This window comes from Pseudomonas sp. Q2-TVG4-2, assembly GCF_013620795.1.
GTDB lineage: Bacteria > Pseudomonadota > Gammaproteobacteria > Pseudomonadales > Pseudomonadaceae > Stutzerimonas.
The window spans coordinates 1-115343 of the sequence record NZ_LGLW01000008.1 but is presented as its reverse complement, the minus strand read 5'-3'; the positions used below and the strand labels follow the sequence as shown (position 1 = coordinate 115343).

Here is a 115343-nt window from a genome sequence, read left to right as displayed (position 1 = left end):
CGCACGCAAAAGATCGAGGACACCACCATCGGCTGGCGCTTCATCAACCCGAAGATGAAGGACATGTACGGCGTCGATGCCATGCCGCAGACCGCCGACAACGTGGCCGAAGAGCATAAGATCAGCCGCGAGGACCAGGATGCCTTTGCCTTGCGCAGCCAACAGCGCACCGGCAAGGCGCAGGCCGCTGGTTTCTTCGCCGAGGAGATCGTTCCGGTGGTGATCAAGGGCCGCAAGGGCGACACCGTGGTCGACACCGATGAGCATCCACGCCCCGATACGTCCGCCGAGGCGCTGGCCAAGCTCAAGCCGGTCAACGGCCCGGACAAGACGGTCACCGCGGGCAACGCCTCGGGCGTCAACGACGGCGCCGCCGCGCTGATTCTTGCAAGCGCCGAAGCGGTACAGAAGTACGGGCTCACGCCACGCGCCAAGGTGCTCGGCATGGCCAGCGCCGGCGTTGCGCCGCGTGTCATGGGTTATGGGCCGGTACCGGCGGTACGTAAGTTGTGCGAGCGCTTGAACGTGGCCGTTGGCGACTTCGATGTGATCGAACTCAACGAGGCCTTCGCTGCTCAAGCGCTGGCGGTCACTCGTGGCCTGGGTCTGGAGGACGACAGCCCCAAGGTCAATCCGCAAGGCGGCGCGATCGCCCTCGGCCATCCGTTGGGCATGAGCGGCGCGCGTCTGGTGCTGACGACCGTGCATGCGCTGGAAAAATCGGGTGGCAAACTCGGCCTGGCGACCATGTGCGTGGGTGTCGGGCAGGGTCTGGCGCTGGCCGTCGAACGGGTCTGAGCCCGGCTGAGACGGATCTAACGATGGGTTGCATCCTGTAGGGCACCCATCGGCTTGTTCGGCCTTTGCTTTCGTCTTGTTTCCGAGCGCCGCGGCCGGTTGTTGTCGAACCCTCCGCGGCGCTTTCGTTTCCGTTATTCAGAAAGGAACATTCCATGCCCAGCGTAAAACTCGCCGATGGCGAACTGAATTACCGTCTAGATGGCCCAGTCGATGCACCGGTCTTGGTGTTATCCAATTCCTTAGGGACCGATCTGGGTATGTGGGACCCGCAGGTGCCAGCGTTCAGCGAGCACTTTCATGTATTGCGCTATGACACACGCGGCCACGGTGGCTCCTCCGTTACACCCGGTCCATATAGCATCGAACAACTCGGCCGCGATGTGCTGGGTTTGGTGGATGCGCTGGGGATCGACCGTTTTGCGTTCTGTGGCCTGTCCATGGGCGGCCTGATCGGTCAATGGCTGGGGATCAACGCCGGTGAGCGGCTGATGCGGCTGGTGATCTGCAACACCGGCGCGAAGATTGGGACCGAAGAGGTGTGGAACGACCGCATCGAAACCGTGCTGGAAGGGGGCGAGCAGGCCATGCGTGACATGCGAGACGCCTCTATTTCGCGCTGGTTCACGCCAACCTTCGCCAGCCGCGAGCCGGCCCAGACCAGCCGCCTTACCCAAATGATCGCCAGCACCTCGCCAGCCGGCTACGCCGCCAACTGCGCAGCAGTGCGCGATGCCGACTACCGTGAGCAGCTCGGGGCGATCAAGGTGCCGACGCTGATCGTCTGCGGCGGCAAAGACCCGGTCACCACGCCCGAGCATGGCCGTTTCATTCAGGAGCGCATCTCTGGTGCCGAGCTGGTGGAATTCGAAGCCGCGCACCTATCCAACGTTGAAGCTGGCGATGAGTTCACCCAGCGCGTGCTGGCATTTCTTCGCGGCTGATGCGATGAAAACCGGGCCGCATGGGCCCGGTAAATACAACAAGTAGGTCATAGGTGTTGCGTTCTGCTCTTACCAGAGCGGCAGGGCGTAGCTGACGATGAGGCGGGTTTCGTTCAGATCGGAGCCAAAGTTGCTGCGCACCGTGGCATTGCGCACTTTCATCCCCAGGTTCTTCAGCGGACCATCCTGAATGACGTAAGCAATGTCGGTATCGCGTTCCCACTCCTCGCCTTCGCTCAGGCCGGCACCCCGGTCGACGTTATCGCCTGTCACGTAGCGGGTCATCAGGCTCAGTCCAGGAATACCCATGGCGGTGAAGTCATAGTCGTAACGAACCTGCCATGATTTCTCATCTTCGTTGCCGAAGTCATTGATCTGCAACAGGTTGATGAGCGAATTATCGCCGCCGCTGATATAGGCGAAGCCGGTGTCGCCGCTCATCTTCTGGTAACCGGCCGTAAAGCCATGCCCACCGATTTTATAGGTGAAGAGGGCGCCGAAGGCATTGTTGTCGACGTTGCTGCCGCCGTCATCGGTGGAGCGCACGTAGCGCAGATCGGATTTGAAACTTTGGTTGTCACCGATCGGCAGCACATGCACCAGGTTGAAATTGTGCTGGTCGTAAATGCCGTCCAGCCCGCCGTAGTAATAGCTGCCGGTCAGCTCGGGCATGATCTGGTAGCGAGCGCCGGCGAACAGGAACTCATCACTGGTGGTCCTGTTACCGAAGCTGATGTTACGCAGGCCGCCGTTGAAGACAGTCATTTCCTCACTGTCTGACGAGTCTCGATAGCTGATGCGGTCGAGCTTGCCAATGTCGAAGGTGAGACCACTGACTTCCTTGCTCTGCAGCCAGGCACCGCGGTAGGTGTTGGGCAGCAGGCGGCTGTCGTTGCGCATGATCACCGGAAGGATCGGCTGCAGGGTGCCGACGTGCAACGTGGTATCGGACATCTTCGCTTTGGCGGTCAGGCCTGCCGAACCGTAGTCATCTTGCGCGCGGCCCGATTCTCTGTCTCTCTGCAGAACTCCGGTACCGGAACGATCCGGGCTTGAGTCTAGCTTGACCCCGAGCAGACCGAGGGCATCGACGCCGAAGCCGATCGGCCCCTCGGTATAACCGGACTCCATCTTCAGGATAAAGCCCTGAGCCCATTCTTCGGCCTTGGACTGCCCAGCCCCCGATCGGAAGTCACGGTTCATGTAGAAGTTGCGTAGCTCGACGCTGGCCTTGCTGTCTTCGATAAAGGCCGCGCTGGACGGTCCGGCAATGGTCAGAGTGGCTCCTGCACACAGCAGGTGGCAGATGGTTTTGCGGTCATGTTGCATGGGGTTTCCTCTTGTTGTTATGGATGCAGCGTTGCGGATGAATCAGTGGCGGATGTTCGTGGGATGATTGGAACGAGTGGCATGCCGGGCCGTCGTTCAGGCTTTGTTGTGTTGGCAAGCGCGCCCGGATCAAGTGAGTGTGTCAGAGCGAATGCCGTGCCAGCATCGGCGAGCCAGGGAGAAAAAGGTGAGGCGGCCCGCGATATGCGAGGCAGAGCGATCCGGACAGCTCACCCGAATGCGCCCTGACAATCTGGACGGCGGGCAAGCCTGTCAGTCAGGCTGGACATGCTCAGAAATCGGTTCGTCGATGTATTGGGAGTTGGACGGCTCAGTCGTCTGGGTTGGAATGCGATAAGGGTATCGCCGTGATCAAGTCGCAACGGCTGACCACGGCGTAGGCTTCGCGGGCGAATCCATCGGGCCAGCGCTGCAGGTGCAGGATGGTCCCGGCTGGATTTGGCCGATCAGCGTGCTCAGTGCTGGCCTTTCTGGCTCCTTACGCAAACAAAGCTCGATGCGTCGTTTACGTTGCCACCTTTGTACTTCGGCCAGGCGGGGTATTCGCAGAGCGGACGGGTGCGGCCCGGTACGGCGACGGTATCGGTGACCATCTGCCGCTTGGGCGCGATGCCTTCTTCAACCCAGTGTTCCAGGGCCGTCAAGGAATCCCATGCGGCGTTGAATACTGTGCTGGCGGCATGCGCGTAGCCGGGAATTTCGTAGTAGCGCATGAACCGGCGGGTCTGGCCGACGCCCATGTCCTGTTGGACACGTCGGTAATAGTCCGCGGTCGCGCGGGTACTGACCAACTGATCCGAAGTGCCGTGAGCCATGAGAATCTTGCCGCCATTGGCGACAAAGGCCGAAAGATCGGTCTGGTTAATATCTTGACGCAACGACAGCGCGTCGACCCGTGCCTGCCAGGGCCCCAGGTTGGCCGGGTCCAGCGTAAGCGAGTTGAACGCCGGATTGCGCGTGACAAAGTAGCGAACCCACTCATCCCAGAATCCCGAATGGTACGGCGCGCCTTCGGCGAAGCCTGTGCCGTGCACTGGCATCGGATAATCCGGCTGCAGGGTATTCAACCCCAGTCTGTTTACGATCAGTTGCAAACCCTCGCCGGGACGGCCGAGATCGGTTCCCCAGGTATTGAAACCGGGGTAACCACGCTCGCCGCTGGCCAGTGGTTGGCTGAAGCGGATCGGGGTGTCGAAGACCTTCAACGCGTTGATCTGCGCATCGGACAGGCAGCGCTCACCGCTGTCGGTCCCGGCAGGGCAGCGCAATGGGCGGCCGTTCAGCGTGGCTTTCGCCGGGTCGAAACGGGCATTGCACGCCGCCTGGTTGCTGATCACTCGGTCCTCTACGCCATCCAGCCCATCGCACGCCTGTATCGCCGCCTCCAGCAATGCTGCACGTTTTTCCAGGCTGGGATAGGCGCCTGGGGCGGCTAGCGCTCGAGTGATGCGTCCGAACTGCAGATCCAGTGCCGCCGCATTGTAGGCTGGGTAGAGGACGATGGCGCCGTGGAAGTCCTTTGGCCATTGCTGCACCACTGCAAGCGCCTCGCGGCCTCCTGTGGACCCGCCAGCGAAGTAGCTGCGAACCGGTGGCCGACCGTAACGCTGTTCGATCAGGTACATCGCGGTATCACGGGTTTTCTTCAGCGCATCGTGGGCGTAATTGGCCAGTGCCTCCTCATTCCAGGCGAAATCACCTGGATTGAGGGGGTTGGCCACATGGCCCGAGTCGCTGGCGAACACAGCATAGCCACGGCCCAGCGGAGTTGGTCGATCGGCGGGGCCAGCCGGGACGTTGCCGGCGACGTTGGGAACGGTGCCGTTGTAGCCACCGCCGCCGTACATCATCGCTTTGCTGTTCCACTGCTCAGGCAGCACGATGCGCATTCTGATCGTTGGTGCGCTCGGATCGACCGGGGCGATTTCAACGTTCAGGTCGCAATGTGGGCCGAACGTCTGCGGTGCGCTGCCACCGCCCGGTGTCAGTGTCGCGGACGTGACTCGAGCGCCTGAGGTCGGTAGCGCGATGGCGCCAGCGGGAACCCGGACGCCGGACAGTTCGTTGCAACTGGCAGCGAGGGTGGGCTCGGCAATCGCCGCTGCCAGCAGGGCCGGGGCTGCCAGCAAAAGACGCGACGACACTGCGCGTACGCAGCTTGCACGTGGTGCTTTCATGAGGGCTTCCTTCTTCTTGTTGTCGTGCCCCGCGGCAGACGCCACGAGGCGAGTGCGCCCGGGCGAAAGGATACGGCAGCGGCCAGGCGTATCGATCGGAGCCAAAGACGTGCCAGGGGCGGCCATTGAGGCTCCGCTTCCGATGGTCGGTCGCTGGCCGCCGGCGCGCGCCTCTAGCGTCACGAAACCAAGCGTAGACGGGATATGTGTCAATGCTGTCGGCTGTCCAGCGGACGCGACATGAACGGCAACGCTGTCCTATTTGCTGGACACTGTGTCTCGCAGGGCGGACTTGGATCACCACGGTCGGGCGAACCAGGCGCGCCAGATGCCGGCGCGCTGGAATGCGACATTCACGTGCACAGCGCAAAGAAATGTACCGGATGAGGAGGCTTCAGGCGATCGACGAGCAGATGCTGCAGACTTTGCGGTGCGAACTCGATTACGAAGAGGCGGCGCTTGGCTCGGGCGAGATGGCTAGGATGGATGCGCGGTTCGCAGAAATGGATAACAGACCTAGATGCCCGCCTGGTCCTGGTTTGGCTCAGGTTCGAGCACGGCGATGGTATGGTCGCTGTGCTTAAACGACACAAGCTCCGCTAGCCAGGCCTGCAGTACGGACGAATTAGCCTTCTGGTTGCGCATCGCAATGGACAGGATTTCGCGGGCAATGGTGACTACCGCGCTCTTGCTGCCGAGAAAGTGCCAATTGAACCAGCCGTCTCCGTACGTCAGCGGAACTTTCTGCCCGGGCGCTAGCGGGATGTAGACCTTCACGGAAAGGTCGAACAGCACCTCCGGCTTGGAAATGATCAGCAACTTTACATCTGTCACTTTGCTTAGCCAGTAGCGATGATCGAAACGACCGCCAGTCAGCGCCGCAGATTGGCTCAAGGCTTCGTTGATCAACGCGCGGTTATCGATGAGTTGCACGGTGGGCTCCGTTTGCAGATAGGCGATACCGAAACCTCGGCACCCGTTTGCAAACGAAGCAGCGCGACGAAACCGGTTTGGCAGCCGCAGCTCGAACACCTTGAGGAAGGCGCTTCGTTTGGCATGCCGGGTTATCGGTTGGTCGCCGCTTTTGTTTAGCCCGTTCAGGGAGATGTCTTCGCTGTGGCGGCAGTGGCAGGCGACGAAGCTGACCTCTGTTCCGTTCCAAGCACGAGCTGAGCGCGACTGGAGGGAAAGAGGTCGAACCTTGTTTGCGCGTACGTAGTGGTGGCCGCCGCTTAGACCGCGTACCCAAGCACTCTTGGCAGCCACAGCGCGATTTCCGGGAAGATTGCGACCAGCACAAGCGCGCTTCCCATCACCAGGACGAACAGCAGCGCCCAGCCGACCGTCTGCTCCAAGCGTATCTTGGCCACTTCGGCGGTGACCAACAGGTTGATCGCGACCGGCGGCGTGAATTGGCCGATGGCGATATTCATCGCCAGCAAAATACCAAACCACACCGGGTTCCAGCCGAAGTGCTGCATGACCGGAATCAGGATCGGCATGAGGATCAGGTAGATGGAAATCGCATCCAGCAGCATGCCGGCCAACAGCACAGCGATCATTACCAGAATGAGCAGTACCGCGCTGTTATCCGACAGCGAGATCAACCATTCGGCCAAATGCCGGAATGTGCCGAGCATGGTACCTGCCCAGGCGAAGATGCCAGCCAGTGCGATGATCAGCATGACCACACCCGAGATGACCGCAGCTTCGCCGCAAAGACGCCACAGATTGCGCCAGCTCAGTTCGCGCGTGACTAACAAGCCGACCAATACGCCGTACGTCACGCCGGCCACGGCCGCTTCGGTCGGAGTGAACAAGCCGCTGCGCAGGCCGCCCAGGATCAGTACCGGCGCGAACAGCGCAGGGAGCGCCTGGCGAAAGCTCTCGCCTAACGGCGGACGCTCGGCATCTTCCGGGTTTTCCCAGCCGTAGCGACGCGCCAACAGCCAGGCCGGCAGCAGCAGGACCAATCCGGCGATGATTCCCGGAAACAGGCCGGCGGCGAACAGCGCGCGCAAGTCTACGCCCGGCACGACGATGGAATAGAGGATCAGCGCAATGGACGGCGGGATCAGGATAGCGGTGGAGGCCGATGCAGCGATCAGGGTGGCCGAGAATGGCTTCGGGTAGCCCGCGCGGGTCATGCTTGGCAGCATCACCATGGCCACTGCTGCGGCGTCCGCCGGGCCCGATCCGCTCATGCCGCCCATGATCAGGCAGACCAGGATGGCAACCATCGCCAGGCCACCGTGGCGTGGGCCGATCAAAGCCTGGGCGAAGCGCACCAAGCGCAGTGCTACCCCGGATTTTTCGAATACCAGGCCGGTGAGGATGAACAGCGGTATTGCAATCAGCGGATACTTGGCGACGCCGTTGTAGGTATTGGTGCCCAGCGTCGCCAGCATGTCAGGCGAGAGCCCGGCGAGGATGCCGATGGCTCCGGACAGTGCCAGGGAGAACGCCACCGGTACGCCGATCAAAAGCAACAACAGAAAGCTGGCGAGCATCAGGAAATCAGGGCTCATCCGAGAGCCTCCCGTGCAGCCGATCGAGGGTCATCTGACTCAGCCGCACGGCTATCGCCAACGCCAACAATGGCAGCCAGACGACATACCACCAGTTCGGCAGGCCGAGGCCAGGAGACTCCGATTCCCATTGGTATTCTTCCAGAGCGAACTGACCGCCGAACCAGACCACCAGGCCGAGTACAAGCATACTGGCGAGCCATTGGAGGAGGATCAGCGGCGTGCGTAGGCGAGGGAAAAGTCGTTCGAGCAAGCTGATGCGAATATGGCGATTGCTGCGCATCGCCACGGACGCACCAGCAAAAGTCAGGATGACCAGCAGAAACACCGAAAGCTCTTCGGTGAAGGCAAAGGAGGCGTCGGTGAAATAACGCACCACTACGTTGGCCAGGCTGATCAGGCTGATAACGACCAGCGCCAGCGTGGCCAGCACGCGTTCCAGGCGCGCGTCCTGTCGATTGTTCATGGGTTTCCTCGGGTCCCGACGACATGACGTCGCCGGGCAGAACAGTTGTTACTCAGCGATGGCTGCGCGTGCTGCGTCCACCAGTTCGGCACCGATCTTTGGCGTCCATTTCTCATGTACGCCACGGGTCGCCTCGACGAAGGCCTGATGCTCTTCTTCGGTCAGTTCGACCAACTCCACGCCGCGGGCACGAATGTCCTCCAGGCGCTTGGCTTCACCGCTTCGGGAGAGTTCGATTTCCCACCTGCCCGCATCGATGGCAGCTTGGCGCAGCAGCTCGCGGTCGGCTTCCGGCAATTGCTTCCAGATGCGCTGGTTGACCGCAAAGATCAGCGGATCGGCCATGTAATGCCAAAGCGTCAGGTATTTCTGGCCGACCTGATCGACACGTGCAACGTCGAATACCGACAGTGGGTTTTCCTGGCCGTCGACTGCGCCAGTGGTGAGCGCCGGCTTGGCGTCGGCCCAGCTCATCTGTGTCGGGTTTGCGCCGAGGGCGGTAAAGGTGTCCTGAAAGAGCGGCGAGCCGACCACGCGAATCTTCAATCCGGCCAGGTCCGCTGGCGTTCTGACCGGCTTGACCGAGTTCGACAGCTCGCGGAAGCCGTTCTCACCCCAGGCCAACGGGACGATGCCGCGCTTCTCGATGGCGCTGAAAGCCTGCTTGCCGGCCTCGCCCTGAGTGATGGCGTCGAGGTCAGCGCTGTCGGCCATCAGGAATGGCAAGGAAAACAGATTCAGCTCCGGTACCTGCGGCGACCAATTGATCGTCGAGCCGACCGCCATGTCGATCAATCCGGAGCGCATGGCGGAGAATTCCTTGGTCTGGTCCCCGGCAACCAGCTGCGCGTTGGGGTAGACGCGCAAGGTGATTTCACCATTGGAACGCTCTTCGACCAGATCGGCCCACTTTTGAGCCGCCTGGCCCCAGGGGAACGCATCAGAAAGCACGGTGGAAACGGAATATTCGCGAGCCGAGGCGGAGAGGCTCGCGGACAGGGCGGCAGCGACGGCCAGCGCGGTAAAGCAACGGGTCAGTTTCATGGGGCGTCCTTGTTCGGATCGGTCTTTTGGTTTTTATCGGCGAACGGCCATACGCTTAATGGTAGCGACGGGCAGCGGCGACGGCGGATTGGCCATCGGGACGCGCGGGTAGCGCGAGTAGAGACGCGGCAGGCTGCGGATGGATAGCGGCAGCGAAGCGAATGGTGCGTCACAGACACCGAACGCCTTATGGGCGAACGGCATGCCAGCCGAGACTCAACTGGTCGGACAACTATCGCAGAAGGTGTTAGCGAGCGCTATCACCGGAACCACCGTGTGGAGGCACGGTGAACTCAGGCGTCGCGCAGCAGGTCGTGGGCGTTGAGCAGGCTGTAGGCGATCTCCGGCCGTCTCTCCAGCGCCCGACGGATCGCGGCGGGAATCGATTGACGGGTCTTGCGGCAGAGTCCGGGCAGCTCTGCTAGCTCGATGCGGATGCCTCGCATGCTGCGCACTTCGTTGGAGCCTGGCGCGATTTCGAGGCGAATGCCCAGCTGGTGGAAAATTCGCTGCTGCATGTGCTCAAGGTCCTCCAGGCTGGACATGTTCTCCAATCGTTCGAGCAGCCGATTCTCCTCGCGCCGGGTCAGTCGAAGGATACGCAAATCGCTGCCGGGCGTTGCCAGCAGTTGTTCATGCCCGCAGATGCAGGCAGTAGGCGGGCAGGGGGGGCGGATCGGAACCGAAACTGTCATGGGGCCCGATCATAGCGAGGAGCGAGCGGCATTGCCTCAGTCCTGGGCAACGTGGCGCGCCGACCCGATGAGCAAGAACTCCACAGGCGGCAGGCGCGCAGGACGCCCGGATATAGAGCATAACGGGTACGGCTTCGCGATCCGCCCTGCAGATGAAACCGCGCGCTAATTGAAGCGTCCATTGATTCCGCCAACGCTGTAGCGCCCCGCGCCGAGCAAGGCGATGGAGATCGAGCCGAAGAGGAACATGCCCTGCAACTCAAGCGCCCATCCACCCGACTGGCCGAGCGAGAACAGTTCCTGAAGGTGAGCCAGACCAAAAGCGAAGAGCATGTTACCGACCATGAGCAGTGCACCGATACGCGTGAACAAACCGATGATCACCAGTACCGGGCCAACCACCTCTCCGAGGTATACGCCGTAGGCTATGAATGCCGGCAGCCCGTAGCCGCCCAGCATCCCGGCGATACCGTCGATACCGTTCTGCAGTTTGGCGATCCCGTGCAAGAGAATCAGCAGAGCCACTGATACTCTCAATACCAGTTTTCCAATATCGTCTGTCATGGTTCGTCTCGTCCTGTAGGCGCCAGGGCTCTGGCATCAGCTTTCTAATAACATAGACCAGCGGAACTGCGGCTGCTGGTGGATTAACAGTGCGCGCCGAAATGCTCGACGCGGAGCTATGACAACGCACGCGGTTATGTGTCTGCAGGCCATCGGGCACCTCCGGTCATCGCTGGACCGGAGAACCTGAAATCTCGTCGTTTGGCGGAGCCCGGCGCTGTGGCTGTGCGAAGAAGCAGGCTCTTCGCGAGCAATGTCGTCCTTTTGGCCAAAATCTTCCCGAAAGTAACTCATGGCTCCGTTTGACCTGCTCTGACGGGCGGGGTGACTTCTGTTGTACGAGCCACTAGAATGCTTGCCCATTCTGGGGCCGGAACGCCGGCTTATGTCTGTGCAACGAGGAAAATCCATGCAAGTTTCTGTTGAAAGCACCTCCGCTCTTGAGCGCCGCATGACCATTGGCGTGCCGGTCGAGCGCATCGAGACCGAAGTCAACAAGCGTCTGCAACAGACCGCCAGCCGTGCAAAGATCCCAGGTTTCCGTCCCGGCAAGGTGCCGATGAGCGTCATTCGCCAGCGTTACGAAGCTGCCGCACGCCAGGAAGCACTGGGCGATCTTATCCAGGCCACATTCTATGAAGCTGTAGTTGCGGAGAAACTGAACCCGGCTGGCGCGCCCGCAGTCGAGCCGAAAGTGTTCGAAAAGGGTAAGGACCTGGAGTACGTTGCGACTTTCGAAGTCTTCCCTGAATTTAAGGTTGCTGCCTTCGAGGGTGTCGAGATCGAGCGTCTGCAAGCCGAAGTGGCCGATGCGGACGTCGACAACATGCTCGACATTCTGCGCAAGCAGAACACCCGCTACGAAAAAGCCGACCGTGCTGCCGAGGACGGCGATCAGCTGAATATCGATTTCGTCGGCACAATCGACGGCGAAGCCTTCGCGGGTGGTTCGGCGCAAGGTACACAGCTCGTCCTGGGCTCGGGTCGTATGATCCCTGGCTTCGAATCTGCACTGGTTGGTGCCAAAGCTGGCGAAGAGCGGGTTATCAACCCGACGTTCCCAGAGGACTACCAGAACCTCGATCTGGCCGGTAAAACTGCCGAGTTCACCGTGACCGTCAACAGCGTTGAGGCCCCTCAACTTCCAGAGCTGAACGAAGAGTTCTTCGCTCAGTTCGGCGTTCAGGAAGGTGGTCTCGAAGGTTTCCGCGCAGAAGTCAAAAAGAACATGGAGCGCGAACTGCGTCAGGCCATCAAGACCAAGGTCAAGAACCAGGTCATGGAAGGTCTGGTGAGTGCCAACCCGATCGAAGTGCCGAAAGCCCTGATCGACAACGAAGTGAACCGCTTGCGTGTCCAGGCTGTCCAGCAGTTTGGTGGCAACATCAAGCCTGATCAGCTGCCGGCGGAACTGTTCGAAGAGCAGGCCAAGCGCCGCGTAGTGCTGGGGCTGATTGTCGCCGAGGTAGTCAAGCAGTACGAGCTCAAGCCTGACGATGCGCGCGTTCGCGAGCTGATCGAAGAAATGGCTTCCGCCTATCAGGAGCCGGAGCAGGTGGTGTCCTGGTACTACAAGAACGACGAGCAACTGAACGAAGTCCGTTCTGTTGTGCTCGAAGAACAAGTTGTAGATACTGTCCTGCAGCAGGCTAAAGTGACCGACAAATCGGTCTCCTACGAAGAAGCAGTGAAGCCTGCGGAAGCTCCGCAAGCTGCCTGAGCCTCTTCAACCGTTTATATGCATATTCATAAGCCAGCCTCGTGCTGGCTTATGTCTTTGCGGCATGACATAGGGAGTTTCGTTGGAAATGTCCGGCAATCCGTTTATGCAAGCACCAGACATCCAGGCGGCTGGCGGCCTGGTGCCAATGGTTATCGAGCAGTCTGCTCGTGGCGAGCGCGCGTATGACATCTATTCCCGCCTCCTGAAAGAGCGGGTAATTTTCATGGTGGGGCAGGTCGAAGACTACATGGCCAACCTGATCGTCGCGCAGATGTTGTTCCTCGAGGCGGAAAACCCCGAGAAGGATATTCACCTGTACATCAATTCGCCAGGCGGGTCCGTAACCGCAGGTATGGCCATCTACGACACCATGCAGTTCATCAAGGCAGATGTCTCCACAACCTGTATCGGTCAGGCCTGCAGCATGGGCGCGTTCCTGCTCGCCGGTGGCGCGAAGGGCAAGCGTTTCTGCCTTCCGAACGCCCGTGTGATGATTCATCAGCCTCTGGGTGGCTTCCAGGGGCAGGCTTCGGACATCGATATCCACGCGCGTGAAATTCTTTACATTCGTGAGCGGCTGAACCAGTTGCTAGCCCATCATACGGGGCAGGATCTGGAGACGATCGAGCGTGACACCAATCGAGACTACTTCATGAGTGCTTCGCGAGCGTTGGAGTATGGGGTCGTCGATGCTGTTCACGAAAAACGGCAATTGCCGGTCTAAATGCTGGTCTTGGAGGGCGTAGTTAGCGGGCACCCGTCATGCGCGCTTTGTGCGCCCTTGAAAATGCCCGCATTTGCCTTCATCTTGTATTTCAAGCCTTCCCGATTGGATCGATCGAATGACTGACACCCGCAACGGCGAGGATTCCGGCAAGCTGCTCTATTGCTCTTTCTGCGGCAAAAGCCAGCATGAAGTACGCAAATTGATTGCCGGACCCTCGGTCTTTATCTGCGACGAGTGCGTCGACTTGTGCAATGACATCATCCGTGAGGAGGTGCAAGAAGCACAGGCCGAGAGCAGCGCGCAAAAACTGCCTGCGCCCAAGGAGATCAGCGGCATTCTCGACCAGTACGTCATTGGTCAGGAGCGCGCCAAAAAAATCCTGGCAGTGGCTGTTTACAACCACTACAAGCGACTCAACCAGCGCGACAAGAAAGAAGAGGTCGAGCTGGGCAAGAGCAACATTCTTCTGATCGGCCCGACCGGCTCGGGCAAGACGTTGCTTGCAGAGACGCTCGCGCGGCTGCTGAATGTTCCCTTTACCATCGCCGATGCCACCACCCTCACCGAGGCTGGTTATGTAGGCGAGGACGTTGAAAACATCATCCAGAAGCTGCTGCAAAAGTGCGATTACGATGTCGAGAAGGCTCAAATGGGCATTGTCTATATCGACGAAATCGACAAGATTTCTCGCAAGTCCGACAACCCATCGATCACACGTGACGTGTCAGGCGAGGGCGTGCAGCAAGCACTGCTCAAGCTGGTCGAGGGTACGGTCGCTTCGGTGCCGCCGCAGGGCGGGCGCAAGCATCCGCAGCAGGAGTTCCTACAGGTCGATACGCGGAACATCCTGTTTATCTGTGGCGGGGCGTTCGCCGGTTTGGAGAAGGTTATCCAGGGTCGCTCGACCCAGGGCGGCATCGGCTTCAACGCCGAGGTGCGCAGCAAGGACCTGGGGAAGAAGATCGGGGAATCGCTGCGAGCGGTTGAGCCTGATGACTTGGTCAAATTCGGCTTGATTCCCGAGTTTGTGGGGCGTCTGCCAGTCATCGCTACCCTTGACGAGCTGGATGAGGCCGCGCTGATTCAGATCCTGACCGAGCCGAAGAATGCGCTGACCAAGCAGTACGCGAAGCTGTTCGAGCTCGAAGGCGTGGACCTCGAGTTCCGTACCGATGCACTCAAAGCGGTTGCTAGCCGCGCACTGGAGCGCAAGACCGGAGCACGCGGGTTGCGCTCGATCTTGGAGGGCGTTCTGCTGGATACCATGTATGAGATCCCTTCGCAGAAGGATGTCAGCAAGGTGGTCATCGACGAGAGTGTTATCGAAGGCACATCGCAGCCGCTACTCATTTACGAAAATAGCGAGCCGCCCGCAAAGGCTGCGCCGGACGCGTAACAGAACAAGGGGCCTCCGGGCCCTTTGCTTTTCTACAGCATCCTTGTTTTTTACCCTGCGTGCCCTCATCTTGATTGCCAGGGTGTTTCCCGTTCACCGCCGTATGGCCGTCGTAGAGCTGAATTTATGAAGACAACCATCGAATTGCCCCTTTTGCCGCTGCGCGACGTAGTGGTCTACCCGCACATGGTGATTCCGCTATTCGTTGGCCGGGAAAAGTCCATCGAGGCCCTCGAATCCGCCATGGCCGGTGACAAGCAAATCCTGCTCCTGGCCCAGAAAAATCCGGCCGATGATGATCCATCCGAGGAAGGCCTCTTCCGGGTGGGGACCGTCGCGACCGTGCTACAGCTGCTCAAGTTGCCGGATGGTACCGTCAAGGTGCTGGTCGAAGGCGAACAGCGTGGCGTCATAGACCGCTTCTTCGACGTGGATGACCATTGCCGCGCCGAGGTATCGCTGATTGATGAGTCGGAAATTGAAGAGCGCGAAGCGGAAGTCTTTACGCGTAGCTTGCTGAGCCAGTTCGAACAATACGTGCAACTCGGCAAAAAGGTTCCCTCCGAGGTGCTCTCGTCGCTCGCAAGCATCGATGAGCCGGCGCGCCTGGTGGACACCATGGCCGCGCACATGGCGCTCAAGATCGAGCAGAAGCAAGCAATCCTCGAGATCACCGACCTGCCGACTCGGGTCGAACACGTGCTGGCATTGCTGGATGCCGAAATCGATTTGCTGCAGGTTGAAAAGCGAATCCGTGGCCGCGTCAAGAAGCAGATGGAGCGCAGCCAGCGTGAGTACTACCTGAATGAGCAGATGAAGGCCATTCAGAAGGAGCTGGGTGATATCGATGAAGGCCACAACGAAATCGATGACCTGAAGAAGCGCATCGAAAATGCCGGCCTGAGTAAGGATGCGCATGCCAAGGCGACAACGGAACTGAACAAGCTCAAGCAGATGTCACCGATGTCGGCAGAGGCTACCGTGGTGCGGACCTATATCGACTGGCTGGTCAACGTGCCATGGAAAGCTGCAAGCAAGGTGCGTCTGGATCTGACCAAGGCCGAGGAAGTGCTCGATGCCGATCATTACGGCCTCGATGAGGTGAAGGACCGGATTCTGGAGTACCTCGCGGTTCAGAAGCGCGTGAAAAAGCTCAAGGGGCCGGTATTGTGTTTGGTCGGCCCGCCGGGCGTGGGTAAGACCTCGCTAGCCGAATCCATCGCGCGTTCGACCAATCGCAAGTTTGTGCGTATGGCTCTGGGTGGGGTACGGGACGAGGCCGAGATTCGTGGTCACCGCCGCACCTACATCGGCTCGATGCCTGGCCGATTGATCCAGAAAATGAGCAAGGTCGGCGTCCGCAACCCGCTGTTCCTGCTCGATGAGATCGATAAGATGGGCAACGATATGCGCGGGGATCCGGCGTCCGCGTTGCTCGAAGTCCTCGATCCCGAGCAGAACCATAATTTCAATGACCATTACCTCGAGGTCGATTACGACCTATCCGATGTAATGTTTCTTTGCACAGCGAACTCGATGAATATTCCGGCGCCGCTGCTGGATCGCATGGAAATTATTCGTCTACCGGGATATACCGAAGACGAAAAGATCAACATCGCGATTCGCTATCTGGTGCCGAAGCAGGTCCAGGCCAATGGGCTGAAAAAGACCGAGCTGTTGTTCAACGAAGAGGCCATTCGCGACATCATCCGTTACTACACGCGCGAGGCCGGCGTCCGCAGCCTGGAGCGCCAGGTGGCAAAGGTTTGTCGGAAGGTGGTCAAGGAACACGCGACTGAAAAGAGCTTCGAGGTAAAGATCACCGCCGAGTCGCTCGAGCATTTCCTTGGCGTGCGCAAATTCCGCTATGGGCTCGCCGAACAGCAGGACCAGGTTGGTCAGGTGACTGGTTTGGCGTGGACCCAGGTGGGCGGCGAGCTGCTAACCATCGAGGCGGCAGTAGTTCCTGGTAAGGGCCGGCTGACCAAGACGGGGTCACTGGGCGATGTAATGGGCGAGTCGATTACCGCGGCGCTTACGGTCGTACGCAGTCGTGCCAAGAGCCTCGGCATCCCAGTTGATTTCCACGAGAAGCAGGACATCCATATCCACGTGCCGGAAGGCGCAACGCCAAAGGATGGTCCGAGCGCGGGGATCGGGATGTGCACAGCGCTTGTTTCTGCCCTGACGCAGATTCCGGTTCGCGCCGAAGTGGCTATGACCGGAGAGATCACCTTGCGTGGTCAGGTATTGGCTATTGGTGGTTTGAAGGAGAAATTGCTCGCTGCACATCGAGGCGGCATCAAGACAGTTATCATTCCAGAAGAAAATCAGCGTGATCTGAAAGAGATTCCTGAGAATATTAAGCAGGACCTGCAGATTAAACCGGTTAAGTGGATTGACGAAGTCCTCCAAATTGCGCTGCAATACGCGCCGGAGCCCTTGCCTGATGCGGCTCCCGATATTGTTGCAAAGGACGACAAACGCGAGTCTGATTCCAAGGAGCGAATCAGCACGCATTAGCCTGAAAGGCTTTGTTGACACATTTTCGGTGGCCTTGATATAAGCCGGCCCTCTGTGTTGCTGCTATTTCAGCACCGCTTTGCTTAACACCCAAAAAATTAAAGATACGACTCAACAGAAATAAGGGGACTTAGAGTGAACAAGTCGGAACTGATCGATGCCATCGCTGCATCTGCTGATATCCCGAAAGCTGTTGCTGGCCGCGCGCTGGATGCAGTGATTGAATCCGTCACTGGCGCTCTGAAGGCTGGTGATTCCGTGGTACTGGTTGGTTTCGGTACTTTCGCTGTCAAGGAGCGCGCCGCTCGCACTGGCCGTAACCCGCAAACTGGCAAGCCGATCAACATCGCTGCTGCCAAAATCCCGGGCTTCAAGGCTGGCAAGGCTCTGAAAGACGCTGTCAACTAAGCGTTTTCGATCCGACCAGTTGTCAGTTAGCACTGACCCTGGCTTGGAGCGGTTAGTCGAACAGGCAATGCCTGTTGCGTTCGGGCTTGGGGGATAAGGCCCAGCCGCTCCAAAAGCTCCGAGAAGGCGCATCCCTGGATGCGCCTTTCTTTTATTCGGATTCCACCCGTGCTGCAGTGACCATTGCGCAGCTGACTCCTGGGGGACGCATGCTTCAGAACATCAGGGACAATTCACAAGGCTGGATTGCCAAAACCATCATCGGCATCATCGTTGTGCTGCTGGCATTGACGGGCTTCGACGCCATCTTCAATGCTGCCAGCAACAGCCGAAATGCCGCCGAGGTCAACGGTGAGGAAATCTCGCTGGACGAGCTCAACCAAGCCATGAACATGCAGCGCCGGCAGTTGGCTCAGCAGTTAGGCGGCGACTTCGATCCATCGCTGCTCGATGACAAGCTGGTGCGCGAGTCATCCCTGCGTGCCCTTATCGACCGTGCGTTGTTACTGCAAGGTGCGCGTGACGCCGACTTCGCCTTTTCCGAGACAGCGCTCGATCAGCTGATTCTGCAGACGCCCGAATTCACCGTAGATGGGGCGTTCAACGCGGCACGCTTCGATCAGGTTATTCAGCAAATGGGCTACACGCGGCTCCAGTTCCGCGAGCTGCTGAAGCAGGAAATGCTGATTGGCCAGCTCCGCGCTGGAATATCCGGTTCCGGTTTCGTCACGGACGAGCAGATCGAAGCTTTTGCTCGCCTGGAACAGCAAACCCGCGATTTCGCCACCATCACCGTCCCAGCAAATGCGTCAGCGGTTGAAGTAAGTGACGAAGAGGCGCGTGAACATTACGAGCAGAACACTGACCGCTATCGCTCGCCGGAGCAGGTTGTTCTCGAATTTGTCGAGCTGAACAAAGCGTCGTTCTTCGATCAGGTCGAAGTCTCAAACAAGGAAGTGGAGGAGCTTTATCAGCAGCGCATCGCCAATCTCGCCGAACAGCGCCGCGCCGCACATATTCTGATCGAGGCCGATAGCTCCAGCGATACCGATGCCAAGGCGAAGATCGAAGAGATCGCCAAGCGCTTGTATGCGGGAGAGGATTTCGCCGCATTGGCCAAGGAAATCTCCGAAGATCCGGGCTCGGCCAATGAAGGGGGCGATCTGGGCTTCGCCGGTCCCGGCGTTTATGACCCGGCTTTCGAGGAGGCGCTGTATGCGCTTGAGGAAGGTCAGGTGTCTGCTCCGGTACGTTCCGACTTTGGCTGGCATCTGATCAAGCTGTTAGGCGTGCAGTCGCCCGAAGTACCCACGCTGGAAAGCATGAAGCCGGAACTGGTTCGTGAGCTCAAGGCCCAGCAGGTCGAGCAGCGCTTTGTCGAGGCGAGCAAACAACTTGAAGACACGGCCTTCGAATCTTCCGATCTCGCACAGCCGGCGCAAGAGCTAGGCTTGTCCGTGCAGACGACCGAGGCGTTTGGACGCGAGGGTGGAGCTGGCGTTGCGGCCAATAGGCAGGTTATCCAGGCGGCCTTCAGCGACGAAGTTCTGATCGACGGCGCCAATAGTGGTGTCATCGAGCTGGATCCGGACACTGTCGTTGCGCTGCGTGTGAAAGAGCACCTACAGCCGGAAGTGTTGCCTTTCGATGCAGTGAAGGATGACATCATTGCTCAGCTGAAGCGCAGCAAGGCGGCGGAGCAGGCGGGTGAGACTGGGGAGCGTTTGATCGCTACGCTGCGCGATGGTGGCGAGATCGACGAACAATGGCAGCCAGTCGAAGCCGCCTCGCGTAACCATGAAGGCGTTGAGCCAGCAGTACTTCAGCGAGTGTTTCGGATGCCAAAGCCTGGGGCGAGCGACGAGCCGAGTTACGGCAGCGTCCGCCTGTCTGGTGGGGAGTTTGTCGTGGTTCGTTTGAATGGAGTCAGCGAGCCGAAAGCCGAGCTTTCGGAGGAAGACAAACAGAACTACCGTCGCTTCCTGGCTTCGCGTAGCGGCCAGCAGGATTTCGCCGCTTACCGTCAGATGCTGCACGCCGACGCGGAAATCGAAACTTTCTGATCACGTTAGGCAATGTGTAGGCAAAAAAACCCGCATGTAGATGCGGGTTTTTTTTGCATGATAAATCAGTCTTCGATCGCACCCATTGCAGTGGTGTTAAACCCACCGTCGACATAGAGGATTTCACCACTGATGCCGGATGCCAAATCCGAGCAGAGGAACGCGCCGGCATTGCCGACCTCCTCGATGGTGACGTTGCGACGTAGCGGCGTCTGCTTTTCGTTGGCTGCCAACATTTTACGGAAGCTCTTGATCCCAGAGGCCGCCAGTGTGCGGATTGGGCCGGCAGACACGGCGTTGACGCGAGTGCCCTCCGGGCCGAGGCTGCCAGCCAAATAGCGAACGCCAGCCTCGAGGCTGGCCTTGGCCATGCCCATCACGTTGTAGTTGGGCATGGTGCGCTCTGCGCCCAAATACGAGAGCGTAAGGATGCAGCCGTTGCGACCCTTCATCATTGGACGTCCGGCTTTCGCCAGTGCAACCAGGCTGTAGGCGCTAATATCATGGGCGATGCGGAAACCGTCACGCGTGGTGACGTCGGTGAAGTCGCCGTCAAGCTGATCGCCCGGAGCGAAGCCTACCGAGTGGACGATACCATCCAGGCCGTCCCACTTCTCGCCCAGCGCTTCGAATACCTTGGCGATCTCATCGTCGCTGGCAACGTCGCACGGGAAGCACAACTCCGGTCCCGAGCCCCAGCCCGCCGCGAATTCTTCGACGCGAGCCTTGAGCTTCTCGTTCTGATAGGTGAAAGCCAGTTCGGCGCCTTCGCGGTGCATGGCGGCGGCGATGCCGGAGGCGATCGACAGTTTGCTGGCGACGCCGACGATCAGTACGCGCTTACCGGTAAGAAAACCCATGTGCTTGTCCCTCTTCTGGTTGTTCAGTGGCTGGGACCATAAAGGCGGATTCCAGCAACTGCTGTGTATATGGATGTTGGGGAGCGGCGAAGATAGCCTCGGCCATTCCCTGTTCAACGACCTGGCCTTGCTTGATCACCATCATCTGGTGGCTAAGCGCCCGCACCACCGCCAGATCGTGGCTGATGAACAGGTAGGTCAGGTTGTACTTGGCCTGTAGCGAGCGTAGTAGCTCCACCACCTGCCGCTGCACGGTTCGATCCAGTGCCGAGGTTGGCTCATCAAGCAGGATCAGATCAGGCTTGAGCACCAGAGCCCTGGCTATGGCAATCCGCTGCCGCTGCCCTCCGGAAAACTCGTGGGGGTAGCGGTGGCGGGTTTCCGGGTCGAGTCCAACCTCGACCAACGCATCGATGATCGCCTGCGCTTGTTCGGCGGCCGACCCCATCCCATGAATGCTGAGTCCTTCTCCAACGATCTGGCCGACCGACATGCGAGGGCTGAGGCTGCCGAAAGGATCCTGGAACACCACCTGCATCTGGCGCCGTAGCGGACGCACCGCCCGTTGCGACATCTTCTCCAGTGCCTGATCCCTGAACCGGATTTCGCCATTGCTCGATAGCAACCGCAGAATCGCGAGCCCCAGAGTAGATTTTCCCGAACCGCTTTCGCCGACAATACCCAGGGTTTGGCCCTTTGGCAGGCTGAACGTGACGCCATCAACCGCTTTGATGTGGTCGACGGTGTGTCTGAACAGCCCTTTCTTGATAGGGAACCAGACCCGCAAATCATTCACTTCCAGCAACGGCGGCGTAGAGGTCTCAACCTCTACCGGACCGCCGCTAGGCTCGGCCGCGAGCAGCTCCCGGGTGTAGGGATGCTGCGGCGATTTGAACAATTCCTCGCAAGGTGCTTGTTCGACGACGCGTCCGCTCTGCATGACACATACATGATGCGCGATTCGGCGGACCAGGTTGAGATCATGGCTGATCAGCAACAGGGCCATGCCCAGGCGCGCCTGCAACTCCTTGAGCAGCTCCAGTATTTTCAGCTGCACCGTTACGTCGAGCGCCGTAGTTGGTTCGTCGGCAATGAGCAGCTCGGGCTCGTTTGCCAGCGCCATTGCGATCACCACACGTTGGCGCTGACCTCCTGACAGCTCATGGGGATATGCACGAATTCGCTTGGCGGGCTCGGGTATCCCGACCAGCTCGAGGAGTTCGAGGGTGCGTGTCGTAGCCGCCTTGCTGTTTAGCCCTTTGTGAATCTGCAGCACTTCGTTGATCTGCTTCCCAATGGTGTGCAACGGGTTGAGCGATGTCATCGGCTCCTGAAAGACCATGGCGATACGGTCGCCACGTATGCCCCGCATGCGTTTCTCGCTTGCCTTGAGCAAATCTTCCCCAGCGTAGCGAATGACGCCTGCCGGATGCTGCGCGAGCGGGTAGGGCAGCAGACGCAGGATCGAGTGAGCCGTGACAGACTTGCCAGAACCGCTTTCACCCACAAGCGCCAGGGTTTCGCCCTTGCGAATATCGAAACTCACGCCTTCGACGACTCGCTGCGTCTGATTTCCGCTGACGAACTCGACGGCCAGATCGCGGACCTCTATCAGATTTTCAGCCATGCTATTTCCTTGGGTCGAAGGCGTCGCGAGCAGCCTCGCCGATAAACACCAGCAGGGTCAGCATGATGGCAAGAACCATGAAGGCGCTGATGCCCAGCCACGGAGCCTGCAGGTTGGCTTTGCCTTGTGCCACCAGTTCTCCAAGTGATGGCGCGCCAGGTGGCAAGCCGAAGCCAAGGAAATCCAAAGCGGTTAGCGTGCCGATCGCGCCGGTTAGGATGAATGGCATGAAAGTCATGGTCGAAACCATCGCATTGGGCAGGATGTGGCGGAACATGATGGCCCCATTGCGCATGCCCAATGCACGCGCCGCGCGCACATACTCGAGGTTGCGGCCCCGCAGAAACTCGGCGCGGACGACATCAACCAGACTCATCCATGAGAACAGCAGCATGATGCCGAGCAGCCACCAGAAATTAGGCTGCACAAAGCTCGCAAGGATGATCAGCAGGTAGAGCACCGGCAATCCGGACCAGATCTCCAGTACCCGTTGGCCAACAAGATCGACCCAGCCCCCGTAGAAACCTTGCAGCGCGCCGGCGATCACGCCTATCACTGAGCTGATGAGGGTCAGCGTCAGCGCAAACAACACCGATATGCGAAATCCGTAGATGACTCTGGCGAGTACGTCGCGCCCTTGGTCGTCGGTGCCCAGCCAGTTAGCCCAGGATGGCGGGGCGGGCGCCGGGACCTGAAGGTCGTAGTTGATACTGGAGTGGTGAAACGGGATCGGTGGCCAGATCATCCAGCCATCCTTCTTCTCGATCAGCTCCTGGATGTAGGGGCCCTTGTAGTCGGCCTGCAATGGAAACTCGCCGCCGAACACTGTCTCGGGATAGCGCTTGAATACTGGAAAGTACCAACCACCATCGAAGCGCACCACGATCGGTTTGTCATTGGCGATCAGCTCGGCACCCAGGCTCAGGATGAACAGTGTAAGGAACAGCCATAGCGACCACCAGCCGCGCTTGTGCGCTTTGAACAGGGCGAAGCGACGCTGATTCAGCGGCGACAGCGTCATGTCAGGCCTCCCTGCTTTCAAAGTCGATTCGGGGGTCGACGAGGGTATAGGTCAGGTCGCCTATCAGCTTGACCACCAGCCCGAGCAGGGTGAAAAGAAACAGCGTGCCGAACACGACGGGATAGTCGCGGTTGATTGCAGCTTCGAAGCTGAGCAAGCCAAGGCCGTCGAGCGAGAAGATCACCTCGATCAACAGCGAGCCGGTAAAGAACATGCCGATGAACGCCGATGGGAAACCGGCAATGATGATCAGCATGGCGTTGCGGAAGACATGACCGTAGAGCACGCGATTCTTGCTCAAACCCTTGGCCCGTGCCGTGATCACGTACTGCTTGTTGATCTCGTCGAGAAAGCTGTTTTTCGTCAGCAGGGTCAGCGTCGCGAAGTTGCCGATGACTAGCGCTGTGACCGGCAGCGCCAAATGCCAAAAATAGTCGATGATCTTGCCGGTAAGTGTCAGCTCGTCGAAGTTGCCTGAGGTCAGTCCCCTCAGCGGGAACCAGTTCCAGTAGCTGCCGCCGGCGAACAACACGATCAGCAGGATGGCGAACAGGAATGCCGGAATTGCGTAGCCGACGATAATCGCCGAGCTGGTCCAGACGTCGAACGGGCTGCCATGACGGGTCGCCTTGGCGATGCCCAGCGGTATCGACGCCAGATACATGATCAGGGTGCTCCACAATCCCAGCGAGATCGACACCGGCATCTTCTCGATGATCAGCTCGGTCACTGTCGCGTCGCGAAAAAAGCTTTCGCCGAAATCCAGGCGCAGATAGTTGCTGAGCATGATCCAGAAGCGCTCCGGTGCCGGTTTGTCGAAGCCATACAAACGCTCGATCTCGGCGATCAGATCCGGATCCAGGCCTTGCGCGCCGCGGTAGCTGTTGCTTCCGGTGGCGACCTCGGAGCCGCCCCCCGCGATGCGGCTTGTGGCACCTTCGAAACCCTCAAGCTTGGCGATTGCCTGCTCGACAGGGCCACCGGGCGCAGCCTGGATAATGATGAAGTTGATCAGCAGGATGCCGAACAGGGTCGGAATGATCAGCAGCAGTCGTCGGAAAATATACGCGAGCATGCCTATTGCTCCGCTGCTCGGGTGGTGTCTGATTCAACGGTTGGTTCGTCGCCGATCGGTTCGGGATCAGGTGTATCCACGTCGGGCTTATGCCACCAGGTCATCAGGCCGATATCGTAACGGGGCGTGGTTTCGGGGTGTGCCAGGTGATTCCAGTAGGCAACGCGCCAGGTCTTAATGTGCCAGTTCGGAATCACGTAGTGACCCCAAAGCAGCACGCGATCCAGCGCGCGCGTGCGGGTGATCAGCTCTTCACGTGAGTCAGCGGCAATCAGCTTTTCAACCAGCGTGTCGATTGCTGGATCCTTCAGTCCGATGAAGTTTCGGCTTCCGGGGTTATCCGCGCTCGCCGAGTGCCAGTATTCGCGCTGCTCATTGCCCGGAGAGCTGGACTGGCCGAATCCGCTGACGATCATGTCGTAGTCACGTGAGCGAAGCCGGTTGATGTATTGGGAGACGTCGACCCGGCGGATTTCCAGATCGATACCGAGGCCGGCAAGATTGCGTTTGTAGGGCAGTAGCACCCGTTCGAAATCCGCCTGAACCAGCAGAAACTCCAGCTTGACCGGCTTGCCGTCGGCATCGACCATGCGGTCGTTCTCGATTTTCCAACCCGCTGCAGTGAGCAGCTCATAGGCACGACGCTGCTGCTCGCGGATCATGCCGTCGGCGTTGGTTTGAGGCAGCTCAAATGGCTTTTCGAACACCTCGTCGGGTATCTGGCCTCGCAGGGGTTCGAGAATGCTCAGTTCTTCTTCGCTCGGCAGTCCTGAGGAGCCGAGCCCCGAATTATCGAAATAGCTGGTGGTTCGGGTGTAGGCGCCATTGAATAACTGGCGGTTAGTCCACTCGAAATCGAAAAGCAGCGCCAGGGCTTCCCGAACCCTGACGTCCTGTAGATGTTGCCTGCGGGTGTTGAAGATGAAGCCCTGCATGCCTTGCGGATTATGGTTGGCGATCTCTTCCTTGGTGATCCGCCCGTCTCTGACCGCCTCGGTATCGTAGGCAGTGGCCCAGTTCTTCGCGCTGGTTTCCAGCCAATAGTCGAAATGTCCCGCCTTGAAGGCTTGCAGCGCTACCGTGTTGTCGCGGTAGTAATCGAACTGCACGTGATCGAAGTTATAAAAACCCCGATTGACCGCCAGATCTTTGCCCCAATAATCGTCGACGCGGGTATAGCGCACCGAGCGGCCAGCCTCTACACCTTCTATTCGATACGGGCCGCTGCCCAGCGGTGGCTCCATGCTGCCGGAGGTGAAATCCCTTTCGTCCCACCAATGCTTGGGCAGGACTGGCAGCTGTCCGAGAATCAAAGGGAGCTCCCGGTTGCCCGCATGCTTGAAATCGAAGCGGACGCGACGCGGCCCCTCGACGACGGCTTTCTCGACGTCCGCGTAGTAGCCTCGGTAATGCGGCGCCCCCTTACTGATCAGTGTCTCGAAGGTGAACACCACATCTTCGGCCTGAACCGGCTCGCCATCATGGAAGCGTGCTTCGGGGCGCAGATGAAAACGTACCCATTCATTATTGGGACCTTTCTCGATCTTTTCTGCCAGCAGGCCGTAAACGGTAAAGGGCTCATCCAGGCTATTGGTCGTCAGGGTGTCGTAGACGAGACCGACATCGTCCGCGGCTACGCCTTTGTTGATGAAAGGGTTGAGTGAATCGAAACTGCCGAAGCCAGCCTGCCGCAGCGTTCCTCCCTTCGGCGCGTCCGGGTTGACGTAGTCGAAGTGGGAAAAGTCCGCCGGGTACTTGGGCTTCTCGTCATACAGGGTCAATGCGTGTCGAGGTGCCGCTTGGGCCGCTCCTGCGAGACAAAGGAGAGCCAGCGCGCCGGCATGCAGGATCGACGAATATAGGTTTCGTGTCATTTAGCCTTCTCCAGGTCCTTCAGCCACCAGGCGCGCAGCCCGAGCGTGTACGGCGGCGTGGTGAGGTGGGCGAACCGATTGCGATATGCCAAGCGGTGATAGCTGATGTACCAGTTGGGGATCGTGTAGTGGTTCCAGAGCAGGACGCGGTCGATGGCACGTGCTGCGGCAACTTGCTCTTCGCGGGTCTTGGCGACCAGTAGTTTCTCGATCAGCTTATCGATGATTGGGTTGGCTATACCGGCATAGTTACGGCCACCCTTGACGTTTACTTGGCTGGAATGGAAATACAACCATTGTTCGAGCCCAGGGCTGAGGCTCTGGCCCAGCGTAGTCAGGATTATGTCGAAGTCATACTGATCCAGGCGTTGCTTGTATTGCGCCCCGTCAACGCTACGCAAGCGAGCCTGTATGCCGACGCGCGCCAAGCTTTCCACGTAGGGTTGGAGAATACGCTCGAGCCGTGGATTGACCAGCAGGATCTCGAACTGAAAAGCATGACCTGCCTTGTCGCGAAGGCCATCGGGCGTCAGCTTCCAGCCGGCGTCCTCAAGCAACGCCAACGCCTTGCGCAAAGTATCGCGCGGGATGCCACGCCCATCGGTTGTCGGTAGTGTGAATGGCTCGGTGAAAAGCTGTGGCGGCAGTTGGTCGCGGAACGGGGACAACAGCAGCCACTCGCCCCCTTCCGGTGTGCCGGTCGCCGAAAATTCGCTGTTCGGGTAGTAGCTTTCGCTGCGCTGATAGGCACCGTAGAACAGCGCACGATTGGTCCATTCGAAATCGAACAGCATCCCCAGCGCCTGACGCACCTTGATGTCGGCGAAGGTTGGCCGGCGCCCGTTCATGAACAGCGCCTGCGTCTGGGTTGGGATTTGATGCGGGATTTCCGCGCGAATCACGTCTCCGCGCAGAACCGCCGGAAACTGGTAACCGTTGGCCCAGTTTTTTGCCTGATGCTCTATATAAAAGTCGAACTCACCCACCTTGAATGCTTCGAATGCAACCGTGCTGTCACGGTAGAACTCGACCTCGACCCTGTTGAAGTTGTACTTGCCGCGATTGGCTGGTAGTTCCGCGCCCCACCAGTTTTTTACTCGCTCGAAGGTCACCTGACGTCCCGGCTGGACGTCAGTGATTCGATAGGGCCCACTGCCAAGTGGCGGCTCGAACGTCGTCGCGCGGAAGTCGCGGTCCTTCCAATAATGTTGCGGTAATACGGGGAGCTCGCCGAGTCGCATGATCAGCAGTGGATTGTCAGGTTTGTCGAAGACGAAGCGGATCCGATGTCGATTGAGGATGTCGACACGCTTGACGCCCTGCAAGTCGGTGCGATAGCGGGGATGGCCATCCTTGATGAGCAACCGATAGGAGAAGGCTACGTCATAGGCCGTGATCGGCTGCCCGTCATGGAAACGTGCCGAGTCGCGCAGATTGAAGACTACCCAGCTATGGTTGTCGCTGTACTCGACGGTTTCCGCGATAAGCCCGTACGCCGAAGCCGGTTCGTCGCCGGAGGGGTCGTAAACGCCGGTGCCTACCATCAGTGGCTCGTTCAGCTCGCTGATGCCGTACTGGAAGAAACCAGGCGTCGCGGTTGGGCTGGTCCCTTTGAATGTATAAGGGTTGAGCGTGTCGAACGTGCCGGAGGCCATCAGTCGCACGCGACCACCTTTGGGCGCATCGGGATTCACCCAATCGAAATGGGCAAAGTCTTCCGCATACTTGAGGGTACCAAACTGCGCGTAACCGTGGCTTTCGCTGATGGTCGCGAACGACGGAAAGCTCAATCCCAGGCAGCTCAATAACAATAGGATGGGTCGCATTAAACGGTGAATCCGATCCATGGCGCTTTCAGTCTTTTCGGCGGAGTACAGTAACAGCTTGTATCCGCTGGAAAAAGGCCGACTATCTGGGCAAACTGCCTTTCCTTTCAGCCGCCCGATCGTTGGGTGAGGTCGCAGATTTTGAGTGAAACTAGCTATGGTTTGCAGTCATGGATAGACCGCTTGAACCAGTCCGAGTTACCGGCATTGGCGGCGGTCGTGCAGGACCTGCAACGACTCACGGAGCAGGAGCATGCATCCGTACAGCAGCTCGCAGATGTGTTGCTGCGCGACGCCGCGCTGACTTCCAAAGTGCTTCGGGTCGGCAATAGCAGTTACTACAACCCGTCGCAGGAAACCATCAAAACTATTTCCCGAGCCATCGTTATGATCGGCTTCGATAATGTTCGTCTGATCAGTCTATCCGTCAGCCTTATCGACGGCCTCTTGGATCGTGCACCACGCCAGCAACTGCAGGAACTGCTGGCGCGTTCGTTTCACGCTGCAGTGCAGGCGCGAAATATTGCCGGCTACGTTCTAACGAAGCACGAGGAGGAAGTGTTCATTGCGGCGCTACTCCATGAGGTCGGCGAGCTTGCTTTCTGGGGCTGCGGTGGCGCGCAGGCCGATGAGCTCGGCGAGGCGTTGGCAGCCACCGATACGGATCATGATCAGGCTGTGGAGAGGGTGCTTGGCACCAGTTTCCGTCAGCTGAATCTGGGACTGATCAAGAGCTGGAATATCGGTGAGCTCGCCAGTCTCGCCCACAGTTCGGCCAATATGCGCGACCCCGCTGTGCACTCGGTGAGCCTGGGTGTTCGCATTGGCGCCGCTGCCTTGAATGGGTGGGGCTGTCCGGAGATGGAAGAATTGGTCAAGGAACTGGCCACATTTAGCGGCATCTCCGAGGCGGATGCGATGCAGCAGATCCTCGCCAGCGCTGATGAGGCGGTCAATGTCGCAACGACGTTCGGCGCCAGTCGGCTTTGCAAGCTGATTCCTTCCACCGACCCTGAGCAAGTGCAGCTGCAGCAGGCGCAGCGTAAGGCAAGCCACTTGCAGCCGAATCTGCTGCTGATGCAGCAGGCCATGCAGGATCTAGGGATGATGGCCTCCAGTCGCGGCGACGTCGGGCTGATTCTTGATGCCTTGCTCAAAGGGTTGCACGAAGGTGCAGGGTTGGAGCGCGTGATGCTGACGGTTCTCGCCGATAAGCAGGCGACGTTTCGCGCCAAACGGGTCGCGGGGGAGCAGACTCAGCCCTGGCTGGAAACATTCGTCCTGCCTGCTGATCCGTCGGGTCAAGCACACATTTTTAGCTATGTGCTTCGTCAGCGCCAGCCACTGTGGATGGGCGTGCCGGCAAGCTATAACCTCGACGAGCTGGTGACGTTACCGCTTCGTCAGCATTTGGGTAAGGGGATGTTCTTAATCGGGCCGCTGATGGCAGGCCCGCGTGAGATCGGTGTGCTCTACGCGGACAACCGGATATCGGGGCGTGCGCTGAAGCATGAGCAGTTTGTCGCTTTCCAGCGCTTCACGCAGCTGGCCGGACGTTGTCTCGAAGCGTTGAGCAGGCGCGGTTGAAGGCGCGCCTGCTTGCTGGGCTTAGTGCGGGAGATACAGAGTAAGGGTCTGGCCTGGCTTGAGCATCACGCTATCCCTGGGATTCCAGGTCTTCAGGTTATTGATCCGTACATTGAAGCGTTTGGCGATTTCATAAAGCGAATCGCCTTTCTTGACCTTGTAATAGGTCGGTGCGGGCTTGGCTCGCTTATCGCTTCCGGCCGCTTGCAGAAACAATGCTTGGCCTACCTTGATATTGCTGCCCGATAGGTTGTTCCAGCGCTGTAGGTCACGTACCGAAACTTTCTGCGTTTTGGCGATTTCCCAGAGATTGTCGCCCTTGCGGACCCGATAACTGCGCGGTGCCGGCTGGCTTCGTGCAACGGCATGCAAGAGCTCGCGCGATTGTCCTGTTTCGGTCGGTTGAGGAATGCTCAGCACTTGGCCGATCTGCAGGCGATCGCTGCGAAGCCGGTTGATATCACGAATGACGTTGACCGAAAGACGATGCCTGTTGGCGATCGCACCGAGCGTGTCTCCAGGGCGCACCTTATACTGCTGCCAGTCGACTAGATCCTGCGGCTTCATCAGCGCCAGGTTGGCCGCGAACATTTCGGCCTTGGCGCTCGGGACCAGCAAATGCTGGGGGCCATCCAGCGTGATGCGGTGGGTAAACGCCGGGTTCAGCTGGTAGATCTCGTCTTCTTCAAGGTCCACCATTTCGGCGACCCTGGCGAGATCCATGCGCTGCTTCAGCGCTACCACTTCGAAGTAGGGCTCGTTAGCAATCGGGGTCAAATCGAGGCCATACGCCTCGGGGCTCTGCACCATCTGCGAGAGTGCCAACAGCTTGGGTACGTAGTCGCGTGTCTCGCGGGGAAGGGGCAGATTCCAGTAATCGGTGGGCAAGCCAAGCTTCTGATTGCGCTCGATGGCACGGCTGACGGTGCCTTCGCCGGCGTTATAGGCTGCCAAAGCCAGCAGCCAGTCGTCATTGAACAGGCCATGCAGGTAAGTCAGGTAGCGCAGCGCCGCGGTGGTGGACGCGGTGATGTCGCGCCTGCCGTCATACCAGCTGGTCTGTTGCAGATTGAAGTGACGGCCGGTCGAGGGGATGAATTGCCAGAGTCCCATAGCCTGGGCGGGAGAATAGGCGAAGGGGTTATAAGCGCTTTCGATTATGGGCAGCAGTGCCAGCTCGAGCGGCATATCGCGCTCTTCCAGCTGCTCGACAATGTAGTGGATGTAAGGGCTGCCTCGCTCGCTGGCCATCTCGATGGAGTTCGGCCGGCTGGAGAAAAGCAGGCGCTGTTGCTGTATACGAGGATTGCTGTCCAGGTGGTCCTTCAGCTTGAAGCCGTGCCTGATGCGATCCCAGATGTCCGAATGGGTCGCAGGCGTCGGCTTCTTTTCCGTGAGCCAGAAGGTCTCCTGAACCAGCGGCGCGGCGCGCACCTGGGTATCGCTGCCGGTCGGTGCGCGCGAAGCGGTGCTCTGGCAACCGGTGATAGCGAGACAAACTGCTAGCGCCAGGGCCCGGCCGGAGGCTGCCAAGGCGTCCGGACGAGGGCTATTCGAAAAGTCAGACGGCATTGGCTACAGGCTTCCCTTGGCGCAAATTCGGGGGAGTGTAGGAACGCCGTTCTGGTGGGTCAACCCAACGCCTCGTTTTTGGGGACTGGTCGACCTTCCTTTCAGAACGTATCTTTCCAGGCGCGTAGTGCCGCGAACACGCTCTCTGGTGTAGCAAGTGTACGACCTGCATGTTGGCTAGCCGCTGCTGCTACGCCAGGTTCGGCGCTGCGAAGGAAGGGGTTGGTAGCATGCTCGGCGCGCAGATCAGAGGGCAAGGTTATGCGTTTCGCTTCTCGCAAACGGATGACCTGTTCCAGGCGTCCTGCGATATCCGCGTTGCCTGGTTCAACCGCCTGGGCGAAACGCAGATTGCTCAGGGTGTATTCATGGGTGCAGTAAACTTGAGTTTTCGCGGGCAAAGCCGCCAGCCGCTGCAATGAGGTGAACATCTGGCTCGCGGTGCCCTCGAACAAGCGTCCGCAGCCCGCCGCGAACAGGGTGTCGCCACTCAGTAGCCAGGGCTCTTGAGCATCATCATGGAAGTAAGCGATGTGCCCGCTGGTATGCCCAGGCACCTCGATCACTTCCAGCTCATGCTCGAGCACACGAATACGCTGCCCGTCGATCAGGGCATCGTCCCTGGCAGGAATGTTTTCTGTAGCCGGGCCATAGACCTTTGCGCCGTGTTTGGCCTTGAGCTGCTGCACTCCGCCAACGTGGTCGTGGTGGTGGTGCGTTACCAGGATATCGGTCAGGTGCCAGTCGGGATGGGCATCCAGCCATGCCTGGACCGGAGCTGCGTCGCCTGGGTCCACCGCCGCGCAGAGGCGGCGCTGTGAATCCTGAAGGAGCCATATGTAGTTGTCGGTAAAGGCGGGCAGAGCTTCTATCTTCAACATATGTACCGGTCGCCAAGTGATTAGCAAAAGCGCATCCTAACAGCCGAATTGGAAACTTGAACCGACCGGTAGCTCCAATCGGATCGGCCAAACCGATGAGCGGAGGCTAGCCATGAGTGAGTCTTGTACCAAATCGGATGAGCGTTGGCTGTCGCTGATGCACGAGGCCAGTGCCTGGTTCGACAGCCCAACCGGCCGACAGCTGCTCGATCAAGAGCAGCGTGTAATCGGTCAGGAACTATCTCGTTGTTTCGGTAGTTATCTGGTGCACTACGGGCCCTTCGCCAATACAACGATCGAGCCGCAGAAGATCAAACGCAGCGTCCGATTGGGGCCGCCGTTTGAGGGCGTCGAGATCGTTTGCGAAGAGCAGAATTGGCCTATCGGCGAACATGCCGCCGATGTCGTAGTGGTTCAGCACGGCCTCGACTTCAGTCTGTCACCGCACGCCCTGCTGCGCGAGGCAGCGCGCAGCGTCAGGCCGGGTGGGCACTTGCTGATAATCGGCGTCAACCCTTGGAGTGCCTGGGGTGCGACGCGTTTGCTATCGCGCAAGGCTTTTCGCCATGCGCGATGCATCCGTCCCACACGTGTCGGCGACTGGCTCAATCTGCTCGGATTCGCGCTGGAGAAACGTCGGTTCGGGTGCTATTGTCCGCCGCTTTCTTCGGGGCAGTGGCAGGCGCGATTATCCGGGCTGGAGATCGCTGGCCAGCGATTGCAGCTGCCTACTGGCGGTTTCTATCTGCTTGTGGCGCGAAAGCTGATGGTGGGTCTGCGCCCTCTGCGCCAGAGCCGTCGGGAGCGTATGGGCCAGCTACTGCCACTGCCAGTGGCGAAGGTTAGCCGCCGCGATGCCGAACAGTAATGAGCAGATAATTCTTCATGAGCGATGAAACGGTCGAGATATATACGGATGGCGCCTGCAAGGGCAATCCAGGCCCTGGTGGCTGGGGCGCGCTGCTTATCTACAAGGGCGTGGAGCGCGAGCTCTGGGGCGGCGAAGCGGAAACCACCAATAACCGTATGGAGCTAATGGCGGCGATCCGCGCGCTGGAAGAGCTAAAGAGATCCTGCCAGGTAAAGCTGGTAACCGACTCCCAGTATGTGATGCAGGGCATCAATGACTGGATGCCTAATTGGAAGAAGCGTGGCTGGAAGACAGCTGCCAAGCAGCCGGTAAAGAATGCCGATCTGTGGCGTCAATTAGATGAGCAGGTCAATCGCCACCAGGTGAGCTGGGAGTGGGTGCGCGGACATACGGGCCACCCGGGCAACGAGCGCGCCGATATCCTGGCCAATCGCGGCGTAGTACAGGCCAAACGACAAACCGCTTGAGTGGATTGAATATGCGTAGCGTAGTGCTGGATACCGAAACCACTGGCATGCCGGTGACCGATGGCCACCGGATCATCGAGATCGGCTGTGTCGAAGTCATCGGCCGACGTCTTACGGGCCGGCATTATCACGTGTATTTGCAGCCGGACCGTGAAGTAGATGAAGGCGCCATCGCCGTTCACGGGATCACCAACGAGTTCCTGATCGACAAGCCTCGGTTTCGCGATGTCGCTGATGAGTTCTTCGAGTTTATCAAGGGCGCGCAGCTGATCATTCACAATGCCGCGTTCGACGTCGGCTTCATCAACAACGAGTTCGCCCTGCTCGGGCAGCAGGATCGTACAGAGCTGAGCGATCACTGCGGCATTCTCGATACGCTGCTGATGGCCCGCGAACGTCATCCGGGACAGCGCAACAGCCTCGATGCGCTATGCAAGCGCTACGGCGTGGATAACTCGGGCCGCGACCTGCACGGGGCTCTGCTCGACGCCGAGATTCTCGCGGACGTCTACCTGACGATGACCGGCGGGCAGACCAACCTGTCTCTGGCGGGTGATGGCGCCGACTCTGAAAACGGTGGCCGTCAACAGGCAACACCGATCCGCCGGTTGCCGGCTGATCGGCCCAGCACGCTGGTGATTCGCGCCAACGGCGAAGAAACCGCTGCACATGCGGCACGCATGCAGGCCATCGAAAAGGCAGCTGGCGCCGCGCCGCTATGGGTTCAGCTCGAGCAGCCCGCTGAACTGGAGGCTGAAGTCCTGCCGGCTTGAGCCTTGCCTCTGAAGCGCTCTGTACCGCGCCAGCGCGGCGCAATCGCATTTCACGCTTGGTGCTTGGGTGCGAAGCTTCTACGCTGGAGGGGAGCGCCTTCAGGAAGCACCCATGTATAAAGACCTTAAGTTTCCCATCCTTATCGTTCACCGCGACATCAAGGCGGATACCGTCGCCGGCGAGCGGGTACGCGAAATTGCAGCCGAGCTTGAACGGGACGGTTTTCATATCCTCCCTACGGGAAGTGCTGCTGAAGGTCGCATCGTTGCATCCACGCACCACGGGCTAGCCTGCGTTCTGGTGGCTGCCGAAGGCGCGGGCGAGAATCAGCGGTTGCTGCAGGATGTGGTGGGATTGATCCGCGTCGCACGGCGCCGTGCACCGCAGCTGCCGATCTTTGCGCTCGGGGAACAGATCACCATCGAGAATGCCCCAGCCGAAGCGATGGCTGACCTGAATGAGCTTCGCGGGCTGCTCTATCTTTTCGAAGACACTGTCCCGTTTCTGGCACGGCAGGTGGCACGGGCCGCGCGTGCCTACCTCGATGGCCTGCTGCCGCCCTTTTTCCGCGCGCTGGTCCAGCATACCGGCGACTCCAACTATTCCTGGCACACGCCGGGCCATGGCGGCGGTGTGGCGTTTCGCAAAAGTCCGGTCGGGCAGGCTTTTCATCAGTTCTTCGGTGAAAACACGCTGCGTTCCGATTTGTCGGTGTCGGTACCGGAGCTCGGCTCGCTCCTCGATCACACTGGGCCTTTGGCGGCGGCCGAGGCCCGCGCGGCACGCAATTTCGGTGCGGATCACACTTTCTTTGTAATCAATGGCACCTCGACAGCGAACAAGATCGTCTGGCATTCGATGGTGGCAAGGGACGACCTAGTGCTGGTGGATCGCAACTGCCACAAGTCGATATTGCACTCGATCATCATGACGGGTGCGATTCCGCTCTACCTGACCCCGTCACGTAACGAACTCGGCATCATCGGTCCCATTCCGCTCGAGGAGTTCTCACCGGAATCTATCCAGGCCAAGATCGATGCCAATCCGCTGGCCCGCGGGCGAACATCCAGAGTGAAGCTGGCAGTGGTGACCAATTCCACCTACGACGGGCTCTGTTACAACGCCAACCTGATCAAGCGAACCCTAGGTAACAGCGTCGATGTGTTGCATTTCGACGAAGCCTGGTACGCCTACGCCGCCTTTCACGAGTTCTATGACGGCCGGTACGGGATGGATACGCGCGAGCAGGGGCCTCTGGTGTTCACCACTCACTCGACACACAAGGTGCTGGCGGCGTTCAGTCAGGCCTCGATGATCCATGTGCTCGACAGTGAGCAGCGACAGCTGGATCGGGATCGCTTCAATGAAGCTTTCATGATGCATATCTCGACGTCCCCGCAATATGGAATTCTCGCCTCGCTCGATGTGGCCTCGGCGATGATGGAAGGCCCCGCCGGCCGTTCGCTGATTCAGGAAACGTTCGATGAGGCACTGAGCTTTCGTCGGGCACTGGCCAATCTTCGGCAGCATCTGGCAGCGGATGATTGGTGGTTCAGCATCTGGCAGCCGCCCGCGGCGGATGGCGCGGACGAACTGGTCACGGCTGATTGGCTACTGGAGCCGGAGGCGGACTGGCATGGTTTCGGCGATATCGCCGATGACTACGTGCTGCTCGACCCGATCAAGGTCACGTTGGTCACGCCGGGGCTCACCGCCGGTGGCAAGTTGGGCGAGCGCGGCATTCCTGCTGCGGTGGTCAGCAAATTCCTTTGGGAGCGAGGGTTGGTCGTCGAGAAGACGGGGCTCTATTCGATCCTGGTGCTGTTCTCCATGGGTATCACTAAGGGCAAGTGGAGCACGTTGCTGACCGAGTTGCTGGAGTTCAAGCGGCACTATGACAATAACGTGCCGTTATGCGACGCGGTGCCGACGGTCGTGCAGGCGGGTGGTAGCCAGTACGCCGGAATGGGCCTGCGGGACCTGTGCGATTCGTTGCATGACTGCTATCGCGAGAACGCCACCGCAAAAGCCATGCGGCGGATGTATACGGCATTGCCGGCACTGGCGATGAAGCCCGCCGACGCCTACGACAAGCTGGTCCGAGGGGAGGTCGAAGCGGTACCCATCGAAGCGCTCGAAGGTCGCATCGCCGCTGTGATGTTGGTGCCTTATCCACCTGGAATTCCGCTGATCATGCCGGGAGAGCGATTCACTGCGGAGACACGCTCGATACTCGACTACCTGGACTTCGCGCAACGTTTCGCAGCACGCTTCCCCGGGTTCGATGCCGACGTGCATGGGCTTCAGCGGGAGGAACACCCCGACGGCGCGCGCTACACCGTCGACTGCACCCTTTAGAGGGGACAGTATTTCCTTGGTAGAGCCGATATGGCCGGTTGTCAAAGCCGATGATACGCAAGGGCGTGGGCTGCATCACAACGTCCCGCATCGACTTTCATCCGGCTGTTGTTATAGTTGCTCGGCTGAGAACAGTCCCTGTTGCGGGACTGTCCAACCTGTTTCAGGCACTGAGGTGCCTCGGCTGTCGAGGATGATAGCGTGACTGAATATCAAGCCTTCCGTGTGGAGTTGAAGGATAAGGTCGCCCATGTAGCGATCAACCGGCCTGATAAGGTCAATGCCATGAACGCTGCGTTCTGGAGCGAGGTCGTCGATATTTTTCAGTGGATCGATGATACCGATGATATCCGGGTGGTGGTGCTATCAGGCGAGGGCAAACATTTTTCGGCCGGTATCGATCTGCAACTACTGGCACAGGCTGCTACCCAGATGGGCAGCGATGTCGGCCGCAACGCCGAGCGTCTGCGTCGCCAGATTCTAAAGCTTCAGGCCTCGTTCAATGCCGTGGATCACTGCAGGAAGCCAGTGATCGCGGCCATTCAAGGTTACTGCATTGGCGGTGCGATCGATCTGATCGCCGCGTGCGATATGCGTTACAGCACGCTCGATGCGCAGTTCTCAATCAAGGAAATCGATATGGGCATGGCGGCTGATGTCGGGACGCTCCAGCGCCTGCCACGGATCATCGGCGATGGAATGATGCGCGAGCTCGCTTACACCGGACGCACCGTTGACGGGCTGGAGGCACAGTCCATTGGGCTGGTCAATCGAGCGTATGCCGACCAGCCGACATTGATGGCAGCCGTATCCGAGTTGGCTACCGGGATCGCTGCGAAGTCGCCGGTGGCAATTCGCGGCACCAAGGAGATGATCCGCTATATGCGTGACCATCGTGTCGATGACGGTCTCGAATATATCGCTACCTGGAACGCGGCAATGCTTCAGTCGGCTGACCTCAAGGTGGCCATGGCTGCTTATATGAGCAAACAGAAACCGGATTTCGCCGACTGATGCATCATTTAAACGTTGCGCGGGAGGCGCGCTAGGCATGGTTACCGGAGCTACTTCACTCAGCCTGGTCCGCGATGAGCTTTTCGCTACCATGGAGGAGGCCGAGCAGAGCCTCGAGCATTTCATCATCGATCGAAACAACGGCAGCTTGCTGCAGCAGGCTGTCGAGAATCTCAAGCAAGTTCGCGGCACCCTCAAACTCATCGAACTGACCGGGGCCGAATTGCTTGCGCAAGAAATACTCCAGTTGGCGACCGACATTCCGGTCGGCGCAGGAGAGGATCGCGATACCCAGCTGGCGGCGCTGAGCAATGCGCTGTACGTGCTCGGGCGTTATCTGGAAAGCGTTGACGCCAGTCGTCAGGAAATGCCCGAACTGCTTCTGCCGCCGATCAATGCATTGCGACTCGTCAGTGCGCAGTCGCCGTTACCCGAAAGCTTTTTCTTCAGCGCCCGTCTCGATCATGCGCGGCCGACGGTAGTTGCGGCGGTGCGAGAGCCTGCAGCGCGTGCAATCGAAGCGCGGCGGTTGCGGCAAATGTATCAGGTCGGGCTGCTTGGCTTCATTCGTGAAGACAATATCCCGGCAAGCCTCAAGCTGATGGGGCGAGCGCTCAATCGATTGGATCTTCTGTTTGCCAACACCGCAGCTGGTCGCTTGTGCTGGTTGGGTAGTGCTGCATTGGAAGCTCAACTGGATGGCCAGTTACTGCCGCGTCAATCGCGCAAGCAGCTTTTCTCCAGGCTCGACCGGGAGCTTCGTCAACTCAGCAGCATTACCGGCTACGAGCCTCCGCGTGTCCTGCTCAAGGAGTTGCTGTACCTGGTTGCGCTGGCGGAAAGCAGTGGACCCATGGCAACTCAGGTCAGGGAAACTTTCTCCCTCGGCTCACTGCCCTTTACCGATCACCTTCTCGAGGACGAATCCCAGCGTCTCGCAGGCCCAGGCCAGGCCGTGATGCGCTCCCTGTCCTCGGCTATCCGTGAGGAACTCGCAGGCCTCAAGGACCTACTGGACCTCATCGAGCGGCAGACGGCGCCGGTCGAGTCGTACGCAAACCTGCATACGCTGTTGGGCAAGCTGGCGAAAACCCTGGGAATGGTCGGGCTTTCTTCTGCCTCGAGTACTTTGCACGCGCAACTGGTGGTGGTGTCTGGGTGGAGCGCTGAGCAGGCACCCGGTCCGCAGGCGCTGCTGAAGCTGGCCGATGCGGTGCTCTACGTCGAGAGCATGGTGGCGAGCCTGGAGCGCGGCGAACGCCGTGATACACGTTTGCAGACTGCACAGCCTGGCCAAGAGGCGGAAGCATTCGCCAATCACCAGCTCACGGAAGCGTGCATCGTGGTTATCGGGGAAGCGACTGCCGGCCTGGCGTTGGCCAAGCGTGCCATCACAGCCTATTTGGAGTCCAACGGGGAGAAGCTGCACCTGGCTAATGTCCCCTTCAGTCTGATGGCGGTTCGTGGCGGTTTACGTTTCCTTGAACAGGATCGCGCTGCCGAGCTAATCGGCGCGTGCGCCGACTTTATCCAGAAGCAAATGCTCGAGGGCGTACAGATGCCTCCCGAGCAAATGCTCGAAACCTTGGCCGATGCCCTGACCAGCCTTGAATATTACCTCGACGGCGGCGCGATACTGCGACGTGACGATTCGCGCGCAAGCGTGCTCGATCTCGCGACGGACAGCGTTCGGGCCTTGGGCCTTCCGGTGGCTGCCTGATGAACCCGCGCTGGCAGCCGGCGCTGCTCGATCCGTCAAGTGACGGTGGTTGGGCCGTCGTGCATTGCCAGCAAGGGTTTCTCTCAGATGCCAATGGCGTGCTGTTTCCCAGAGGTTGGCTGAAACGCCTCGATCTGCCATTGCTCAGTGAGCAGGGCCTGGGTTACTTCGATGGTGACCCGGTGTTCCTGCTGGAGCTGGCTTACCCGGTCGATATACCGAGTGCGGGCTGGCAGGGGCTACGTCAATTCATGATGCAGGATGACGATGTCGACAGGTTTCGCATGCTCGGCTTCGCCGCCCAGATTGGCACCTGGGCCAGTCATCATCGGTTCTGCGGCAGCTGCGGCAATCCGATGCGCCAGCATCCGACAGAGCGGGCGATGCAATGTGAGAGCTGCGGCATTCATCATTACCCGCGTATTTCGCCGAGCATGATCGTTCTGGTGACCCGTGGCGATGAGCTACTGCTGGCACGTTCACCGCGATTCGCCCCGGGCGTCTACAGCACGCTGGCGGGGTTCGTTGAACCGGGCGAGTCGGTTGAGCAATGCGTCCGACGTGAGGTGCATGAAGAGGTCGGTGTGTCGATTCACGAGCCTCGGTATATCTGCAGCCAAGGATGGCCATTCCCTCATTCCTTGATGCTGGGCTTTCACGCGGAATATGCATCGGGTGAGATTGTGATGCAGCCTGAAGAGATCGAGGATGCTGGCTGGTTTTCCATTCATGATCTGCCGGCGCTGCCTGCTTCGAAGTCAATCGCACGCCATCTAATCGATCTGTACCTGGCTCGGCGTTCAGGCCGTCCCGACCCAGTGCTGCCAGGCTAATCGCAGGCTCAATACCAGCACGACCACGAGAAAGATCGGCCGGATGAATTTCGATCCGCCCTGGATCGCAGTGCGCGCACCGAGGTAGGCGCCAATCATCAAGGCGAGTCCCATCCCGATACCCAGTGCCCAGGCGACCTGCCCGCTGATGACGAACACCGCAAGCGCCATACCGTTGCTGACGAAGTTCATGCTGCGCGCTGCGCCGCTGGCTCTGAGCAGGTCGAGCGGATAGAGCAGCATGTTGCTAACGGTCCAAAAAGCCCCAGTACCGGGGCCCGCCACGCCATCGTAGAAACCCAGCATCAGCCCCTGCGGCCATTGCCGGCCATTGGCGATCGGTGCCGCATTTGCCAGGGGCGTGACCGGGACCCGACCGATTAACAGATACAAGCCACAGGCGAAAACCACCAAAGGCAGCAACTGGTTAAGCCATTGAGCTGGGATCAGATGTGCCAAACCGGCGCCCAGCGCCGCCCCGGTCGCGGTGGCCACGAGTGCGAAACGCCATTGACGAGGATCGAACAGCTTGCGGCGATAGAAGGTGAAGCTCGCTGTGGCCGAGCCGAAGGTTGCGCACAGTTTGTTGGTGCCGAGCACCAGGTGTGGTGGTAAGCCAGCAGTGAGCAGTGCCGGCAGTGTCAAGAGACCGCCCCCGCCCGCGATTGCATCGATGAACCCCGCAAGAAAGGCAACGGCCATCAGGGCGGCTAGTACGAGCGGATCCGTGGCAAATTCAAGCATCGGCATGGCGTTTCACTCATGGGCGGATCGGCGAAGACAGGCGCCGCATGATGCCGCTTGCGCTGCCGCAAGCCAATGGTGAGCTGGCATCGGCGGCGTTGGTGGGTATGGCTTGTCGAGAGCGCGGACGCGGAATGTCGACTCGCCTGCAGTGTTCCGATATGGCGCTGGCCTCCCTACCGGGGCCTGTCGATAATATTTCGTCGAAAATTTATGGGAAGCTCGGTCGATGCAATACCTGGGGCTCGCGGTGGTTGTTGCTTCACTCGCATTGATTACCGTATTGATAGCGGTGCGCATGCTGGCCAGCGGACACTGGTTGCTGGGCTGGCTGCGCGGCACCATCGGCATGTTGGTCCTTGCACTAGGTGGCCTGATTGGCTTGATCGCTTGGGATGTCACGACCTATCGACCCCTTTCTCAAGGCGCGCCGTTGGCTTCGCTGTCCTTTCGGGCCGATGGCCAGCAGCGCTACCAAGTTAAGGTGGAAGAGGGCCGGCAAATCCGCTTTGTCACGCTGGAAGGCGATCTCTGGCAACTTGATCTGCGGACGCTTCATTGGAAGGGTCTGGCAACGCTAATCGGATTGGAGCCCGGCTATCGGCTGGAGGAACTCTCCGGACGGTACCTCGCCGTCGAGCAACAGGATCAGGCTAGCCATCCTAATGTAGAGCTCGGGCATAGCCAGGTCGGAGTGGATTTCTGGGCGTGGCTGCAGCGTTGCCAGTGCGCCTCGCTGATCATCGAGGCGGAGCCCCGACGGCTTAGCTACCTGCCTATCGCAGATGGCGCAGAATACACAGTGGAGATGGCACCCACGGGACTGCTGGCGAAACCGGTAAACGCCGCAGCCGAGCAGGCAATGAAGGATTGGTAGCGGCACGGCGTGTATAGGCGAAGAAAGGGAACCCGAGGGTTCCCTTTCTTCGTAACAGGCGGATCAGGCTAGATAACCACCGTCCACGTTGAGCGACAGGCCGGTGGTGTAGCTCGACGCATCGCTGGCCAAATACAGAACGGCGCCGGCCATTTCGCTGGGATCGGCGACGCGGTGCAGCGGAATATGGCGCAGCGCTTCTTCACGGATGGAGTCGTTCTTGACCAGTGCCGAGGCGAACTTCGTGTCGGTCAGGCCCGGGAGTAGCGCATTGCAACGGATTCCCTGCGGTGCGCATTCCTTGGCGAAGGCCTTGGTCATATTGATCACGGCAGCTTTGGTGACCGAATAAATTCCCTGGAAGTTGCCTGGCGTCACACCGTTAATGGAGGCGACATTGATGATGCTACCGCCGCCATGCTCGCGCATCAGCTTGCCAGCCTCGACGGACATGAAGAAATAACCGCGGATATTTACGTCGACGGTTTTCTGGAAGGCCGAGACATCGGTATCCAGGATATGGCAGAACTGCGGGTTGGTTGCTGCGTTGTTGACCAGGATGTCCAATCGGCCGAATTGCTCGCGGATCTGAGCGAAGACCGCTTGGATCTGCTCCAGCTCACCGATGTGGCAGGCTACCGGAGTCGCCTTGCCGCCGGCCGCAACGATGGCATCGGCGACCGCCTGGCAGCCTTCGATCTTGCGACTGGAAACAATGACGTGGGCGCCTTGCTGGGCGAGCAATTTGGCAATGGCCTCGCCAATGCCACGACTGGCACCGGAGACGAAAGCGATCTTGCCATCCAGGTCGAACAGGGTGGTTTTGCTCATGGAATGGTTCCCTCTTGGTGAGCTGTACTACAGCTTCGAATTGTCGATGACCCGCAAGCTTGCTTGTTCGAGCAGGGCGTTCATTTGCACGAATTTGGCGAAGCGCTTGTCCTGGGTCTGGCCGTGGAAATAGCGGTAGTAGATCTGCTGCACGATCGCCGCCAGTCGGAACAGACCGTAGGTGTAGTAATAGTCGAAGTTATCGATGCGTATGCCGGCACGTTCGGCGTAATAGTCGACGAATTCTTTACGCGTCAGCATGCCGGGAGCATTGCTGGGCTGCTTGCGGATCAGCTGCATGGGCGGCGGATCCGTCGCTTCGATCCAATAGGCAAGTGTGTTGCCCAGATCCATCAGCGGATCGCCAACGGTAGTCATCTCCCAATCCAGGACACCGATGATCTCCATAGGGTTGTCCGGACTGAGGATGACGTTGTCGAAACGGTAGTCGTTATGGACGATACCGGGCTTGTGATGGTCCGCCGGCATCTTGTCCCGCAGCCAGACTTTTACAGTCTCCCAACCGGGTGCATCGGACGTGATCGCGCGCTCGTAACGATCGATCCAGCCGGTGATCTGACGCTGCACATAGCCTTCCGGTTTGCCCAGGCCACCCAGGCCGCAGGCGTTGTAGTCTACGTTGTGCAAGTCGACGAACTTGTCGATGAAGCTCTTGCACAGCGCGGCGGTCTGCTCTGGAGTAATGCCGAGCTCGGCGGGCATGTCCTCACGCAAGATGATGCCCTTGACACGCTCCATGACGTAGAACTCGGCACCGATGAGCGTCTCGTCAGTGCAATGCACATAAGCCTTCGGACAGTATGGAAAACCCGCGTTGAGCTGATTGAGGATTCGGTATTCCCGGCCCATATCGTGCGCGGACTTTGCTTTATGACCGAACGGCGGGCGACGGAGCACCAATTCCTGTTTCGGATATTCCAGCAGGTACGTCAGGTTGGACGCGCCACCGGGAAACTGCGAAATGGTCGGCGTGCCTTCCAGTTCAGGAATGTGAGCCTTGAGGTATTGGTCGATGACCTCGGTAGGCAATTCTTCGCCTTCGCGTATACGGCTGGTCTGATCAGTTAGCGCCATGCTTGTCCTTCTTGTAATCAATGCCTCGATGAACTGTCCTGAGCAGCAGCTTTATCGGCTACGGTGCCAACTGACTGTCCGGCGCCGTAAATCTAATGGGGCTCCCATGCATCACCAAGCAAAGTCGGTCTCTATAGGTCGGGGTGTTGCTAGGTAATCAAGGTGCGTTATGGTTCGAAGTTCGTCAAAAGCGCATAAAAAAAACCGAAGTCGAAAGACTTCGGTTTTCGTTGTATCTCGGCAGATCAGGCCGGGAACAGCTCGCTCAGCTTCAGCGCGAGCATCATATCGCCCTCGGCGCGCAGCTTTCCTGCCATGAACGCTTGCATGCCATCGGTCTCGCCGCTGATAACGCCCTGCATGGTTTCACTGTCCATGATCAACGTTACGTTGGCATCGGCCGATTCGCCTTTATGGAACTCACAGGTGCCGTCTTTCACGACCAGATAATAGTTTTCCGCATCGGTGATATTGAATTGGAAAACCAGATCCAGGCCGGCCGCAGCACTTGGGTTGAACTTGGCCTTCATGCCTTGGATGGTTTCGTCGACGTTGCTCATCGGATATGTCCCTTTGTTGTCGTGGAAAACGCGCAGCCTTGGCCGCAGTTGATTGGAGCTTATCGATAGGTGATGAGCTCGGGATTTTTCAGCAGTTCCAGATGTACATGACTATTGAACGAAGCCAGCGCCAGGTCCCGGTCGCGAAACTTCAGCCGGCTGAGTGAGGTATTAACTATCTGCCAGTTCAGCTCGAATGCCTTGATGGGTGGCACACCGATGATCAATTGAAGCAGTGCCGTGATGGTCCCGCCAGACGTGAAAACGGCAATGTGGTCTTTTCTGTCTGCCTGATCGAGCAATCGGTGCAACCCAGCCTGGACGCGGTCGACAAAACTGGCCCAGCTTTCCAGGCCTTCCTTCTCATGCTCCCCGGATACCCACCGGTGGATAATGTATGTGAACAGGCGTTGAAACTCGGCTCGATGGTTGGCTGCGTTGCTAAATATCTGCATGGCCTGGGGCTCAACGGCTAGCAGATCATCCATATGCGCACGTATCACTTCATCAGCCCGAAATTCATTGAAGGCCGAATCAATCTCTATGGCGGACAATTGGCTTTGCTGGGGGAAGGCCATCCGCTCGAGGGTTGCCTTGGCCGTGTCCCGTTGCCGGTTCAGCTCACCACTTACACAGTGGTCAAAGCGAACACCCAGCTGTTTCAGATAATCGCCCAGGGCAGCTGATTGCTGAAAGCCAAGCGGAGAGAGGACATCGTAGTTTTCAGCGCCAAACGATGCCTGACCATGCCTGATCAGGTAGATACTGCCCATGCTCAACTCCGGGACCCTGTTTTTCGCGAGGGTAGGGGGATAGTCTTAGAGTGTCAACGATAAATCATACGTTTGTTTGAATTGGGTTCTGCTGGCTCAGACGCCCGTGAAATCGGTATGCTTGGCCGGTTTACGCCAAGTCGGGTTTCTGCTGGCGACCATAGCAACCGAGGAGGATCTGTGGAATTTCTTGCTGACTATGCAAGCTTTCTGGCGAAGACCGTTACGCTGGTAGCCGCCGTTCTGGTGGTATTGATCGCGCTTGCCTCGCTACGGCGCGGCCGAACCAAACAGGCGTGTGGTCACTTGGAAGTCCACAAGCTCAATGACTTCTATAAAGCGATGCGTGAGCGTCTCGAGCAGTCTCTGGTCGACAAGGACCAGCTAAAGCTGCAGCGCAAGCGTGAAGCCAAGGCGGCCAAGCTGGCGAAGAAAAGCCCGGAAAATCGTCCGCGGGTTTTCGTGCTCGATTTCGATGGGGATATCAAGGCATCTGCGGTTGAAAACCTTCGTCACGAAGTTACCGCACTGCTGACCCTGGCAACGCCGCAGGACGAGGTTGTTTTGCGGCTGGAAAGCGGCGGGGGCATGGTCCACGGTTATGGGCTCGCTGCGTCACAGCTGGTTCGCATCCGCGATGCAGGCGTGCCGCTGACAGTGTGCGTCGACAAGGTTGCGGCAAGTGGCGGCTATATGATGGCCTGTATCGGGCAAAAGATTCTAAGCGCTCCTTTCGCGATCCTCGGCTCCATCGGGGTCGTTGCGCAACTGCCCAATGTTCATCGACTGCTGAAGAAGCATGACGTTGATGTTGAGGTGCTGACTGCCGGGGAATACAAGCGCACCCTGACCATCTTTGGTGAGAACACCGAAAAGGGCCGCGAGAAATTTCAGGACGATCTGGAAACCACTCACGAGCTATTCAAGAATTTCGTCGCCCGCTATCGCCAACAGTTGTCCATCGATGATGTCGCTACCGGTGAGGTCTGGCTAGGCATCGCGGCACTTGGCAAGCAGCTCGTCGATGAGCTGAAAACCAGCGACGAGTACCTGGCCGCGCGGGCCCGTGAAGCGGACCTATTCCAGCTGCATTACGCCGAGAAAAAAAGCCTTCCCGAACGCTTCGGCATGGCGGTCAGCGCCACTCTGGAGCATGGCGTGCTGAAAGGTTGGACGCGACTTAACGAACAACGATTCTGGCAATAAGGGGCAAGTGATGAGTACGTTCAGGGCGCTACAAGCTAACGAGGATGCGAACGGCCGTTTCGAAACACGCATTATCGAGCGAGACACCAGCGAACTGCCGGCAGGAGAAGTGCTGATTCGCGTTAGCTATTCATCGTTGAACTACAAAGACGCTCTGTCGGCCAGCGGTAATCGCGGCGTGACCCGCAACTTCCCGCACACGCCGGGCATCGATGCGGCTGGCACAGTTGTCGAGTCAAGCATCTCGGAGTTTTCCGAAGGCGATGAGATTATCACTACCGGCTACGACCTTGGGATGAACACCGCGGGCGGTTTCGGCCAGTTCATTAGGGTACCTGCGGCATGGGTGATCAAGCGTCCAGCCGGGCTCTCCCTGCGTGAAGCTATGGCCCTTGGCACAGCTGGCCTTACCGCTGCGCTTTGTGTGGACAAGCTTGAGCAGGCCGGTCTCGAGCCGGTCGATGCACCAGTGCTCGTGACCGGCGCTACCGGTGGTGTCGGTAGCATTGCGGTCGCCTTGTTGTCGCGTCTTGGTTACAACGTGACCGCTGTGACCGGGAAGGCGGATCAGGCCGATTTCCTTACCAAGCTGGGGGCCAAACAGGTCATCGAGCGCAGTGCGCTTCAGGCAGGCACCGAGAAACCGTTGCTTAAGGAGCAATGGGCGGGGGCGATCGATACCGTCGGCGGCGACATTCTGTTTAATGTCGTCAAGTCGTTGCAGCGTGGCGCCAGCGTCTCCTGCTGCGGCCTGACCGCCGGAACGGGTTTCCAGGCTAGCGTGCTGCCGTTCATTCTGCGCGGCGTGAATCTGCTTGGAGTCGACTCGGTGGAAATTCCATTGGTTGTGAAGGCTTCAATGTGGGACAAGCTGTCTTTGCAATGGAAGTTATCGAATCTTGAGGACTTGGTGCAGGAAATTTCGCTGGAGCAATTGCCTATGGCTATCGAGCGAATCCTGGCCGGCCAGCAGACCGGAAGGATGCTGGTCCGGCTCGATTGAACGGCTGGTTTGTTCAGGCGCGATTATCGTTGTGCTTGCTATTGAAGGCATAGCCAAAACCGATTTCGCTGCGATGGGCGATCGAGGGAAGCTAACGCTACTTCAACGCAGCAGCAGGAATCGGTCATGAAAGCACTGGCAGAAAAAATCAGGGAAGCCTTCGGCAAGAAGCAGTCGACCGAAGGTGCGAACATCGAGCATCCGAACTTCTGGATGTACCAGTGAATGAAAAACCCGCCGAAAGGCGGGTTTTTTGTTTCGACAACCGCCGAATCAGCCTTGTCGCCGGCGGAACAGCGGTAGCGGCTCGTCAACGGCAGCTTGGTAGGTGACGGAGAAATCCTTCAAGCTTTCCAGTGCTTCATACGGGTCGCGGTCGGGACGCACCGCAAAGGCGTCAAAACCGCAGCGACGCATGTAGAACAGCTGATCGCGCAGTACGTCGCCGATGGCGCGTATCTCGCCTTTGTAGCCGTAACGCTCGCGCAGCAGGCGTGCACTGGAGTAATGCCGACCGTCCGTGAAGGCCGGGAAGTTCAGGGCGATGACCTGAAAGCGCTCCAGATCGCCAGCGATCTCTTCCACGGCTTCGTCGGAATCCAGCCAGATCCCCAGCCCGCCATCGCGAGCCTTCAGCGCATGGGCATGATCAAGCCACAGCTGATACGGAACGATCAGATCGTCGCAGTTGGACAAACCGTCAAGGGTTACGTCCTTGGGCAGCAGATGCCAGGTCTCGTCGATGACCTGACCATCCTTAATGATTCGCTGCATAGACGCGCTCCTTGAAGGGGTCGATCCCGATACGGCGGAAAGTGTCGAGAAACTGTTCATCTTCTGTACGTTGCTCCACATAGACGCCGATGACCTTTTCGATGACGTCGGGCATTACGTGCTGAGCGAAGGACGGCCCGAGAATCTGGCCAAGGCTAGCGTTGCGGCCGGAGCTGCCTCCGAGCGAAACCTGATAGAACTCGGCGCCTTTCTTGTCCACGCCGAGAATACCGATGTGACCCACGTGGTGGTGTCCGCACGCATTCATGCAGCCGGAGATGTTCAGGTCGATATCGCCGATGTCGAACAGATAATCCATATCATCGAAGCGGCGCTGGATGGCTTCGGCAATGGGAATCGACTTGGCGTTGGCCAGGGAACAGAAGTCACCGCCAGGGCAGCAGATGATATCGGTCAGCAGGCCGATGTTCGGTGTCGCAACACCGAGTTCGCGCAGCTCGTTCCACAGTTCGAACAGATGCGATTGCTCGACATCCGCGAGGATCATGTTCTGCTCGTGGGAGTTGCGCACCTCACCGAAACTGTAGCGATCGGCCAAGTCAGCGATGGTATCGAGCTGCTTGTCGGTTACATCGCCGGGTGCCACCCCGGTACTCTTCAGGGACAATGTGACGGCTGCATACCCGGGCTTCTTGTGTGCCACCACGTTACGCTGGCGCCAACGGGCGAAGCCGGGATGCTCGGAATCGAGTCGAGCCAGGACAGCGCTCTGGTCTTCCAGGGTCTTGTAAGTCGGGTCGATGAAGAACTTGCTGATGCGCTCGACTTCAGCGTCGGTCAGGGTGTTCGGACCATCCTTCAGATAGGACCACTCGGCCTCGACGCGCTCGGCAAACACTTCAGGCGTGAGCGCCTTCACCAGGATTTTGATCCGGGCCTTGAACTTGTTGTCGCGACGGCCGTAGCGGTTATAAACGCGCAGGATGGCGTCGAGATAGGTCAGCAGGTGCTGCCAGGGCAGAAATTCATTGATGAAGCTGCCGACAATCGGCGTACGGCCGAGGCCGCCACCCACCGACACGCGGAAACCCAGCTCACCGGCATCGTTCTTCACCGCTTCGAGGCCAATATCGTGCACCTCGATAGCGGCGCGATCGCTCACCGCACCGTTTACCGCAATCTTGAACTTGCGCGGCAGGAAGGCAAATTCCGGATGGAACGTCGACCACTGCCGAATAATTTCGCACCAGGGGCGCGGATCAACCAATTCGTCTTTGGCCACACCGGCGAACTGATCGGTGGTGGTGTTACGAATGCAGTTGCCGCTGGTCTGGATGGCATGCATCTGCACAGTAGCCAGCTCGGCGAGAATGTCCGGTACATCCTCCAGCTCGGGCCAGTTGAGCTGGACGTTGGTCCGGGTACTGATATGGGCATAGCCCTTATCATACTTGCGAGTGATATCAGCCAGCTTGCGAATCTGGGTAGACGACAACAGCCCATAGGGCACGGCAATGCGTAGCATCGGCGCGTAGCGCTGAATATACAGGCCGTTCTGCAGGCGAAGAGGCAGCAGTTCCGCGTCAGTCAGTTCGCCCGCTAGGTAGCGGCGAATCTGATCACGGAACTGACGCACGCGATCCTCGATGATGTGTTGGTCATACTGGTCGTATACGTACATAAATGTCCTGTTTTTCAGGCTGTCTACAGCTTTTTGCGCGCACGGCCGCGCACCCGTTGAGGGAGGCCGGCAAGATACCAGTTAGCGTTTATGCGTAAAAGTGATGTTTGGGAATATGTTTAGAACGAAACACCGCTTTTATAGCATTTAAACCCCTGCGCTTGAGCGCCTCGCTCTGGTGGTCTTAACTGCAACCAACGCGAGCCTCAACAACAAGGAGAACAGCCGTGTCCGAGCATTTCAATCATCGCAGTAACGACAGTAGGGCAGACGCCGCCGCGATATTCGTCCTGATACTTTTGGCGGTTGCGACGGCGGTTTTCTGGGTCAGCCATCAATAAACGCCTGGGTGGGGCTATCACAGCCCCACGAGGTACAACACCAGCTTGACCACGCCAAGAATCACCAGCACGAACACCACGGTGAAACCCACCCCCAGCAGGATGAAGTGGCTGGGCTTGCCGTGACTAAAGTCACGTGCCCGGTTCTTGCCGCTCTGCACACCGAGTGCGCCGGCCAGTACGCTTTGCAACATCTGCCGCAACGTGAGTGGTTTGGGTTGTTTATCGTCGTTCATGGCTGTCCCCGTATGCCTGGATGCCCTGAAGTCTAGCCACCATCGAGTGCGCCGTCGCATCGAAGCCTCGTTGGTGCAACGCGGCAAGGGTTCGTCGCTTGATCTTGCTTTGTGCGCCGCGTAAGGTTCGCGCCGTCAGCCGCTAGACGGCTGCCTTCATGGAGTATGCGGTGCCCGGGTCTAGGTCCGGGTTAAATGGGAAATCAGTGCCAAGCTGATGCTGCCCCCGCAACGGTAGGGTCGAATTCTCCGACCGAGCCCGATACCAGCCCGTACTCCCCAGGAATTGTCGCGGTGGGCGACATCCTCAGAATGCCTTGCGCCTGTCACGGGCTGTGCGGCCGTTCTGCCGCCCGCGCGTCCCGAGACGGAGTGGGCATGTCTATCGTTTTCCGCTGGGTCGGTTTAGCGCTTTCGGTGCTGCTCGCCCAGCCCGCCTTGGCTGGCCAGATCAACGCAATCATCTCGCAATACAGCGCGGCGGAATTCGCCTCGGCTGTGGCCTTGTTTAAAGAGCGCCACCCGGACGAAATCATCGATGCGCGCACCCCGGAACAGCTGAGCGAGATGAACGATGCCAGCGTAGCCGAATGGCTGCACGGCGGTGCCACGCTGCTTGCTGTCGGCGTGTTCGGACCCGAAGTGGAGCGCTTGCGTCCGTTGATCGAGGCGCACCGCTCCGGTGATCGCTACATCATGCACAGCGACCAGGAGCTGGTTGCGATGAGCCGTATCGGTGGCAAGACGGTCTTCCGTGACCGTGAACAGGCAATACGTCTCGGTGCGGAAAAGCCGGGCGAGGACCTGGTCGGCTGGGTCCGCGAGCTTGGCGATGCCAACCCTGATCAGGCCGGGTGGATCGAGGCGCGCAGTTACTGGATCGGCGGCGGGAGTGAGAATATTGCGCGTCTGCTCGGCTGGCTGGTCAGGCGGGGCGATCCCTCTGCACAGATCCTGCCTCCAGAGCCCCGCCCGGCGCTGCGCTTCTATCAGGATGGTCGGGTCGCCGAGCCTGATGAGCTCGTCTGGCGCGGCGAGCGCTTGGTTGCGATCATCGATCACGGCCGTGCCGATCGCCGGGGCGACGCCGATCTCAATAATGCGCTGTGTCAGACGCTGCAACAGCGAGACATGGCCTGCGTCAGCCTTTTCGCCGGCTGGGGCGACGGCACCTTGCAAGCGCTGCGCTGGCTGGAAAATGAGGAGCATCCGCCATTGGCCGCCGTGGTCGTGCTGCAGGACTTCGTGCTTGGCGGCGGCGAGGGGCGTGAGCAGGCAACCGAAATGCTCGGACGTCTCGATGTGCCAGTGCTAAAGGCCCTGCGCCTGGATGACCGTGACGAGAGCTCCTGGCAGCTTTCCACCGATGGACTCGGGCGCGACAAGGTTCACTACCAATTGGCCATGCCGGAGCTGCAGGGCAGCAGCCAACCGATGGTGCTGGCTGCATGGGAGTCGGCGCAGATCGATCCGAATTCTGGCATCCGTTTTGGTTTCAGCCAGCCCTTGCCGTCCCGAATCGACGCGATCGCCGCGCGGATCCATCGCTGGCAGCGGTTGCAGCGCAAGGCCAACAGAAACAAGCGTGTCGCTATCATCTATTACAACCATCCTCCGGGGCGTCACAACATCGGTGCCGACAATCTGGACGTACCGCAATCCCTTTTCGCCATCCTGCAGCGCCTCAAGGCCGAGGGCTATGAAACGGGCGAGTTGCCGGCATCCTCCGAGGCACTGCTGAGCATGCTGCAAGAGCATGGCGTGAACCTGCCCGAGCAAGGGGATGCGCTGGCCGACATGGCCGGGAAGGTGCCCGGGCTCGACCGCAATGATTACCTGCGTTGGTATCGTGCGCTGCCACCAGCCTTGCAGGGAGAAATGGAGCATGGGCCGCTGGGCTACTGGAACGTGCAGATGCGTCGGGCGCTACAGTCATCTCATCTGGATATCGCCAGGCAAACCTTGCGCGATGGATCGAGCGAGCTGCATCACGTGCTCGATGGCGTCGAGCATCCGGCGCGGGCCCGCGCGCTGGATTTGCTCGAACAGCTGGAACGCTTCTACGAGCGAGCACTGGAGCAGCCCGGGCTGGCCGCCTGGGGTGACGCGGACGAGCTGATCTGGGCGCTGTCGGCTACGGGAATAGAAGGGTTACGTGGTTGGGGCGAAGCGCCGGGACAGGTCATGGTGCAAGGGGAGCGAATGATTTTCCCCGGTCTGCGCCTGGGCAACATTTTTCTCGGTCCGCAGCCGCCGCGAGGCTGGGAAGTCGACGAGGAATTGCTCCACGCCAACCTGGTCTTCCCGCCGCCGCACCAGTACCTGGGCTTCTATCACTGGCTGCGGGATGACTTCGGTGCCGATGCGCTGGTGCACCTTGGACGCCACTCCACCTACGAGTTTCTGCCGCGGCGACGTGCCGGGCTGAGCGCCGAGGATTATCCGATGCAGATTGTCGGCGATCTGCCGAGCATCTATCCCTACATCGTCGATGGCGTGGGTGAGGGCATCCAGGCCAAGCGCCGGGGGCTCGCCGTGATGATCGATCACCTCACACCGCCGCTGGTAGCGACGCCGCTCTACGACGATCTGCTCAAACTGCGTCAGTTGATCGAGAGTTTCGAGGCGGGGACTGGCAGCACCGAAGGACCCGCTCGGCGCGCCACCATCGCAGAGATCAAACGCCTGGTGAGCCAGTCCGGCTTGGAACCCGAGCTGCGCGATTCCATGGCCGGGCCGCTTGCCGCGCGCGGCATCGATTTCGAGCAGGTTGACGATGATCTGCTGGTGCACGAGGTTGGCCATTACCTGACCAACATTCAGGAGCGATTCATGCCGCTCGGGCTGCACGTGTTCGGCAAGCCATGGACCGACGAGGCGGTCGACACTCTGATGGCGTCGATGGGCCCCGGGCAGGCCCAGTATCGCCAGGCATTGGTCGATTCCCCAGCAGCGGAAATGCAGGCACTGATCCATGCCCTCGATGGGGGCTTCGTTGCGCCGGGCAAGGGTAACGACCCGATCCGCACGCCGGAGGCGTTGCCCACGGGGCGCAACTTCCATGCGCTGGACAGCAGTCTGTTGCCGAGTCGCATAGGTTGGGGGATCGGGCAGGAACTGGCCGACCGCGCCCGTGAGCGAGCCATGCCGGAGGGCGGCCGTGAAGCGGTCATTCTGTGGGCGTCCGACACGGTACGAGACGAAGGCGCCATGGTTGCGTTCGGTCTCGATCTGCTCGGCGTCGAGCCGGTCTGGAACAGTCGCGGGATCGTCGAAGGGATCAAACGGGTACCGCTTGAGGAGGGCCGCGAACGCCGCGACCTGATGTTCACCACCTCTGGCCTGTTTCGGGACCTATATGCCGATCAGCTCGCGCTGCTCGAACGCGGTGTGTTGCTAGCGCTGGACGGCGCCAGCAACACCATCCGCCGGGATTTTCCCGCCCTGCGCATCGCCCTGGATGCTGCCTTGCAGCCAATCGGTGCGCTGGCGACTGGTGGTAATGAGCCGCTTTCACAGAACCGGATCGCCGCCAACTGGGTAACGGACGCGGCACGCCGACTGGACGGCGGCGCCGATGCCAAGCAGGCCGGGAGCCTGTCGGCACTGCGCCTGTTTGGGGTGGCGCCGGGGACCTATGGTGCTGGCATCAACACGCTCGTCGAACGCTCCGGCAGTTGGCAGGATCGTGGTGAGCTGGCGCGCAGCTACATCAACCGGATGGGCCATGCCTATGGCCTGCAGCACAACGGCGAGCCGGTCCAGGCGGTGTTCGAGGATGGCTTGAAGCAGGTCACCCGCACCTATCTCGGACGTTCCAGCAATCTCTACGGGCTGATGGACAACAATGATGCGTTCGATTACCTCGGCGGCCTGAGCCTGGCCGTCGAGCACCTGGCCGGCCAGGCTCCCGAGAACTTCGTCAGCTGGCACAACGATCCAGCCAAGGTGCGCCTGGAGCCGTTGCAGCAAGCCTTGTTGGCGGAGCTCCGAGGGCGCTTCCTCAATCCGGCCTGGATCAAGGCGCTTATGCAGCACGACTATGCTGGCGCACGCACCATGGGCAGCGAATTCCTCGAGTACCTCTGGGGCTGGCAGGTCACCAATCCGGACATCATCCAGGGCAGAGCCTGGGAGGAGGTCAAGGCGGTGTACCTCGATGATCGGTACGAACTGGGGATCGACTCGTTTCTCGAGCAGGGCGCAAACGTGCATGTGAAGACCAACATGCTGGCGATCATGCTGGTGGCCATCCACAAGGGCTTCTGGCAGGCCGATGAGCAGACCCGACGGGAGCTGGCTGATGCCTTCGCCACGCTGGTGTCCGCGAACGGACTGCCTGGCAGCGGCCACACCCGACCCGATCATCCAATGATCGAGTGGTTGTTGCCACAGCTGACCCCGAGCGTCCGGGATGCTTTGCAGGCGCGCCTGGATGCGGCCAGCCGCGAGCCGCAACCGAGCGTGAAGGCACCTAGCAGCATCAGCGAGATCCAGCCCGAGGCAGCGGAGCGGCCGGTCGATCAGTCCGAGGCGCAAGGGGAGGGCGATGCAAGCGCCAGCCAGTACCTGTGGCTGGCCTCGCTGATGGTGCTATCGCTGCTGAGCCTCGGCGTCTGGCGTGGTCGCGGAGCGCCGTCAAGGGGAGGCGTTTGAGCATGCTTGATGATCGGTTGTTCAGTTGGTTGCACCTCCTGGTTGGTTGGCTCCTGCAGCCAGTGACGTGGGCGCTGTTCGGGCTCCTGGCCGCGGTGATCTGCGACTCGGGCGTTGCAGCCGGAGAGCGGTTTGGCGGGCTACGGCGCTGGCGCATGCTGCCGGTGGGAGAAATCGAGCGGCGGGCACGGCGGCGACTTGACCGTGCCGATCTGGTCGCCCGCGTCGGACCGATGCTCGGCCTGATGGGCACGTTGATACCGCTCGGTCCAGGCTTGGCGGCGCTCGGCGACGGCAATGTGCAGATACTCAGTGTCGCGATGCGGGTGGCCTTCGACACCACCGTGCTCGGGTTGCTGATCGGGGTGGGCGGCTTTGCGCTCGGTCGCTTGCGGCGGCGCTGGTATGACGAGCTACTGGATGAGGTCGAAGCGGCAGAGGAGCGCGACAGTGAGTCGACGGTGGCGCTCTAGCCGCTTTGCTGCAGGCGATGACGACCCGCTGGGACCCTTGGCCAATATGGTCGACGTGGTGCTGGTATTCGCCTGTGGCCTGATCGCCGCCCTGGTGGCGCAGACCGACCTGCTCGAACAGCTCGAAGCCGCCAGGCAACCCGTTGCCGTTGAGCGCGGGCGCGAACTGCCGCGCCTGCCAGACAGCGTCGAGGGTGACTCCGGCAAAGGGCTGGAAAGCGTCGGGCAGGTCTACCGTGATCCCGCCACCGGCAAACTCATCCTGATCGGCGAATGACGGCGGTCGCTGCGTGGTTCAGTGTCAGCCCTTGAACCAGTCCCACAGGCCGAGCGAATGGTTCGGCAGTAGATTGATACCAAGTGCTGACTTGAGCAGGTACAGCGCCACCATTCCCAGCAGAACGGAGAAGAGCAGGAACATCGTGATCGCGCTGGCCTTCGCCGCTAGCGATAGGTTGCGTTGTCCGCGAGACAAGTTGCGCTTGTTGTGACCTCCGACCAGCACGAAATAGTACTGGTTGCTCCATAGGCTGAAGGTGCCACGCCAATCGACTTTGTGCCGCCCCCATGGACGCGTGGCAAAAGCGCTGCGAAGCCCCGCCAGCTGCTCGTCGGTGAAGCTTTCTCGCAGCTCTTCGGGCAGGCGCTGCTTCAGGCCAATGATGAATGGGTCGTGCTTGAGCGCGGCGGCATTATCGGTGGCCGAAGAGCGAACGGGAGTATCGGAGGAGCCAGGTTCGGAAGGGAGCATAGCGTCAGGTTGCCGTCGGTCCAGTGAATAGGAGGAACTCTTATGCAACTAGCCGGCCGTAACGGGGCTCGCCTGGCCGATTGTTTCCAGTTCGCGCTTCATTTCGCTGAAGGCCGGGCGTTGCGCTGGGTCGTCGAGCATACATTGGCGCTGGATCTTGCAAAGCCGTGCGAGATCCGGTTCGTCATCGGTCAAATCGCAGCGCTCCAGCAGTTCTTCAAGCAAGCAGCCGAACGCTCGGGCTTCGAGCCGTTGGAGCGCCTGACCTAGCTCGCTTTGCGGGGTATAGAAGGAGGCGGCGCCGAAGTCGCTTAGCAAGGCTCTGCCGATCGGGTCGACCAATAAGTTGTGAGCATATAAATCACCGTGAAGAATGCCGCGTTGGTGTAGATGGCTAACCGCCGAGGCCACACCCGCTGCGATGCGTAGCACTTGCCGGGCGGAAAAGCGGCGCTCCTGCTCGTAACAGTCACGCGTGCAGCTGGCGAAGGATGGCGGCCCCGCGAGAACCTGATACGAAGGATCGATGAGCTCCATCAGCAAGCCGGATGGCTCTTCGGCGCGCTTCTCCAGCGGGCCGGCGATACCGATCAGGTTGCGATGCTCACCTGCCGCGATGCAGGCGGCCATCTCGCTATGCGGGAGGCCATCGCTGGTCAGGGTGCCTTTGAATAGCTTGGCCGCCATGGTCCGTGGCGCCTGGCCGGCGCGCTGCCAGTTGGCTCTATGGATGATGCCCGAGGCTCCCTGGCCGAGCACCTCACCCAGGACAATCTGGCTGCGGTCGATCGGTGGTTGGGGATGTTGCGCCAAGGTATCTGCCTCGATTGTGTCGCTGAAGGGATTGCCGGCAAAGGCCAGCCAGGTCAGTCGAGGCATCGCCAACAGCCAGTCGGGCAGGGCAGGCAGACGATTGGCGGCGATGCGCAGCAGTTCCAGGCGGCTGCAGCTAGACAGGGTTTCGGGCAGCGTTCGCAGCTGATTACCGGCCAGCATCAGTTTCTGCAGCCGGGTGCAACGCCCAATCTCGTCAGGTACCGATTCGAGCCGGTTGTCGGTAAGAATCAACCAGCGTAGCGCAGGCGGCAGCGCCTCGGCTGGGAGATGGCGGATACGGTTGGCTTTGAATCCGATCATTTCCAGCTCGGGACATTTGCCGAGCCCTACCGGCACTTCGGTGAATAGGTTGTTCGAGCAGAAAAGGATGCGCAGCTTATGCAGTCGCCACAGATTGGAGGGCAACTGGCTGAGCCGGTTGTCGGAGAGATCAAGTATTTCCAGGCTATCGGCCAGGTCGAAGATTTCGCTGGGGAAAGTTTCCAGCTGTTCCGATAGTTTCAGCCGCGTGACGCCGGTCAGTTCGCCGCGTTTGAGCTGTGCCAATGTGTTCATGCTGTTCTCGAGCGAGCCTGAATCAGGCTGCGATGGTGGCCGGTTGCGCGGGGGGGCTGATGCCCGCCCAGACTTTGAGCGGGCAATGCGCTACGACACTAAAGGCGGCTTGGAGGTTCAGTCGCGCGCTCTGGCAGGGGGTATTCCGCCGGCCGTCCGCGCGTACGGATGGCTCGCTCGGCGCGCGCGCGCAGCTGTCCACAACCGCCATCTATATCCTGCCCGGCCGAATTGCGCACCTTGGTCAGCACGCCGTTCTGGTGCAGGTAGCGCATGATCTGGTGGATGCGGTCGGCGGCGGGGCGTTGGAATTCGTCATCGTTGAGGCTGTTGTAGGGAATCACGTTCATGATCGCGAACTTGCCCTTGAGCAGGCGGATGATGCCGTCCATCTCGTCCTGGCTGTCGTTGATGCCTTTGAGTAGCGTCCACTGATATTGGATCGGATAGTCGACCAGGCGTGCATAGGCCTCGCCCAGCTCGACCAATTCGGCAGGGTCGTACGCGGGCGCCCGCGGAAGCAGCTCGCGACGCAGCGCTGCATCGGTACTGTGCAGCGATAGCGCCAGCGCGGGTCGCACCTTCTGCTGAGGCAAACGCTCGAACACGCGCGGGTCGCCAACGGTGGAGAACACCAGATTCTTGTGGCCGATGCCGCCATCGGTGGCCAGCAGATCGATGGCTTCGAGCACGTTATCGAGGTTATGCGCCGGCTCACCCATGCCCATGAACACCACCTTCTTCACCGGGCGGAAGCGCCTCGCGAGAGCAACCTGGGCGACGATCTCGGCGCTGCCAAGCTGACGCAACAGGCCGCTCTTGCCTGTCATGCAGAACACGCACCCGACCGCGCAGCCGATCTGACTCGAAACGCACAAACCGTCGCGAGGCAAGAGCACGCTTTCAGCCATCTGTCCGTCCGCCAGCGCCACCAGCAAGCGGACGGAGCCATCGCCGCCGGGGTGTTCGGAGCGCAGCTGGACCAGCCTCTCAACGGCTTCGCCGATCGCAGGCAGGCCGTTACGCACCGACATTGGCAGAAAGTCTTCTGTTTTCTGATGCCGAGTCCCGGCATCCAGCGCCTGGCCTTGGAGCCAGGCACGCGTGATCCGGCCAATATGGACGGGCTTGGCGCCGATCTCGGCAAGCAGCTGATGAATGTCTTGGATGCGCATAGGGCGCGCATTCTAGCCAAACACCGAGACCCGGTCTGTAGCGAGGTGGAGCCAGCAGCTACCGTACTCTCCTGTCGAGCTCATTCCTTGAAGCGACGACTGCCCAGCGCGAGTGCGAACAAAAGCACAGCAAGCAGGCCAAAGGCGAGGGTCAGGGAACCATAGTGAGCAATCACTCCAATTACCGCCGGGCCGGCCAGAACGCCAGCGAAACCGATGGTGGTTGCTGCCGTGATGGCCTGATGTACCGGCATGCCCTGCTGCCGACTGAGCGAGGAGATCAACACTGGCGAGACATTGGCGCAGCCAAGGCCGCACAAACCGTAGCCGAGAAGGGCGAGTGCCCAATGTTCGGTGGCGATGCTCAAGCCGATGCCGATCCCGGCCAACAGTCCGCCGAAGCCGATCACGCGCGCTGTGCCCAGGCTGTTTACTACCGGCGCCCCAGCGAAACGGCCAATGGTGACCATCAGGGCGAAGCTTGCATAACCCAGTCCGCCCTTGGCGGTTTCCAATGCCTTGTACTCGGTGAGGTAGAGGGCGCTCCAGTCAAGCACCGCACCTTCGGCCAGGTAGACCACGAAACACAGGGCACCGACCAGCAGCACCATGCTGGTGGGACGAATGAAGGTGACTCCGCCGGCTGGCGCCTTGTCCCGTAGAAACCCGGACGCCACGGCGAAGTTCGCCAATGCGATCACGGCGATCATAAGCAGCGTGCCGGTTGCAGGAGCAAGGCCAGAAGTCAGCGCGACAGTGAGTGCCAGCGCGCCGCAGATCGAGCCCAGGCTGAACATCCCATGGAAATTCGACATGTGCCGCTTGCCGGTGTCGCGCTCGATCAGCACGCCCTGGATATTGAGCACTACATCGATAACCCCGAGGCTGCCACCGAAGCAGAACAGCGCCAGAGCGAGAACCCAGATCGACTCGGTGAGGGCCATTCCGAGCAGGGCGAAAAGCAACAGCACGATGCTGAAGAGCACGACCGGGCGAATGCCGCAGCGGGTAACGAATAACCCGGACAGCGGCATCCAGGTCAACGAGCCGATGCCGATGCATAGCAGCAGCGTGCCGAACAGCGCGTCGCTCATCTCGATGCGCTCACGCACATACGGGACCAGCGGCGCCCACACAGACAGGCCGAACCCGGCCATGAAAAAACCGACGCGGGTGGCGCGGCGGGCAACGGGCGATGCGGCATCAACGGAAAGGGTCGCCGCAGGCATGCAGAAGGATCCTTGATCAGCAGGGTGAGTGTGGCCCTTACGCGTCAGAGCCGACTGTGCAGGCTATTGTGTCAAAGAAGAGTAGGCTCGGCGCGCCCAGCCGCGAGTGCGTGCATGGTAATCTTCGTCTTTGCCAGAAACGTGGTCCGGAGCGGCACATGAAGTTCATTCACCAGCGCGAACACCTCAACGAAGACGACTTTGTGATCATCGAATGTTCGCAGCCCTGCAATATCCGTCTCATGAACGACAAAAATTTTCGTAGCTTCAAGAACGGCGGTCGTCATGCCTATCACGGCGGTGCTTTCGACAAGTTTCCAGCGAAGATCAAGGTGCCAAATACCGGATTCTGGAACATCACCATCGACACGGTGACGCGCAAGGCCATCAGTGTCACGCGCAAGCCAGCGCTCACGCATTCAATCAAGATCGTCCGCAACTCCCCCTCCGAACTGCGATAGCTCGCGGCATCCGGTTGCGCTCAGTGACTGAGCGTCACCCGTCGGCTTGTCCATCCTCAAGCGGCGTCAACGCTTGCCTTTCGCATTGCATCTATTTAGCTTTACGTAAAGATTCTTTTGCTGGAGCTATTCATGCGCAGACCCGCCTCTGATGACCATGTCGACGGTGTGCTCGCTCAGTGGCACAACGTACGTCCCGAAGGCGACGCATCGCCGATGGCGATTTTCACGCGGGTATACCGGCTTTCAAAATACCTGAACCGTCGTATCGCTGCGGTGTTTCGCAAGCATGGTCTGCATGATGGCGAGTTCGATCTGCTGGCAACCCTCTATCGCAGCGGTCAACCGCAAGGACTAACCCCGAATGCCTTGCGCCATGCCGCCGTACTCAGTTCGGGCGCCATGACCAATCGGCTCGACCGTCTGGAGGAAGCCGGTCTGATCCAGCGCGTTCCTAATCCGGACGACCGCCGGAGCCTACTGATACGGCTCAGCGACCAAGGGCAGACCGTGTTGCTCGGCTGTCTGGATGAGTACTTGGCAACCCTGCACCGCATGCAGGCGCCGCTCGATCAGCAACAAAAACAGGCCTTGGCGAATGGTTTGCGCACACTGCTGCTGACACTGGAGAAGGGCGATGACTGAGGCGAAGCGTGGCATCACTCGTGCGCACCTGGGCATGCTGCTGTGGGCATTGTTCGTCGGTTTGTCCTTTCCCGCGGTAGGGCTGATGAGCGAAGGACTGCCGCCGCTGCTGCTGACAGCCTTTCGTTTCAGCATTGCCGCGCTGGCGTTACTGCCATTGGTGTTACGCCAAAGCAAGCGCTGGCCGAGCTTTCCGGGCTTGTTGCTATATGCGCTGATGGGCCTGAGCCTGGCGGGCTTCTTCGGAACCATGTTTTGGGCCGCGCACCGCATCAGCGCACTGTCGATGGCTACGCTGTTCGTCAGCGTGCCTTTGCTGGCCTACTGCCTCGGCCGTGGTTTGGGTGTCGAGCGGCCTGCAGGCCGGCTGTTGGCGATCCTCGCGCTGGGCGCGTTCGGAGCGCTGGGGCTGGCGCTAGCCGAAAACAATGGAGACCTCGCGGAACTGAAGTTTGGCGTTGGTGAACTGGCTTTTTTCTTCGGTTGCATCGCCTCCGCGCTGTACCCAGTGTTGAGCAAGTGGGGACTGTATCGTGGTGTACTGGCGCCGCAGGCTGGCTTGCGCACGTTCTGGAGCCTGCTGATAGGCGCGATTCTGATCGCCACGCTCGGGTTCATCTGGGAGCAACCGGCCACATTGGCGCGGATGGATCTGCGTGACGTGGCGCTGGTGATCTACTTGGGCGTGTTCTCTAGCGGAATGACCTTTTTTCTGCAGCAGCGAGCCACGGCGGTGCTGACGCCAGGCGCAGTCACGGCTTATAGCTATCTGGTTCCTTTCGTATCGATGATGCTGCTGTTCGTGTCCCAGCCACAACGAATCGGTTGGCATTGGCTGCCGGGTAGCTTGATGGTGGTGCTCGCCATCGCGTTACTGCTACGGCGTGGCGCGAAACATGAATGATTGGCGGTGCGGGTGCGGGTGCGGGTGCGAATCGCGATCACTCGCCATCAGTGCTTGCGCTGGTTGCCCCGAGGCAGCGGATACGTGTCTGCGGGGAGCCCCCAAGGACCCAGTGCTGCTTGTCTTCTAGATACTGCGCTTCCATCACGCTGTTGTAGCTGAACGTCCAATGGCGCCGCTCGCGGCCGTCGATCGACTCGATGCGGACAACGATATCGTCGCTGGCGAATGGCTCACCCGCGATCGCAGCTGCCTCGGCGCGATCGAGCAGTTCGTCGTTGAGGGTGAATTGCCAGGCATGCAGGCCATCGACTTCGAGCATGTCGGCTGTTTCGAGTTCATCGAGCAGATAGCGGGTTTCGGTAGGCATGGTGTGCTCGCGTAAGGGGCGGGGATTGCTGGCAGGTCTGTATGGCCCGCAATACCTATACAAGTATCGAGGGCCATGCCTGGTCTCAGTTGTCGTAGCCGAGGTTAGGCATCAGCCAGCGTTCTGTCACGGCAAGGTCCTGCTCCTTGCGCTTGCTGTAGCTCTCGACTTGATCCTTATCAATCTTGCCGACGGCGAAGTACTGCGCCTTAGGGTGAGCGAAGTACCAGCCGCTGACGGCCGCTGTAGGAAACATAGCGTAATGCTCGGTCAGGGTGACCTGGCTGACGCCGTCGGCATCGAGCAGCCGGAACAGCGTACCTTTCTCGGTGTGATCTGGGCAGGCCGGGTAACCGGGGGCAGGGCGGATGCCCTTGTACTGCTCCTTGATCAGCTCTTCGTTACTCAGCTGCTCCTCTGGATCATAGCCCCACCATTGCTTGCGGACCTGCTGGTGCAGCCATTCGGCGCAGGCTTCGGCCAGCCGGTCAGCCAACGCCTTGACCATGATCGAGTTGTAGTCGTCGCCGGCATCCTGGTAGGCCTTCGCGACCTCTTCGGCGCCGATCCCAGCGGTGGTGATAAAGCCGCCTACGTAGTCAGTCACGCCGCTGTCCTTCGGCGCGACGAAATCGGCCAGCGAGAAATTCGGCTTGCCGTCGGTCTTCACCGTCTGCTGACGAAGATGATGGAGTGTCGCCAAGGCTTCGCCTCTGTCGCCATAAACCTGGATATCGTCTTCGTCGACCTGATTGGCCGGCCAGAAGCCAAACACTGCACGAGCCTTGATCAGCTTTTCATCGACCAGCTTGGTGAGCATCGCCTGAGCATCGTTGAACAGCGAGGTGGCGGCTTCGCCGACGATCTCGTCCTCAAGGATGCGCGGGTATTTGCCTGCCAGATCCCATGAAATGAAGAACGGCGTCCAGTCGATGTACTCGACCAGCGTGCGCAGATCGATATCTTCCAGCACCTTGCGACCGGTGAAGGTCGGTTTAATCGGTGAGTAGTCGCTCCAATCGAACTTGGGCTTGACGGCGACAGCTTCGGCGTATGTCAGACGCTCGGTACGAGCGCTGCGGTTGGCGGTGCGTTCGCGAATCATTGCGTACTCTTCGCGAATCTTCTGTGCAAAGACTGGCTTTAGCTCTTTCGACAGCAGCGTCGTGGCCACACCAACCGCGCGCGAGGCATCGGTGACGTAGACCACCGCATCGTTCTTATAGTGGGGATCGATTTTCACAGCCGTATGGGCCTTGGACGTAGTCGCACCGCCGATCATCAGCGGCAAGTGGAAGTCCTGTCGCTGCATCTCGCGGGCCACATGAACCATCTCGTCCAGCGACGGGGTGATCAGGCCGGACAGTCCGATGATGTCGCACTTCTCGGCGATAGCGGTCTGCAGGATCTTCTCGGCAGGCACCATGACGCCCATGTCAACGACGTCATAGCCATTGCAGCCGAGCACCACGCCGACGATGTTCTTGCCGATGTCATGCACGTCGCCCTTGACCGTTGCCATGAGAATCTTGCCCTTGGCTTCGGGCTTGTCGCCTTTTTCAGCTTCGATGAAGGGGATCAGATGCGCAACGGCCTGTTTCATCACCCGGGCGGACTTGACCACCTGAGGCAGGAACATCTTGCCCGATCCGAACAAATCACCGACTACGTTCATGCCCGACATCAGCGGCCCTTCGATGACCTCGATGGGCCGTGCACACTGCTGGCGGAACTCTTCGGTGTCTTGAACGATGTGAGTCGTGATGCCCTTGACCAGCGCATGCTCCAGTCGTTTTTCAACGGTATAGCCGCGCCATTCCTCGGTTTCCGCTTCCTTGACGCTGCCGTCGCCCTTGAATTCGTCGGCGATCGCCAGCAGGGCTTCGGTGCCATTGGGCGTGCGGTTGAGCACAACGTCCTCGACGGCATCGCGCAGCTTCTTCGGGATCTCGTCGTAAATTTCCAGCTGTCCGGCGTTGACGATGCCCATCGTCAGTCCGTTCTGGATCGCGTAGTACAGGAAGACCGAGTGGATCGCCTCGCGCACCGGGTTGTTGCCGCGGAACGAGAACGACACGTTTGACACGCCGCCCGAGGTCAGCGCATAGGGGAGGTGGTCGCGGATATAGGCGCAGGCTTCGATGAAGTCGACGGCGTAGTTGTTGTGCTCATCGATACCGGTGGCGACCGCAAAGATGTTCGGGTCAAAGATGATGTCTTCCGGCGAGAAGCCGACCTCGTTGACCAGGATGTCGTAGGAACGCTGACAGATCTCACGCTTGCGCGCGGCGGTGTCGGCCTGGCCGGCCTCGTCGAAGGCCATCACCACCACGGCGGCGCCGTAGCGCTTGCACAGGCGGGCGTGATGCTTGAACGCCTCGACGCCTTCCTTCATGGAGATCGAATTGACGATGCCCTTGCCCTGGATGCACTTGAGCCCGGCTTCGATCACTTCCCATTTAGAGGAGTCGATCATGATCGGTACGCGGGAAATGTCCGGTTCGCCTGCAATCAGATTGAGGAAGGTCACCATGGCCTTCTTCGAATCCAACATGCCCTCATCCATGTTGATGTCGATCACCTGAGCGCCGGCTTCCACCTGTTGCAGGGCGACTTCCAAGGCTTCGGTGTAATTATCTTCGCGAATCAGACGGGCAAAACGGGCAGAGCCGGTGATGTTGGTCCGCTCGCCAACGTTGACGAACAGGGAGCTGCGATCAATGGTGAAAGGCTCCAGGCCCGACAGTCGACAGGCTTTTGGAATATCCGGGATGGCACGCGGCGCATATTTGGCCACGGCCTTGGCGATCGCCTCGATGTGGGCAGGGGTCGTGCCGCAGCAGCCGCCAACAATGTTGAGGAACCCGCTGGCAGCGAAATCCTCAACGACGGAGGCCATTTCCTCCGGACTCTCATCGTACTCGCCGAAGGCATTCGGCAAGCCAGCATTCGGGTGGGCCGAGACATGGGTTTCGGCCTTGTTCGACAACTCTTCTAGATAAGGGCGTAGCTCTTTTGCGCCCAGCGCGCAATTGAGCCCGACAGAGATGGGTTTGGCGTGACGTACCGAGTTCCAGAAGGCCTCGGTAGTCTGCCCGGACAACGTGCGGCCGGAAGCGTCGGTGATGGTGCCGGAAATCATGATCGGCAGCTCGAAACCGATCTCCTCGAATACCTCCTGCACCGCAAAGATCGCGGCCTTCGCATTGAGTGTGTCGAAGATTGTCTCGATGAGAATCAGGTCCGAGCCGCCCTCGATCAGGCCGCGAGTGGCTTCGGTGTAGTTTTCCACCAGTTCGTCGAAGGTGACGTTGCGGTAGCCGGGGTTGTTCACGTCGGGCGACAGCGAGCAGGTACGGCTGGTCGGGCCGAGTACGCCGGCAACGAAGCGCGGGCGATCCGGCGTTTCGGCTGTCTTTGCATCGGCGGCCTCACGGGCGAGGCGGGCGCCTTCGACGTTCAGTTCGTAGACCAGCTCCTCCATGCCGTAATCGGCCTGGGAAACGCGAGTGGCGTTGAAGGTGTTTGTCTCGACGATGTCGGCGCCGGCGTCGAAGTACGCCTTTTCGATGGCGCTTATGGCGTCCGGGCGGGTGAGGATCAACAGGTCGTTATTACCCTTCAGATCCTGCGGCCAGTCGGCGAAGCGCTCGCCGCGGTAATCGGACTCCTCCAGTTTGTAACTCTGGATCATGGTGCCCATGCCGCCGTCGAGAATCAGGATGCGCTCCTTGAGGGCCTGCTGGAGAGCCTGGAGACGGGCGTTTCGGTCGAGCATGGGAACTACCTGAAGCTGATTGCGAGAACGGGGAATGATAGCAAAGCTGCATGCTTTTTGATCACTGTGCGCTTTGCATGAATTCCCTTCATGTTAATAAGCCGTCAGAAGGCGTTAGAAAGGCAGTGATGTCACGCGGTCCCGGGCTGCGTGCTGCCTGATCACGGTCTCGGTACAGAGATGCGGCAGCCGAGACTGAACCTCCTCTTGTATCAGCGAGACCGCGATATTGCTATCTCCTACTAAAATACTGGGACTTTATCCGGCGCGGTGGTTGGCGTACACTGCCCTCCATGTCTGAGAGGAGTTCCCATGAGCGCCATTACCATTACCGAAGCTGCACACGATTACCTGGCCGATCTGCTTGAAAAGCAGAACACCACAGGCATCGGCATCCGGGTCTTCATTACTCAGCCCGGCACGCCTTACGCTGAAACCTGCATCGCCTATTGCAAGCCTGGCGAAGAAAAGCCGGATGACATCGCAATCGCACTGAAGAGCTTTACCGCGTGGATCGATGGCGTCAGCGAACCCTTTCTGGAAGATGCGCTAGTGGATTACGCCACCGACCGCATGGGCGGTCAGTTGACCATCAAGGCACCGAACGCCAAGGTGCCGATGGTCAACGAGGACAGCCCGCTGAACGAGCGTATCAACTACTACCTGCAGACCGAGATCAACCCGGGGCTCGCCAGCCACGGTGGCCAGGTCACGCTGATCGATGTAGTCGATGAAGGTGTGGCGGTGCTCCAGTTCGGTGGCGGTTGCCAAGGCTGTGGCCAGGCCGACGTCACGCTCAAGGAAGGTATCGAAAAAACGCTGCTGGAAAGAATTCCCGAGCTCAAGGGGGTGCGTGACGTGACCGACCACACCAATCGGGATAACGCCTACTACTAGGCTGTAACAGCCCAAGCGATGGCTGTTTCAGCCAATCATGGGCAAAATGCCACTATTCTTTTCATAGCACCACCACGGCGCTCGCTCGCTGAGATAAGCTGTCCAGGTCCCCGAGACCTGGCTAGCTGAGCGAGCGCTGCATGTCTGCCGTTTCCCTGTTGATTTGCGATGATTCGAGCCTGGCGCGCAAGCAATTGCTGCGTGCGCTGCCTGCTGCTTGGCCGTTGGATATCTCGCAAGCGGCAAGCGGTCGTGAGGCGCTGGATAAGGTTCGTGCAGGCAGCATTGATGTCCTCTTGCTCGATCTGACCATGCCCGATATGGACGGCTATCAGGTGCTTGCCGCGCTCCGCGACGAACATCTCGATTGCAAAGTCGTGGTCATCTCGGCGGATGTCCAAGAAGAGGCTGTACGCCGCGTGCTGGAGCTGGGTGCGCAGGCATTCATTCGCAAACCAGCCGATCCGGTGCATCTGCAACAAACCCTGGCTGGACTCGGGGTGGTCGGAGATGAATTGCCGGTACTCGGTGAGAGAAAAGCGGGAGCCATCCCTTTTCGCGACACCTTTCGCGAGGTGGTGAATGTCGCGATGGGTCGTGCGGCGGCGCTGCTTGCAAAAGTGCTCGGGGTTTTCGTTCAGTTGCCCATTCCCAGCGTGAACATCCTTGAGGTCGGTGAGTTGCACATGGCACTTGCCGATGTGGCCCAAGGCGATAAGTTGACTGCGGTTTGCCAGGGGTATATCGGCGGTGGTATTGCCGGCGAGGCGCTGCTGATCTTTCACGATTCGGAAGTGGCAGATATGGCGCGTCTGATGCGCGCCGACGACTACCTTGAGCTTGAAATGCTACTCGATTTGTCGAGTCTGCTGATCAGTGCGTGCCTCAGCGGTATCGCCGACCAGATCGATGTGGTTTTCTCTCAGGGGCATCCGCAGTTGCTTGGTCAGCATGCTTCGATCGACGAGCTTATCCGGCTCAACCGCCAGCGTTGGAAGAATACGCTCGCGGTGGAGATCAGCTACAGCCTGGAGGGGCACGATGTTCATTTCGATTTATTGTTGCTGTTCACCGAAGACTCGGTTGAGCTGCTGTCTCGCAAACTCGCCCACCTGATGAGCTGAGCATGTCCGACTCGATCAATCTGAGCGAACTTCACTGGCTGCTGGCAATCGTCCAGAGCATCGACGTCGGTGTGGTGGTGCTCGATCGCGAATACCGCATCAATGTGTGGAACACCTTCATGGAAAACCGCTCCGGGCGGTTGCCCGACGATGTGCGAGCGAAATCCTTTTTCGAGCTGTTCCCTGAAGTAGACGAGCACTGGTTCCGGCGTAAGGTGGAAAGCGTCGCGACGCTGGGCACGCCATCGTTCACCATCTGGGAGCAGCGCCCCTACTTGTTGCGTTTCAAGAATTACCAGCCGATCACAGGGCTGGAAGATTTCATGTACCAGAACACCACGCTAATGCCATTGAAAGGGCTCAGTGGCGGCATCGAGCAGATCTGTTTGATCATCTACGACGTGACCGATGTGGCCACCAATCGCCTTCAGCTGCAGGCGGCGAATCAGGAGCTGCAACGGCTGTCCAGCACGGATCGCCTGACGGGGCTGTTCAACCGAGGCCATTGGGAGGAAATGTTGCGTCAGGATTATGCCCGGCACCGTCGTTACGACCGCAACGCGGCGCTGGTGATGTTCGATATAGATCACTTCAAGAAGATCAACGACAGCTACGGTCATCAGGCGGGCGATGCCGTGATCCAGCAGACCGCCGAACTCATACGCCAAAGTATGCGCGATGCCGACATCGCGGGCCGTTATGGCGGCGAGGAGTTCGTCGTGTTGCTGCCGGATACGGAAAGCGAGGGTGCGGTTACATTCGCCGAGAGGCTGCGCCAATCTATCGAAGCGCACGAGGTCGTCCATGACGGGCAGGCTATTCGTTTTACCGTCAGTCTCGGCATTGCCGACCTAAGCCAACCCACCAGTGGTTATGCACAACTCATCGAGCGGGCCGACACTGCCCTTTATCAGTCGAAGTCTGCCGGTCGCAACCAGGTTTCGTTGTATCGTTAGTTGGCCGTGTCACGCGCAACCGCGCGCGGTCAGAAAGTTCAGCAAGGTGACTTCCTCGCTGCTCATCCACTTGCGCTTTCTCGCCTTGGGCAGCTGCGCGAGCTCGCCCGAAGCAAAGGCCTCCAGGACGTCGGGATGGACGTAGCACTGGCGGCATACGGCCGGGGTGTTGCCAAGCTGGCGGGACACTTCCTTAATCGTTTCGGCTAGGTTGTGGCGGGCCGCGGCGTCCGGTTTCCATACACACTTGCGCAGATACTCCAATGCCAGCGCGCTGCCCGCCCAAGTGCGGTAGTCCTTAGCGGTAAAGTCGCCGCCGGTCATCTGTTGAATGAACTGATTCACGTCGTTGGAGCTCACCGGATGACGTACACCGTCTTCGTCCAGATACTGGAAAAGGTGCTGCCCGGGGAGCTCCATACAGCGACGCATGATGCGCGCGAGACGCTGGTTCCGTAGGGTGACATGATGCTCTACGCCGCTTTTACCGCGAAATTGAAATCGGATCGCGGCACCTTGCACGGCTACGTGGCGGGTCCGTAGCGTGGTCAGGCCATAGGAACGGTTTTCACGCGCATAACGCGAATTGCCGACACGAATCAGGGTCGACTCCAGCAGCTGTACGACTAGTGCCATGACTTTCTCCCGCGGCATTCCGCGCAGGGCCAAGTGCTGTTCCATCCGTGCGCGCAACCGGGGCAAGGCAGCGCCAAATGCCAGGATGCGCTCATATTTATTGCTGTCACGAATCTCGCGCCAACGGGGGTGATAGCGATACTGCTTGCGGCCGCGTGCATCGCGCCCGGTGGCCTGCATATGGCCTTGTGGGTCGGGGCATATCCAGACATCTCTGTACGCCGGGGGGATGGCCAGCTTGTTGATGCGCGTGACCTCTGCGGCATCCCGAATGCGCTCTCCCGTTGGCAGGAAGTAAGCGAACTTGCCCCTCAGTACCCGGCGCCTGATGCCAGGACTGCTGTCATCGACGTAGTGCAGGTCGACTGGCAGAGGCGGGCAGAGCGCCGTGCCCGTATCGGGTTGCTCGTCCGCTGGCACCGGACGTACACCTTCCGCCAAACCGAGAGACGTCTCACTGCTCTGATCAACCAGCATTCGAAACTCCTTTCTTAACGTCGTTCCGGCGCTGGGCAATATGGTCAGGCCACGGTCCTTCTGGCCAGTGACCGCCCAGCGAGAGCCGGCGGCACATGAGGCTGGCTGCGTATGCGATCAGCTTTCCTTTTCTTCACTATTGCGCATCAACAACCGAATCGCGGCTACCAGCTCATCAATCGCTTCGCGATAAATCGCCGGATCTGCGCTTGTCTCAGCATGGTCAGCGTGCTTTCGTGCGGTTTCGAGATGTTCATTTATCGAGGAATAGTCGCCTAGCATAAGTGTGCTCCTGAATCGCGAGTGAAAAGCGCAGTCGCGCGGAAGGGTCCCGTCGCGGTGCCTGTCCCTATAAGGGACCGATGCAAGCGGAGGGGGTTCGCGCCGCATATCAGCGCAAGCGAGGGTTGGTCAACGCAAGGGCCCATTGCTCGTTGCTGCAGCGTGGGCAGACCGCCGACTGCTGCCCCTCGATGATTTGCGGATATCCGCAGCGCGTGCATGCATAAAGACCGCTGGCCGGTACCTGCCGGTACATGGATCGATACTCCCGCGGCAGCACCGAGAGCCCGGGGCGTATCGATTCGGCGTCTTGGAAGAAGAGGCTGACATCTCCGTCGGTTTCGAGAATGCCCAGGCGGACCTGACCCAGATGTTCGACGCCTTGCTGGCGCAACTCCATGAAGAACTCGTCAGAGGAAATGTTCAGCTGTTCAAGGCTGTTCAGCTCGTACAGACCATTCTTGATGATGGTCACCGGTTTGCCTTCCATCCAATTGGAGAACCGCTCGCTGCATGTCATGGCCCACACCGTCGCCCGATAGAGCAGCAATAGGGTGACGAACACCGCCGCTATCGGTAGCAGCGGTACATCTTCATAGAAGGATACGTCACCGGCTGCGGACCCCAGAGTCAGAATCACCACCAGCTCGAACAACGACAGTTGTCGAACCCCTCGACGCCCGCTGATTTTCAGAAACAGAAACACCGCAGCAAAGGCGAACAGTGCGCGTAGCGCCACCTCGGCCAAGAACAACAGCGGAAAGTCATTCAACAGCATTCGCTGCCAATCGAAAGCGGTCACGCTGGTTCCTCTCAGCCGAGCCCGATCATCCGTTGGTGCCCGGCTGCGAAGGCATGGACCATGCGCCCAGCGGTACGCCATCCTTGCTGAGCTGCAGCCGCGCGTTTTCCAGCAGCCCGGCAAGGTGAACGGGATCGGTATATTGGGAGCGAGCGATATGAGGAATCGACAATATTTCGTCTCCAGCAGCGTCGACCACCCTCAGTGAAAAGCTGGCGTCCTCGTTATCGGCCATGGCGGTCGCATGGCAGGGCAGAAAGGCCATTTCGCTGATGCGCATGGCTTCATTGAGTGCAAGGCGTTGACTGGTCATGGTCATGCTCCGGTGTGGCGTTTGTTCATTCTGCGGAGGCGACATCGAACACAAGGTCTATCCCGTCGCCACTGCCGTCCCCGACGACTGAGCCTTGCACGGGTCGATGCGTCACTTTTCGGCCTACGTAGAACTCACTCAACCGTCGGTGTGCCACTTCGCAGACATGGGTGATCAACCCGGTGAACTGAGCATCGCGCGGGATGATGAATTTCAACGTGATGCAATGGCCCTCAGGACCCTCCGGCAGGTTGGCCAGTCCACTGCTATGCCACTGATCGTTGACGTAGGCTTCTGCACCTTTCATTGCTCACTCCTCTTGATTCACTTATTGCTGGGACCGTGAAACAAGCGAATGGATCAGTTGAATAAGCGGGACCCGGTGTGCCGCGGTGCGTCCGTACAACGAAAAAGGCCCGGTGTTTAAACATCCGGGCCTTTGGTAATCGGGGCGGGTATTTATTCCGGCATATGCCAGGGAGCGAGGTTAACGCCCTGGCGGCTCAGGTCGGCGCGCGCCTGTTCCAGGGACTCGCCGAGTTTGACCGGGTCGGAATAGACACTGCTGGACAGCTTGCAACGGCCGACGGCGCGCGATTCGCTGCGATCTACGACGGTGATGCTGAGTTCGCCATTGCCTTCGAGTAGCGTCCAGGCGACGCACTGGAACGGCTTGAATGCACGATCAGTAATGAGAAGGGCGTCGTTGAAACGAAGGGGGCTATTCATGGGGCATGTCTCTCTGTGTGATAACCAAGATCGGATTGGAGCCTGCCGCCAGGCTGCCGGCGTTGGCCTTACATATCCATTGATGTACACAGAGGACTGATAAGTCACATTGAGAGTTCGTGGTTGAGGAAAATTTTTGCAATTAGCCGAAAGTATAGGCTTAGTTCTACGCAGCGTTTCCAGATTAACCTGCCGTTGAAGCCTCGGTTTAGCTGGGTTACAGCACGTTTGAGGTTGTCTTGGTGTCGGCGTTCTTCATCGCTTGGGCTGCTTCGGTGTGATGAAAAGCCCGCAATCAGTTAAACCAGATAGACGGTCAGCTCCCGTTGGGAGACTGACCATCTGTATACAAAAGCAGGTCGGTATTGGCGCTTAGCGGTCAGACCTTGAACTGCTTCAGCAGGCGGTTCAGCTGCTCGGCCAGCTCGCCGAGCTCTTTGCCTGCCGCGCTTGATTGCTCGGCGGCCTGGGTACTTTCCTGTGCCAGCCCCGCGGCTTGAGTGACGTTCTGATTGATGTCCTCGACCACGTGCGTCTGTTGCAACGTTGCGCTGGCGATCGAGGCGTTAAGGCCAGACAGATTGCGCAGAGCCTGCGCGATCTGGTCGAGGCTCTGTCCGGCCTGGCTGGCCTGTTCGACCGTAGCCTGAGAGGCTCGACTGCTTTCCATGATGACGGTGACGGCAGCGCCTGAATTTTTCTGCAGGCGATCGATCATCGTGTGGATTTCTGCGGTTGAGGTCTGGGTGCGCTGCGCCAGCAGACGGACCTCGTCAGCTACGACGGCGAAGCCGCGGCCTTGCTCGCCAGCGCGAGCAGCCTCGATCGCAGCGTTCAGCGCGAGGAGGTTGGTCTGATCAGCGATCGATCCGATGACTTCGAGAACCGAACCAATCTTGGTGGTTTCGTCGGCTAGAGATTGAATCACCCCAACCGCTTCGTTGATGGTGGTGGACAGCTGGTCGATCTGCTGAAGGCTGGCTTTGATATTGCGCTGACCCTGGCTGGCCTGCTTTTCCGCATCACCGACTTCGTTCGAGGCATGCTCGGCATTCTTCGCCACTTCCTGCACGGCGTAGGTGACTTCGTTCACCGCGGTGGCGACCAGTTCCATTTGCTGTGATTGCTGCTGGCTTTGCTTGTGCGCCTGACTGGCCAGTCCGCCCAGCGAGTTGGACGATTTTTCCAGCGAGCCGGACGTCTCGAACAGCTGCGCCATGACAGTGCGGAGCTTCTGAATAAACATATTGAAGTCGCGACTCAGGGTCGTCAGCTCATCGTTCCCCGACACGTCAAGGCTGCGCGTAAGGTCGGCTTCGCCGCTCGCTATGTTGGCCATGGCTTGCATCGAATGGCGCAGCGGCTGGGTAATGCTGCGGATGAGGATCGCGACCAGCAACGCCATCAGGACGGCGATGGCCAGGCCGATGGTGGAGAAGCGAACCACATAGTTCTGGAACTCCGCCTCGACGTCGTCGACGTAGATGCCCGAGCCGATGATCCAGCCCCAGGGCTTGAACAGCTCGACGTAGGAGATCTTCGGGACGGGGTTTTTCTCTCCCGGCTTCGCCCACTCGTAATCCACCAGGCCGGCACCATGAAGTCGTGCAACCTTGACCATCTCGTTGAACAGCGCCTTGCCGTTCGGGTCCTTGGTCTGGGAGAGATCCTTACCTTCGAGTTCGGGCTTCATAGGATGCATGAGCATCGTCGGGTTCATGTCGTTGATCCAGAAATAGTCGTTCTGCCCGTAACGGAGCAGCCGAATCTGGTCCATTGCGGCCTTCTGCGCTTGCGCAGTGCTCAGAGAACCATTTGCCTCGAGCTGCTGGTAGTAGCCAAGAACGCCGGTTGCCGTCTCGACGATGTTCTGGGTCATGACCTGCTTGCCCTTGTACAGGTCGATCCGCACTTGTTGAACCATCAACAGGCCGAGAACAAAGAGCATGGCGACAGCGACCATAGGGATCAGCCAGAGGCGCTTACTGATTGGGAAATTTCGCAGCAGATTCATTGGGTTGTAAGCTCCTGTTGAGACTTTGTCTTGTTTATTATTGTGTCGGCGGCTCTGGGTGGAGCATGGCGCCATGATTCGCCTTGATCACTTGCGCTGTGGCAGCAGACGTTTTGCTGGGCCGTCGGACAGCTTTTCGGCATCAGCGGAAAAAAGATGAGGGCTGTCGTCAACTCATTGAATTTAATTGTCAGAAGCAGGTCAGAACAGCGCCTGCAGTGGCTATCTGACATATACCTTTGTTGCATATTCAAGTGCGGTGGTTTGCGCCGCTATTGGGGATTAGATGGATTTTTGGATCGCCTTCCAGGCGTTGCTTCTAGGCGTGGTCGAGGGCATTACGGAATTCCTGCCGATCTCCAGCACCGGGCATCAGATCATCGTTGCCGATCTAATCGGTTTCGGCGGAGAGCGAGCGCTGGCCTTCAACATCATCATTCAGCTGGGCGCTATCCTGGCGGTGGTCTGGGAATATCGCTGCAAGATTATCGATGTAGTGATCGGGCTTCCCAAGGAGCAACAGGCGCAAAAGTTCACGGCTAACCTGGTGGTGGCATTCTTACCAGCCGTCGTCCTAGGTGTGACCTTTGCGGATCTGATTCACGAATACCTGTTCAACCCGATCACCGTGGCAGCGGCTTTGGTCATCGGCGGCGTGGTTATGCTCTGGGCGGAAAAACGCCAACATGACGTTCAGGCCGAAACCGTCGACGACATGCGCTGGACTCATGCGCTCAAGGTAGGCTTCGCGCAATGCCTGGCACTCATCCCCGGAACATCCCGTTCCGGCGCTACCATCATTGGCGGATTGCTGTTCGGTCTTTCCCGCAAGGCGGCCACAGAGTTTTCCTTCTTCCTGGCGATGCCGACCATGGTCGGTGCCGCGGTCTATTCGGGCTACAAATACCGTGACCTGTTCCAGCCGGGCGACTTTCCGGTTTTCGCGATCGGGTTCGTCACTTCGTTCATTTTCGCAATGCTGGCAGTACGCGCCTTGTTGAAATTTATAGGCAACCATAGCTATGCGGCATTTGCCTGGTACCGGATCATCTTCGGCATCATCATTCTGGCCACCTGGCAGTTCAGCCTGATTGACTGGAGTACCGCTGCTGGCTGAACGCACCAAAGGCAGATAGCTGAAGGAGCGCTCCGTGCACGCATACGAACATCAACTGCTTTCAGTCAATGGCATCACCCTCAGCGTTTATTGTGCCGGACCGACGCAGGGCCCTGTGGTTTGGTTGGTTCATGGGTTTCCAGAAAGCTGGTACTCATGGCGCCGCCAAATACAGGCATTGGCCGATGCAGGCTACCGCGCGATGGTTCCGGAGATGCGCGGCTATGGCCAGACCACCGCACCGAGCGATGTCGCCAGCTACGATCTGATAACCGTCTGCGCAGATATCCAGGCAGCGATGGATCTGCTCGGGCAGCGTTCTGTGGCAGTGGTGGGTCATGATTGGGGCGCACCGGTTGCCTGGCATCTGGCCCTGCTCGAGCCGGAGCGAGTCAAGGCGGTGGGTGCCATGGCCGTTCCGTATGGTGGACGGCCAAAAAAGCCTGCCATCGAGATCATCCGCAGCCACTACGCCGAACGCTTCAACTACATCCTCTATTTCCAGGAGCCAGGCATTGCCGAGGCCGAGCTGGATCAGGATGTCCGACGGACCTTGCGGATGATGATGCACAACACATCAGCAGCGGTCCCTAAGGGCTTTTTTCTACAGGAAAAGCCTGCTGGGAGCTCGCTCTATCTAGGCATGCAGGACCCGGGCTCGCCCCCGGCCTGGTGCGGCCCGGAAGCCTTTACCGTTTACGTGCGTACCTTCGAGGGGCGCGGATTTCACGGTGCGCTCAACTGGTACCGCAATTTCGAGCGTAACTGGGAGCGGACTGCGCCACTGTCCGAGCGCAAGGTCGAACAGCCGGCGCTGTTCCTGCTGGGTGACAAGGATCCAGTCGGTACGCTCGAAGCGCATACGTTGCAGAAGATGCCTGCCTGGGTTCCTGACCTGGAGCAGCACGTGCTCGGCAATTGCGGCCATTGGGTACAGAGCGAGCAGCCGGAGCAAGTCAACAGACTGCTGTTGGACTTTCTAGATCGCCGGTATCTGCCGTCCCGATAGCGGAGGAGCGGCTCCCCGCTAGCGAGCAAAGGCATTAAAATCCCCGGTTTTGCCACCGGCCTAGCTGTCATGGAACTACGCGGTCAGCTGAAAAGCTGGAACGATAAAAAGGGGTTCGGCTTTATCCGGCCGGAGCAGGGCGGTGAAGACATCTTCGCTCACATCTCGGCCATGCGTGGTCCTCGCCGACCGATGCAGGGCGACCGCGTGTTGTACCTGCGCGAGCGTGACAAAGGCGGACGCTTGCACGCCACGCATATTCGTCTGGATGCCCCGCTGTCGCTCGACGAACCAGCCACTCGCGGTAAGCCGGCTACACCAACGTATCAGTCAGCGAGACCCACCAAGCCCGAGCTCCGAAATCGGCATAAAGGGGCGACTCGACAGCCTGTATTTAGATTGGTGGGTTTGATCCTGCTCTGTGTCCTGCCGACGCTCGGTACTCTTCGATTGGCGGAACAGGACCACTATTGGCCGGTTCTTGCTTACCTAGTGGGGAGTCTGGTGGCCTTTGGGTTGTATCTGCATGACAAACGCAGCGCGCTGCGCAGTGGTTGGCGTACGCCGGAGGCCCGCTTGCATCTGATTGAGTTATTCGGCGGCTGGCCAGGTGCATTACTGGCGCAGCAACTGCTACGGCACAAGACTCGCAAGTTCTCGTTCCAATTGGTGTTCTGGCTGATTGTCATGGCGCACCAGATGATGTGGCTGGATTACCTGTACCTCCAACGTTTGGAGGTGCTGATACAGCTGCCGGTTTAAGTGAAGGGATGCGTTTCGACAGGCGTAACGCGTTAATCCTGACCGAAAACTTTCACGAGATGATCTATCCAGGCGCGAACTGCAGGCAGCATTCCGCGCCGATGAAGATATGCAATCTGCAAATAGCCGCCTGGTAACGTCCAGCCTGGTAAAACACGAATTAGCTGGCCGCTTGCCAGTTCGTCTTCGCAGTAACCACGCGGCAACAAGGTCAAGCCGAGCCCCGCCAGCGCCGAGGCCTTTCGAACGCCGAAGTCATCGACAACAAGCCGTGGCTCCAGCGCGACCTCACGGACTTCACCATCGTCGTTGAAGAGCCGGTAGCGCACCTTGCGGTCCGCATCTGGTGCGCCTAGCGCAGGGAGCTTTGCCAAGTCTTCGGGGTGATTGATGAGCTGCTCGCCAAGCAGACTGGGCGAGCAAACGAGATAGGCGATGGCCGGCTGCAGACGACGGACGATCAGCGAAGGATCCTCATCATCTGCGGTACGAACCCGCAAGGCGACGTCAATGCCCTCGTTGACCAGATCCACGCGCCGGTTGGTCACGATGGTTTCAAGCGTCACCAGCGGATAGGCCATAAGAAAACCCGCTACCACGTCGGAGAATCCAGCCACCGCTACGGGGCAGGAAACACGCACGCGCCCTCTGGGTTCGCTGATAAGGCTTGCCACGACTTCGTCTGCCTGTTCCGCTTCAAGCAGCATCGCCTGACAGTGGCGATAGTAGCGATCGCCAACTTCGGTCACTGCCAGCTTTCGCGTGGTGCGCTGAAGCAATCGCGCACCGAGGCGCTCTTCAAGCTCTGCGATTCGCCGTGACAGCCGTGATTTGGGGATGCCGAGCTGGCGACCGGCTGCGGCAAACCCACCGGCTTCGACCACCTTGGCGAAGTAAAAAAGGTCGTTGAGGTCTTGCATGGTTGTATCGTCCTATGTGCAGGACAAACTATCGCATTTTTGCTGACTAATCATTGATTGGATTCATCGGTAGGCTTTCTCCATCGAAACGAACCTGCGACGGAGACTTGATATGAACGTACTGCACCTTGACTCGAGCATCCTCGGCGACGCCTCGGCTTCGCGTCAGCTCACCCACGCCGTCGCGACCGCCGTGCGGGCTGCCGAGCCGGAAAGCATCTTGCGCTATCGTGATCTCGCCGCTGAAGAACTGACCCACCTATCCGGGGCGAGCCTGGCTGCGGCCGGCACTCCCGACGAGCTGCGCGACGCCGCGCAGCGTCAAGCAGCCGCATTGGCAGAAGCAACGTTGAACGAATTTCTCGCGGCGGATCTGCTGATCATCGGCGCGCCAATGTACAACTTCAGCGTGCCCAGTCAGCTCAAGGCGTGGATCGATCGTATCGCCGTGGCAGGCAAGACCTTCCGCTACGGCCCCAACGGCGCGGAAGGCTTGGCTGGCGGCAAGCGCGTCATTCTCGTTTCAACCGCCGGAGGTATGCACGCCGATCAGCCCACCGGTGTCGCCCACGAGGGCTACTTGAGGTTGGTGCTGGGCTTTCTCGGCATCACCGATATCGAGATCGTCCGGGCTCATGGTCTCGCCATGGGTGGTGATGCACGCGAAACGGCGATGACAGCTGCACAGCAGGCAATCGAGGAGCTGTTCGAAGCCGCCTGACGTAAACGGTTCATGCAAAACGCCCCGCACTGAAGGGGCGTTTTTTTATTGCCGGCAACCCTCAGATCACACCGAGGCTTCGCAGATAGTCGTCGTAGGTGCCGCTGAAGTCGGTCACGCCTGAATCCGATAGCTCGATGATGCGCGTCGCCAGCGAGCCGACGAACTCCCGGTCATGGCTGACGAAGATCAAGGTGCCTGGATAGTTTTCCAACGCGAGGTTCAACGCCTCGATAGATTCCATGTCCAGGTGGTTGGTGGGCTCATCCATCACCAGAACGTTGGGTTTTTTCAGAATCAGCTTGCCGAACAGCATGCGGCCCTGTTCACCACCAGAAATCACCCGAACGGATTTGAGAATTTCATCGTTGGAGAACAACATGCGACCCAGCGTGCCACGCACGACTTGTTCGCCACCCTGGGTCCACTGACCCATCCAGTCGAACAGCGACACGTCATCTTCGAAGTCGTCGGCATGGTCCTGCGCGTAGTAGCCAAGATCCGCACTTTCGGTCCATTTCACCGAGCCTGCATCCGGTTGCAGTTCACCGACCAGGGTGCGTAACAGCGTTGTTTTGCCGATGCCGTTCGGCCCGATGATGGCGACCCGCTCACCGGCCTCGACCGTGAAGCTGAAATTCTTGAACAGCGTCTTGCCATCGAAGGCCTTGGCCATGTTCTCCACGGTCACTGCCTGGCGATGCAGTTTCTTGGTCTGCTCGAAGCGGATGAACGGGCTGACGCGGCTCGAGGGTTTGACTTCGGCCAGCTGAATCTTGTCGATCTGCTTGGCGCGGGAGGTTGCCTGCTTGGCTTTCGAGGCGTTGGCCGAGAAGCGGCTGACGAAGGTCTGTAGTTCGGCGATCTGCGCCTTCTTCTTGGCGTTGTCGGCCAGCAGCTGCTCACGCGATTGGGTGGCCGCTGTCATGTACTCATCGTAGTTGCCTGGGAACAGCCGCAGCTCACCGTAATCGAGATCGGCCATGTGTGTGCACACGCTGTTCAGGAAGTGCCGGTCGTGGGAAATGATGATCATGGTGCTGTTACGCGCCGTGAGAATGTTTTCCAGCCAGCGGATGGTGTTGATATCCAGGTGGTTGGTCGGCTCGTCGAGCAGCAACACTTCGGGATCGGAGAACAGCGCCTGAGCCAGCAGCACCCGCAGTTTCCAACCCGGCGCCACTTCGCTCATCGGGCCGAAGTGTTGTTCCAGCGGAATACCCAGACCCAGCAGCAATTCGCCGGCACGGGATTCGGCGGTGTAGCCGTCCATCTCGGCGAATTCTGTCTCCAGCTCGGCGACCGCCATGCCATCCTCTTCGCTCATTTCCGGCAGCGAGTAGATGCGCTCGCGCTCGGCCTTGACCTTCCAGAGCTCCTCATGACCCATGATCACTGTGTCGATGACGTTGAAATCTTCGTAGGCGAACTGGTCCTGGCGCAGCTTACCCAGGCGTACATTGGGTTCGAGCATGACCTGGCCGGCAGAAGGTTCCAGATCGCCGCCAAGAATTTTCATGAAGGTCGACTTGCCGCAGCCGTTGGCGCCGATCAAGCCGTAGCGATTGCCGTTGCCGAACTTGACAGAGACGTTTTCGAAAAGCGGCTTGGCGCCGAACTGCATGGTGATGTTAGCTGTAGAAATCAAGAAGCTCTATCTCGTGGGTTTCAGAGTATTAGGTTTCGGCCTGGGGCGTTTTTGGGGGCGAACATTTGCTCATCTCCGCTCAGACATCCTCGCCATCGATCCAGCGGGTATACCGAGACAGCAAAATCTGTATCGAATGGCCGAGCTGTTTGGCGATGAAGGAGGGGCATTCCCACCAACAGGCACATGGTTGCGTAAGTGTGGCGCGCATTGTACGGAGGACGGTACCGAATACCCAGTGCCTTAAGGCTTCATGGTCTTGGTTCGCTCAGCGATTTTTGCCCGAGGTCGCACCAAAGGAGGCAAGACCGATTGCCCTGGCAAGGCCGAGACGCCGATCGCTATAGAACGAGTTGTAGCAGCAGCGCCTGATAGGGCTTCCGGCTGGAATCAATACAGGGCGACCGCCACGCGATCATGAATCGATGGGGTCGGAATGATCGATACCGAGTCTTCCCGACTTGATGCGATCGTTTAGTTGCTTCGCACCGATGACGCACAGGCAAAAAATCCCACAGGCCAATGAGGCTGCTAAGGTTTCACCCGCCGTCGGAAACGCGATGATCCAAAAACCGTGGCCCTTAGCGGTCCCGGCGAAGCTGGATGCGCAAAACGGCATGAAAAAGAAGCGGAATACCTGCCAGCGGCCAAGACCGATCGGCCTGGACGGGAAGCCCGTTGAGCTGAAAAGCATGCCGAAGCCCATCAGCAGCCCGATCCCGAGCGAGGTTAACCACAACGCGGGGGAGGAATCGAAATACAGCACAATTGCAATGCTGTACCAAATTAGATAGCACCAAAGCACCGCGCGCCCAAACGAAAGTCGGCAAAAGTAACCGTACATGCGTGACCACCGATATATGGGTTCGCTACTGGTGCGGTCCGAGCCAGGTCTGATGCCCCGGCCCGAGTCGTACACCCTGTTTGCCCGCATCGTTGAAGATCAACCGCTTCGCGATATCGTCCCCAGCGGAGACACGGGTTGCCTTCCAGCGTCTGTGTGAAGGCTTAGCCGAGGGAGCTGAGCAACCAGTCCGCCATTTCGGTCAGGTTGCGCACCGTGTGCGTCGGCTTTGCATCCAGTTCATCAAACGCGCCGTTTTGCCGATTGATCCAGCAGACCGGGAAACCAAAGTTGCTGGCTGCACTCGCATCCCAGGCGTTGGATGACACGAAGAGGATGTTTTCCTTTGGAAACCCCATGCGCTTCTCCGCAAGGCTATAGACGCGGCTATCAGGTTTGAATACCTGCACTTCCTCGACGCTGATCAGCTGATCGAACGCCCAGCTCATCTGCGAGTTGGTCACGACTTGCTCGATCGAACCATGAGAACCGTTGGAAATGATGCCGAGCGGCAGACCGGCGGCCTTCAAGCGGCGCAGCGCGTCAGGAGTATCGGAGTAGGGGTTGAGATGCAGATAGGCGTCACTGAGGCGTTGGTGGGTTTCATTGTCAAGCGGCAGACCCAGCTGCGCGCAGGTAAAGCGCAAGGCATCCTCCGTTGCTTTCTCGAAATTCACGTAACGGCCCATCAAGCTCCTGAGCCAGGTGTATTCCAATTGCTTTTGCCGCCAGAGGCGAGAAATAGCGTCGCCTTGGCCCGGATACACTTCCTCACAGGCTTGCACCACGGAATGCACGTCGTAGAGCGTTCCATACAAATCAAAAACGATACCCTGGATGTTTTTCATTGGTTATTTCCTTTGGATAAATGCTTATTTCAGCGCCTGTTGCTTGAAATACGTGACGTTTAGAACCAGTCCCGAGAGCAACCATTGAAACAGGCTGATTACCTGGATGAGTTCATCGACCTGCGCTTCGCTGAGGCCCGCCTGCAGCGCATCGTTCCTGCTCATTCGGTAAGCAGTCGGCAAGCCATCGAGCGCCGCTAGTGCCTGCGAATGGATCTGGTATCGGGCGGCCTGGTAGGCCCGCGTATCAATGGAGGGTTTCAGCGCGCCCCATGCCTGATCCAGGTAGCTCGGCCAGCGAGCCATGGCCTTGTAGTCGCTGTTCACGAAAGGCAGTTGCAGGGTGTCCTTGATGTCGCCATAGATTTGCGAGAGGGCGCCAATCGCGTGGTGCTCCTCGACCATTACAGGAATTGGGTCGATCTGGCGGATCGGTGAGCGCGGGAATTGGCATCGCGCATCGCTTGCCGTGCCCCCGAACGTGCTACCGCTCACCAGGCCTTCCTTGATCGCAGTGGCGAACATCAAATATTTCGGATTGCCGTAATCGAAGATATCCAGCACGGTCCGAATCTGATCTATCTCACGCGGCGAATAGCCTATCTCTAGCAGCCGACCTGTCTGGCCTTCGATAACAAAGGACTGCCCAATGAGCTCCCAGGACCGGATCCGTATGTCATCACTGGCACGCTCAAAAAAATGCGTTTTCGCCGACGGCGCGAAGCGTCGCCATGCTTCTGCAAAGAAGGGCCGGTAGTAAGCGACCGCCTGCGTGATGACCCCGACCCAGGGAACGCCGAACGTGGCCTTCAGGTCCCGGTAGATTTCGCTCAGTTCTTGATCCGCGCGGTGTTCCGGAACCGGGCGGATGGTTGCCTCGCAGATGGGCCGCGGCAGTTGAAGATGGATGGATTTCTCAGGCAGGTTCATTTTGAGTCCTCACACCGGTATGGGCTTTGAAAAGCACCTCGTCGTAACGCTGTTCGTTGGCGATATCCCGACCACCCAGCCAGGTGCCCACGAACGCGCCGAGAAAGCCGAGCGGCATGCTGAGAATTGTTGGATTGACGATGGGAAATATCGCGTCCTTACCCATGAAGGCTGGACCGATATAGGCGAGGCCTAAGGCCGAGATACCGCCCACCGCCACGCCACCGATCACACCAGCAGTGTTGAAGCGACGCCAGAACAGCGACAACAGGATGATGGGGAAATTGGCCGATGCCGCGATCGCGATCGCCAGGATTACCAGGACGGCGACATTCAGACCCTCGGCAAGCAAGCCAAAGCCAATCGCAAGGGCTCCCACCGCAAGCGTGGAAAGCTTGGCAACGCGCACCTGCCCGGCCTCGCTTACCTGGCCCTTCTTGATCACATTGACGTACAGATCGTGGGCGATGGTTCCAGACGTTGCCAGCGTAAGTCCCGCGACTACTGCCAATATCGTCGCGAATGCTACCGCACAGACCACCGCCAGGAAGATCTCGCCCCCGAGGGTTCCCGCGCCGCCTCCCAAGTACTGGGCCAGTAGCGGCAGTGCGAGATTGCCGCCTTTATCGACCGCGCGGATCTGGTCCTGACCGACGAAGATTGCCGAAGCCAGACCGATCAAGGTCGTCACGACGAAGAAGCTGCCCGCCAGAAACATCAGCCAGATGACAGACTTGCGTGCGGTTTTCGCGTCGGGCACGGTGAAGAACCGCGTCATGATGTGAGGCAGGCCTGCGGTGCCGACAATCAGGCTCAGGGCCAGTGAAAAGGTATCCAGCGGATGCTTGAGGTAGTTGCCGGGCGCAAGCATCTGCGCGCCGTATTGATCTTCCACGGCAGAAAACAGGTTCAACGGATTGAAACCGACCTTTGCCAACAGCCACACGACGATTACCGCCGCAGTGGAAAGCAACAGCACGGCCTTGATGATCTGCACCCAGGTGGTGGCAATCATGCCGCCGAAGCGCACATAGACGACCATACCGATCCCAACGAATACCACTGCGGTCGAATAGGGGATGCCGAGCAACAGCTTCATCAGCACTCCGGCACCGGCCATCTGCGGGATCATATAAGCCAGGTTTACGACAGTCGTTCCGATCACCGCAGCCAGCCGGGCCTCTGGCCGGCGCATCCGGTAGGCGATCACGTCGCCCAGGGTGAACCGCCCGGTGTTGCGAATGGGCTCGGCAATCACCATGAGGATCAGCAAGAAGGCTGCGAGCGCGGAAACCGCATAAAGCGAGCCGTCCATTCCATACAAGGCAGTCAGACCCGTGAATCCGAGAAACGCAGCGGCGCTCATCCAGTCACCGGCGAGCGCAAAGCCGTTTTCCTTCGCGGAGAGGTTGCCGCCTGCGGCATAAAACTCGCTTGCCGTATTGGTTCGTTTGGCCGCCCAGTAGGTCACTACCAGGGTCAACGCCAGGATGATGAAGAAGATAACCAGCGTCAGTACCTTCATGGTTCTTTCCTCTTCTCGTCATGCTCGATGACCAGTTTGGTTTTGGCATCGAATGGCCCGTTGGCGGCACGAACGTAGAGAAGCGCTCCTGCCCAGCAAATAAAGTACGCCAAGAGAATCAAACTGAACCCAACGTTCAACGGACCGACCAGCTTGATGGTCATGAACTCCTTGGCATAGCCCGCCAGGAGCGTCATCACTGTGAAAAAGCCAAGGGTGACGAACAGCAGCGGACCGATGATTCGCTTTTTTGTCTGTATGAGATTCTGAAAGTGCGCCGACCTGCATGGTGAGCAAGGTCTCTGCTCGTACCTTTCAGGGATGGCTGCCTCGTGTTCGGAAACCACTAGCTTTGCCGTCATATCCGTTCTCCCGCCGTTTTTCGGCATTATTGTTTTTTAACCGCGCTTGAGCGCCGTTATGTTCAGTCGGATAGCAGCAACCGTGCCAATCGTCATAACTATCTGTTTAATCAGCATTTCCTCTAATCGCCAGCGCGACAAGCAAATCTTTGCTTGGTATAAATGGGCTAATTCGATTCATAATCGACTCATCTGAGTCAGCTTTGATTTGGTGCGTTGTCGACCATTTTAGAGGCGCTGCTCCTGAAACAGGGCTCTTAGAAAGTGCGCACCGATTCATATATGAATCGCAACCACTGTCGTTAAGACGCGTCTGATCACATCAATCGCATGAGATTTCATATGTCATCTACAAGCGAGTTCGTCGCAGCCCTGGTTGATCAATTTCCGATTGGTATCCTGCAGATATCCCAGGGGGGAACCGTGTGGATAAACGGATACTTATCCTCTCGCCATACTCAGCTCAGGCTTGGTGTCGACCATTGGCAGGAACCAAAGCTGGAAGACTGGGCGCGAACAGGAATACTCAGCGATCCACTGCTGGACATGGATGGCGAGCACTATCAGTTAGCGGCCCATTCGGTGCGCGACGACAGGGCATTGGTCTTCTGGCCCGCATCAGCAGTGGCGAGGTTTTCACCGCAGGTCAAGCAGCTCGAACAGCTGTACCTGGACTTCAGGGAGATCTACCGCAATTCATTCGATGGCATCTTCATTACGGATGGCACTGGCAAGACGCTTCTAGTCAATGAGGGCTGCGAGCGGAACTACGGCATCGTAGCGGCGGACCTGGTCGGTAGGAATGTCTCGGAATTTGAAGGGGCAGGGCTTATCCGGCCCGTCATTGCACCTCGTGTGATCGAGACGCGTAAAAGGGTCACCGCGATTCAGGAAACACGAATCGGCAAGACGATCATGGTTACGGGTATCCCGCTGCTTGATGAGCAGGGCAACGTGCGGAAGGTCATTATTAATTCCCGTGATACGACGGAGCTCATCCAGCTACAGGAAGACCTTGCGCGCGCCCAGGAAAAACTGCGCCGCTATGAGCTGGAGGTAAGCCAACTCAGGATGAGCAGTCCCTCTATAGCAGGAATCATCTTGCGTAGCCCATGCATGCAGCAGGTCGGCATGCTCGCCATGAAGGTTGCCACAGTCGATACCACCGTACTGATTACCGGCGAATCCGGCGTCGGGAAGGAGGTAATGGCCCGCCTCATTCATACCGAAAGCTCACGCAGCGAAGGGCCTTTCGTGAAAATTAATTGCGGCGCAATTCCACGTGAGCTGCTGGAATCCGAGCTGTTCGGCTATGACGCGGGTGCTTTTACCGGCGCTCAACGCCAAGGCAAGATCGGGATGATTGAGGTAGCCAACCATGGCACTCTTTTCCTGGACGAAATAGGCGAACTGCCGATCGATCTGCAGGTAAAGCTGTTACAGGTGCTGCAGGATAAAACGCTGGTGCGTTTGGGCAGCACACGCTCTATTGCGGTCAACGTCCGGATAGTCGCGGCAACCAACCGGGACCTGCAGGCAATGGTCGATTCGCGCCAATTCAGAAGCGACCTTTTCTACCGGCTCAACGTAGTGCCACTTCACGTCCCGCCGTTGCGCGAGCGGCGGGAAGACATATTGCCTCTGGTGCAGCATTTTCTGGATGAGCTAAATGGGCAATACAACCTCACCAAACGCTTTTCCGAGCAGGCGCTGGCGGCGCTGCTTGACTACAGCTGGCCCGGGAACGTCCGTGAGCTTCACAATATGATCGAACGGCTGGTCGTGACCACGCCGGACTCGCTTATCCGCACCGATTATCTGCCGTCGCAGCTGTGCTTATCGCGCAATAAAAGCCAGGACGCCGCCACCGATCTTAGGGTCCGGACCGCGCGCTTCGAGCGCGAGCTGGTGATGGAAGCCGTTGAACGCTTTGGCAGCACCCGGGCGGCGGCGAAGCATCTGAAGATCAGCCAGTCTTCAGTCGTGCGCCGGATGAGGCCGGACGATTAACTCCGTTCGGAGGCGCTTGTTGGATCGTAGATCACCGAAAGGGCGCCCAGCCGAATCACCTTGTTTTTTCACCAATACCGCTGCGCAGAGCGCCCGCAACGCCAATGGCCGGGTTGAGTTCATGAGCGGACGACCGAGCGCGAGGTTCGCCGGCACGCCCAGTAATTGCTTTAGGGCGGGGTTGATCGACCAGACAAGCCGTTGTTATCCAGCGTCGCGGCCCTTGGGTATATACCGCAGCACGCCATCGAGATGGCGCAGCTTGGCGATCTCGACTCGTTGGCCATGCAGGATGCCGAGCGCTTCCTCCCGTGCCTTGCGCGCCGTGTCGGCGCTCACGGACAAGACGCCATGCAGGCCGGCTTGTTCGGCCAGTTCAACCACGGTGGATGCGCCGATTATCGTCTGGCAGCTCAACTCGCGCATCCGCTGAACCGCGTCCCGGGCATCTTCCAAGGTGGTAAGCTCTCGCCGGTCGGCTTCGCAACCTAACCCATCAGCTTATCGGCCTGGATGTGCGCAGTAGAGACTTTCAATGAGACGCTCCGGTCCGCCGCGTATCTTGTCTCTCAGGAACATTCAGTTGACCACCAACGGATGCTATTCACCGATAGGTCAGCTCCGTCTCCCAACTCTCTGAGCTTTCTTCGATAGCCGCCTGAACCGCGCTGGCATCGCGCGCCACGAAGGCTGCATAGATATTTCTATGGTCTTTGAGAGCGACGTCCGGCAACGTCTGCATGGATGTTTCGAGTGCGGCCTGTATGAGCTGCAGCAGCGTTTCGCCCACACGAATCGTCATCGGATTCTGGGTGGTATGCAGAATGGCGCGATGGAAGGCAATGTCATGATGAGAGGTCTGCTGGCCGAGAGCGATGGCTGTTTCCATGTCTTGGATGGTCTCCTCTATGCGGATGTAATCCTCGGCGGTGGCATTGGTCATGGCCTGAATTGTGTATGCCGGCTCGAATATGCGTCGAAATTCCAGAACGTCTCGGGTGACTCCTCGAGCGAGGATCATCCCAAAAGCCATAGGATCGACTAGTGGTTCACCCGGTTCACTGCGAATGACAGTGCCCCGGCCTCGCTGTACTTCCACCACACCAATTGCCTGAAGCATCTTGATGGCTTCGCGCACGCTCGATTTGCCAATGCCAAAGCTCTGTGTCAGCTCCGTCTCCGAAGGAAGGTAATCGCCTGGATTCAACTCCCCCCGGAGCAAGGCAGCTTTGATTCGCTCCAGAATCTGCAATGTAATGGAACTGCGCTCGAGAGATCCTCCAAGACTGCCCGAGCCCCGCAGGGCGCAATGTGGTTTTGGCGTCAAGCTCATTTGTCGTCTCTGCCTGTACTGGTTGTAGATGTCGGTGTCACGCGTGCGCCTGCCATGAACCGTCTCTTGCGCAATCCCGCCTTGCGTTTCACCCTCGGTTGTCTAGTCTGGCATATGACACCACACATCTGATGTCTGCTGTATCGCTTAACCGAGAGGCGACCCTGCCAACGCTGGCATAACCATGGGGTTCGAGATGACGAAACGGAAAGTCGTTGTTCTAACGACCGGGGGCACCATAGCAAGCTTGCCGGGCCAGAGCGGCTTGAACGCTTCGGGCGCCATGACCGGGGAGTCATTGCTGGAGCGTCTGGCTCTCACGACAGAGATGACGACCGATGTCCAGGTTTGTTCCGTTCTGCAAAAGCCCAGCAATGCCATCACCCTTGCCGATCTGATTGAAATCCATCGTCTTTGTGAAGCTTTGGCGCGTGATCCAGCCGTGCACGGCATCGTTATCACCCACGGAACAGACACGCTCGAAGAGACGGCGCATTTCTTGGATATCACATTATCACTCAAGACCTGTGCACTGGTTGTTACAGGTTCTCAGCGTGCGCCCCATGAACGTGGAACCGATGCGTACCGCAATATTGCAGACGCGATCAATGTGGCGGCGCACCCCCTCATGCACGGCGTTGGCGCATCGGTTGTATTCAATGAATCGATCTTTGCTGCCCGCCACGTTCGTAAAGTCAATACCTATCAGCTTCAAGGTTTCGATTCGCCGGGCTACGGCAAACTGGGCTATATCGACGGGACCCGGATACACCTGGTCCAAGCAGTTCGCAGAGCGGCTCCGTTGGCGCTTGGCGAGGCGTTGCCGCGAGTCGACATTGTGCCAGCGTATCTTGAAGCCCCCAGCACTTTGATCGACGCTTCGGTCGCTGCCGGGGCTCGCGGCCTAGTGATTGATGGGCTAGGGCGGGGCCATGTACCGCCCTGTTGGGTGGAACCAGTCGGGCGTGCCATACAGCAGGGAATTGCTGTCCTGATAGTCAGTTCCTGTTATGCGGGGCCTGTGCACCGAAGCTATGAGTTTCCCGGCAGCCTTGCGAGCCTCGAACAGCGAGGAGCGATCGCAATGACGGATCTGAGTGCGCGCAAGGCAAGACTGACCCTAGCTGTCCTGCTTTCTACCGGAGCGGCTGGCGGAGGTGTTGCCATGCGACTGGAACAGATGACGCGCATACAAGCCGCAGGGCAACCCTGCGGCTAACCGACTCGCGGAACCACAACATACGATAGGTGCTGACATGTCCAATAAGATCACCCAGTTCTCTCTAGCGATTGCCATAACCGCCGCTTCGTTCGGCATCACTCAGGCGCAAGCGGCAGAATACAACTTCACTTTCGCGCATGTTCTGATCGAAGACACGCCCAATGCCCAAGCCGCGTTACGCTTCAAGGAAGAGGTCGAAGAGAGGTCGGACGGCCGCGTCAGCATCGAAGTGCTGCCGGCTGCCCAGGTTGGTGGGGATGTCGAAATCATCGAGCAGATCCAGATGGGATTGGTCGATATTGGCATTCCGCCCACCGCCACCTTGGGAAACTTCGAGCCGCGTATGCAGATTCTCGACCTGCCGTTCTTACTATCGGATTACGACACCATGGTTAAGGTTCTGGATGGCGAGGTGGGCCGTGAAATTCTCGATACGCTCGAAGATGACAGCATGTACGGGGTTAACTTTTGGGGCGCCGGGTTCCGGCACATGACCAACAACGTGAGGCCGATTAAAACACCTGCGGACCTAAACGATATCCGTATGCGGACCATGCAGGCGCCAATCATCATCTCGACGTATGAAAATTTTGATGCCAATGCCACGGCAATGGCTTTTACCGAGGTGTACAACGGTCTGCAGCAGGGCGTGGTCGAGGGGCAGGAAAACCCACTGGCCAACATCTATACGATGCGCTTCCATGAAGTGCAAAAATACCTGTCATTGACTAATCACGCCTACCACGCTTACGCGGCAGTTATCAATAAAAGCGCTTGGGACTCCCTGCCGGAAGATCTGAAGGCGGTCATGATCAATGCGTTCAACAATGGCCGTGATACGTCTCGCGAGCTGACCAGGCAGGATGAAACCAAGATTCTTGAGCAGATCAGCAGCGAGATCGAAATCAACGAGATCACCGACGAGGCTCGGGCGGCCTTCGTCGAGGCGAGCATGCCGGTACATAAAGAGTACGAAGACATCGTAACGACCGACCTGTTGAACAAGGTCTATGACACCGCTGGCATTGAGCGCTGATTTCATGTTTGACGCGCTCAACAGGTTTATTGACCGTCTAGAGAACGTGGCGATGGTTGCATTCATGGCGATTGCTACCAGCGTCACGACGTTCCAAGTGGTTTACCGATATGGCTTCAATAACTCGTTGTCATGGGCGGAAGAAGTCGTCATCTATTCCATTGTCTGCATGAGTTTCGTAGGCGCCAGCATGGGCGTTCGTCACGGCGTGCACATCTCCGTCGACGTGCTCAATGCCTTTGTGCCCCCAGCCTTCAACCGCTGGCTGTATATCATGGCAGCGGTTCTGGGGATTGCTTTTGCTATAGCGCTGGCGTATTTCGGATTTCGGTTGTTCGGCAGCACTCTGAAGCGAAACATGCTCTCGCCGGCTCTACGCATTCCCATGGCATGGGTGTATCTACCCATCGGCCTTTCCGGGGTTCTTCTGGTCATTCGTTATTGCTGGGTAATTCGGGAAGCCTGGGTTAGGCCACCGATTAGCTTGGCCGAAGAACTTGCTTCGGAGAAAGACAAGCTGGTCTGAGCAGCACCTGCAAGGCGTCTCATAAAGAGGGAGACTCATGATAACGGCGTTGCTGCCTATCTTTTTCGCTGTGCTGCTGCTCGGCTTACCGATTTTCGCAGCGCTGGCCTTTTCAGTCATCTTGGCTATCCAGTTCTTCGGGCATACCGACCCGGTCATCGTCCCGATGCGAATGTTTTCAGGAATGAATAACTTTTCGTTGATGGCTATTCCATTCTTCATCCTGGCTGCCGAACTGATGCGAATTGGCGGGCTGTCCGAGCGGCTGATCGAACTGGCCAAAGCGCTTGTCGGTTGGGTGCCGGGTGGGCTAGGGGCGGCCACGGTTCTCTCTTGCCTGTTCTTTGGTTCCATTTCCGGTTCCAGCCCGGCAACCGTGGTAGCGATTGGCAGCATCATGTTTCCAGCCTTGGTTGCAGCCGGCTACGATAAACGTTTCGCGATCGGGCTGATCGCCACGGCCGGTACACTCGGCCCCATAGTGCCACCGAGCATCGCCTTGATTATCTATGGATCAGTGACCGGCACCTCCGTGGGCAGATTGTTCGCTGCAGGCCTCCTTCCGGCAATCCTGATTGCATCGCTGCTCATTGCCTACTGCATCCTCTACGCGACCACCAAGGGCTATGCGCGAACGCCTTTCCCCTCGTTCCGTGAGATTGCTACTGCGTTCAAATCAGCAGCCTGGGGGCTGGGGCTGCCGTTCATCCTTCTGGGTGGAATTTATAGCGGCGTGTTCACGCCGACTGAATCAGCAGCTGTCGCCTGCTGCTACGGACTTTTCGTCGGCATGGTGGTGTATCGCCGAATCAATCTCAAAACTCTGGCTGGGACGTTGAACAGCTCCGGGCTAATGTCCGCGTCATTGCTGTTGATTACTGCGGGCGCTTCGGCTTTTTCCTGGCTACTGGCAATCACCGGCGCTCCAACCCAATTGGCTAGGGAGGTCCTATCGCTGAGCGAGGATCCTGTCCAGATCATGGCTCTGTTCAACGTGGTAATGATCGTCGCAGGCTTCTTTCTCGATAGTGCCTCGGCAATCATTGTCCTTTCGCCCCTCCTGCAGCCGATCGCGGCCCAGGTCGGGGTTGATGCAACACACTTTGGTGTCATTACTCTCATCAACTTTTCCGTGGGTATGATCACGCCGCCGGTGGGGCTCAACCTGTTCGTCGCGATGGCGATTTCCAAAATGACCCTGCAGGAGGTGTTCAAGGCCTGTCTGCCGTTGATCGGACTGATGCTGCTTGCACTGATAATCATTACTTACGTGCCTTGGTTCAGTACATATCTTCCGTCGCTAATCTACTAGAAGGATTGCATGTATGAGCCGATGGCTCCTCGGTGAACACCTCGATGGGCAGCGCCTCTGGGACGATGTGCGGACAATGGCTCGCATTGGCGGGCTCGAGCCAAAGGGTATTTGTCGACTAGCTCTGGACGAACAGGATAACCAGGCGCGGTTGTGGTTGGCGGAGCAGGGCGGGGCATTGGGTTGCTCTGCCTATTACGACATGCTGGGCAATGTTTTTCTGCGCCTGGAGGGGCGAGATTCCGCTCTAGCACCGTTGCTTATCGGTAGCCATCTCGACAGCCAGCGTCGCGCCGGGGCACATGATGGTGCGCTAGGCGTGCTGGCTGGCCTGGCCGTGCTACGCACACTGCATGACCAAAATATTACTCCGCACCGTCCGGTAGAAGTGGTTGCTTGGACCAACGAGGAGGGCGCCCGCTTCGCGCCAGGCGCTTCAGGTTCTTCATGGTTTGCCGGCCAACGCCAGTATGACGAGATAGTTAATGCAATCGACGGCCAGGGAATCCGCTTCGGCGACGCTTTGACGCAATGTCTGGCGCTGCTGGGCGCCCATGGTCTCGCCTATCGACCACGGCCCTTTGTGCCCCACGCTTTTCTTGAGCTGCACATCGAGCAGGGGCCAATTCTGGAGGCGCTGGGTAAGCCGGTGGGCGTGGTCAATGGCATTCAAGGCGTGAACTGGTATCAGGTTACCGTCGAGGGGCAGGCCAACCATGCAGGGACCACGCCTCGAAACGCACGGCGCGACGCCTTCGACGGGGCGCATGAACTCATCACAGCGCTAAAGGCCGCCACGCTCGAACAGGATGATGACTTGCGCTTCACGATTGGGACATTCGCCCTCTGGCCAGATTCGGTCAATACCATTGCCCAACGGGCAACGTTCACTATCGATCTTCGTCATCCCAGTCAGGCTGTATTGAGCACCCTTGATGCTCGCTTTCATGAACTGGCTGAACAGCAGTGGAGTAGCTGTAGCGTTAGCCTCAAGGTCTCGTCGCGAGTGGCGCCGGTGATGTTCCCCGACTGCTTACTTGACGCTTTGCGTGAGAGTGCCGGTAGATACTGCCCTGACGTACCGGAACTCGTATCCGGTGCCTTTCACGATGCGATTCATCTGGTCCACGTTTGCCCGACGGCGATGCTGTTTACGCCATGCCGGGCCGGTATCAGTCATCACCCTGATGAGCATATCGAGCGCGACGATGCCACGATTGCAACGCGCGTCTTGGCGGACACGACCGAAACGCTTCTGAACTGTTAACGCGGGAGCTTTTGCTCCAATCGCCATGACGACACTCCATGAGAGGTCCATCCATGAACGAGTCCCCAATCCTTCTCCCGTTGCGTGAACAACATGCCAGGTTGCGTCAGGCCACGCTTAGCGCCACCGAGCTCGCCGAGTCGGCAATTGAGCAGTTCAGTGCTCGCGGCGAGCATGATCACGCATATCTGACCTGGAGCGGCGATGCTGCGCTCAGGGCTGCCCGAGCAACCGACGCGGTCTTGTCCGCTGGAGGCGATACGGGGCTTCTGATGGGCATGGCTGTTTCTATCAAAGATATTTTCGCAGTCCCCGGCATGCCCACCTACGCAGGTTCGGCACGGCGCCTACCTCCGCGCTGGGAGCAAGCCGGCCCCGTGGTAGCGGCCTTGCTGCGCCAGCTGCCCAGCGTGATGGGTAAGACCCACACGGTAGAGTTTGCCTTCGGAGGCTTGGGCACCAACGCTCATTGGGGCGCCCCGCGTAATCCCTGGGACGTGGTCAACCATCGAGTACCAGGCGGGTCGAGTGCCGGTGCCGGTGTCTCATTGATCAGCGGCACCGCAGCGCTGGCGTTGGGTACCGACACAGCCGGTTCAGTTCGTGTTCCAGCAGCAATGACTGGCGTGGCCGGCCTGAAAACAACCCGAGGACGTTGGTCGACGCAGCAGATCGTGCCGCTTTCCTCAACGCTGGATAGCCCCGGTTTACTGGCTCGCAGTGTCGACGACTTGGCCTTCGCCTTCTGCGCACTCGACGGCGAGCTATACGGCAAGGGGGGGCTGGTGCCTGGTGCGCCCGACCTGGCCGATTTGACGTTTGGCGTGCCGGATGCTTTTTTCTGGGAAGACTGCAGCCCCGGTGTTGCCGAAGCCGTGCAGGCTGCGATCCATCAGCTCGAAGCGGGCGGTGCCCGCATCGTTACGGTCGATCTGCCTCGCACCGAGGATGCCTATCTGCTATTCCGGCAGGGAGGTGTGGCAGCATCAGAGCTTGCAGCCTTCCTCCATGCCGAGCTACCGGACATGCTTGATGCACTAGATCCTAATGTCGCGGCCCGCATCAAGGCAGCCGACGATATCCCAGCCTGGGAATATATAAGGCGCCGCACCATGATCGACGCGCTCTCGGCAAGCGCAGTCGAACGGCTTGCCACTATCGATGCGCTATTGACGCCCACCGTAGCCATTACCCCGCCAGCTTTGGGTAGTTTGGCGCCTCAAGGCGCCTACCCGAAGGCAAACATGCTCGCGTTGCGCAACACGGTGATAGGCAATTTCATGGGCTTGTGCGGATTGACCTTGCCGGTCGGCAAGGACGCTGCCGGGATGCCGGTGGGGCTACAGGTTCTAGCTGCGCCCTGGCAGGACGCTCGCCTGTTAGCAATCGGTCAGGCGATAGAAGCCAAACTAGGCAACGCATTGACGGTACTCGGCCTACCTCCTTGCGTTAAGTAAGCCAATGCAAAGGTGCCCGAATCGGTCTGAACAGCCTGGGAGGTGGCGTGATGGAATCGCATCAAGGCATGACCATTGAAGAGTACCAGCGCCGGCTCGCCTTAGGCCAAAGTCAACTGGCCGATTGGTGGCAGGCCTGCCGTACACAAATCGCGATCCGTGAAGCGCATATCCAGGCATGGGAGTACCTTTCGGACGAGACGCCCAAGCTCGACTTGGCGATGGCTGACCATGCATCGCTCAAGGGAGTCCCCGTTGGCCTCAAGGACCTTATCGAGACACGGGACATGCCCACCTCCTGGGGAACCGGAGGTTATCTTTCAAGCGCTGGCTCCTTGGTCGACGCTCCGCTGGTGACCCTGTTGAAGCGTCAGGGAGCAGTGATACTAGGCAAAACGGTAACCACTGAACTGGCCTATTTCCAGCCCAGCAAGACGCGCAATCCGCATGATCTGTCTCGCACCCCGGGCGGGTCGTCAAGCGGGTCAGCGGCGGCAGTAGCGGCCGGTATGGTGCCTTTGGCTTTTGGCACGCAAACGGTGGGTAGCATCATCCGTCCTGCAAGTTACTGCGGCGTATTCGGTTACAAGCCCACGTTTGGCACTGTCAGCTTTGCAGGGATCAAGCCGTTTGCCCCCTCTATGGATACCTTGGGCTGGTTCGCAAACAACGTGGACGATATTTGCACCACGTTCTCTGCGCTTACTCGGTCGGCGCGTATTGAATCGAGGCATGATCTGTTGGGGGTAAGAGTTGGAATATGCAGTTTGCCGACCGACGCAAAATTAACGGCCGAGGTCCAGCAGGCGGTAAGTCAGGCACAGGCCTTGATGGAGCGGCGAGGCGCGAGTGTTGCTCCCTTGCGGCTTGATGCTGCGTTCGATGCGCTGATTGAGCATCAGCAAGCGGTATTGGCTTACGAAGCGGCTCAATCCCTGGCAGGCGAGTACCGGCAGCATGCTTACGAGATGGGAGCTAAACTGGTCGAACTTCTCGAGCAGGGAATGGGGCTTCCGTATCACCGTTATGTCACTGCCAAGCGAGAGACTGAACGGCTGCGGTGGTTATTATCTGAAGTGTTTGTGAAGGAGGTGGACGTTATTCTTGCGGCCAGTGCGCCGGGAGCGGCACCCGAAGGTCTGGAATCCACGGGTGATCCCCTTTTTTGCAGAGCCTGGACGCTGCTTGGAGTGCCCTGTCTCAATCTGCCGTTGAGTCATAACGAGCGGGGGCTTCCTGTAGGCGTCCAATTTATCGGTGATCGCTTCCGGGATGACTCGCTGCTATCGATAGCGCGAACGCTCATGGCCCCACGATATTAAGGACGGGGCAAATCAGGCCAGATGTGTTTCATACGCGGCCGGTCAATCGACCTTATTAGAAGCCACCAGTTAGCTGGCAGCGCAGGGGGCGCTCGATGAGATAGCTAACCAGACGTCTAACTGCTCAGTTCAAGGGTTCTCTGGCGATGGTGCCGGTTCCTTACCGGCCGACCGCGGTTCTAGACGCAGATGATAAGCGTGGTACGTTCGAGTTCATGATCCGAACGAGCTACGGTATAAAAAATATGGTGTTCCTGGCTGGTTCATTGACGCACCAGCGAATTCGGCTCGATCCGAGCGGTATAAGGTTTAGTCTGGAATAAACAACGCTACCCAGTGACGTATCAGCTGCGGGCAACCTTGGTCGCACCAGTTCAATGAGACGATAGGGTGCTGTTGTGCTTAGCTTTCTAACGTTCAGCACTGCTGACCTAGCCTAGTGCACAGATCGAGGCGTGCCGTGCAGCGGTGGCGAAAGATGCGGACCGAGCGTGGTGCCGAGGGTGACGTAGTCGGTGTGCAGATACTCCGTCACCGAGCGCAACGTGCTTAACACTGTGCGTCCTGCGCTGCAAACAACGGTACGCCCCCAGGAAAACCAAGGGCTCAGGGGGGGTTAGGTTGCGGCAAGTTTTCTCGCCAAAGCATTGCCAGGCTGCTTTGGCATTTAGAAATCGACGTTGTGACCCGTTAGTGCGCAGCGCCGGGTTTTTGCTGGGTGTCCAAAGCGGAACGAACGCCTCGCGCTAGTTCTTCGGGTTTGCCACTTCCCCAGTAATGCAGAAAATAATAAGGTGGCGTCTCGCCGATCATATGGTTATGAAGGGCGACGATGTGAATGCCGGCGCTGCGTAGGGCATGCATAACAGGTTGGACTTCGTCGGCAGTCATAGCGAAATCCCCGTCGACGATGGCTTGGTCCTCGCTCCCCGAGAAAGCCGCCCAGGTAGACAGTCCCATCGACTCGCCAAAGTCCGCCCCGTGCATCATGGCGCTGCGTCCAAAGGTAAATTTCAGTACCGGACCATTGAGGCTGCCCTCGGCGTCCAAAATGGTTTTCAGCGACTCGATGTCATATTGACCGGTGATTTCAAAAGCACTTCTGGAGCTACGCTCCACTGGGGTGGCGTGCTCCTTGCGCACTGCCTTGATGGCGTCCCAGATGGCTTTAACACCTAGGGCGAGCTTTTCGGCGCTCTGCTCATGACCCCCGATGTGCATGAAGTAAACGGGCGGGCGGTCGAACACGAAATGGTTGTGCAAGGCAGTGATTTCCAGGCCATGAGCGAAAGCGGCATCCATGGCAGGCGTAATTTCATCCTCGAATACCACTGTGTCTCCCATCAACATTACACCGCCATCAGGTACTGCCTTAAAGGCCGCCCAGCTGCCCAGGCCTGCCGGCGCCGGCAGCTTCACGCCATCTACCATGACGGGCACATCGTCGCGTTGCCAGCTGATCCGCACGACACCGTCCGGTTTGACCGTCACCGGTGCGTCCGTCGCTTTTCGAATTAGCTCAAGGTCCGGTCCAATGGAGCCACCAGCGATGGATATTGGCGCGACTAGGAGCGCAGATACGATGGCTAGTGCCCTAAACAGAGGGGTATTCATAACGATCCTCGATCTTTTAACTTTGATTTCATCCCGCTCGTTGGTGAACCAGATTAACAAGCCGGATATTTGACCACTTGGTGCGCGCTACATAGCCGGAGCGTCTGCGAATAGCAGGTAGTAACCAATACCTAACAGCGCGCTGACGAGAATGACCGGTAACATACCGATCTTGAAGCGCAGCATGGCAATGAATGCGCCTAACGCCAGCACAACATTGGCGATTTGAACGCTGCTCCACGTCGGCACGAGCAGTTGCATACCAAATGCTCGAACCGTATTTACCTCCCCAAAAGCGAGGTGTACTGCGAACCAGATGGCCAAATTCAGCATGACACCCACCACCGCCGCAGTCACCGCCGATAGTGCCGCGCTCACTGCCAGATTTTCTCGCAGTCTTTCCACATAGGGCGCTCCGAGGAAAATCCACAGAAAGCAGGGAACAAAGGTGACCCAGGTCGCAAGCATCGATGCAAGAATACCCGCCGTGAACGGATCGAGCGTCCCAGGCGCTCGGAAGGCGCCCATAAAACCCACAAACTGCACCACCTGGATAAGAGGGCCGGGCGTGGTCTCCGCCATGCCCAAACCATCCAGCATTTCACCTGGCGCTAGCCAGTTGTAATTCTGCACCGCCTCCTGAGCCATGTAAGCGAGGACTGAGTAGGCACCACCGAAAGTGACGACCGCCAGCTTGCTGAAGAAAAAACCGATCTGGGTGAAAACATTGTCGTTGCCTAGCGCAACCGCCAATACGATCAACGGTATGAACCACAACGGCAACCAAACGGCGAGTACGTTGAGGGCCCGCTTGCGTGTTGCTTTTGTGTGTTGCGCCCCGCCGCCATCCATCATGGTATCGATCGCCTGATCAACGTCTTCCGGGGCACTATGCCCTTTGATGACCACGAACCGCTCTGGGTCAACATGCCGTCCCAAGAGGCCGATGAAGGCAGCACTGAGGATTACCACCGGAAATGGTACAGCGAAGAAGAAGATTGCGATGAAGGCAACGGCTGCAAGCGCGTACATGTAGGCGTTTTTGAGGGCGCGCTTGCCGATTCGGATAACCGCCTGGATCACTATCGCCAGCACCGCTGCCTTGATGCCAAAAAACAGCGCCTGGACTAAGGACGCATCCTGAAAGCCTGCGTAAAGCACACTCAGCGCCAGAATGCTTAGGAACCCCGGTAGCACGAACAGGCCGCCCGCCACGAGCCCGCCTTTGACACCATGCAGCAGCCAGCCGATGTAGGTAGCCAGTTGCTGGGCCTCGGGGCCGGGCAACACCATGCAATAGTTGAGGGCATGCAGAAAGCGGTTCTCACTGACCCATCGTTTTTCGTCTACCAAAATACGATGCATAACTGCGATCTGACCGGCAGGGCCACCGAAACTCAGCATCGCGATCCGCAGCCAGACACGCAGGGCTTCCGCGAAGGAAATCTGGTGACCAAACTCGTTAATGTTGGTCCCCTCCGTTTCTTCTGTATTTCGTTTCGTACTATCAGGCGAGGAGCTCGAGCCAGGCGACGCTTGCATGGTTACTTACCCTTTGCGTAGGTTGAATAAAGGCTGTCGAAGACCATGTTGGCCGCCAGCAATAGCTGCCCATCGTCTCCATAGGTCGCGCGAAGACCCATCAATACACACTCAACCCCGGAAGCCTCTGGTGGCTGATGGCCGCCCACGTCTAGGTAGTGCACCATTTCTCCGATCCGGTGCAGAGCGGGCTGAGACAGATCAAAGCTCGCCAGCAAAGTTTCGAAGGTGACCTTTTCAGCCACGTGGGTAAACGCCGCCCCGTCGAAATCGAAACCCAGCGCGTCATCGGGGCAATCGTTCGGAGAAGCCAGCCATAGAAACCGCGCGGCCGGATCGATGAAGCGCGCAATCAACCAGGCGCTCGCCAGCCGATCCACCCAGGGGCGGCTACGTGTCGCCCAAACTCTGCCTTGGTAATCTTCACGCTTGAGAACAGGGATGGGATTCGAAGCAGGTAGCGGCTCATCAGGCGACAGGATTCGGCTGGCGTCGGTTTCCAGTTCCCTTAACGCGTTGTCGGCGTGAGCAAGAGCAGCGCCGGGGAAAAAATCAATCTGTGACAGCGTTGTAAAGCGTTTACGCAGTCTTCGAGACTCTTTCATAACGTCCATTGCCGAGTCTGGCGAGAGCCGGCTGCGTAGCTCCGCAACTGCTGAGAACAATGCTTCGTATTCTTCTGAACGATCGAACAGTGCGGAAAACCCGTCGGCCTCCGGGTCGTCGGTGGGCAGCACATGAGCGACTCCCCCAGCCTGCCGGACATCTCGGGCAATGCCTTCCAGCTTATCGACATGATCGGGGCGGGCAGGTAACAGATAGACGCCGTCGCGAAGCGAAGCTGCTCCCAACGTTTTAATAGAGCGCCAAGCCCGCATCCGAGCCGTCGCGTTTCCAGTGGGCAGAGAGAGTATTAGCAATATCCAGGACATTGTGTAGACGTTACTACGGAAATGTAACGCCTGCTACTTACATTTCCGGTCCAATTCCGAGGAGAGTCTGCCTTGGCCAGGCGCGTGCCATTCGAGAAGAGCCCCAAGATCGGAACGAAGTCGGGGATTCAGATCAAAGGGCTTGGGCATAAGCGACCACTGCGTGGCTACAGCTTGGACGGCCGAGGTACATTTGGATGCCGGCAGCTAAACCACACATCATCACCTGTCGTTTGAATGCCTCGGCCTGTCGAGAACGTGCTGCGGTGCTTTGCTCATTTTGTCGCATCCGCTACGAGCCCTAATATCCTCCTCCTTCTGCTGGACCGCCCGGTTTGAGCGGACAAACAACATTTCGCTGAGACCACGCCGTGCCCTCAACCCGCCATGGCAGTGCCGCTTCCCGGCTGTGATCTGCCACCTAGGCAGGAACCCGTTTCCTACCGGTCAGCCAAACAGTGCAGTTAATCGGCAATCACACCATATAACCGATATCGGAGGCGCCGGTTGGATAGGCAAACATCGTCGATCTGATGTCCTCAGCCGTCAGGCCATGACGGATCGCCAAGGCAAACAAATTAATCACTTCATCGACATTTGGCCCCACCAAGTGGGCGCCAAGCACTCGGCCGGATTCTTCTTCGACCAGAACCTTGAAGCCATAAACCGACTCGGCGGCCTGACGCGCGGTGAACCAGCCGGAGGCCTGCTCACTTTTAAGACTGAACTTCAAACCTTGCTCACGCGCCTGCGCCTCGCTCAAGCCAACGCTCGCAATAGGCGGGATCGTAAAAGCTACACTGGGAACGCCCTGGTAGTTGGGCACCTGGCGATTGCCTTCCAGTAGATTCGCTACGACTACTTTGGCGTCATGGCTCGAAACTGGGGTGAGGGGAGGGCCTACCTGTGCGGCATCGCCGGCAGCGTAAACGGCCGGGTTGGAGACGCTTTGCAGGTATTCGTTGAGCTTAAGCTTGCCACCTTCTGTCGCGACCCCTGCAGCCTGAAGATTCAAGGCCTTTAGATCGGGTGCGCGTCCGGCGGCATGGACCACGCAGTCGGCCTCGATCTGAAGCTTTTGCTCGCCGCAAGACGCCCGCACCTGGTAACCCTCGCCGATCTTCTCAATGGCTTCGACCTTCGTCCCGGTGCGCACCTCGATTGCTGCTTCCTGGAACGACGCCATCAACCAATCGACCAGATCGGGATCGAAGTGCTTCAACATCCGGGTGCCCCGTTGTAAGACCACCACCTCTGCACCCGCCCGGGCGGCAAGGTTAGAAAATTCTGCGGCGATATAGCCGCCGCCGACCAAGACGATCTTTTTCGGCAGTTTTTCCAGGGTCAGGAACCCTTCGTTGGTAATCAAATATTCTTCACCGGGAATGCCCAGCGGAATCGGCTCTGCACCCGAAGCGATAAGGATGTTCTCTGCCTCGAGTGACTGGCCTTCTACGTCGAGCGTGTTGGGGCCGGTGAATCGGGCACGCCCGTGATAGGTATCGATGCCCTTATCGGCGTACCGGCGCTCCTGCTTTTCAGGGACCGGATCGGTGAAGCTACGCTTGAAGCCCACCAATTCCAGCCAGTCGATGCGCACCTCGCCAGCGACACCTTTACCTTGCATGCGCTGGGCATGATCCAGTGCTTGGGCGCCGTTGATCATCATTTTTTTGGGATCGCAGCCACGCAGCGCGCAGGTCCCGCCAAAAGGCCGAAAGTCTATGACAGCTACTTTTCGGCCGGCCTGCTGGACCCGCATTGCCGCCCCCATGGCAGCCGTTCCCGCGCCAATTACAATAAGTCCGTATTGTTTGTTCATGATTTTCCTCCTCTTTCACTGATGAACATCGGGCTGTCAGAAGCAACTTTTCTTGAATTCGCGAGTTGTAGAGCGGGCTTGGGCAGGTATGCGGTAGCTGTCGCGTGTGCAGCGCGGCTGACGCTTAGCCTTCTTCCTGAAAAGCGGGGTCGAGCAGCATGCCGCCATCTACAAGCAGGGCGTGCCGACGATATATTCGAAGTCATCGAGGCAAGCCAGACCGCAGCCTTGGCACATCCTCAGGCTCACCGATCCGCCCGTAGATGACCATAGTGGTTGCGCGAAACCCACTCCTCAGCCATCGGTGCGGTAACGACGGCCCTTGGTTGTAGCGGCACGTGAGATCGCTCATGAAGTTACCCCCAAGGGGTTGCAGCTGAAACACTTTCGATCACTGGCTACGCCTTCACTTCGAAGGCAACGGTTTATTTACTGATATCAATAAACACACCGCGTTCACCATGAGAGACGTACCTATGTACGGCTATAAGCGGTCGATAAATGCCATAAAAGGATTGAGTTGACGTCTCCCGAGCGTTTAGCAAAAAACATAGCCGAAACAATTACGGCATGTCGTTCTGCCAAAACAGGTCGGCCGTCAGACAACGGGAATGCCTCCGGAGCATTTGCAACGGCTCGGCACGACACATCTAATTATGCTTATGGAAACGCGGTTTTGAAGGTGAATCTTCTGGTGGCCTTGGTCAATTTACCAAAGATGGTGGTTGGCAAAATGCAATGGAATAAACCACCGAGCATGAAAAGCATGGGCGGAGGGCGGAGGGCGGCGAAAAGCTCTCTACCTCTCACGTAACCCGAGTGGCGGCCTTTGATTTGGGAAATGGCTTTCTTTGATAAGAGAGAAACTATTAGGAGGCTTGCATCGGCTTCAGCTAAAAGCCCAAGTAACAACTGCGATATAGCAATAAAGTTTGGGTCGCAGTTATACCTATGGCGTTATTGATTGGCTCGGTCCTTAGCTTGGTTATCCCAAGCATTCGCCTTCCCCTTCCGAGAGCGATCGGCATCGGATCTCGCGTCCAAACGACGCTCTATCAGAATACTGTCTATCCGTTAGACGGTTCCATTCGAACCCGAGAGCAAAGTCAATCGATAGTTGCTTGGCAAGCAAAGCGAGCGTTGCTTGCCGCCTGATGTAATGATGCGATGAGTGGGCAGCGGGTATCGTTATCCCGACTACGGCATTGACTCACCCATTCAGATAACACCGTATGCATCTGCTTCAAGTCCTGCAAGCGAGAGCTTATATCCGCCAACTTGTGCTCTGCAATTTCCGCCGCTTCAGCGCAGTGCGTTCCGTCTTCGAGCGTAAGCAACTGCGCCACTTCGTCCAGGCTAAAGCCGAGACGCTGCGAAAACTTGATGAACTTGACGCGCGCGATATCCGAATCGCCGTAGCGGCGGATGCTTCCGTAGGGTTTCTCGGGCTGGGGTAATAGACCCTTGCGCTGGTAGTACCGAATGGTCTCGACGTTAACGCCGGCTGCCTTGGCGAAAACCCCAATGGTGAGATTGTCGAGTTTGGCTTTCATAACGCTTGACTCCGTAGCTGGCTACGGAATCAAGCTTAGGTCATTCACCCATCGATAGGAAGGAAGCCATGGCGGGACCACCAAGCGGCCGTGCGGCGCTGATCACCGGAGGGCTTGCCGCAATCGTCGCCTCCGCTTGCTGCTTGGGGCCCCTCATTCTGATAACGCTCGGCATCAGCGGGGCATGGATCAGCAATCTGGCAATTCTGGAGCCTTACCGACCGATTTTCATCGGCGGAGCGCTGATCGCGATGTTCTTTGCCTATCGGCGTATTTTCCGTCCGACGCAGGCCTGCTCGCCGGGCGAAGTCTGTGCGGTCCCTCAGATCCGCACCACCTATAAGTTGCTGTTCTGGTTGGTGGCGTTTCTGGTGGTGGTCGCGCTCGGCTTCCCCTACGTTCTTCCCTTGTTTTACTGATCAGGACTTTGCCATGAAAAAAGTGCTCGCAGCCTTCGCCTTCGCCGCTTTCGCCAGCCCCATCGCCGTGCCGGTCTGGGCTGCCACCCAAACCGTCACCCTGTCAGTGCCGGGCATGACCTGCGCCGCCTGCCCGTTCACGGTGAAAAAGGCACTGACCAAGGTCGATGGCGTGACTGGTGCCGATGTGAGTTATGACGACCGTGAGGCCATCGTCACCTTTGACGATGCCAAGACTGGTGTAGAAGCCCTGACCAATGCCATTGAGAACGCAGGCTATCCCGCGTCGATCAAGGAGTGAACAAAGCGTAAAGCCGGTGTGTATCAGCCGATGCAAAAACAGGAGAAAGCCAATGATTCAGCTTAACGTGGAGGGCATGACCTGCGGATCGTGCGCGGAACATATCAAGCAGGCATTGGAGACGGTGGCGGGTGTGCGCTCGGCGAGCGTTTTTTATCCGCAAGGGTTGGCTGCGGTCGTGACCGATGGCGATGTGAGCCTGGGGCCGCTTATCGCGGTGGTCACGGCACTCGGTTATCGCGCGCGGGTCGTCGGCAGTTCTACCGGTACACTCGTCCAGGCGTCAGGTCGGCAAACGTTGCGGGCGGGCAGGGAGCAACCGGTGCGCGTTGCCGTCATCGGTAGCGGCGGAGCCGCCATGGCGGGCGCTCTTAAGGCTATTGAGAATGGTGCGAACGTCACCCTGATCGAGCGCGGCACCATTGGCGGAACTTGCGTCAACACCGGCTGCGTACCGTCGAAAATCATGATCCGCGCCGCGCACATCGCGCATGTGCGCGGCGAAAGTCCCTTTGATGGAGGGCTTTCGGCCGCAGCTCCGACTGTATTGCGCGACCGGCTATTAAAGCAGCAGCAAGACCGCGTCGACGAACTACGCTACGCCAAGTACGAAAGCATCTTGGACAGTAGCGATGCAGTGAAGGTGATCCGCGGCGCGGCGCGTTTCAAAGATGGCCATACCCTGACCGTGACATTAGCCGAAGGCGGCGAGGGCGAAGTGAACTTCGACCGCTGCCTCGTCGCAACAGGCGCGAGGGCGACCATTCCAGCAATCCCCGGACTCGACGGCACTCCGTATTGGACATCCACCGAGGCATTGGTCAGCGAGACCATTCCGGAACGGCTCGCAGTGATTGGCTCGTCTGTCGTCGCGTTGGAACTGGCGCAGGCATTTGCCCGCTTGGGCAGTCAGGTCACCATTCTTGCCCGGCGCACGCTGTTTTCCGGCGAGGACCCGGCCATAGGCGAGGCCGTGACAACCGCTTTCCGCGCCGAGGGCATCGAAGTTTGGACACACACCCAGGCAAGCGCTGTGTCATATGCCTGCGGCGAGTTCGTACTGACCACTGACAAGGGCGAGCTGCGAGCTAATAACCTGTTCATAGCCACCGGACGCTCACCCAACACTAAGGACTTGCACCTGGAACGTGCTGGAGTGGAACAGGACCAGCGTGGTCGCATCCTGATCGATCAGGGCATGCGCACCAGCGCACCGAATATCTATGCAGCGGGCGATTGCACCGACCAGCCGCAGTTCGTTTACGTCGCAGCCGCCGCGGGCACGCGTGCAGCAATCAACATGACCGGCGGCGATGCGAAACTGGACCTTGATGCAATGCCGGCCGTGGTGTTCACCGATCCGCAAGTCGCCACCGTTGGCTACAGCGAAGCAGAAGCCGAGCGGGCCGGCTTGGCAACCGATAGCCGTACGCTGACGCTCGACAATGTGCCGCGCGCGCTCGTCAACTTCGATACGCGCGGTTTCATCAAGCTTGTCGCCGAGGCTGGCTCGGGCCGCCTGCTTGGGGTGCAGGCAGTGGCACCGGACGCGGGCGAAATCATCCAGACCGCGGTGATCGCCATCCGTGCTCGCATGACGGTACAGGATCTGGCCGACCAGCTCTTTCCCTACCTGACGATGGTCGAGGGCCTAAAGCTGGCAGCACAGACGTTTTCCAAGGACGTTAAACAGCTCTCCTGCTGCGCGGGGTAAGGCTAGACACCGTTTTTATAGGTACGCTTATATGGCTTAGCGCGCCATCAGACAGTCGGGACCGGAGCGTATTCTCGGCATGCAGCGCCAGCGGCTTGCGCTATCTCTATGTCGCGCGCAACCGTTCCGTTAATCCCAATCCAGCAGCTAGCAGGTGCGCAGCCTGGTCGGCCGTCGAACTTGCTGTTCGGGGTATGGCGTTCAGATTTTATGGGACATCACCGGCCACGCGCCTCATTTCATTAACCCGAGAGAACAGTATCTATGAGCGAACAGAACGACATCTTGTTTCGTAGTTTCAAGTTGGGCGATCTGACGTTGCCCAACCGGATCGTCATGGCGCCATTGACCCGGTCGCGTTCCTCGCAGCCGGGCGACGTGCCCAACGAGCTCAACGTCGAGTATTACCGTCAACGTGCCGGAGCAGGGTTGATCATCGCCGAGGCCACTCAGGTCTCGCCCCAGGGCAAAGGCTACGCGTTCACGCCCGGTATTCACTCTAATGCTCAGGTCGAGGGTTGGCGTCAAATCACCACGGCAGTGCATGAGGCGGGCGGGCGCATCCACCTTCAACTGTGGCACGTAGGGCGCATCTCTCATTCACAACTGCAACCCAATGGCGAGACACCGGTTGCCCCTTCGGCGATCAAGCCCAAAGGCGCGCAAACGTTCATCACCGCCGAATCGGGGATGATTGATATCTCAGAACCGCGAGCACTGGCTACAGACGAAATTCCTGCAGTGGTGGAGCAGTTCCGGATCGGCGCGGAGAATGCCAAACGCGCGGGTTTCGATGGCGTGGAAATTCATGCCGCCAATGGCTATCTGATCGACCAGTTTCTTCGCAGCGACAGTAATCAGCGGACCGATGAATATGGCGGCTCGGTAGAGAACCGCCTGCGCTTCCCAATGATGGTCGTCGATGCGGTAATCGGCGTCTGGGGTGCCGAGCGTACTGGCATCCGCGTCAGCCCCACCGGTAGCTTCAATGACATGCGAGATGCCGATCCGGTCGGTACCTATGGCGCGTTCGCCAAGCGCCTCAACGAGGCAGGCATCGCGTACATCGAGGTGGTCGAAGATTCCTTTCAGGGCAATCTCGAAAAAGGACGGCCTCAACAGGTGATCGATGCGATCCGAGCCAACTTCAAAGGCCCATATATTGGCAATGGACATTACACCGCCGACGAGGCGCGCCAGCGTATCGAAGCGGGGCTATGCGATCTGGCGTCCTTCGGCCGTCCGTTCATTTCCAATCCCGACCTGCCGGAGCGGTTTCGGCGAGGCGCGCCGTTGAACGAGTGGGATTCCAATTCCTTCTATGGTGGCGACGAGCGCGGCTATACCGATTATCCGGCGCTCGGAAGTACCAGCCAGTCGTGACCTCGGTCGCGCTCCTGCGTGCTACTGGTTGACTCCTCCTGAACCGCGGCGAGCTGCCGCGGACTTCAGGATGGGAAAGCTGAATCTGGCAAGCGGCGGGAGCTGATCATCGTGTTTCTGGCCATGCTTCGGATAGTTCGCTCTTCGTTTACCGAGCTTGAACTTAAATATTGCTCAAGCTTTTAGGTTCTCCGAGCAGTTTGCCGGAATGTGAGTCCTTTCATGAGTGGATTGGAATGCGGATTTGTAGTCGACCACCGCTCCGATAAGGGCTGCGTGTGTGAAGGCCTGCGGAATGTTGCCAAGCATCTCTCCAGTTTGAGGATCGGCTTCTTCAGCAAAAAAGCCCAGGTCGTTTGAATAAGTCAGTGCGGCGTCCAGTATCCTTGATGCACGCACCTGATCGTTGCGCATGATCCAATACTGAGCCACCCAAATCGTGCCAGCCAGGAATGCGCCTTCCTTCCTGGAGTCGAAGTTCTCCAGATGGCGCCAGTACAAATCGGATTGGCAGTAATCGCGCTCTAGAACGCGAAGCGTGGCCGTTATTTCTGAGGCATCGGCTGCCGCGAAACCCCAGATTGGAAAGAGCACGGCGGAGACATCCACTGCCTCCTGGCCGGCAATCGCAGCGTAAGCGCCTTCGGAGTTTAAGCAGTGGCTGGCGACATACCGCTGGATCTCGTGTGCCGTGTTGCGCCAGCGCTCCGCTTGGGCTTGATCCTCGGTGCATTCAGAAATGTAGCGTAAGCCGCAAGACGAGATAACCTTGCCCAAGGTGTACTGCGCTTTTTCGTTTTCTTCCCAGATGCCGTGATCGGGCTCGTGCCAATGTTCCGCGAGAAAGTCTGCGATCTTCTCGACGGTTTCCCAGTGATCGCGCGTGTCGTGTCGGCCATAGATGAGTTTGGCGGCAAGTAGGACGTTACCGAACCCATCGAGCTGGAGCTGCTGACCTGCGGTATTGCCCATGAGGACGGGGCTGCTACTGCGATATCCAGCGAGAGGAAGCTCTTGCGTACTCGGCGCGGATTGAAAATCCAGGGACATGAACGGTGGTAGTAGCGGTTGATTGGGATCGGGCTGCTGCGAGGCGCAAATGAACTCCAGAAACCGCTTTTCGTCAATTCCCGCACTGCCAGCCCGGACCATGGCGCTGACGATCATCCCAGTATCGCGCAGCCAAACATACCGATAATCGTAGTTGCGGCTCCCTCCCAGCACCTCTGGCAATGAGGTGGTGGCCGCTGCAATCACGCCGCCGTTCGGCGCATAGGTAAGTAAGCGAAGCGCGCGCAAAGAATCGGCAATCTGCCGAACATACGGGCCTTTGTAATGAATTCTCGTGGCTATTTTGTTCCAGTAGCTCAGGGTCGAGTCGTACCAGGACTCCAGCAGCGAAGCGCTCGGGCGCTCGATCGCTTCGTCGACCAATACCGCCCAACCGCACTCGCCCTTGGGAACCTTGAAGCTTGCCGTTTGATCCTTAACCCATATGGGATGGGACGCATAGAGCCAGTGCTGGCCATTGACACAAACGCCTTGGCCGGTAACTTCGAGTTCTAAAGCATCCTGTGCATAGTTAGGCGCGGGCGAGATGACTATGTCCGTGTCGCAGGGAGCAATCGAAAAGCGACGGCAGATGCCGCTTGGCGAGCTATCTCCGGCGGGCATCCAATCAGTAATGGTAAATGGATGGCCCTGCAGGCTGAGCGACGTCTCAAGGATAGCGCTGTCTCCTACATAGCGCCGCTCCGTGGCAACTGCGTGCGGCAACTGAATATCCCATACGCCACCTTTATTGGGATCGAGCAAAGCCGCAAATAGTGAGGCACGGTCAAAGCGTCGAGGGCAGTACCAAAGAATCGAGCCCCAACGGTCCAGTACTGCCACCGTTTTCTGGTCACCGATCAGACCGAGGTCTCGAATCTCTGGCACTTTTGCCACTGGCGCCCCCTTCATGTTTAAAACGACCTAACGTAAAAAGCGTTACGCACCTTGCCCCTGGAATTGCATAAGGCCGCCATCGACGACGATGGTTGTGCCGTGCACGTAGCGCGCTTCTTTCGATGCGAGAAACACCGCTACATTGGCGATTTCTTCCGGCTCGGCCGCGCGCTTCATCGGGATCGACTGGACCTGTTTTTTAAGTACCTCGGGATCGTCGATTGCTTGTTGGTTGAAAGGTGTCAACACCATGCCTGGCGCAATGTTGTTCACATTGATATTTTTTTCAGCCAATTCCAGGGCAAGGGTCCGGGTCAGGTTCCTCAGCCCGCCTTTCGCGACATCGTAACCAGCAGCCCCCGCCCTCGGTATTTCCTGATGGACGCTGGTGATGTTGATAATCGTACCGTGTTGCTCGGTGCCCTCGAGGCCTGCGATGAATCGCTGACAACAGAAGAACGGGCCGTAAAGATTGGTTCGAATGGAGTCGTCCCATTCTTCCAAGGTCATATCTTTAACAGACTTACCGGTCGCATCGATGCCCGCGTCGTTGACCAAAATCGTGGGCGTGCCCAAGCTTTCTCGAGTCTCGCGAAACAAGGTGTCAACGCTGTTCGGGTCACGCTGATCCAGGTGCACAACAATCGCTTTACGGTCTTCGGCTTCCACACCGCGCTTGGTTCTCTCGGCGCCTTCTTTATCGTGAAAATAAGTGACAGCGACATCGGCGCCTTCTTTGGCAAAGGCGATAGCGGTCGCCTGTCCGATACCGGAGTCAGAGCCAGTAACAATGGCGATTTCTTTTGCTAGTTTCTGTGTCATTGTCGGTTCCTCATCGTTAGCGCAGCAGGTTAGTGGAATAGCTCGCCGGCTGTGACGGCTTGTCAATCTTTACGCAGCGTTTACAAAATCCCATGATGTAACAGAGTGGACCTTGGTCTGTATTGACAGTTCAAAATTAAGAGACCGGAAGACCCTACTTTTATCCAGCTGTAACCTCTACATGTTTAGCAAGATTAAAGCCCGCGACCAATAGGCGCTTCTGACCCCGACAGTGTTCTGACCATTGGGGTATGAGTGATGTTATGGAAAAACTTAGCCGATTAGATGCAATTCCCAATTAATTGGCCATCTTGAGGCGTTTCGGAACTTGCCTCATAAACATTCGACACGGACGTCAGTGGCGCTACCGTCGAGTAGGCTGATAAGCCAGCCGGAGTATTTTTCTCGCGATGCCGGCCGCTTGGACTTGACCTTGGAGTACGGTCCAAGGTCTATGCTTTAGCGTAAGCCGTAAGGCTGGGGACACGTCGAGTCGTGGCCAACTGATTCCACTTCCGCTGAGATGTACGAATAAGCGCAATTTTATAGTTCGGCTTAATACCTTATCACCAGAGAAAGGCACGCAAGCATGAATATCAATAATACAGATACCGCCGTAGTCATCACCGACCCGCAGAACGACTTCCTAAGCCCGGAGGGTGCCGCTTGGCCATTGGTGCACGAGGGTGTAGCGGAAAATAACACCATCGAAAATATCGAACGCATCTTTAATGCGGCGAGAGAAGGAGCTTTCAAGGTTTTTATATCTCCCCACTACTATTTCCCCCACGATAACGACTGGAAATTCGGCGGGACGATTGAAAATAAGATGCATGAGATTCAGATGTACAGTCGTAAAGGTCCGCTTGATTTGGAAGGATTTGAGGGCTCAGGCGCTGATTGGCTCGAACGCTATAAGGTTCTGATTAATGCTGACAACGTTGTTGTTTGTAGCCCTCATAAGATTATGGGGCCCGAGAATAATGATCTGGCGTTGCAGTTGCGTAAGCATGGTTATAGCAAAGTAATTTTGGCGGGCATGTCCGCAAATCTTTGTGTCGAAGCGCATATGCGAGAGCTGATTGAACAAGGCTTTGAAGTAGTGGTGGTGAAAGACGCTACCGCGGCGGGGCGACATCCCGATCTAGGCGACGGCTATGAGGCGGCCCTTATCAACTTTCGATACATAGCCAGCGGTGTGCTCACCACGGATGAGGCAACGCAAGCGATGGTTGTTCGCTAGCGGTGGTAGAGCATCAACCAAAACGACCGGACAGGCAGCGCTGCGGCGCGAAGCAGGTGTCTAGGCCCCTTACCTGGTGGGTCGACTCGCCGCGTGTCTACTAAACAATGTGCGGTAGCCCTAGCCTGTTAGAAACAGAGCGTCGGGTGTGCCTGGCCGGGGCGATAGCGCTTCGCCAGGCCTCGATAGGGCGCGCGGTTCCGATCCTGCTTGGCGATTGCAATCGATGCCTAGTTCGCCTTCCTTTAGTGCGAATTCGCTGCGAAAGGCTCATCGGCATGCCGTGCCGATGAGCAGCAGGCGGTTCGGTAGCTCCGTGTGTTGCCTGTGGGTGGCGTCATCTTCATCTCGCAGACGTCGAGCCTGCTGGCGTTTTTGCTCCATGCTGTGATGCGCCGGCATCTCTTCGCACAACGGGTTGGCCTCGTAATTCGTTCAATCGCCATGTCTTGCCGTCGATACCCTGAACGGTGAAATCGGGGGCCAGATGCGCCAGGCATCTGGCCCCGGCGAAGACATTACCAACGTCACATGCTTGCCAAGCGTTCTTGGATTAAACCGTCGTAATTATATGTAGAACGAGGAACTCGGATATTCGTTTTACCGGCTGATTACATTATCAAGACCTTTCTGCGGTTAAGCCTGTTTGGCGGGTTTTGCTCAGTCTGTAACAGAGCGCTGAAACTGTTTATCAGTGGTCAACACGATGAGCGGTATCGTGGCGGGACGAGGTGTTTTTAACGCTTCTGCCGTAAACCCAACCCAGCACAGCGCCGAAGATAAGATGAAGCATCAAGGTCATTACCGGAGCCATTAACCCTAGATCCATGCCAAACAAGCCATTGCCTGTCATTGGCATCAACACGATCATCATCACGAGCCATCCAGCAGTCCCAAGAATCACCCCGGCGACGGTCGCAGAGACCGGTAATGTGCGAGCCAACAACGCTATGGAAATGCCATAACCCAACGTGCCAATCATGAAATGTACAATCCAGGCGATTGATTTTCCTACGCCAAGCATGCCGCTGAGCATGGCGATGACATCGAGTTGCGGCATGAACCCCATCATTGCTTTCATAATCATCATGGCGGACAGCACCAAGGTGGCAATGAATCCCGCAAGTATTCCCTTCGGAATGTTTCGCTCTGAAGCCGTTGTTGAATGGTTCATTCTGGTTCTCCCGTTTTGTTGTTAAGGGCATCCGGCGAACTGCGTTCGGCTTGTCGCCCTCTTAATTGAGAGCGCTCGCATTCTGTCGAATTCGTTGCTGTCGGCCCAACGGTCGTAAAGAAAAACATATAACTGACACTTTCGGCTTAGCCGCGATTTATATCGCAACGAGGTCTATGCGCTCGTGCAGTTCGAGCGGATTGTGGCGGACTTACAGAACTGGGCGCCAGCGTACTTTCGGAACAGTCTGTGCTGATGAAATGTAGTCTTTTTCGGGCGGCCCAGTGCCGCTTTTATCAGGCAGGTAATTAAGCCGTTCAGCAAGCTTAGTTACCATGCGGGTTGCTAAGACTGGGAAACTTATTCGCATGAAGGAGCTATAGGTCATACGAATGATGCAGTTCAGCTACCGAGTTCACGGCGTGCAGTTTGATGGCCGACACGGCAACGCGACATCGACCCTGGGCTTCTGCTTGCCGTCGACGGGGCGGGTCGTTTGCAGACTACCTGGCCGGGTGATCGATTACGTTCTGTTCGATGGCAGCGGGGGCAAGTCCGGCGGCTGTACCCACACAGGCGTCTACCCTTGCGCCTTGAAGAATCAGGCGGCCGGTCCGTCCATGTGCGCAGCCGCCAGCCGCTCGAACCCCATGATAACGGCATAGGCTTTTAGCCAAGTCTCCGTACCACATCATCAGCAAGGCCTGGTCGGCTAGCCGGCGGCCATCGCCACGAGGAAGCGATGGTGCACGGATAACTGTGCTGTGTCACCGTGATGCAATTGCCTGATTAGGCCCGCTTCTCTCCCATAAATACTCCACTTGATACTCGGTATCACTTGGCTCGGATTGAAGCGACGTTGGCACTGATCTCCTTGGGTTTCGCCACGTCGTTGGACGTATTAACGCTGCTGTCATCGAGCGGATCGCATGCGATCCAGCACCAATCGATCATCGTCGCGGTAGGCGATCAACAACAAGTTGCCAGCGAAAATGATCAGTGACGGGTAGAACAATTCGTTGCTGCCTTCGAATACCCATCCCCAGGGATCGACGACCGACGGCATGACAGCCAACAGCGAAGCGCTATTGACTAGCAGCTGTACAGGGTATGCCCAGCGCCGCGCGAAGCCGACCACCACCGCCAAACCCACTAGCATTTGCAGGGCACCGCCCAAGCGCAGTGCACTCTCGGCCGCGAGAAAGCCGAAGTAGAATTTGTTCGCGACGGCCATTCCATGCTCGACGTTGAATATCTTGTCTGCGCCCCAGATGACCAGCAGCCAGCCCAATGACACACGCAGCAAGGCCAGGGTCCAGTTTTTCATTTGATGTCTCCTTGATTAGCGCCGAGGTTTTATTCAACGCGAGGGGGGTGTCTGTCCACGCTTATGCGCGGACAGGTGAGCGGGTATTTCGGTGCCGGTTAATGAAGCTGTGATCAAGCCGATCTTTCCACCTACCGAGCAACCAACCTTCTGCCGTGAGGCCGGACCAGCTCATCAGGGCGCCTTCGCGACCGTCGGCGAGCAGGGCAAGGGTATGGCGTTGCGGCACGAAACGCTGAAAAGGCTGGCCCAGTAGCGCGGCGCGCAGGTTTGCCGCAAGGGTCGGTCCCTGGCGTACCGCGTAGACGCCGTTGCGTGGTGTATCCGGCAGGCTGGCGCAATCGCCACTCGCGAAAATTCGGGGGTTAGACAGGCTCTGCAGCGTATTGCCTATACGGATGAAACCGCGCTCATCGACAGCCAATTCGGCCTGGCTCAGCCAAGGTAAGGGCGTCGCCCCAGTAGCCAGAATGGCCCGCGTGCCCTTCCAGACCACCGTCTTGTCAGCGACCAGAACGCCGTTCACCGCAGCGTCGATGGCGGGGCCTTCTCGAACTGCTACGCCAGCTTCGGCGAGATGACTCAGAGCTCTCCGGCGCAATGCGGAGGGGTGTCCCTTCAAAATTTGGCCAGTACTCAGCAGGGTTAACTCTGGAACCTGAGGGGCGAGTGCGAGTGCTAATTCGACTCCGGCAGCACCTCCGCCAACGATGGCTAATGGCTGAGGGTCGCGTTGCCACATATGCCAGCCTTCAATGAAGGCGGCGAAGGGCTTCACTTGCAGCAAGGCCATGTCGCCTTGTGGCATAGGAAGCTTTTGGGGCAGCGAGCCCAGATTAAGTGACAGGAAGGCTGCCGATATGCGGCGGCTATCATCCAGCACAAGGCAGTTGATGGTGGGCTCGAGCCCGACTAGGCGACCAATCACTAATTCTATGTCGGCGTCTTCGCACAGCCGCTGCAGTGGTACGCGGCATTCCTCGGGGTGGTAACGTCCCGCCAGCAAACCTGGCAACATGCCGGAGTACCATGCGAAGGGCCCGTCATTGATCAGAGCGATGCGCCCCGGCGGCCGTTTTTTTCCGCCGCGCCAGAGCCGCAGCACGCCCAGGTGTGCATGACCGGCCCCGGCGAGCAACAGATCGAATGGGCCGCTCACGAGGGCCGTCTGTCGCGTAGGGATGTTAGCTCCGCTTGACTTACGTAGCCGCCGAGTCGCCAGCGATGGAAGCCGGCAAGCCAGCGCAGGACACTGGCTGTCGGATGAGCGCGCTTCCATTCCCCCACAGCGTATTCGTCCGCCTTGAAGCGTTTGAAATCGCCGAATAGCCCGTTCACCGCGCCACACCAGGCACGGTGTGCGGAAACATGGGGGAATTGGAAGGGGCCGGTCACATCACCAACGGCGAAGCGCGTTGCCAGGTGCATGGAGTGAGCTCCTTTTGGTCATAGTCTGGTTTTGGTTAT

101 protein-coding genes, 3 pseudogenes and 1 riboswitch (1 of these 105 running past the window's edge) are annotated in these 115343 nt (G+C 58.6%); of the genes and pseudogenes, 45 read left to right on the top strand and 59 right to left on the bottom strand.

Features of this window, described 5'->3' with window-relative positions:
* Together pcaF and pcaD are read left to right on the top strand one after the other, a co-directional pair.
* Positions 1-798: the 3' portion of a 3-oxoadipyl-CoA thiolase gene (gene pcaF / locus H3028_RS17370; protein WP_181298479.1), read on the top strand. Its footprint begins 408 nt before the window's first position; only the last 798 of its 1206 coding nucleotides appear in the window; its start codon lies beyond the left edge, outside the window; the stop codon is at positions 796-798.
* Positions 799-953: 155 nt separating this feature from the next.
* Entirely contained in the window at positions 954-1742 is a 789-nt protein-coding gene (pcaD, locus tag H3028_RS17365) for a 3-oxoadipate enol-lactonase (protein ID WP_181298478.1), read from the top strand.
* A gap of 69 nt (positions 1743-1811) precedes the next feature.
* Here pcaD and H3028_RS17360 read toward each other — a convergent pair whose 3' ends face one another.
* The 8 genes from H3028_RS17360 to H3028_RS17325 all read right to left on the bottom strand — a co-directional run bounded on the left by H3028_RS17360 (position 1812) and on the right by H3028_RS17325 (position 10566).
* Positions 1812-3071 carry an OprD family porin gene (locus H3028_RS17360; protein ID WP_181298477.1) on the bottom strand — a complete coding sequence of 420 codons (1260 nt, stop codon included), beginning with the start codon at positions 3069-3071 and terminating at the stop codon, positions 1812-1814.
* Between the two features lie 476 nt (positions 3072-3547).
* Entirely contained in the window at positions 3548-5269 is a 1722-nt protein-coding gene (locus tag H3028_RS17355; protein ID WP_181298476.1) for a tannase/feruloyl esterase family alpha/beta hydrolase, read from the bottom strand.
* Between the two features lie 516 nt (positions 5270-5785).
* Positions 5786-6202 (bottom strand): hypothetical protein, encoded by a 417-nt coding sequence (locus tag H3028_RS17350; protein ID WP_181298475.1) that lies wholly within the window; start codon positions 6200-6202, stop codon positions 5786-5788.
* Between the two features lie 299 nt (positions 6203-6501).
* The gene (locus tag H3028_RS17345) at positions 6502-7797 is read right to left on the bottom strand and encodes a TRAP transporter large permease (RefSeq protein WP_181298474.1); all 1296 of its coding nucleotides are present in this window, start codon (positions 7795-7797) and stop codon (positions 6502-6504) included.
* Positions 7787-8263 carry a TRAP transporter small permease gene (locus H3028_RS17340; RefSeq protein ID WP_181298473.1) on the bottom strand — a complete coding sequence of 159 codons (477 nt, stop codon included), beginning with the start codon at positions 8261-8263 and terminating at the stop codon, positions 7787-7789. Before H3028_RS17340 ends, H3028_RS17345 begins: the two co-directional genes overlap by 11 nt.
* Positions 8264-8311: 48 nt before the next feature.
* Complete coding sequence (locus tag H3028_RS17335) at positions 8312-9307, bottom strand: DctP family TRAP transporter solute-binding subunit (protein ID WP_181298472.1); 996 nt, start codon at positions 9305-9307, stop codon at positions 8312-8314.
* Positions 9308-9600: 293 nt separating this feature from the next.
* Positions 9601-10002 (bottom strand): hypothetical protein, encoded by a 402-nt coding sequence (locus H3028_RS17330; protein ID WP_181298471.1) that lies wholly within the window; start codon positions 10000-10002, stop codon positions 9601-9603.
* Positions 10003-10167: 165 nt separating this feature from the next.
* Positions 10168-10566 carry a DoxX family protein gene (locus H3028_RS17325; protein ID WP_181298470.1) on the bottom strand — a complete coding sequence of 133 codons (399 nt, stop codon included), beginning with the start codon at positions 10564-10566 and terminating at the stop codon, positions 10168-10170.
* A 409-nt stretch (positions 10567-10975) separates the two neighbouring features.
* Here H3028_RS17325 and tig point away from each other — a divergent pair, with 409 nt between their 5' ends.
* From tig to H3028_RS17295, 6 genes are all read left to right on the top strand, one after another.
* The gene (tig, locus tag H3028_RS17320) at positions 10976-12286 is read left to right on the top strand and encodes a trigger factor (RefSeq protein ID WP_181298469.1); all 1311 of its coding nucleotides are present in this window, start codon (positions 10976-10978) and stop codon (positions 12284-12286) included.
* Between the two features lie 88 nt (positions 12287-12374).
* Entirely contained in the window at positions 12375-13013 is a 639-nt protein-coding gene (gene clpP, locus H3028_RS17315) for an ATP-dependent Clp endopeptidase proteolytic subunit ClpP (RefSeq protein WP_168423755.1), read from the top strand.
* Positions 13014-13131: 118 nt separating this feature from the next.
* Positions 13132-14412: an ATP-dependent Clp protease ATP-binding subunit ClpX gene (gene clpX, locus H3028_RS17310; protein WP_181298468.1), complete on the top strand. Its 1281-nt coding sequence runs from the start codon at positions 13132-13134 to the stop codon at positions 14410-14412.
* 126 nt (positions 14413-14538) lie between these two features.
* Positions 14539-16935: an endopeptidase La gene (gene lon / locus H3028_RS17305; protein WP_181298467.1), complete on the top strand. Its 2397-nt coding sequence runs from the start codon at positions 14539-14541 to the stop codon at positions 16933-16935.
* A 135-nt stretch (positions 16936-17070) separates the two neighbouring features.
* Positions 17071-17343, top strand: a complete 273-nt coding sequence (hupB, locus tag H3028_RS17300) for a nucleoid-associated protein HU-beta (protein WP_003282502.1) — start codon at positions 17071-17073, stop codon at positions 17341-17343.
* Between the two features lie 209 nt (positions 17344-17552).
* Complete coding sequence (locus H3028_RS17295; protein ID WP_181298466.1) at positions 17553-19406, top strand: SurA N-terminal domain-containing protein; 1854 nt, start codon at positions 17553-17555, stop codon at positions 19404-19406.
* A gap of 65 nt (positions 19407-19471) precedes the next feature.
* Here the strand turns inward: H3028_RS17295 and fabI are convergent, their stop codons facing one another.
* The 6 genes from fabI to H3028_RS17265 are packed head-to-tail and all read right to left on the bottom strand — an operon-like array spanning position 19472 to position 27689.
* Entirely contained in the window at positions 19472-20266 is a 795-nt protein-coding gene (gene fabI, locus H3028_RS17290; RefSeq protein ID WP_181298465.1) for an enoyl-ACP reductase FabI, read from the bottom strand.
* Positions 20247-21893: an ABC transporter ATP-binding protein gene (locus H3028_RS17285; protein WP_181298464.1), complete on the bottom strand. Its 1647-nt coding sequence runs from the start codon at positions 21891-21893 to the stop codon at positions 20247-20249. The genes fabI and H3028_RS17285 overlap by 20 nt, the downstream gene beginning before the upstream one ends.
* Before the next feature lies 1 nt (position 21894).
* Positions 21895-22914 carry an ABC transporter permease gene (locus H3028_RS17280; protein ID WP_181298463.1) on the bottom strand — a complete coding sequence of 340 codons (1020 nt, stop codon included), beginning with the start codon at positions 22912-22914 and terminating at the stop codon, positions 21895-21897.
* Position 22915: 1 nt separating this feature from the next.
* Positions 22916-23989 (bottom strand): microcin C ABC transporter permease YejB, encoded by a 1074-nt coding sequence (locus H3028_RS17275; protein ID WP_181298462.1) that lies wholly within the window; start codon positions 23987-23989, stop codon positions 22916-22918.
* Between the two features lie 2 nt (positions 23990-23991).
* Positions 23992-25863: an extracellular solute-binding protein gene (locus tag H3028_RS17270; protein ID WP_181298461.1), complete on the bottom strand. Its 1872-nt coding sequence runs from the start codon at positions 25861-25863 to the stop codon at positions 23992-23994.
* Positions 25860-27689, bottom strand: coding sequence for an extracellular solute-binding protein (locus H3028_RS17265; RefSeq protein ID WP_181298460.1), 1830 nt, complete (start codon positions 27687-27689; stop codon positions 25860-25862). The genes H3028_RS17270 and H3028_RS17265 overlap by 4 nt, the downstream gene beginning before the upstream one ends.
* A 141-nt stretch (positions 27690-27830) precedes the next feature.
* On the opposite strand from H3028_RS17265, the gene H3028_RS17260 reads away from it, so the two are divergent.
* Positions 27831-29276 (top strand): HDOD domain-containing protein, encoded by a 1446-nt coding sequence (locus tag H3028_RS17260; protein ID WP_375154428.1) that lies wholly within the window; start codon positions 27831-27833, stop codon positions 29274-29276.
* 21 nt (positions 29277-29297) lie between these two features.
* On the opposite strand, the gene H3028_RS17255 is transcribed toward H3028_RS17260, so the two are convergent.
* Together H3028_RS17255 and gloB are read right to left on the bottom strand one after the other, a co-directional pair.
* Entirely contained in the window at positions 29298-30848 is a 1551-nt protein-coding gene (locus H3028_RS17255; RefSeq protein WP_181298459.1) for a LysM peptidoglycan-binding domain-containing protein, read from the bottom strand.
* Positions 30849-30949: 101 nt separating this feature from the next.
* Positions 30950-31729 (bottom strand): hydroxyacylglutathione hydrolase, encoded by a 780-nt coding sequence (gene gloB, locus H3028_RS17250; protein WP_181298458.1) that lies wholly within the window; start codon positions 31727-31729, stop codon positions 30950-30952.
* 112 nt (positions 31730-31841) lie between these two features.
* Here gloB and H3028_RS17245 point away from each other — a divergent pair, with 112 nt between their 5' ends.
* The 7 genes from H3028_RS17245 (at position 31842) to nudC (ending at position 39766) form a co-directional block, all read left to right on the top strand.
* The gene (locus H3028_RS17245) at positions 31842-32597 is read left to right on the top strand and encodes a class I SAM-dependent methyltransferase (protein WP_181298457.1); all 756 of its coding nucleotides are present in this window, start codon (positions 31842-31844) and stop codon (positions 32595-32597) included.
* Positions 32598-32614: 17 nt separating this feature from the next.
* Positions 32615-33067 (top strand): ribonuclease HI, encoded by a 453-nt coding sequence (rnhA, locus tag H3028_RS17240; RefSeq protein ID WP_181298456.1) that lies wholly within the window; start codon positions 32615-32617, stop codon positions 33065-33067.
* Between the two features lie 11 nt (positions 33068-33078).
* Positions 33079-33840, top strand: coding sequence for a DNA polymerase III subunit epsilon (gene dnaQ, locus H3028_RS17235; RefSeq protein WP_181298455.1), 762 nt, complete (start codon positions 33079-33081; stop codon positions 33838-33840).
* 112 nt (positions 33841-33952) lie between these two features.
* Positions 33953-36199, top strand: a complete 2247-nt coding sequence (locus tag H3028_RS17230) for an arginine/lysine/ornithine decarboxylase (RefSeq protein ID WP_181298454.1) — start codon at positions 33953-33955, stop codon at positions 36197-36199.
* A 201-nt stretch (positions 36200-36400) separates the two neighbouring features.
* Positions 36401-37213 carry a crotonase/enoyl-CoA hydratase family protein gene (locus H3028_RS17225; RefSeq protein WP_181298453.1) on the top strand — a complete coding sequence of 271 codons (813 nt, stop codon included), beginning with the start codon at positions 36401-36403 and terminating at the stop codon, positions 37211-37213.
* Between the two features lie 37 nt (positions 37214-37250).
* Positions 37251-38933, top strand: coding sequence for a ferrous iron transporter B (locus tag H3028_RS17220; RefSeq protein ID WP_181298452.1), 1683 nt, complete (start codon positions 37251-37253; stop codon positions 38931-38933).
* Positions 38933-39766, top strand: coding sequence for an NAD(+) diphosphatase (nudC, locus tag H3028_RS17215; protein WP_181298451.1), 834 nt, complete (start codon positions 38933-38935; stop codon positions 39764-39766). The genes H3028_RS17220 and nudC overlap by 1 nt, the downstream gene beginning before the upstream one ends.
* On the opposite strand, the gene H3028_RS17210 is transcribed toward nudC, so the two are convergent.
* Entirely contained in the window at positions 39734-40516 is a 783-nt protein-coding gene (locus tag H3028_RS17210) for a TSUP family transporter (protein WP_181298450.1), read from the bottom strand. The genes nudC and H3028_RS17210 overlap by 33 nt on opposite strands.
* Positions 40517-40739: 223 nt before the next feature.
* Between H3028_RS17210 and H3028_RS17205 the strand changes: the two genes are divergently transcribed.
* Complete coding sequence (locus tag H3028_RS17205) at positions 40740-41387, top strand: hypothetical protein (RefSeq protein ID WP_181298449.1); 648 nt, start codon at positions 40740-40742, stop codon at positions 41385-41387.
* 63 nt (positions 41388-41450) lie between these two features.
* Here the strand turns inward: H3028_RS17205 and H3028_RS17200 are convergent, their stop codons facing one another.
* From H3028_RS17200 to H3028_RS17185, 4 genes are all read right to left on the bottom strand, one after another.
* Positions 41451-42218 carry an SDR family oxidoreductase gene (locus tag H3028_RS17200; protein ID WP_131648659.1) on the bottom strand — a complete coding sequence of 256 codons (768 nt, stop codon included), beginning with the start codon at positions 42216-42218 and terminating at the stop codon, positions 41451-41453.
* Positions 42219-42245: 27 nt separating this feature from the next.
* Positions 42246-43313: a phosphotransferase family protein gene (locus tag H3028_RS17195; RefSeq protein WP_181298448.1), complete on the bottom strand. Its 1068-nt coding sequence runs from the start codon at positions 43311-43313 to the stop codon at positions 42246-42248.
* Positions 43314-43558: 245 nt separating this feature from the next.
* Positions 43559-43873, bottom strand: a complete 315-nt coding sequence (locus H3028_RS17190; protein ID WP_181298447.1) for an SCP2 sterol-binding domain-containing protein — start codon at positions 43871-43873, stop codon at positions 43559-43561.
* A gap of 59 nt (positions 43874-43932) precedes the next feature.
* Positions 43933-44646: a histidine phosphatase family protein gene (locus tag H3028_RS17185; RefSeq protein WP_181298446.1), complete on the bottom strand. Its 714-nt coding sequence runs from the start codon at positions 44644-44646 to the stop codon at positions 43933-43935.
* Positions 44647-44826: 180 nt separating this feature from the next.
* Between H3028_RS17185 and sohB the strand changes: the two genes are divergently transcribed.
* Positions 44827-45852, top strand: coding sequence for a protease SohB (gene sohB, locus H3028_RS17180; protein WP_181298445.1), 1026 nt, complete (start codon positions 44827-44829; stop codon positions 45850-45852).
* Positions 45853-45862: 10 nt separating this feature from the next.
* Positions 45863-46855 carry a YhdH/YhfP family quinone oxidoreductase gene (locus H3028_RS17175; RefSeq protein ID WP_181298444.1) on the top strand — a complete coding sequence of 331 codons (993 nt, stop codon included), beginning with the start codon at positions 45863-45865 and terminating at the stop codon, positions 46853-46855.
* Positions 46856-47128: 273 nt separating this feature from the next.
* Here the strand turns inward: H3028_RS17175 and H3028_RS17170 are convergent, their stop codons facing one another.
* From H3028_RS17170 to H3028_RS17160, 3 genes are all read right to left on the bottom strand, one after another.
* On the bottom strand, positions 47129-47629 hold the full coding sequence (locus tag H3028_RS17170; RefSeq protein ID WP_181298443.1) for a DUF934 domain-containing protein: 501 nt from the start codon (positions 47627-47629) through the stop codon (positions 47129-47131).
* The gene (locus H3028_RS17165) at positions 47613-49271 is read right to left on the bottom strand and encodes a nitrite/sulfite reductase (protein WP_181298442.1); all 1659 of its coding nucleotides are present in this window, start codon (positions 49269-49271) and stop codon (positions 47613-47615) included. The genes H3028_RS17170 and H3028_RS17165 overlap by 17 nt, the downstream gene beginning before the upstream one ends.
* 358 nt (positions 49272-49629) lie before the next feature.
* A complete protein-coding gene (locus H3028_RS17160) occupies positions 49630-49848 on the bottom strand; it encodes a DUF2970 domain-containing protein (RefSeq protein WP_181298441.1) in 219 nt (72 codons plus the stop codon).
* Positions 49849-49999: 151 nt separating this feature from the next.
* Positions 50000-50137: riboswitch (cobalamin riboswitch) on the top strand.
* An 89-nt stretch (positions 50138-50226) separates the two neighbouring features.
* On the opposite strand from H3028_RS17160, the gene H3028_RS17155 reads away from it, so the two are divergent.
* The 3 genes from H3028_RS17155 to H3028_RS17145 are packed head-to-tail and all read left to right on the top strand — an operon-like array spanning position 50227 to position 55254.
* A complete protein-coding gene (locus H3028_RS17155; RefSeq protein WP_258237834.1) occupies positions 50227-54504 on the top strand; it encodes a cobaltochelatase subunit CobN in 4278 nt (1425 codons plus the stop codon).
* A gap of 2 nt (positions 54505-54506) precedes the next feature.
* Positions 54507-54977 (top strand): MotA/TolQ/ExbB proton channel family protein, encoded by a 471-nt coding sequence (locus H3028_RS17150; RefSeq protein ID WP_181298440.1) that lies wholly within the window; start codon positions 54507-54509, stop codon positions 54975-54977.
* On the top strand, positions 54955-55254 hold the full coding sequence (locus tag H3028_RS17145; RefSeq protein ID WP_309109561.1) for a DUF2149 domain-containing protein: 300 nt from the start codon (positions 54955-54957) through the stop codon (positions 55252-55254). The genes H3028_RS17150 and H3028_RS17145 overlap by 23 nt, the downstream gene beginning before the upstream one ends.
* A gap of 24 nt (positions 55255-55278) precedes the next feature.
* On the opposite strand, the gene H3028_RS17140 is transcribed toward H3028_RS17145, so the two are convergent.
* The 4 genes from H3028_RS17140 to H3028_RS17125 form a co-directional block, all read right to left on the bottom strand.
* Positions 55279-55728: a 3-phosphoshikimate 1-carboxyvinyltransferase gene (locus tag H3028_RS17140; protein WP_181298438.1), complete on the bottom strand. Its 450-nt coding sequence runs from the start codon at positions 55726-55728 to the stop codon at positions 55279-55281.
* Positions 55729-55776: 48 nt separating this feature from the next.
* On the bottom strand, positions 55777-57120 hold the full coding sequence (locus H3028_RS17135) for a leucine-rich repeat-containing protein kinase family protein (RefSeq protein ID WP_181298437.1): 1344 nt from the start codon (positions 57118-57120) through the stop codon (positions 55777-55779).
* A 98-nt stretch (positions 57121-57218) separates the two neighbouring features.
* On the bottom strand, positions 57219-58295 hold the full coding sequence (locus H3028_RS17130) for an RNA methyltransferase (protein WP_181298436.1): 1077 nt from the start codon (positions 58293-58295) through the stop codon (positions 57219-57221).
* Positions 58296-58375: 80 nt separating this feature from the next.
* Entirely contained in the window at positions 58376-59524 is a 1149-nt protein-coding gene (locus tag H3028_RS17125) for an MFS transporter (RefSeq protein WP_181298435.1), read from the bottom strand.
* A 158-nt stretch (positions 59525-59682) separates the two neighbouring features.
* Between H3028_RS17125 and H3028_RS17120 the strand changes: the two genes are divergently transcribed.
* From H3028_RS17120 to H3028_RS17110, 3 genes are all read left to right on the top strand, one after another.
* On the top strand, positions 59683-59985 hold the full coding sequence (locus H3028_RS17120) for a DUF1883 domain-containing protein (RefSeq protein WP_168423721.1): 303 nt from the start codon (positions 59683-59685) through the stop codon (positions 59983-59985).
* Positions 59986-60117: 132 nt separating this feature from the next.
* Positions 60118-60630 carry a MarR family winged helix-turn-helix transcriptional regulator gene (locus H3028_RS17115; RefSeq protein ID WP_181298434.1) on the top strand — a complete coding sequence of 171 codons (513 nt, stop codon included), beginning with the start codon at positions 60118-60120 and terminating at the stop codon, positions 60628-60630.
* A complete protein-coding gene (locus tag H3028_RS17110) occupies positions 60623-61534 on the top strand; it encodes a DMT family transporter (RefSeq protein WP_258237833.1) in 912 nt (303 codons plus the stop codon). Before H3028_RS17115 ends, H3028_RS17110 begins: the two co-directional genes overlap by 8 nt.
* A gap of 37 nt (positions 61535-61571) precedes the next feature.
* Here the strand turns inward: H3028_RS17110 and H3028_RS17105 are convergent, their stop codons facing one another.
* Together H3028_RS17105 and metH are read right to left on the bottom strand one after the other, a co-directional pair.
* On the bottom strand, positions 61572-61904 hold the full coding sequence (locus H3028_RS17105; protein ID WP_181298433.1) for a DUF5629 family protein: 333 nt from the start codon (positions 61902-61904) through the stop codon (positions 61572-61574).
* Positions 61905-61989: 85 nt separating this feature from the next.
* The gene (gene metH, locus H3028_RS17100) at positions 61990-65682 is read right to left on the bottom strand and encodes a methionine synthase (RefSeq protein ID WP_181298432.1); all 3693 of its coding nucleotides are present in this window, start codon (positions 65680-65682) and stop codon (positions 61990-61992) included.
* A 312-nt stretch (positions 65683-65994) separates the two neighbouring features.
* Between metH and nfuA the strand changes: the two genes are divergently transcribed.
* From nfuA to H3028_RS17085, 3 genes are all read left to right on the top strand, one after another.
* A complete protein-coding gene (gene nfuA, locus H3028_RS17095) occupies positions 65995-66579 on the top strand; it encodes a Fe-S biogenesis protein NfuA (protein ID WP_181298431.1) in 585 nt (194 codons plus the stop codon).
* 140 nt (positions 66580-66719) lie between these two features.
* Positions 66720-67703, top strand: coding sequence for a response regulator (locus H3028_RS17090; protein ID WP_181298430.1), 984 nt, complete (start codon positions 66720-66722; stop codon positions 67701-67703).
* A gap of 2 nt (positions 67704-67705) precedes the next feature.
* The gene (locus tag H3028_RS17085) at positions 67706-68659 is read left to right on the top strand and encodes a sensor domain-containing diguanylate cyclase (RefSeq protein ID WP_181298429.1); all 954 of its coding nucleotides are present in this window, start codon (positions 67706-67708) and stop codon (positions 68657-68659) included.
* A 9-nt stretch (positions 68660-68668) separates the two neighbouring features.
* Here H3028_RS17085 and H3028_RS17080 read toward each other — a convergent pair whose 3' ends face one another.
* The 8 genes and pseudogenes from H3028_RS17080 to H3028_RS21650 all read right to left on the bottom strand — a co-directional run.
* Complete coding sequence (locus tag H3028_RS17080; protein ID WP_181298428.1) at positions 68669-69772, bottom strand: DNA topoisomerase IB; 1104 nt, start codon at positions 69770-69772, stop codon at positions 68669-68671.
* A 117-nt stretch (positions 69773-69889) separates the two neighbouring features.
* Complete coding sequence (locus tag H3028_RS17075) at positions 69890-70054, bottom strand: hypothetical protein (RefSeq protein WP_168423712.1); 165 nt, start codon at positions 70052-70054, stop codon at positions 69890-69892.
* 109 nt (positions 70055-70163) lie between these two features.
* The gene (locus tag H3028_RS17070; RefSeq protein ID WP_181298427.1) at positions 70164-70856 is read right to left on the bottom strand and encodes a DUF421 domain-containing protein; all 693 of its coding nucleotides are present in this window, start codon (positions 70854-70856) and stop codon (positions 70164-70166) included.
* Positions 70857-70881: 25 nt separating this feature from the next.
* Positions 70882-71169 (bottom strand): hypothetical protein, encoded by a 288-nt coding sequence (locus tag H3028_RS17065; RefSeq protein WP_181298426.1) that lies wholly within the window; start codon positions 71167-71169, stop codon positions 70882-70884.
* A gap of 25 nt (positions 71170-71194) precedes the next feature.
* Positions 71195-71476 carry a hypothetical protein gene (locus tag H3028_RS17060; RefSeq protein ID WP_181298425.1) on the bottom strand — a complete coding sequence of 94 codons (282 nt, stop codon included), beginning with the start codon at positions 71474-71476 and terminating at the stop codon, positions 71195-71197.
* Positions 71477-71628: 152 nt separating this feature from the next.
* Entirely contained in the window at positions 71629-71898 is a 270-nt protein-coding gene (locus tag H3028_RS17055; RefSeq protein WP_168423708.1) for a hypothetical protein, read from the bottom strand.
* Positions 71899-72277: 379 nt separating this feature from the next.
* Positions 72278-72865: pseudogene (locus H3028_RS21655) on the bottom strand (methyl-accepting chemotaxis protein); the annotation flags it as partial.
* Positions 72866-73135: 270 nt separating this feature from the next.
* A pseudogene (locus H3028_RS21650) lies at positions 73136-73822 on the bottom strand (cache domain-containing protein); the annotation flags it as partial.
* A 376-nt stretch (positions 73823-74198) separates the two neighbouring features.
* On the opposite strand from H3028_RS21650, the gene H3028_RS17045 reads away from it, so the two are divergent.
* The 3 genes from H3028_RS17045 to H3028_RS17035 all read left to right on the top strand — a co-directional run bounded on the left by H3028_RS17045 (position 74199) and on the right by H3028_RS17035 (position 76800).
* Positions 74199-75029, top strand: a complete 831-nt coding sequence (locus H3028_RS17045) for an undecaprenyl-diphosphate phosphatase (protein WP_181298423.1) — start codon at positions 74199-74201, stop codon at positions 75027-75029.
* Positions 75030-75063: 34 nt separating this feature from the next.
* Complete coding sequence (locus H3028_RS17040; RefSeq protein WP_181298422.1) at positions 75064-76038, top strand: alpha/beta fold hydrolase; 975 nt, start codon at positions 75064-75066, stop codon at positions 76036-76038.
* Between the two features lie 69 nt (positions 76039-76107).
* A complete protein-coding gene (locus tag H3028_RS17035; RefSeq protein WP_181298421.1) occupies positions 76108-76800 on the top strand; it encodes a DUF1294 domain-containing protein in 693 nt (230 codons plus the stop codon).
* Positions 76801-76832: 32 nt separating this feature from the next.
* Here the strand turns inward: H3028_RS17035 and H3028_RS17030 are convergent, their stop codons facing one another.
* On the bottom strand, positions 76833-77720 hold the full coding sequence (locus H3028_RS17030; RefSeq protein WP_181298420.1) for a LysR substrate-binding domain-containing protein: 888 nt from the start codon (positions 77718-77720) through the stop codon (positions 76833-76835).
* Between the two features lie 112 nt (positions 77721-77832).
* Between H3028_RS17030 and H3028_RS17025 the strand changes: the two genes are divergently transcribed.
* Complete coding sequence (locus H3028_RS17025) at positions 77833-78441, top strand: NAD(P)H-dependent oxidoreductase (protein WP_181298419.1); 609 nt, start codon at positions 77833-77835, stop codon at positions 78439-78441.
* A 61-nt stretch (positions 78442-78502) separates the two neighbouring features.
* On the opposite strand, the gene H3028_RS17020 is transcribed toward H3028_RS17025, so the two are convergent.
* The 7 genes and pseudogenes from H3028_RS17020 to H3028_RS16995 form a co-directional block, all read right to left on the bottom strand.
* Positions 78503-80089: an ABC-F family ATPase gene (locus tag H3028_RS17020; RefSeq protein ID WP_181298418.1), complete on the bottom strand. Its 1587-nt coding sequence runs from the start codon at positions 80087-80089 to the stop codon at positions 78503-78505.
* Between the two features lie 79 nt (positions 80090-80168).
* Positions 80169-80340 (bottom strand): annotated as a pseudogene (locus tag H3028_RS21330) (site-specific integrase); the annotation flags it as partial.
* 164 nt (positions 80341-80504) lie between these two features.
* Positions 80505-80933, bottom strand: coding sequence for a hypothetical protein (locus tag H3028_RS17015; protein WP_181298417.1), 429 nt, complete (start codon positions 80931-80933; stop codon positions 80505-80507).
* A 164-nt stretch (positions 80934-81097) separates the two neighbouring features.
* Positions 81098-81781: a haloacid dehalogenase type II gene (locus H3028_RS17010; protein WP_181298416.1), complete on the bottom strand. Its 684-nt coding sequence runs from the start codon at positions 81779-81781 to the stop codon at positions 81098-81100.
* 24 nt (positions 81782-81805) lie between these two features.
* Positions 81806-82711 (bottom strand): halocarboxylic acid dehydrogenase DehI family protein, encoded by a 906-nt coding sequence (locus H3028_RS17005; RefSeq protein ID WP_181298415.1) that lies wholly within the window; start codon positions 82709-82711, stop codon positions 81806-81808.
* Complete coding sequence (locus tag H3028_RS17000; protein WP_181298414.1) at positions 82698-84236, bottom strand: cation acetate symporter; 1539 nt, start codon at positions 84234-84236, stop codon at positions 82698-82700. The genes H3028_RS17005 and H3028_RS17000 overlap by 14 nt, the downstream gene beginning before the upstream one ends.
* Positions 84233-84598 carry a DUF485 domain-containing protein gene (locus tag H3028_RS16995; RefSeq protein WP_181298413.1) on the bottom strand — a complete coding sequence of 122 codons (366 nt, stop codon included), beginning with the start codon at positions 84596-84598 and terminating at the stop codon, positions 84233-84235. Before H3028_RS16995 ends, H3028_RS17000 begins: the two co-directional genes overlap by 4 nt.
* A 342-nt stretch (positions 84599-84940) precedes the next feature.
* Here H3028_RS16995 and H3028_RS16990 point away from each other — a divergent pair, with 342 nt between their 5' ends.
* Positions 84941-86608: a sigma-54-dependent Fis family transcriptional regulator gene (locus H3028_RS16990; RefSeq protein ID WP_181298412.1), complete on the top strand. Its 1668-nt coding sequence runs from the start codon at positions 84941-84943 to the stop codon at positions 86606-86608.
* Positions 86609-86812: 204 nt separating this feature from the next.
* Here H3028_RS16990 and H3028_RS21325 read toward each other — a convergent pair whose 3' ends face one another.
* On the bottom strand, positions 86813-87064 hold the full coding sequence (locus tag H3028_RS21325; protein ID WP_258237832.1) for a PrpR N-terminal domain-containing protein: 252 nt from the start codon (positions 87062-87064) through the stop codon (positions 86813-86815).
* Positions 87065-87212: 148 nt separating this feature from the next.
* On the bottom strand, positions 87213-87941 hold the full coding sequence (locus H3028_RS16980; protein ID WP_181298411.1) for a FadR/GntR family transcriptional regulator: 729 nt from the start codon (positions 87939-87941) through the stop codon (positions 87213-87215).
* A 184-nt stretch (positions 87942-88125) separates the two neighbouring features.
* Here H3028_RS16980 and H3028_RS16975 point away from each other — a divergent pair, with 184 nt between their 5' ends.
* From H3028_RS16975 to H3028_RS16945, 7 genes are read left to right on the top strand one after another with little or no spacing between them, the layout of a single operon-like run.
* Positions 88126-89160: an asparaginase gene (locus H3028_RS16975; RefSeq protein ID WP_219920239.1), complete on the top strand. Its 1035-nt coding sequence runs from the start codon at positions 88126-88128 to the stop codon at positions 89158-89160.
* A 37-nt stretch (positions 89161-89197) separates the two neighbouring features.
* On the top strand, positions 89198-90199 hold the full coding sequence (locus tag H3028_RS16970) for a TRAP transporter substrate-binding protein (RefSeq protein ID WP_181298410.1): 1002 nt from the start codon (positions 89198-89200) through the stop codon (positions 90197-90199).
* Positions 90174-90725 carry a TRAP transporter small permease gene (locus H3028_RS16965; RefSeq protein ID WP_219920237.1) on the top strand — a complete coding sequence of 184 codons (552 nt, stop codon included), beginning with the start codon at positions 90174-90176 and terminating at the stop codon, positions 90723-90725. The genes H3028_RS16970 and H3028_RS16965 overlap by 26 nt, the downstream gene beginning before the upstream one ends.
* A 37-nt stretch (positions 90726-90762) precedes the next feature.
* The gene (locus H3028_RS16960) at positions 90763-92037 is read left to right on the top strand and encodes a TRAP transporter large permease (protein ID WP_181298409.1); all 1275 of its coding nucleotides are present in this window, start codon (positions 90763-90765) and stop codon (positions 92035-92037) included.
* 13 nt (positions 92038-92050) lie between these two features.
* The gene (locus H3028_RS16955; protein WP_181298408.1) at positions 92051-93304 is read left to right on the top strand and encodes a M20 family metallo-hydrolase; all 1254 of its coding nucleotides are present in this window, start codon (positions 92051-92053) and stop codon (positions 93302-93304) included.
* A gap of 53 nt (positions 93305-93357) precedes the next feature.
* Positions 93358-94761, top strand: a complete 1404-nt coding sequence (locus tag H3028_RS16950; RefSeq protein WP_181298407.1) for an amidase — start codon at positions 93358-93360, stop codon at positions 94759-94761.
* 50 nt (positions 94762-94811) lie between these two features.
* Complete coding sequence (locus H3028_RS16945; RefSeq protein ID WP_181298406.1) at positions 94812-96083, top strand: amidase; 1272 nt, start codon at positions 94812-94814, stop codon at positions 96081-96083.
* 690 nt (positions 96084-96773) lie between these two features.
* Here H3028_RS16945 and H3028_RS16940 read toward each other — a convergent pair.
* The 5 genes from H3028_RS16940 to merR form a co-directional block, all read right to left on the bottom strand.
* Positions 96774-97697 carry a DUF1259 domain-containing protein gene (locus H3028_RS16940; RefSeq protein ID WP_181298405.1) on the bottom strand — a complete coding sequence of 308 codons (924 nt, stop codon included), beginning with the start codon at positions 97695-97697 and terminating at the stop codon, positions 96774-96776.
* Between the two features lie 87 nt (positions 97698-97784).
* Positions 97785-99239, bottom strand: coding sequence for a chromate efflux transporter (gene chrA / locus H3028_RS16935; RefSeq protein WP_181298404.1), 1455 nt, complete (start codon positions 99237-99239; stop codon positions 97785-97787).
* A 2-nt stretch (positions 99240-99241) separates the two neighbouring features.
* Positions 99242-100171, bottom strand: coding sequence for a chromate resistance protein ChrB domain-containing protein (locus H3028_RS16930; RefSeq protein WP_181298403.1), 930 nt, complete (start codon positions 100169-100171; stop codon positions 99242-99244).
* Between the two features lie 475 nt (positions 100172-100646).
* Positions 100647-101993, bottom strand: coding sequence for an NAD(P)/FAD-dependent oxidoreductase (locus H3028_RS16925; RefSeq protein ID WP_181298402.1), 1347 nt, complete (start codon positions 101991-101993; stop codon positions 100647-100649).
* A 1106-nt stretch (positions 101994-103099) separates the two neighbouring features.
* Entirely contained in the window at positions 103100-103546 is a 447-nt protein-coding gene (gene merR, locus H3028_RS16920; protein WP_181298401.1) for an Hg(II)-responsive transcriptional regulator, read from the bottom strand.
* Positions 103547-103614: 68 nt separating this feature from the next.
* Here merR and merT point away from each other — a divergent pair, with 68 nt between their 5' ends.
* From merT to H3028_RS16900, 4 genes are all read left to right on the top strand, one after another.
* A complete protein-coding gene (gene merT, locus H3028_RS16915) occupies positions 103615-103965 on the top strand; it encodes a mercuric ion transporter MerT (RefSeq protein WP_181298400.1) in 351 nt (116 codons plus the stop codon).
* A gap of 13 nt (positions 103966-103978) precedes the next feature.
* Positions 103979-104266: a mercury resistance system periplasmic binding protein MerP gene (gene merP, locus H3028_RS16910; protein WP_181298399.1), complete on the top strand. Its 288-nt coding sequence runs from the start codon at positions 103979-103981 to the stop codon at positions 104264-104266.
* Positions 104267-104318: 52 nt separating this feature from the next.
* Positions 104319-105980 carry a mercury(II) reductase gene (merA, locus tag H3028_RS16905; protein WP_181298398.1) on the top strand — a complete coding sequence of 554 codons (1662 nt, stop codon included), beginning with the start codon at positions 104319-104321 and terminating at the stop codon, positions 105978-105980.
* A 264-nt stretch (positions 105981-106244) separates the two neighbouring features.
* The gene (locus tag H3028_RS16900) at positions 106245-107363 is read left to right on the top strand and encodes an alkene reductase (protein WP_181298397.1); all 1119 of its coding nucleotides are present in this window, start codon (positions 106245-106247) and stop codon (positions 107361-107363) included.
* A gap of 174 nt (positions 107364-107537) precedes the next feature.
* Here H3028_RS16900 and H3028_RS16895 read toward each other — a convergent pair whose 3' ends face one another.
* Positions 107538-109310 carry a glycoside hydrolase family 15 protein gene (locus H3028_RS16895; RefSeq protein WP_219920235.1) on the bottom strand — a complete coding sequence of 591 codons (1773 nt, stop codon included), beginning with the start codon at positions 109308-109310 and terminating at the stop codon, positions 107538-107540.
* A 42-nt stretch (positions 109311-109352) separates the two neighbouring features.
* Positions 109353-110132, bottom strand: a complete 780-nt coding sequence (locus H3028_RS16890; RefSeq protein WP_181298395.1) for an SDR family NAD(P)-dependent oxidoreductase — start codon at positions 110130-110132, stop codon at positions 109353-109355.
* Between the two features lie 589 nt (positions 110133-110721).
* Between H3028_RS16890 and H3028_RS16885 the strand changes: the two genes are divergently transcribed.
* Positions 110722-111375: a cysteine hydrolase gene (locus H3028_RS16885; protein WP_181298394.1), complete on the top strand. Its 654-nt coding sequence runs from the start codon at positions 110722-110724 to the stop codon at positions 111373-111375.
* Between the two features lie 691 nt (positions 111376-112066).
* Here H3028_RS16885 and H3028_RS16880 read toward each other — a convergent pair.
* From H3028_RS16880 to H3028_RS21320, 4 genes are all read right to left on the bottom strand, one after another.
* Entirely contained in the window at positions 112067-112549 is a 483-nt protein-coding gene (locus H3028_RS16880) for a DUF6789 family protein (protein WP_181298393.1), read from the bottom strand.
* A gap of 913 nt (positions 112550-113462) precedes the next feature.
* A complete protein-coding gene (locus H3028_RS16875; RefSeq protein WP_181298392.1) occupies positions 113463-113876 on the bottom strand; it encodes a DoxX family protein in 414 nt (137 codons plus the stop codon).
* Between the two features lie 61 nt (positions 113877-113937).
* Positions 113938-115035, bottom strand: a complete 1098-nt coding sequence (locus tag H3028_RS16870) for an FAD-dependent oxidoreductase (RefSeq protein ID WP_309109557.1) — start codon at positions 115033-115035, stop codon at positions 113938-113940.
* Positions 115032-115304 carry a hypothetical protein gene (locus H3028_RS21320; RefSeq protein WP_375154427.1) on the bottom strand — a complete coding sequence of 91 codons (273 nt, stop codon included), beginning with the start codon at positions 115302-115304 and terminating at the stop codon, positions 115032-115034. The genes H3028_RS16870 and H3028_RS21320 overlap by 4 nt, the downstream gene beginning before the upstream one ends.
* Between the last annotated feature and the right edge of the window lie 39 nt (positions 115305-115343).

Coding starts and splice junctions, on each gene's coding strand:
- pcaD (WP_181298478.1), top strand. CDS start 954: ATGCCCAGCGTAAAACTCGCCGATGGCGAACTGAATTACCGTCTAGAT.
- H3028_RS17360 (WP_181298477.1), bottom strand. CDS start 3,071: ATGCAACATGACCGCAAAACCATCTGCCACCTGCTGTGTGCAGGAGCC.
- H3028_RS17355 (WP_181298476.1), bottom strand. CDS start 5,269: ATGAAAGCACCACGTGCAAGCTGCGTACGCGCAGTGTCGTCGCGTCTT.
- H3028_RS17345 (WP_181298474.1), bottom strand. CDS start 7,797: ATGAGCCCTGATTTCCTGATGCTCGCCAGCTTTCTGTTGTTGCTTTTG.
- H3028_RS17340 (WP_181298473.1), bottom strand. CDS start 8,263: ATGAACAATCGACAGGACGCGCGCCTGGAACGCGTGCTGGCCACGCTG.
- H3028_RS17335 (WP_181298472.1), bottom strand. CDS start 9,307: ATGAAACTGACCCGTTGCTTTACCGCGCTGGCCGTCGCTGCCGCCCTG.
- H3028_RS17330 (WP_181298471.1), bottom strand. CDS start 10,002: ATGACAGTTTCGGTTCCGATCCGCCCCCCCTGCCCGCCTACTGCCTGC.
- H3028_RS17325 (WP_181298470.1), bottom strand. CDS start 10,566: ATGACAGACGATATTGGAAAACTGGTATTGAGAGTATCAGTGGCTCTG.
- tig (WP_181298469.1), top strand. CDS start 10,976: ATGCAAGTTTCTGTTGAAAGCACCTCCGCTCTTGAGCGCCGCATGACC.
- clpP (WP_168423755.1), top strand. CDS start 12,375: ATGTCCGGCAATCCGTTTATGCAAGCACCAGACATCCAGGCGGCTGGC.
- clpX (WP_181298468.1), top strand. CDS start 13,132: ATGACTGACACCCGCAACGGCGAGGATTCCGGCAAGCTGCTCTATTGC.
- lon (WP_181298467.1), top strand. CDS start 14,539: ATGAAGACAACCATCGAATTGCCCCTTTTGCCGCTGCGCGACGTAGTG.
- H3028_RS17295 (WP_181298466.1), top strand. CDS start 17,553: ATGCTTCAGAACATCAGGGACAATTCACAAGGCTGGATTGCCAAAACC.
- fabI (WP_181298465.1), bottom strand. CDS start 20,266: ATGGGTTTTCTTACCGGTAAGCGCGTACTGATCGTCGGCGTCGCCAGC.
- H3028_RS17285 (WP_181298464.1), bottom strand. CDS start 21,893: ATGGCTGAAAATCTGATAGAGGTCCGCGATCTGGCCGTCGAGTTCGTC.
- H3028_RS17280 (WP_181298463.1), bottom strand. CDS start 22,914: ATGACGCTGTCGCCGCTGAATCAGCGTCGCTTCGCCCTGTTCAAAGCG.
- H3028_RS17275 (WP_181298462.1), bottom strand. CDS start 23,989: ATGCTCGCGTATATTTTCCGACGACTGCTGCTGATCATTCCGACCCTG.
- H3028_RS17270 (WP_181298461.1), bottom strand. CDS start 25,863: ATGACACGAAACCTATATTCGTCGATCCTGCATGCCGGCGCGCTGGCT.
- H3028_RS17265 (WP_181298460.1), bottom strand. CDS start 27,689: ATGCGACCCATCCTATTGTTATTGAGCTGCCTGGGATTGAGCTTTCCG.
- H3028_RS17255 (WP_181298459.1), bottom strand. CDS start 30,848: ATGCCGTCTGACTTTTCGAATAGCCCTCGTCCGGACGCCTTGGCAGCC.
- gloB (WP_181298458.1), bottom strand. CDS start 31,729: ATGTTGAAGATAGAAGCTCTGCCCGCCTTTACCGACAACTACATATGG.
- H3028_RS17245 (WP_181298457.1), top strand. CDS start 31,842: ATGAGTGAGTCTTGTACCAAATCGGATGAGCGTTGGCTGTCGCTGATG.
- rnhA (WP_181298456.1), top strand. CDS start 32,615: ATGAGCGATGAAACGGTCGAGATATATACGGATGGCGCCTGCAAGGGC.
- dnaQ (WP_181298455.1), top strand. CDS start 33,079: ATGCGTAGCGTAGTGCTGGATACCGAAACCACTGGCATGCCGGTGACC.
- H3028_RS17230 (WP_181298454.1), top strand. CDS start 33,953: ATGTATAAAGACCTTAAGTTTCCCATCCTTATCGTTCACCGCGACATC.
- H3028_RS17220 (WP_181298452.1), top strand. CDS start 37,251: ATGGTTACCGGAGCTACTTCACTCAGCCTGGTCCGCGATGAGCTTTTC.
- nudC (WP_181298451.1), top strand. CDS start 38,933: ATGAACCCGCGCTGGCAGCCGGCGCTGCTCGATCCGTCAAGTGACGGT.
- H3028_RS17210 (WP_181298450.1), bottom strand. CDS start 40,516: ATGCCGATGCTTGAATTTGCCACGGATCCGCTCGTACTAGCCGCCCTG.
- H3028_RS17205 (WP_181298449.1), top strand. CDS start 40,740: ATGCAATACCTGGGGCTCGCGGTGGTTGTTGCTTCACTCGCATTGATT.
- H3028_RS17200 (WP_131648659.1), bottom strand. CDS start 42,218: ATGAGCAAAACCACCCTGTTCGACCTGGATGGCAAGATCGCTTTCGTC.
- H3028_RS17195 (WP_181298448.1), bottom strand. CDS start 43,313: ATGGCGCTAACTGATCAGACCAGCCGTATACGCGAAGGCGAAGAATTG.
- H3028_RS17190 (WP_181298447.1), bottom strand. CDS start 43,873: ATGAGCAACGTCGACGAAACCATCCAAGGCATGAAGGCCAAGTTCAAC.
- H3028_RS17185 (WP_181298446.1), bottom strand. CDS start 44,646: ATGGGCAGTATCTACCTGATCAGGCATGGTCAGGCATCGTTTGGCGCT.
- H3028_RS17175 (WP_181298444.1), top strand. CDS start 45,863: ATGAGTACGTTCAGGGCGCTACAAGCTAACGAGGATGCGAACGGCCGT.
- H3028_RS17170 (WP_181298443.1), bottom strand. CDS start 47,629: ATGCAGCGAATCATTAAGGATGGTCAGGTCATCGACGAGACCTGGCAT.
- H3028_RS17165 (WP_181298442.1), bottom strand. CDS start 49,271: ATGTACGTATACGACCAGTATGACCAACACATCATCGAGGATCGCGTG.
- H3028_RS17160 (WP_181298441.1), bottom strand. CDS start 49,848: ATGAACGACGATAAACAACCCAAACCACTCACGTTGCGGCAGATGTTG.
- H3028_RS17155 (WP_258237834.1), top strand. CDS start 50,227: ATGTCTATCGTTTTCCGCTGGGTCGGTTTAGCGCTTTCGGTGCTGCTC.
- H3028_RS17150 (WP_181298440.1), top strand. CDS start 54,507: ATGCTTGATGATCGGTTGTTCAGTTGGTTGCACCTCCTGGTTGGTTGG.
- H3028_RS17140 (WP_181298438.1), bottom strand. CDS start 55,728: ATGCTCCCTTCCGAACCTGGCTCCTCCGATACTCCCGTTCGCTCTTCG.
- H3028_RS17135 (WP_181298437.1), bottom strand. CDS start 57,120: ATGAACACATTGGCACAGCTCAAACGCGGCGAACTGACCGGCGTCACG.
- H3028_RS17130 (WP_181298436.1), bottom strand. CDS start 58,295: ATGCGCATCCAAGACATTCATCAGCTGCTTGCCGAGATCGGCGCCAAG.
- H3028_RS17125 (WP_181298435.1), bottom strand. CDS start 59,524: ATGCCTGCGGCGACCCTTTCCGTTGATGCCGCATCGCCCGTTGCCCGC.
- H3028_RS17120 (WP_168423721.1), top strand. CDS start 59,683: ATGAAGTTCATTCACCAGCGCGAACACCTCAACGAAGACGACTTTGTG.
- H3028_RS17115 (WP_181298434.1), top strand. CDS start 60,118: ATGCGCAGACCCGCCTCTGATGACCATGTCGACGGTGTGCTCGCTCAG.
- H3028_RS17110 (WP_258237833.1), top strand. CDS start 60,623: ATGACTGAGGCGAAGCGTGGCATCACTCGTGCGCACCTGGGCATGCTG.
- H3028_RS17105 (WP_181298433.1), bottom strand. CDS start 61,904: ATGCCTACCGAAACCCGCTATCTGCTCGATGAACTCGAAACAGCCGAC.
- metH (WP_181298432.1), bottom strand. CDS start 65,682: ATGCTCGACCGAAACGCCCGTCTCCAGGCTCTCCAGCAGGCCCTCAAG.
- nfuA (WP_181298431.1), top strand. CDS start 65,995: ATGAGCGCCATTACCATTACCGAAGCTGCACACGATTACCTGGCCGAT.
- H3028_RS17090 (WP_181298430.1), top strand. CDS start 66,720: ATGTCTGCCGTTTCCCTGTTGATTTGCGATGATTCGAGCCTGGCGCGC.
- H3028_RS17085 (WP_181298429.1), top strand. CDS start 67,706: ATGTCCGACTCGATCAATCTGAGCGAACTTCACTGGCTGCTGGCAATC.
- H3028_RS17080 (WP_181298428.1), bottom strand. CDS start 69,772: ATGCTGGTTGATCAGAGCAGTGAGACGTCTCTCGGTTTGGCGGAAGGT.
- H3028_RS17075 (WP_168423712.1), bottom strand. CDS start 70,054: ATGCTAGGCGACTATTCCTCGATAAATGAACATCTCGAAACCGCACGA.
- H3028_RS17065 (WP_181298426.1), bottom strand. CDS start 71,169: ATGACCAGTCAACGCCTTGCACTCAATGAAGCCATGCGCATCAGCGAA.
- H3028_RS17060 (WP_181298425.1), bottom strand. CDS start 71,476: ATGAAAGGTGCAGAAGCCTACGTCAACGATCAGTGGCATAGCAGTGGA.
- H3028_RS17055 (WP_168423708.1), bottom strand. CDS start 71,898: ATGAATAGCCCCCTTCGTTTCAACGACGCCCTTCTCATTACTGATCGT.
- H3028_RS17045 (WP_181298423.1), top strand. CDS start 74,199: ATGGATTTTTGGATCGCCTTCCAGGCGTTGCTTCTAGGCGTGGTCGAG.
- H3028_RS17035 (WP_181298421.1), top strand. CDS start 76,108: ATGGAACTACGCGGTCAGCTGAAAAGCTGGAACGATAAAAAGGGGTTC.
- H3028_RS17030 (WP_181298420.1), bottom strand. CDS start 77,720: ATGCAAGACCTCAACGACCTTTTTTACTTCGCCAAGGTGGTCGAAGCC.
- H3028_RS17025 (WP_181298419.1), top strand. CDS start 77,833: ATGAACGTACTGCACCTTGACTCGAGCATCCTCGGCGACGCCTCGGCT.
- H3028_RS17015 (WP_181298417.1), bottom strand. CDS start 80,933: ATGTACGGTTACTTTTGCCGACTTTCGTTTGGGCGCGCGGTGCTTTGG.
- H3028_RS17010 (WP_181298416.1), bottom strand. CDS start 81,781: ATGAAAAACATCCAGGGTATCGTTTTTGATTTGTATGGAACGCTCTAC.
- H3028_RS17005 (WP_181298415.1), bottom strand. CDS start 82,711: ATGAACCTGCCTGAGAAATCCATCCATCTTCAACTGCCGCGGCCCATC.
- H3028_RS17000 (WP_181298414.1), bottom strand. CDS start 84,236: ATGAAGGTACTGACGCTGGTTATCTTCTTCATCATCCTGGCGTTGACC.
- H3028_RS16995 (WP_181298413.1), bottom strand. CDS start 84,598: ATGACGGCAAAGCTAGTGGTTTCCGAACACGAGGCAGCCATCCCTGAA.
- H3028_RS16990 (WP_181298412.1), top strand. CDS start 84,941: ATGTCATCTACAAGCGAGTTCGTCGCAGCCCTGGTTGATCAATTTCCG.
- H3028_RS16980 (WP_181298411.1), bottom strand. CDS start 87,941: ATGAGCTTGACGCCAAAACCACATTGCGCCCTGCGGGGCTCGGGCAGT.
- H3028_RS16975 (WP_219920239.1), top strand. CDS start 88,126: ATGGGGTTCGAGATGACGAAACGGAAAGTCGTTGTTCTAACGACCGGG.
- H3028_RS16970 (WP_181298410.1), top strand. CDS start 89,198: ATGTCCAATAAGATCACCCAGTTCTCTCTAGCGATTGCCATAACCGCC.
- H3028_RS16965 (WP_219920237.1), top strand. CDS start 90,174: ATGACACCGCTGGCATTGAGCGCTGATTTCATGTTTGACGCGCTCAAC.
- H3028_RS16960 (WP_181298409.1), top strand. CDS start 90,763: ATGATAACGGCGTTGCTGCCTATCTTTTTCGCTGTGCTGCTGCTCGGC.
- H3028_RS16955 (WP_181298408.1), top strand. CDS start 92,051: ATGAGCCGATGGCTCCTCGGTGAACACCTCGATGGGCAGCGCCTCTGG.
- H3028_RS16950 (WP_181298407.1), top strand. CDS start 93,358: ATGAACGAGTCCCCAATCCTTCTCCCGTTGCGTGAACAACATGCCAGG.
- H3028_RS16945 (WP_181298406.1), top strand. CDS start 94,812: ATGGAATCGCATCAAGGCATGACCATTGAAGAGTACCAGCGCCGGCTC.
- H3028_RS16940 (WP_181298405.1), bottom strand. CDS start 97,697: ATGAATACCCCTCTGTTTAGGGCACTAGCCATCGTATCTGCGCTCCTA.
- chrA (WP_181298404.1), bottom strand. CDS start 99,239: ATGCAAGCGTCGCCTGGCTCGAGCTCCTCGCCTGATAGTACGAAACGA.
- H3028_RS16930 (WP_181298403.1), bottom strand. CDS start 100,171: ATGTCCTGGATATTGCTAATACTCTCTCTGCCCACTGGAAACGCGACG.
- H3028_RS16925 (WP_181298402.1), bottom strand. CDS start 101,993: ATGAACAAACAATACGGACTTATTGTAATTGGCGCGGGAACGGCTGCC.
- merR (WP_181298401.1), bottom strand. CDS start 103,546: ATGAAAGCCAAACTCGACAATCTCACCATTGGGGTTTTCGCCAAGGCA.
- merT (WP_181298400.1), top strand. CDS start 103,615: ATGGCGGGACCACCAAGCGGCCGTGCGGCGCTGATCACCGGAGGGCTT.
- merP (WP_181298399.1), top strand. CDS start 103,979: ATGAAAAAAGTGCTCGCAGCCTTCGCCTTCGCCGCTTTCGCCAGCCCC.
- merA (WP_181298398.1), top strand. CDS start 104,319: ATGATTCAGCTTAACGTGGAGGGCATGACCTGCGGATCGTGCGCGGAA.
- H3028_RS16900 (WP_181298397.1), top strand. CDS start 106,245: ATGAGCGAACAGAACGACATCTTGTTTCGTAGTTTCAAGTTGGGCGAT.
- H3028_RS16890 (WP_181298395.1), bottom strand. CDS start 110,132: ATGACACAGAAACTAGCAAAAGAAATCGCCATTGTTACTGGCTCTGAC.
- H3028_RS16885 (WP_181298394.1), top strand. CDS start 110,722: ATGAATATCAATAATACAGATACCGCCGTAGTCATCACCGACCCGCAG.
- H3028_RS16880 (WP_181298393.1), bottom strand. CDS start 112,549: ATGAACCATTCAACAACGGCTTCAGAGCGAAACATTCCGAAGGGAATA.
- H3028_RS16875 (WP_181298392.1), bottom strand. CDS start 113,876: ATGAAAAACTGGACCCTGGCCTTGCTGCGTGTGTCATTGGGCTGGCTG.
- H3028_RS21320 (WP_375154427.1), bottom strand. CDS start 115,304: ATGCACCTGGCAACGCGCTTCGCCGTTGGTGATGTGACCGGCCCCTTC.